Genomic DNA, 114779 nt, shown 5'->3' with positions numbered 1-114779 from the left:
CAGGGGGTCAGCCCAGATCAACTCCGGAAGCATCTGGAACTGGGAACAGTTGAAGATTGTCTGCACAGCTATCCTGTCCGTAAAGGAGACTGTGTTTACATCCCGGCGGGGACTCTGCATGCGATTGGTGAGGGAATATTACTGGCCGAAGTGCAGCAGACAAGTGATGTTACCTATCGGTTATTCGACTGGAACCGTCTGGATCAGTCTGGAAGTCCGCGTCCTGTACACGTCGAGCAGGCAATTGCCTGCATTGATTTTGATCTGGGACCGGTGGATATCTTAGAGCCCGAAAAGCAATTTCGGGCAAATCACCAGATTGAAGAGTTATTAACGTGCGAGCATTTTTCGATTCGGCGGCATTTTTCCCGGGAATCATTTCAACTGGCTTCATTGAATCAGGCCCAGGTCCTGATCGTACTGGAAGGTTCAGGTCAGTTGGATTGCAGTGCAGAAACGTTTGAACTGTTTCAGGGGAAAACGCTACTGGTTCCGGCGGCAGCCTCGGATTGCCAAATTCATGTCGAGACGCCAATTACATTTCTGGAAGTCGTGCCCGCCTGAGACGCAGGTTTGAGAAGGGTTTTGTCAGACGCGCTGATACCGTTTGTAGCCTTCCAGCTCAAAGTCATGCAGGGTGCGTTCCAGCTGTTCTTTCACTTCCTGCAATCGATCTCCGTCCTCTATTTTACGTTCTTGCTCATCAATGACATAAAACACATCCACGACCTGATCAAGGTGCGTGGAAATTTTTGCCATCACCACAGAGAGTCCCATGCGGCTGATGGCGCGAGAGACGATATACAGCAGGCCGGTTCGGTCATGGGCGATCACATCAATGATCGTACAACGCCTGGAAGACTGATTATCGATTTCCACTCGACCCAGATCGAATTCACCACTCAGGCTGGCTGATTCGTGAAAACGCTGATTGTTTAAAAACATGGTTTTGGCGTCACTCTCGCCGATGACAGCTTTGCGGATTTCCGTTTCGATCGTCTCCACACGTGAGCGAGGAACTTTGCTTGCATAATCATGGTCAATCACACGGAAACTGTCGACCACTCCGCCGGATGCACTGGTCGTAATCTGTGCTGAAATGATTTCCATTCGCCGCGAAGTAAATACACTGACCATACGATGAAAACAGGATTGTGAATACAGGGCCGAAGCGATCACATGATAGTTAACTGTAGCAGTTTCCGGTTCAAATTCTCCTTCGACAACTATCTGGTCTGAAGGGAGGTCTCGCAGAATCTCAATGTCGGCCGCAATGCGTTGGGGCGAAGTGACCAGTAGATAATGAGGAGAGAAGGAATTGAACAGTTCTGTGAACCAGCCTTCTTCCTGTTCTGCTTCATGGTCCAGCAGTTGAGGCAGATTCAAATAACTGCGCACCTGTTGTTTGACGCGCGAGAGGCGCTGGTCGCGATTGTAACGTGAATGTTTCCCACCCAGCAGCAGCATGGTCCGTTCATAAAGATCTGCCAGCAGCTCGGATTTCCAGTCGGTAAATACTCCCGGGCCCACAGCGGTGATGTCCGCTGCCGTCAGTACATACAGCATCCGTAATTTTTCGGGACTGCCGACTTTCTGGCTGAAGGCAAACAGGATGTCCGGATCAGAAATATCGCGCCGAAAAGCCAGGTGTGCCATATTTAAATGTTCAAAGACCAGGAAGACCAGCAGTTTTTGTTCTTCCTCTTTCAAACCCAGCCGCACCGCGGTGTCCGTAGCAATCATCGCTCCCATTTTACAGTGATCTTCACCGTAGCCTTTACCAATATCATGCAGCAGAATCGCCAGGTTGAGAATATCCTTTTTCTCGATATGACGATACGAACTGCCGAGACTTGAGTCATCGGTAGAATATGTTTCAGAGGCTTCGATGGCGCGGAAGGTGTGTTCGTCTACCGTGTAACTGTGGTACTGATTAAATTGTAACAGGCAATAAGCGTGTTTCATGTAAGGGATCAGTAAATTCAAAATCCCGGTTTCAGACATGGTCCTCAGGGTAGTGCCCAGATTCGTACTGCGATCCAGAATGGCACGAAACAGATCGATCGTCCGGTTGGAAACTGTCGGTGGCAGGGTGAGCGCTGCTTCCCGGATGGCATCAAGTAGATCAGGGGCAATTGAAATTCCATACAGTGAAGCTGTATCAAACAGTTTGAGGATGTCTTCCAGACTGTTACAGACTTGAGCGCGATATCTGGGGATCACATCAACGTGATCAGGAGCGATTTTGAGAATGGAGTCGGATCGGTGTGTCATCAGGAAGTCATAGATGCGCGAGAGCAGGGGCTGAGGCCGATGCGTTTTGATGAACCGTTCGGTGATCTCTGCGACTGCTTTACTGTGCTTGAAATATTCCTGCATCAGCAATTCAACGGGGCGTTGCCCGTTTGTACCTGCTATCTGACGTTGTTCAGCCATCCAGAGTTGAGTGTCTTTGGTAAACAGATCCTGCTGGCGACCAGCCTCGTAATGCAGCTGAATGCGTACTTTGAGCAGATAGTCGCGGGCATTCTTCAGTGTTCTGACATCTCGACTGTTGATCCGCCCGTCGAGTCGCAGCATATCAAGATTCGCGGTTCCATAGCGGGCGAAGCCTGTCCAGCGCAGGAGGTGAATATCGCGTAGTCCGCCCGGAGAGCGTTTGATATCCGGTTCCAGTTGCATGACCGCGCCGCCATGCTGTTTGCGTTCCTGCCAGCGTGCTTCGACACACTGATCGAAGAACACCCTTCTGCGAAATAAAATGACGTGACGATAGAATGCCCGGATCAGCTGTTCGGCGAGATGTTCATCTCCCCAGATGGCACGGGCTTCAATCATCGCGGTGGCAAATTCGGGTTCGGTGCGCGCCATTTTGACCGAGTCGGCAATGGTTCTCAGGCTGTGTCCCAGTTTCAAGCCGGCATCCCAGCAGTTGCGAACAATGTCCCCTACAAACTCCGCGAATTCTTCATCAACCTGATTCCGATACAGGAACAGCAGGTCCACATCAGAGTAGGGGGCCATCAGTCCGCGTCCGGAACCACCAATGACGAGAATGGAGCAGTTTTGAATTAGTAACTTCTGGCGGTGTTCAGGAAGTTGCAGAAACTGATCCTGGATGATCTGGAGCAGCAACTGTTCGATCGATTCGGCGATCGCTGTAGCGATCTGCAAACCGCTGGCACCATGGCGCAACAGTTCTTTACCTCGTAAACGGGCTTGCTCTACCTTCGTGCGATAGACAACAAATTGTTGTGCATTGCAGGAAGTCGACGTGTGTGACATCATCAATTCCAGGCTGAAACGAACGCGAACAAAAGAAGCCCGGATTCAAGACAGAGCATCTTGCAGGAAATCATCTTCAGAATCAGACCGCTTCCGGACCAGTTTCTCCCGTACGGATTCGAATGACTTCATCGAGAGCGGTAATGAAAATTTTCCCGTCACCAATCTGACCGGTACGTGCAACCTGTGTGATCGTTTCAACGGCCTGGGGGACCATTTCCTCCTGGACCACAATCTCGAGTTTCACTTTCGGAAGAAAGTCAACGATATATTCATTGCCTCGATAGGTTTCCTTGTGGCCACGTTGGCGACCAAAACCACGGACTTCACTGACAGTCATTCCACTAATGCCAATTTCAGAAATCGCATTTTTGACTTCTTCAAGTTTATAATGGCGAATGATTGCCTCAATTTTTTTCATTTAAAGCTCTTTCGAAAACCGTAATTTCAGTCAGCCAGACCGACGTAAAGCAAAAGGGGCAAAAGCACGCCCCTCGCTTTACCGTCGTTTGTTAAAGTGCAGTATCTCCAGCTTCTCCTGTGCGGATCCGGATAATATCTTCGATTGGTAAAACGAAGATCTTTCCATCGCCGATCTGGCCGGTGCGTGCTGATTCAAGGATTGTATCAACAACGGCTTTCACCTGATCATCGGGAACGATGACTTCCATTTTGGCTTTCGGTAGAAAATCCACGGTGTATTCTGCACCACGGTACTGTTCTTTGTGGCCTTTCTGGCGACCAAAACCACGTACTTCAGACACTGTCATGCCCTGTACACCAATTTCTGTCAGAGCATCTTTAACTTCTTCCAGTTTGAAATGTCTGATGACAGCTTCCACTTTTTTCATCGGAATCATACTCCCAGAAAAATGCCCGGTTTTCTTCCAGCGCTTTCAGAAACCCAGACGACTATCACACTTACGATATTATATCGCATTTGTCGGAAAATCTCGATACCGCAAATTGATTTCCCTGAAAAAACAATCAGAACTATTGGCCTGACAGGCCTTTCGGACCGAAATTCCTGAAAATGAGAACGAGAGTCGGCCTGAAGCCGACTCTCGATTCCCCGTTATTACAGGAAGATATATCCTTCTTCTCCATGTTGACTCAAATCGAGCCCTTGAATTTCACCATCTTTACTGACCCGCAGACCCATGGTCAGGTCGATCAGCTTCAGAATAATAATGGTTCCCACCACTGAAATGACGATCGCAGCACCCACGCTGACAAACTGATTGATCAACTGCTGCGAATTTCCTTCCAGGAGACCGGAACCTTCTGCATCTCCCGTAATGGCTTTGGTCGCAAAGACCCCGGTGAGGATGGCCCCCACGGTTCCCCCGACGCCATGCACGCCAAAGGCATCCAGGGAGTCATCGTATTTAAACTTGGATTTCAAAGTAGTACAGGCAAAATAGCAGGCAAAACCGGCGATCAGTCCGAGAATAATTCCCGACAGAGGTGTAACCGTACCACAGGCAGGTGTGATACAGACCAGTCCTGCTACTGCCCCGGAGCAAGCTCCCAGAATACTGGGTTTGCCGTTGAAGTACCATTCTGCCACCGCCCAGGCCAAAACTCCAGCCGCTGCAGCAAGATGAGTCGAAACGAAGGCATTTACGGCTGCCGGGTTAGAACCTACGGCGCTCCCGGCATTGAAGCCGAACCAGCCGACCCACAGCATAGTGGCACCGATGAAGGTATAGGTCAGGTTATGTGGCGGCATGGGTTCCTGTCCGTATCCCAGGCGTTTTCCTAATAGAATCGCACAGACCAGGGCTGAGAATCCGGAGCTGATGTGTACTACTGTCCCTCCGGCAAAATCAAACGCTGGGTACAATGCATTATCATTCCATTCACACAACCAGCCGGTATCTGACCAGACCCAGTGAGCAATAGGGCAGTAAACCAGGGTTCCCCAGAGGATGGAGAAAACCACCATCGAGCTGAATTTCATTCGCTCTGCAAAAGCCCCACAGATCAGGGCGGGGGTAATAATGAAGAACATCATCTGGAAGACCATGAATAGTGATTTGGGAATCGATCCATTCGCCGGGATCACCACTGCACCATCTTGCCAGGAGGGGATGACACCTTTAAGCAGGATATGATCGAAACCACCTACAAAACCACCCAGGATATCTGACCCAAAGGCAAGGCTATAACCCCAGAGTGCCCAGATGACAGACATAAGTCCCATCAGGAACACACACTGCATCATGACTCCCAGAATATTCTTCTTGCGAACCAGGCCACCATAAAAGAGTGCCAGGCCGGGGGCCGTCATCATCAGGACTAAAGCCGAGGCCACCATCATCCAGGCGATGTCAGCGCTGTTGAATTCAGTCGCTGCCTCTTCCTGGGCTGGTGCTTCCGCACCGGAGCCAAGAGCATGCGCAGGAGCAGTTTCGTCCGCGAAAAGCGGTCCCGTTCCTGATAAACTCATGAAAATTGTTAAAAAAGTACAGTACGTAATCTGTCTGTAGACTCTCCTCATTACGAAGGCCTTTCCGAGCGCGAAAAAATTGTCAAAGCAGTGAGCGAGCGCTTTGGTTCTCTGAATTGATCGGACGATCTGCAAAGTGGATGAATCGCTTCAGATGATTGTGCGAGCAAGCAGTTTCATCTAAATTGATTTTTTCATCGAACCGCAATTGCGATTCGATGGATCAGACTTCACCATATCCTTCATCCAGCATGATCTTACGGTCAAATCAGTTAACGCGCCAGTCTACCAAAGCCCTGCAGCAAAATCACCCATGAACGAGCGGGTTTTGTTCAGGATTGGTTAAGATCTGATGAGAGTGAGAATAGGACAATTGAATAGTATATATTTGCCTGGAATCTTGTTTTTAGCGGGGGCCGTTATTGGTCTGCTGGTGAATGCCTGGGTGCGGTTAATGACTCTCAAGCCGGTCATTCGACCCCTGACGCGCTGCGAGTCCTGTGGAGCGCGCGTTCGCTTCTGGAAGTTGATTCCCGTGCTCCGCTGGCTACCATTTCAAAATCAGTGTCGAGAGTGTGCTGCACGACTGCCACGTTCAGAAGTTCTGCTGGAAATTGCAACCGGGGGGCTGTTCGTGCTGTTTTATGTTATGGCTGTGCAGTTGCGCTGCCTGGAAGTCCCCTCAGTTCGACCGTCCGGGGAGATGCTGGAATGGCGGCTGCTCTATTTGTACGTTTTACTGACGCTATTGGTCGCTGCGACCTCGATCGACTTTCGCGAATATCTGATCCCAGATCAGATAACCTTTCCCGGAATGCTGATTGGTGTGCTCGGTGCCACGATTGCCGGTCACCTGCAGATTATTCATCTGTGGGTGGACTGGAATCAGGCGGTTCCGGGACTGACCGGACCTTATATACCGGAATGGATCAAAGCCCATTCACACTGGCATGGATTGAGCTGGAGCCTGGCGGGATTGATGGTGGGGGGCGGTCTCACCTGGGGACTGCGACTGGTGTCATCGGTATTACTGGGGCAGGAAGCGCTGGGCTTGGGTGATGTGACATTGATGGCGATGGTGGGCAGTTTTCTGGGCTGGCAGGTGATTCTGCCGATCCTGCTGCTGGCTCCGCTCTGTGGAATTTTGATCGGCTTTCTCACGCGGGTGATGTCCGGGAAAACCTATCTGCCATACGGGCCTTATTTGTGCGCTGCCACGTTGATAGTGCTGATGGGCTGGAAATGGTTCTGGCTGGCGGAATGGCCGGCGAGTGCCGCCGGGGCAGCTCCCGAATTTTCCATTCGTAAATTATACGGCGATGCTCTGGGGCTGGTGATGATCGGTGGGATTGCTCTGGGCGCACTGATCCTGTTGCTGGTTCTGCTACGAATCTACAGAGCAATTCCTGTGAAACGACGCTAAGTCAGTGTGAGGCAGGGCAGGGGGCCGGGGCAGGAACCAATCGCCTGGATGATCAGATCAGATCCAGTTTTTTATGGCGACGCTGAGGAGGCCGGGAACACTCATCACAAATGCCGTAGACCTCAAGGCGATGCTCGTTCATGCGGAAGTTAATTTGATCCGCGAGCTTTTCCAGGATTTCCGCTATATCGTCATTCTGGAACTCAAACAGCTCCCCACAGCTTTTACAGATAAAATGATCGTGCTGTGGATAGCCGTAGTCGTGCTCGAATACATCCCGGTCGTTGGTCCGGGCGACTTTTCGCAGCAGACCTGCATCTTCCAGCCAGCCTAACGTGCGATAGACGGTAGAACGGCTGACACGACGTCCGGTTTTCTGCAGCTTCATCCGCTCGACCAGTTGGTCAGCATCGAAATGTTCGTGGGAAGAGAAAACTTCAGCAACAATCAACTCACGTTCCTGAGTCAATCTCATTCCCTTTGTGGCCAGGTACTCTCTGAATTTCTCCGTGGGAGACACAGCGATTTCCAGGCTTTCAAAATTGAGCACTGTTGATCTCTTCCTCTTCTAAAGTCGTCAGGTACGCGGATTATTCTGATTCAGGTTGATAAAAATCGCGGTCATTGTTACGTCCTACTTTTCGCAGCATTCCGGCTTCTTCCAGCCAACCAATTGTGCGGTATACAGTTGAGCGGCTGACGCGGCGCCCGACGCCTGGATCTGCCATTCGCTCAACCAACTGGTCTGCGTCGAACTGTTCGTGGGATGAGAAAACTTCAGCAACGATGATTTCTCGTTCCTGAGTCAATCTTATACCCTGGGAGGCCAGGTACTCTCTGAATTTCTCAACAGGAGACATAGCGATTTCCAGGCTTTCAAAATGGAGCACGGTCTATCTCTTTCTCATCTAATTTCTCTACTACGACTAAGACGTGGTTTAATCAGAATCAGAGATCTGATCCAGCATACGGCTCAAAGCTGCATCCAGCTTTTCATCCGTATCATAAGTTCCGTCGTCAATAGCCGCCTTGATTTGTGCTAACCGCTCTGCACGCATATCGGAGTTGTTCGTCATTTCGTCCAGCATTCGACCGGCAGAAGAAATCTCTAATTCATCCTGAGGAGAAGAGATTGGCTTCGAAGCAGGTGTCTGATTGATGTTGGTGTTGCTCGGACCGGTCTGCTTACTGATAGGCAGAGATCCGGAAATAGAACTGGTGCCGTTAACATCCATGGCGGCATTCCCCCTGTCACGTGGTTCTGAACCTGTCGGGGTAGAATTCTCCCGACCATTAGTTACTGTATGTGGTTCATGATATCGTAAGACGGGGGATCGATTCAACTGGTAGTCTGCAGTCATGGCCAATTCTTTCATTGAATTCACTGAATTTCCAGTGTTTTTGCCACTTAATGAAGCAAAAGAACACCTGTTTTCAGGTTGTCATCAATATTGAATGTAGAATGGCTTCCTGCACATCCTCCAGCTCAATGGAGTAAAAACGAGATATAGGCTTAATGGTAAGACATGTTCCTATGTCTTTACGGCCTCAATCGTTGAGGGGAGTCTGAACCTTAATTGCATCGACTGACCCGTTGTCAAAAGTTTAATTTCTGATACGGAAATCGTTCGAACCTGACAGGACTCGATTGCTGGTATCGATTATGCCGATTATGCGAGGCAGGAAAATCAGCCTGTATCAGGTATGATTTCTGTCGCAGTTAAGTCTTTTCACAGAAACGGTTTTTTGTAACCAATCAGCCACGAGCATATGGGCCGGTCGCGATTCCCTGGTATTGAGCGAGACCTGCCTGCAGCGCGGCACGGACAGCGGCGGGAACCTGTTCAATCTGGGCGCGGCTGATGTCCAGATGCGTGCAGGCTCGCAGCGTGGAATTGCCCATGGCTCCAATTCCAACACCTTCTTTTTTGAGGGCGGCTGCCAGTTGCATCGCATTTCCCAGCTCCGTGTGTACATCAAAGAAGACGAGGTTGGTCTCGGTTTCTTCAGGATTGATGGAGATTCCTTCAATCTCAGCCAGTTGCTCAGCGAGAAAGCGGGCGTTGTCATGATCTTCCTGCAGACGTTCGATATTATTTTCCAAGGCATAAATGCACGCTGCTGCCACGATACCGGCCTGCCTTAAAGCGCCGCCGAATATTTTGCGTGAGCGGCGGGCGTGGGTAATTGCTTCCTGCGAACCGACCAGGATCGACCCCATCGGGCACCCCAGTCCTTTGGAAAAACAGATCGAGATCGTATCCAGCGGGGCGCAGATCTCTTTCATTGAATAGCCCCCGGCGATACAGGCATTAAAAATTCGTGCGCCGTCCATGTGAGTATTCAAGCCGTTCGCGTGCGCCCAGTCGCAGATTTCAGTGAGTTGATCGAGAGGGTAGTAGTGCCCGCCACCTGCATTGGTGGTGTTTTCTACGCATAAGAGCTTAGTGCGTGTCAGGTGCTGATCATTGGCGCGAATTTTTCCACGGAGACCTTCCACGGTCAACATGCCTTTTTCACCAGTCAAGGTACGACAACTGACACCACTGAGAATTGCGGGAGCGCCCCCTTCGAAGATGGCGATGTGTCCGAGTTCGTGAATCAGCAATTCATCGCCGGGCAGGCAGTGAGCGCGCAGGCCCATCTGATTGGATTGTGTTCCCGAGCAGGCAAAGACGGCTGCTTCCTTGCCGAGCAGTTCGCAGATCATGGCTTCAAGCCGATTGACAGTCGGGTCTTCCCCATTCATGTCATCGCCCAGCTCTGCAGAAATCATGGCCTGCAGCATTTCCGGGGTTGGTTTGGTTTTTGTGTCACTACGAAGATCGATGAAAGACGAACTGTCTGAATCCACGGCTGGTTTCCTTGTCATTCGTTGCGGTTATGCTGTATTGAGTGCTGTGATATCAGAAGCGAACAGAAAATGATCTCTCCTGAGTTCAGGTTTTGGGAGCGGCTATCTGCAGGTCGTTGATGGAAAGAAAACTGTTGAGGCTGCCTGAGCGAAAGCCCTGCAGATCGAGTGTGACATTCCGAAAGCCAAGCTGCAGGAAATAATCAGAAATCTGTGTCAGCGCGGCTGGAGTGGTCAGTTTGGGGATCTCGTGCAGAGGAACTTCAATGCGGGCCAGTTCGTTGGGCTCCAGTCGGACCCGGAGTTCCCGAATCTTGAATTGATTACGCAGGAACTGTTCACCCTGATCGATCCGCTGAACCCGTTCTTCTGTAACTTCCACTCCGTAAGCGATGCGACTGGACAGGCAGGGGTGTGCGGGTTTATCCCAGATCGGGAGTTCCCAGTGCCGGGCGAGTGCACGAACATCATCTTTTGTGAACTCTGCTTCGATCAGAGGGCTGCGTACATTATAGTTTGTCGCCGCCTGCATTCCAGGGCGATGATCGCCACGGTCATCCAGGTTGGCGCCGTTGACGATGGTGGCGGTTTCCCATTCTGTTCCCGCAATCGACTGACTGAGGATCTGGTACAATTCTGTTTTACAGAAAAAGCAGCGGTTGGGGGCATTGGCCCGGTACTCTGCTGTTGCAAATTCGGATGTAGAAACCAGGCGATGCGGAATACCAATCAGTTCGGCCAGGTGAATCGCTTCTTCTTTTTCACCGGAGGCCAGGCTGGGGCTGACCGCAGTGGTCGCGAGTGCATGATCGCCGCGCGCCAGAAAAGCAGCCTGTGCGACGACAGTACTGTCTACGCCAGCAGAAAAAGCGACAATAATCCGGTCCATGCTCGCCAGGATTTCCGTCAGGCGTGTGGATTTTCGGGATAATTCTGCGGTCAGAGACATAGTCAAAAGAGAAGAATATATATGAGGTTATCAGGAATTCGTGTCAATGATCCCTATTATAGTCAACCCGGGGCGGCATTGTCGTGGAACTTCAGGCTAAATTTGTGGATTCCCCGTCAAGAGAGCTAAAAAGGAACGAATCCGCTGGAGAGAAGGGAGGTTCTGTTGGTAGGGAAATTTACAGACTGTCTCTGGATCTGGGAATCATCGCATTCAGATCTTTTTTCTCATTCCCGGGACGATTATACTGAAAACAATGAAAACGGAGTACAGTATCAATCTGGATGCACCAGTGAGGTGCTGACTTTGATAATACAGATGTCTGATTGAACGAATGAATCATCATTCGGAAGAGAGTCTCCCGCGTCCTCGTCTCTACGGCGGAGCAGGGGAGTCGCGTTACCTTACGCAATCTATCCTAATTCAAAATTAAGAGGAAAGTTATGTCTTATCGGTCCGTTCAGATTACTCGATTCCTCCTGGCTCTGATTCTGTTCTCCGGAATCCTCACTGCCACAAGCCAGGCGGCGAAGCTGACTCCTGCGCAGCGCAAGGAACTGGCTTCGATCAAACGGAACCTGGGTAAAGCCGCAACGTTGATTCGTCAAAAAAAATATGACGAAGCAAAAACATTGACCGATGAAGAAGAAGCAAAGCTGGATAAGCTGGCTTTGGATGCAATGATCCCGGAAACCGATCCAGTTATGGTCAGTACCAAACGACTGATTGGTTTACGTCGTACTGTTCTGGAAAAAGCCATGGGAGGAGGCGGTGCTCCGGGGGCCAATAAAGGAATCAGTTTTGAATCACAGATCGCGCCCATTCTGAATGAGAAATGTGTGGACTGCCATGGAGCACAACGGGCGAGTGCGAATCTGAAATTGAATACATTCGCAGATATGCGGAAAGGCGGACGGAGTGGCTTGCTGCTGGTACCGGGAAATCCGAATACAAGTTTGATGGCTCTGAAATTGATTGCTCCCGATAATCAGCGGATGCCGAAAAATGCACCCGCTCTGGAACAGGATCAGATTAAATTGATTGCGAATTGGATTAAGGAAGGAGCCCGCTTTGATGGCGAGAAAGAGACAGACCCCATTGGCGCCTCGGCGAAAGCGAAAAAGAACCCTGTGAAAGTTGTGATGGCGACGGGAAATGAAAAAATTTCCTTCATGAACGACCTTGCTCCCTGGATGCTGGATTACTGTATGCGATGTCACAGCGGGAATAATCCGGCCAGTGGATTCTCAGTCGTGACCTTTGAAGATATTCTGCGTGGCGGCGATACCGGTGAAGTAATCGTGCCTGGAAAACCGGACGACAGTCGTTTATGGCATCTGGTGGGTTTACAGGATCCAATCAAAATGCCACAGGGACAGGCTTTGCTTAAACCCAAAAATGCCAGTGATCTGAAAACCTGGATCGAAGAAGGTGCCAAATTCGACGGTAAAAATCCCAAAGGCAACCTGCGGGAAATGGTGCCGACAGAAGATGAGAAACGGATGGCAGAACTGGCGACCCTTTCGCCGGAAAAATTTGCTGATCTGCGACGGGAAGCACTGGAGCCTGTCTGGAAACGTGCATTAAATAACGAGAAGCCGGAATTGCTCGAGACCGACGAATTTATTTTCTATGGAAATGTGAGTTCCGATCGACTGAAGCAGATTAGTGGCTGGGCAGAAACACAGGCAGATGGTTTACGAAAACTGTTTAATGAAAAACAGAAGCCACTCTGGCGAGGCAAGCTGGCGGTCTATGTGATCAAAGACCGGTTCGGTTATTCGGAATTCAACCAGACTATTGAAGACCGCCGGGTCGACCCTGCAACAACCTGGCACTCCAAAGTTACACCAACTTACCTGGAAGCCTATCTGGTTTTGCAGGATGTTGGCGATGAGGCGACCGTGAATTCACCGGGTCTGCAAACGAATGTAGTTGCGGGAGTGACCAATGCAGCGATTCAAAGGGGAGAAGGGGATGTGCCGATGTGGTTGTCCCGTGGACTGGGAATGCTGCTGGCAGCGAATGGCTCAGTCGGCCAAAAGTACTTCGAGTCATTACGACAGGAAGCACTCGATGCGGCCCCTAAAATGACACGACCGGAAGACCTGGTTGCAGAGGGGACTTTTTCACCGTCTGAAACGACGGCAATCGGTTTTACGCTGGTCGAATTTCTGATAAACAATGGGGGCGCGCAAAAGATGGCGCTGCTGTTGAAGGAATTCAAAGCAGGAACCGCAGCTCCTGCAGCACTGCAGAAAGTCTACAGGACAAACCTGCGGGCACTGGTGACAGCGTATGCCAGGACTCTGCGCCCCGGTAAGTTGAATTAAGTTTCCCGTGAATCGGAATCAGACAGAAAAGCAGGGGGCCGCGTTTCCTGTTTTTGGAAATGCGGGGCAGCCCTGTGATTCTGCAGTCAGTCCGCTATAATCAACCGCCTTGAATGTCACGTTTTGAAGAGTATGACCAGGGCTCGTTATACCCATGATGGATGTAAATATTATTGGCGGCGGAGTGATCGGGCTTTCGATCGCTTACGAACTGGTGAACCAGGGGCTGACTGTCGCTGTCTTTGATCGTCAGCAGTTCGGCCAGGAGGCCTCCTGGGCTGGCGCCGGCATGCTGCCTCCCGCAAATATTGAGTGCGTTACAACTCCCGCAGGACAACTCCGCGCCGCCAGCCAGCCGTTGTGGCCCGCGTGGTCGCGTCGTCTGCAAGAGGAATCGGGGATTGATAATGGCTATCTGATCTGTGGTGGTTTGCATCTGTCTCTGTCTGAAGATGTCGCAGACTGGCAGAGTTATGTAGAGGACTGGCACAAAACGGGTACCGTCGTTGAAGAACTCGACTCTGTTTCCTTGCGCGAACGGGCACCGTTTTTGAGTGAGCAGATCCAGGCCGGTTTCTATCTGCCTGAAATGGGTCAGGTTCGGAATCCGAGACATATGAAAGCGCTGTTGTCTGCATGTGCTCATCAAGGAGTTGTGATGCATGCAGGAGCTCCCGTCGTCGGATTTGAAACCCAAGGTGAAAAGATATCGGGAATTCAAACACCTTCCGGAGTCCACCGTGCAGGGCAAACGGTAATCGCGGGAGGGGCCTGGACGCCTGAAGTTCTCAGCAGACTGGGGCTTCAATGTGAGCTGGTCCCCGTGCAGGGACAGATTGTATTACTGTCGATGAAACATCTACCGTTTCGCCAGGTGATCGAATCGGGGCGCCGCTATCTTGTGCCCCGCAGTGATGGGAAAATTCTGATCGGCTCTACAGAGAAACATGCGGGCTTCAATAAAGAGAATACGGCAGAGGGAGTGGCGGGGTTGATTGCATTCGCGCAGTCTGTCGTGCCAGGCTTAAAGGACGCGACATTCGAACGCGCCTGGGCGGGCTTACGACCAAAGTCAATTGATGGTCTGCCTTACCTGGGGCGCGTCGATGGTTATCAGAATCTGATCATGGCCGCCGGACATTACCGGGATGGCTTACAGCTTTCACCGATCACCGCGAAGCTGATTCGACAATTAATCTGTGAAGAAGAATTGTCGATCTCCCTGGAGCCGTTTTCCTGCCAGCGCGGCATTGATATCGATTGAGTCACATCCACGAGGAGAGATTGCTTTGAGAGCTGTAGTGCAAAGAGTGTCCCGTGCGAGTGTGACGGTGAATGGCGAGATTACGGGAGAAATCGAGCAGGGGTTTCTGGTCTTGCTGGGCGTGGAGCCGGAGGATACGCAGGATGACGTGATTTATCTGGCTCAGAAGGTCGGCGGTCTGCGTGTGTTTGAAGATGCGGACGGAAAAATGAACCTGGCGTTATCCGATGTGAACGGTAAAATGCTGGTTGTGAGTCAATTCACTCTGCTGGGAGACTGTCGCAAGGGGCGTCGGCCCAGTTTCGTGAATGCAGCGCGACCCGAACAGGCCAATGAACTCTATCAGAGTTTTGTAGCGGAAGTTCGCGGTCAAGGCATCCCGGTCGAAACGGGGCGTTTTCAGGAACACATGGATGTGGAACTGGTCAACGATGGGCCCATCACGCTGCTGCTGGACAGTAAGAAACTGTTTTAAACACTCGACTCCCGATCAAAGGTAGTTCGTATGGCGCTGTGTCAAAAGATGCTCGCTGTTCTGATCAGTGTGGCCGCCGTAATGGTCCTGTGTGGTGCTCCCGATACTCTCACGCGATCTCTGGGTGAAGAGACGGTAATTGCGATCTCTGTTTTTGGTTTTTTTGTGATCCTGTTAAGCACTTCGACACTGCTGCTGGTTTATTCCGTCAGCCAGATGATTGCGATCGGCTTTAAATGCGGCCGCACCCAGATAAAATCGAAACCAGATAAGCAAAATTCTGACGGATGACCCCTGCTTTTCTATTTTGAAAATTCACCCTCGTTTATCTTTACCACTGAATTTTCAGACCCAAAATCTGGGCTTTCCGCAGTGCTCAATTTTGGCCTATAATCCCCTTCCCTTGAAATGATGAAAAATCGGGGGAGTGCAAGCAGGGGAGTGGGCCAGCTCCGAAATTTCTCATGGACGGACCGAAATAGACAGGATGTCGCGATGTGGTTTGATTTGCTGATAGTGGGGATTCTTCTTTATGCTGTCTGGAAAGGTGCCTCCAAAGGCGTCGTCTGGCAACTGGCCGCGATTGCAGCGCTGGTGCTCTGCTTTGCGTTTGCAGAATCCCTGTCTCTACAATTGGCTCCGCTCATTAATGTGAAGCCACCACTCAATCGCTGGATCGCGATGCTGGTCATCTACATTGCATTCTCGTTTATTTCGTTTACGCTGGCGCGGAGCTTGAAGACCGCCATCGATTCCTTGAAATTCAATGAGTTCGATCGCCATCTGGGTGCTGTATTGGGACTGCTGAAAGGCGTTCTGTTTTCTTTGTTCCTGACATTCTTTCTGATTACCATATCGGAATCTGCCCGGGCGACCGTATTGGAGTCGCGCAGTGGTTATGCAGCGGCAGTGATTCTGAATGAAATGGCACCTGTGATGCCGGAAGAGTTGCATCATATTCTGGATACATGCCTGGCTAAACTGGATCACCCGGGAATCGATCTGCATGATCATGATGATGATCTATTCGGTGATGGCCACGACCATGAACAGCAAAACGATTACAATCCATTTCCTGCCGGTTCAAATGATCTTCCCAATCCCTTTTTTGAAAAATCAGGGAATGGCGGTCCTGACGTCAGAACCACAAAACAGGATTCATTATTGAAAGAGATTCTGAAGAGTATTCCCAGCTATCTGAAAAGTGAGCTGGAGGATAAGGTGATCGAAGCTTATAACGCGACTGCTCCCGAGGATCGGGAAAAGTTCGCCAGGGAGCTGCAGTCGCGGATTCCCGGTGTGTTGAGAAGTGTGACAAACAGCTGGCAGGATGGTCAGCCTCAGAAGACATCGCAACCGGCTGACAGTTCGCTGTTTGATGCCAATGGGGGACAGGCTGCTTCAGGAATACAAGGCGTCACTCAGGAGCGAACAAAACTACTGCGGGACATTGCCGCCATCTATTCTGATTACCCGGAAGCACAGAACTCTCTGATTGAAGAATTCGAATCCACGCTGACGGGGTTGCCAGATCAGGTGGTCCTGGCTGCTTTGCGAGACTGGCGGGCAGACCTGTTATTGAACGGGGGAGACCCCGATCCGAAAACGGATGTCACGACGCCATTGGATACACGGGTTCTGCGTCAGTTGGAACTGCAGCAAGTGCCTCTGAATTCACTGGGATCTGCGTTACAGGATCGGATGCGTGATGCACAGCGCAGATGAAATACGGAAGCGAAGTTCGAGTCTGTTTTCAGTTGCAATGTGATGCAGAAGCAGAGTTACTATGAGAGTCAGGTAGAGCTCGGTTTCAAATAGAACGTTGAGTGAGAGAGCAGAATCAGGGAAATCGCAAACCCTGTAAAAACAGGCCTTAAATCACGCCGAACTTAACATAACGGACATTATCGGACGTTCGTGGTGGGGTGCTTTATGGGGGTTTCCCTGTGTTGTCTCTCCTCTCATGCTTTGAATCGCGTGGTTTAAAAACGGTAAGTGAAACGGGGCCGCTGCTCTCTTGCGGAGGTCCGCTTTGCAGCAGGTTTGATCTCCGTCAGCCGCCACACTTCAACGCGATCCAGACGAGCCGATCCTGGTATTGATTTATGCTGCTGTTGCTCGCTCTGAGTATGCTGAAACGTGCGTCGAAATCGCGTCTTGAAACAGGCCCGTTTCCATGCCCCGATGCGAGTTCTCTGGCCGGGTCTGAACTGCGATTTTCGTGTCTCCATTTCCCCGGGTATCTGACGCGACTGGTCGGCGATTGCGATCGTGAATTCGTTTCCGGTGACATCAACTTCACGGAGAGCAGGTTCCCCGAACTCCTTGCGCAGAAATGCGTCTCTGAGGGCCTCGATTCGGATTTGTGACACTTGCATCGCGTTTTCCTTTTCAGCTCACTGACGGGCCTCTGAGAGGTCGGCTTCTTTCAGCGCGCACAAAAACATATTTTCACCAGCATTGAATGAAAACGGTGACGCCATCCGCAATCGCGTTCGCGAAACGTCTGCTCAAAGCATAGCATCCAAACGGCCCGCTGACGGGTTGAGAGTGGAAGAACTTTGTCTGGCCGCGGCTGGATGTAGGCGAAGAGTGGTGCACACGTTATTGAGATTCTTAGGACGGCAAGGGTACGGATTGTTGAGAAAAGAATCACTCACGCTCTTCAGTCAAAATGCTTTTGCCATTTCACCGGTCACAAAAAAAGCGTACGTCCGTTGGTGGTTCCTTTCTGGAATTCCACGGGCGTACGCTTGATGTTTGAATTGTGTTGCAGAGACTGCAGTGGAACTACGCGGTTTCTGCTTCCAGTGTCTCGTGGAACTTGCCGATCTTACGGAACTTCTCGTAGCGCTGGTCGACGAGTTGATCTTTAGGGACGCCTGTCAGTTGCTTCAGGTTGGCAGATAAGGATGCCTTCAATGCGGCCGCCATCTGGCGATGATCTCGATGGGCACCCCCCAGTGGTTCGGGAATGACTTCGTCAATGATGCCGAGTTCGAGCAGGTTCTTACTGGTGAATTTGAGTGCGTTAGCAGCTTCGTTCGCGAATTTGTGATCCTTCCATAAGATGCCGGCACAGCCTTCGGGAGTGATCACTGAGTAGTAGGCATACTGCAGGACGGAGATGTGATCGCCTACGCCGATTCCGATTGCGCCCCCGGACCCTCCTTCGCCGATCACGACGCAGATGATGGGGGTTTTCAACAGTGACATTTCTCTGAGGTTAATCGCAATGTTGTAGGAGATACCCTGTTCTTCGGCCTTGATGCCCGGGTAAGCACCGGGGGTGTCAATCAGGCAGATAATGGGGATCCCGAATTTTTCCGCCATCTTCATTTTGGAAAGGGCTTTGCGATAGCCTTCCGGATGCGCACAACCGTAGAAGCATTCGGTGCGCTCTTTTAATGTGCGTCCTTTCTGCTGTCCGACAAACATGACTTTTTGTCCGTCCAGTTTCGCGAGGCCCGTCAGGATGGCACGGTCATCACCGATGGCTTTGTCGCCATGTAGTTCGACGAATTCATCAAATACGAGTTCCAGGTAATCGAGTGTCTGTGGTCGTTCCGCATGACGGGCAACCTTGACTGTATCCCAGGCATCCAGGTTTTCAAAGATCTCACGTTTCATCCGTGTGATTTCCAGCCGCATGTTGCGAATGGCATCTTTGGTGTTGGGGGTCGGATTGGGTTCCTGCTCGATTTTCTTGAGCTGCTCTTCCAGTTCGTAGATAGGTCGTTCGAACGGAAGCTGATTCATAACAGACATAGTATTTGAGACCGCGTATTAAAATGAATGGGTAGATAGTGAAAAAGATGCCGGCCAGTTTACCAGATGCAGGCAATTCCTGGAAGATTTTATGTTCTCAGAACACATCCGGCAATTCATCCATGAAGGGAAGATCGTCATCATTTTTGGATTTTTGCTCTTTCTCTTCGTTTTTTGGTGGTTCCGGCTGATTCTGAGGTGGTTTTGGCGCCTGTTGTGGCGCCGGTGACTGCGGAGGCGCATTGGCAGCAGGCGGTTGCGCGGCAGGCTGCTGTTGCGCCGGAGGTTGTTGCTGGGGTGGTGGCTGCTGTCCCGGCTGCTGTGGTTGTGGAGGGTATGGTTGTTGTGGGTACTGCTGCGGTGGATACGGTTGCTGTGGGTATCCCTGTGGTGGTGGATAGCCGCCGGGAGGCATGGGTTGCCCCTGGTACTGTGGCGGGTACATCGGTTGCTGATATTGCGGCGGATACATCGGTTGCTGGTACTGAGGCGGATAGCCTCCGGGCATGGGTTGAGGTGGTTGTTGTGGTTGCTGCTGCTGTGGTTTTTTCTGTGGAGCCGGTTCCGGTTTGGGCTTGGGTTTGGCCTGGGCTTTACGTTCAGCAATCAGCTGCTTCGCCAGTTCCGGATTTTCTTTGACCAGTTCAGAGAGCCGCGCGTCCGCACGACTGTCGAGACGTTTCTCCTTCATGGATTCTTTTTCAGCTTCATCCGCTTCCGCTTTTTCCTGCGCGATGACCTCTGAAATTTCTGCTTTGAACATCTTCAGATTTCGAATGGTAGAGACCACCTCTTCCATGGAAGCAAAACGGTTCTCCGGTTTTTTAGCCAGCATCTTCAGAATAAATTCATCCATCTCCGGTGTGACGTTCGGATTAAAGTTGGAGGGACACGGCGCCTTTTCGGAAATGTGTTTCAGCAGGACTTCCTTGGGGTTCTCTCCATGAAAGGGTGTTTTGCCGGTCAGGATTTCGAAGATGGTGATTCCCAGGCTATAGATGTCAGCCGCTGGTCCCAGAGGCAGTTTTTTAATTGTTTCGGGAGCGATATACGAGCGGGTCCCCTGTACTGTTTTGGGTTTGCCGAACAGTTTTCCCAATCCTTTGGCCACCGGGACTGCCAGTCCAAAGTCGATGATTTTTACTTCCGAGCTTTTACTGATCAGAATATTTTCGGGTTTGATATCTTTATGCACCCAGCCTTTTTCGTGCATGTGGCCCAGGGCCATTGCCGTCGATTCAATTAACTTGCGGAGGCGCGCCTGCACACCCTGGCGATCTGATGAAAGCTGTGACCGCAAATTCGGGGATCGGAAGTAATCCATCAGCAGGTAAACGTTTTTTTTGTTTTTGACGAACTTATGTAGCTGGATGAGATTGGGATGATCAAGTGCAGCACCCACTTTCGCTTCCAGTTTCATGGTCGCAACAATTTCCGGCTTTTTCATCGGTTCAGGAAGTAGCCGTTTCATTACAAAACTGTTGGCGCCCCCCTGTTCTTTGACTTCCCAGATTTGAGTCGTGGACCCATCCACGATGAGATTCACCAGCTCATATTCATCAACGATATTGTCTGCTTCTGTAGTTTCTGTTTCAGCCACTGCGCAACCTCTTGCTGTTAAGTGATTCGACGAAGATTCGTCGGACATCATTGTAGCCAATAGCAATGATCTGCCAAAACCCGATTTTTGTCAGGAGCTGAAACCGGGCCTGTGAATCGATGGAATCGGACAGGACTTTGCATCGCATAAGATAGTGTAACGAGCTGTGTTACCCAGCGAAACAATGGATTCTAAAAGCTGACCTTTTTTTCAGGTGGTTTTGCGGGCTTGCTGCCTGGGGTGGCAGCCGGTGAGGCCTGTGTTTTTCCCACTGTCAGCCTGGGTTGTACCTGTGTTCCGTCTGTCAGTGGCTGTGACGTGCTGACGATGATTTCATCATCCTTATTGAAAGGAGCTGATAAAAACAGTCGTTCCGGGCCGATCTGACCCAGGATCTGGGGGGTGAGGTCTCTGATCACATTTTCACGCACGATTTGAATTTTTCGCACCCCTTCCGGCGTATTGGAGACAGAGGCTGTGGGGACTTCTGCAATCGGGTAGCGTGGGATTAAGTCCACGCTGACGGACTGTCCCGGTTTGAATTGTGCGTTTTTGTTATCCAGAATTACGACTGCGGAAGTGATGGACCTGGCCAGGTCGCGAAGTTTTTCAAACTGCGGTGCTAAAGGGAGAACCTGGTCCACGGTCGCCTGGGTTGCCTGTTCTTCAACATTCAGATTGATGCTGGATCCTTTCTGAGCCTGCTCGCGCGACAGAGGGACTTCTACCTGCAGTTTTGTGGTATCCCCCAGCTCGACCAGGGGGTCCCCTGCTCTGACGAATTCGCCGGGCGCGGCAAGGATGCGAAAGATTTCTCCTTCGAATGGAGCGCGGATGATCGTCTGTTCCATGCGAATGGTGGCAAGCTTCAGATCTGCTTCTGCCAGCGCCACATTTGCTTTTGCGACAGCAGCGGCTTTCCCGGTGGCATTTTTCTGTTCTTCCCGGGCCACTTCCAAGGCGGCTTCTGCCCGATCCAGTTCTGCCTGGGGAATGGAAGGATCGAGTCGAACCACTACTGCTTTGGCGGTCGGCTTGTCACCGGGTTTGACTTCGACGGCGTGGATGATGCCATCAATGGGTGTGGAAATGGTCAGCGAACGCAGTGGTTTCAGATTGAGGGGAACGTAGTAATCCCGCGGATGTCTGAGTGTGATCGCCTCACGCTGAATGGAAACCGTTTGAGGTTCGCCAGTCTTTTGCTGTGAGTAGGCCGTCGTTGGTGTTCCGAATGTGAGTAACAGTAGTCCGAATACAGAACGATTGAGTATCGACTGCAGAGTTTTTGTTTGCCGGTCCTGACAGGTCTTGATCATTGTGTCGCTTTCAAATACGAAACGGGTCACACTTAAGAAGATTTCCTTCTCAGATTCTCGCTGACCAGTTGCGCAGTTTCAAGCAGTGTTTGCTGATCTTTCCCGGATTTCACAGAAGATGTATGTAAATGTAATCCAGGGCTGTTTTCTGCAGTTTACTGGCAGAGAACCCAGCCACGCAGTTTGACGCAGCAGGCGGAGGTGCAGTTTTTTGTATCCATCCAGAGTTGATGGCACCAGTTGCGCGGCTTTTCTGCCACGAGTGGAGGTGGTTCCAGTGCAAAGATGATCGAGGGCGAATAGCGATCTGCCTGAACGATTCCCGTGACCAGGGAGGCAGGAGAAACTTTCGCAGGTGCCTGGGCCTTCATCAGATGGCAGGCTGAGAGGGCATCGATGGCATATTCAGCGCAGTGGATTCCCCGGGCACGTGCACCAGTGAGATGATGCCGGATTGAATAGGGAGTTCCCAGCTTCTGGTCCAGGTAACGTTCGTAGCGCGCAGTCATCGTGGGATTAAAAGCGGCATTGGGTTGAAACACGTGAATGGTTGCCGGTCGTTGCGTATTCAGATAGTTTTTCAACGTGAGGCAGCGGGCACCGATCCCGTTCATACTGTCGTAGACCAGAGGTTCGCCGTTTCGCATCACGATCATGGCGACATGGGTGTATGCGCTTTGTGTATAAATTCGAACGGCGAGGCAATCGCCTTTACTGAACAGCAGGGTTCCCGTTTGCACACGAGAAGTGAGGGAATCGGCCAGCTGGTCGAACGTAGAAAAATTTGAAGTCATCAGTGGTATTGCAGCCTCGACTGGCTGTTCATTCCTTTGGGTATCCTGTGGTGTCGCTGCGAGGACCGCAATTGACAGGAATAATGACATAACAGCCTCCTTCTGAAAAGAGCAATCTGTTTTCCGGTCCAGACGACCTGATTTCAGGCCCATCCAGAGTTGTTTCAGTGCTATTCAATGATATTTTCACATCCGTTCTTCGTTGTCAACGAGGATTTCTTGAGAAAAGATCAGAAAAAAACGGAAACCAAATCATAAAATTCTGGAAGGATGTATCAGTCTACAGTTGGTTCTGCAGTCAGAAAGCATGCTATGGAATATGCCCTGTTACGCATCAGCGCGTGTATAAAACGAATAGAATAGCGGTCTGGATAGCCTGTGGAGAAGTGTCTTATTCCGGTTTTCTGGCGGTCAGCATGAAATGATGAACGGCGCCATCAATGGCGACATCGGTGAACAGATCGAGCAGTCGATGCGCATACCACTGATACTGCTTGGTAGAAAACTGCAGCAGTCCCCCCGGCTTTAATGCGCGCAGGCACATTTGCAGAAAGGCCTCGCCCTGCTCTTCGCTGTTGAAATAAGATTTGTTGGTCAACAGGTAATCATAGCTTTCAGGCATGATTCCTTCGTCAATGGCCGCTAATTTTACTGATACATTTGAGAGTTGATTCTTCTCGATCCCCTGCTCTGTGCACTTGACCGCCCGGGCGTTACTGTCGAGGGCATGAATTTGAGCGCCAGGACAGCGGGTGGCTGCCACAAATGAGACGATGCCGGAACCACATTCCAGGTTGAGGATGGAGGATTCGTCGGAGAGTTCCATCAGATTGATCAGTGCACGGGCACTCTGGTTAGGTCGGCGGTGACTGAAGACACCTGGCTGCGTGTAGGCGTATAGCAGCTTTTCGCCTTCACGCATGGCAGACTCATCCTGTAGACATTTTTTCTCCGGCAGTGTCTGCTGTCGCTTGCCCTGGTAGACGATGCCGGAATCAGAGACGATCCGTGTGACTTTGTTGAATAGTGTCTGCAGAAATTTATGATATTCATAATCTTTTGTGCGGGAAGACGCGATCGTCAGTGCACCTCCCGGCTGCAGCGAGTACGCTGCGGACAGGGTCAGTTCACGCACCAGCTCATCGGAAAACTGTTCTGAGAGTGGCAGCAGAACAGACTTGTAATCGCCTGCGGGAAATTCACTGTCGCAGATAGTATTCCCAGCGGGTGCCCCCTCCTGCTCTTGCTGCAGCAGGCTGCATTTATGCTGGATCCGCTGTGCTATCGTTTTATCAAAGCTGAAACAGTCGACGCGATCTGTTGCTGAGACACGCTTCATCAGCGCGGTTGTGAGTGGATACAGATTGGACTGAACGCAGAGCGTCTGTGTAGAGCGCCAGTCCGCAGGCAGGAAATCCAGCAGCAGCTGTTCCGGCGGAGGTGCCTGTTTCTTTTGACGTTGTTTTTTTTTCGACTTACGCGACATGATGTTTCATTTTTCAGAACGGTAGCAGTGTTGTGATGTCGTACTCAGATGTGATCGTGCCTACAGGACACGGCAGATAAAACATTTTAAGTATTGATTTTCAGGGCAACTGGGAGAGACGGGGTGGTCAGCCGGTTGACTGCGCTGCTCCAGGATCTGCATGTGCCGCCCGGTGTGTTGTGAAACCGATGCGAGCATCTGCTGAAACTCCACCTGGCTGATCAAACCGGAGCAGCTGCAGGTAATCAGGATGCCACCCGGTTTCAAGACATCAAATGCCAGACGATTGAGACTGAAATAACCTTTCAAAGCCTGTTTGACGCCGCTGCGGTGTCGAGCCATTTTAGGGGGGTCAAGAATGATCGAATCGAACTGCTCCCCTTCTGCTTTAAACTGTTCCAGGACCGCATAGGCTTTACCGGTCTGGAAGCGAATGCGATTTCCAATGCCGTTGAGCTCTGCATTTGCGGTTGCCTGGTCAATGGCAGACTGTGAGGAGTCGTAAGACAAAACAGACTGCGCCTGTCCGTGGATGACAGCATTCAGAGCGAACGCGCCAGTATAACAATGCAGTTCCAGCGTCCGATGATTTTTAAGATAGCGGGCGGCGGCGAGACGGTTTTCCCGCTGATCCAGGTAAAAGCCGGTTTTCTGACCGGTGACCATGCTCATGCCGTAGCGGATTCCGTTTTCTTCCAGAAAGAAATGAGCCGGCGGTTCTTCGCCATCCAGGAGCTGATCGGAAATTTCCAGTCCTTCGGCTTCCCGCATCCCTTTTTCGGTTCTCAGCCAGATCCCCTTTGCAGGAAAATGTTCTTTGAGGAACTGAATAATCAGATCCTGTTTCTGCGAGAGAGCCAGGCTGGAAAACTGGACCAGGAACCAGGCGCCGTAGCGGTCAATGGTCAGTCCCGAAAGTTGATCAGATTCACTGAAGACCACTCGGCAACCCGATGTCTCAAAGTTCTCCAGCAGACCGACCTGTTCCCGTAGCGCCACTGCCTGTTGCAGTCGGCTGGTCCAGAATTCGTCGTCAAGGGCTGCAGACTCATCCCACGAATACAGGCGGACGCGAATATTGCTATTGGGGTTGTACAGTCCGTGGGCGATAAATTCACCTTTGTCGGAGAGCAGCATCACTTCTTCGCCGATTTCCGGTTTTCCTTCGATACGGGAGATCGCGCCGGCAAAAACCCAGGGATGTCGTCCGAAAAAAGGAAGCGCGCGTCGCGGTTTCAGGATAACGCGTGGAGTGGGTCTGGTATCGGTGGCGACTTGGTCTTCGGAGACCGAGGGTTCTGAATCACTCATGAGAGTTTTCTAATCAAAGGGTCGCAGGATCGTCAGTGTCCGGCAGACAAGTACAGCGAGACTCAGAGGCAGACATCGCCGGGACTGAGCAGAATTTAGAAGTTGGAGCAGACCATTAATCTTTCCTTACGGAAAGTAGTTTGCTTCTGTATTTATGATTCGCTGGAAGTCGAGCGGGTCGTGCCTTCGACTTCAGCGAGATAAGCCAGCAGACGATCGCGCTCATGCGTCAGGTGTCGGACGCGTAATAGAGAGCGGACGCGGGTCGTTAATTCGATTCGATTGACGGGCTTTGTCAGAAAGTCATCGCAGCCGGCCTGAACCGACTTCTCGATATCGCCCATTTCGTTCAGCGCGGTGATCACGAGGATCGGGATATCTTTTGTTTCATCACTCTGTTTGAGCTGGGCACATACTTCGTATCCACTCAGTTTTGGCATCATGATGTCCAGCAGGATCAGGTCGGGGTCAATTTCTGCAACCTTTTCCAGAGTCTCTTTCCCATCATAGGCCATAAAAGTTTCATAGCCTTCATCCAGCAGATACGCGTCCAGCAGTTCGCAGTTCTGATGGTTGTCATCTGCGATGAGTATTTTTGAATTCTTCAAAGAGATTTCAGACGACATGGTCTTTTGCCTAAAGCTTTCGTGAAATTAAAATTCTGACCCGAGAAGTCGAATTGAAGTCGGGAGTCGGGCCTGCTGGATGTAATTTATCTCATTTATGGTTGAATCACAACAACCGATAAACCGTTTTTTGCAGGCAGTGCACCGTTTTTCCCATGGAAACTGCTCAAATGGCGGTCAGGCGCATTTGCACTGACCACCACATCCGGTCGATTGGCCGGTCGATTCACTGCCTGATTTCTGACGTTTACAACTGCAACTCTGTTTGTTGCAGCCACAGCCTGATGAGGCGGCAGGGGCAATCGTAACGGGAGAAGCCACGATCAAACGCCGTAGCAGAACTTCATTGATCCGGCCGCGAAAGCGGATTTTTCCATTTATGGCCACGACAGGCACGCAGGTTCCGAACTTTTCGATCAACCCGGGATCACTATAGATGTCTACGAATTCGATTTCAGGCAGATAGGCAGCGTAGTCTTCCAGAATTTCTGCTGCTTCCTCGCAAAGCGGGCAGTTTTCTTTCGTATAAACAATGAGTGTCTCGAAGCGCTGGCCCGGTTCTTCGGGCATCCAGTCCTCTTTTCGCGGCAACTGGCGTTTTCGTTCGCTGTCTTTCATTTCTGTACTGGAAACCTGTTTCAGGATGGCAATGCCGCCGCCTGTCATGCAGAGGGCCAGTAATTTCCAGATGGAAGGGCTCTGGTACCAGGAGCGAGGCATATGAAATGGCAGCCATTCCGTACCCGTTAAAGAGAGAGCCAGGATGCCTAAGCCTAGAAATAACATTGAGTTACCTAGAAAAGGTAATCCGTGTGGAAGTTCTTCTTTATGTGTCATTGTGCTCATATCAAGATCCTGCTCACATCTATCACTTGTTTTACAAGTAAATCCCCGGTCCCTGGTTGATACATTATTAATCGAATATTGACCGCGAATATTATAGTCAATTGCCGGGCTTTTTGAATCTCTTACCAGTTTTATCAAAATATCCAGGCAGAAGAGAGCCTGATACTTCCCCAACCAGGTAGTGTTCAAAAAATACAGAACCGAAACGGGACCAGAGGATGAACAGAGGAGTGACCGACCTTTCCGGGGATTCAGTAGAATACTTAAACCAATACTGGTCAGTCATTAAAACGGATGCTAGAGTGTTACTATTACCTTACGTAATAGAGAGATTTATCGCAGGACATGTAGAGCGAATTGGTAAAGAATGGCAGGCAAACTAACGGCCGAGGCTTTTTTAAACCTGGTAAAACAAAGCGGTTTGGTTTCGGTCGATCAGCTCAAGAAGCTTCTTTCTGAATATCAGGAAAAAGGGGTGAAGCTGGGAGAGCCTGCTGAGGTCGCCGAGGAGCTGATTGGGCGGTCTCTACTGACACGCTGGCAGGCCAATAAACTGTTGCAAGGCAAACACAAAGGTTTTTTCCTGGGAAAGTACCGTTTGCTGGATCTGGTCGGCAAAGGTGGCATGAGTTCGGTCTATCTGGCAGAACATGTGCTGATGCGGCGTCGCTGTGCCATCAAGGTGCTCCCCTCAAAACGGGTGAATGACGCTTCTTATCTCGCCCGCTTTCATCGAGAAGCCCAGGCGGTTGCGGCTCTGGATCACATTAATATTGTCCGCGCTTATGATGTTGATCATGAAAAAGAAAATGAGGCAGAGATTCATTTCCTGGTCATGGAATATGTAGACGGACAGGATTTACAGGAAACCGTTACTAAAAACGGTCCGCTGGATATTCGTGATGCCGTCAACTATATCCGCCAGGCAGCGAAAGGGCTGGCACATGCTCATGAAGCGGATATGGTGCACCGTGACGTCAAGCCGGGCAATCTGCTGGTTGACTCCAAAGGCATTGTCAAAATTCTCGATCTGGGTCTGGCTCGATTCTTTCATGAAGGCGAAGACAAGTCTCTGACAATTGCTCATGACGAGAAGGTGCTGGGGACGGCTGATTATCTGGCGCCCGAACAGGCAATCGACAGCCACCAGGTCGATTCCCGCGCCGATATCTACAGCCTGGGTTGTACCATGTACTTCCTGTTAACCGGGCATCCCCCCTTCACCGAAGGTTCTCTCGCTCAGCGTTTGATGGCACATCAGAACAAGATTCCGTCTCCTGTTACCGATGATCGTCCCGATACTCCGCCGGATTTGGTAAAGATTCTGGAAAAGATGATGGCGAAGGACCGGGAAAATCGATATCAGACGATGGATGAGACAGCTGAGGCTTTATATGAATGGCTGCAGAACAACACTGATGAAGAGTGGCGCAGCAAGAATGTCAGCAGTGGACTGGGCTCAAGCGTCGAACAGGCACAAAGTGGCTCAGGTGTGCAACAGCAGAAAAAGAATCCCGAACTGGCGGCATTTCTCTCGAATCTGAAAGAAGAAGAATCCGGGATCCAGAAAAGCACCAGCACTCCGGAAGTGAATGAAAAGACAAGCAGCCCCCGTCTGGATCCCGCTGCAAAACCGTCATCCGATGTGCATGATTCTTCAGTCTTAAACCAAGACAAAATCAGTACTGCCTCCACGCGTATCGGCAGTGCTTCCGATACGCTCAAAAAAGCGGAGGTGGAGGCTTCTGCTCCCACAGCCAAACCTGTGGCCAGGCCCGTCGCCAAGCCTGTTGCGAAACCGGTGGCAAAACCAGTTCCCAAACGTCCTGTGAAAAAAACGGTCCCGGTAGCGGAAGCTTTACCCGGGGATTCAGCAGTGATGGAAGCGGAGCCGGATGAGCTGGAAGCAGAAGTTGTCGAAGAAGCTTCTCCCGCCGGTGGTTCGATTACCAGTCAGAAGTGGTTTATGCCAGCCATTGCCGGCGGTGGAATCGGTTTGTTGCTGATCGTACTTGTCGTGATGTTTGTATTACCAGGAGAAGAACCTGACCAGCCAGCGCCTGTCAAGCCGGCTCCGATTGTCGAGAAACGTGTTGAGCCAGAAACACTGCCTGATGAAATCAAAGTCGGGCCGAAAGAGACTTATAAAACGATTGCGGCTGCGCTCAAGGATATCCAGATTGTTTATGGTAAAACTTTTGGTGCAGACAGTAAGCATTACACCGTCAAGGTGATTGCCGACCAGGAGCTGAAAGAACGGATTGTCATTGATAACTCCAGTTTGAATTACCCCAAAGGAATCTCCATTATCGCAGAGAGTGGAAAGCCTGTGATCCTGGCTCCCGAAGGTCCTGAGCCGGTGATTCAACTGCGGGGGATTGAAGGGCTCACGATAGACGGGTTTCTGATCAAAGCCCCCGGGAAAAAAGTGGCGATCCAACTGGCAGACTACCTCGTCGGCACGCAGCTCAAGAATCTGAAAATCAATGATTTTCAAAAAACAGGCGTCTTTGCCACCAGTGTCTCTGGTTTGGCAAACGAACCCTTTCTGCTGGAAAATCTCAGCCTCAAAGCGGGGAATCCTCAAGCAGTGGGTCTGGATTTCACCGGTGATACAAACAGTGGGATCACTCTGATAAATGTTAGTTGTCTGAACGCCATGCAGGTCGGACTGCAGTTTTCATCAGCAGTCCGTGAAACACAGGTGAAAGAATCGATCTTCTCGGAAACGGCAACGGGAATTCGGTTTGATTGCCAGGGGTATGAGATCAGTCATCTGAAACTGACGAACAATACTTTTTTCATCGTCAACTCAGGGATCGTTTTCACCACAAAGCCTAATCCCAACAGTGAAGCGATTCAGATTTCGCGCAATCTGTTTGCGACCATTGAAGGTTCTCCGGCTAAAGTAGAGCAGGAGAATGATGCGAAACTCTGGGCGAAAGCATTGACAGCGCTGGAAAACGATTCTTCCCGTGCCGCTCCCAGTCCGCTGCCCGCGGATGAACTCGATTTGTTCAAAAACAAAGGTAAACAGGGAGATGCGAATCTGAATAACTTTGTTTCCAATACACCGGGAGATGAAAAATTTCTGGTTCCGGCTCCCGATAATCCTGCCAGTAAAGCAGCGGGAACACCCGGCGGGATGAAGCCTTACGTCGGCGCAGTGGCGCCGTAATCGGTGTTTGTCGGAGCGGAGAGCTGCTACACCAGACGCAGATCTTCGTAGATCGCTTCGTTGATTTCCCTGGCACGGCGCTGATGTCGGGGTTCGCCTGGTCTGCCATTCGCAACTACTGCCACCACGAGCTCGCGTTCCGGATCTGCAAAGGCGATGGAAGACTGCGAACCGCCGTGCCCGAATGATGTTTCAGAAGCGTACCTGCCAAATCCATAAGGGACAGTAGTGGCGCCATAACGATTCGAATTCACAATGAAGCCCAGGCCGTAATCGACCTTGTGCTGCAGTGTGAGATCGAACTCCCCTTCCCGATGACGATTAACCATAGTGTCTACGGTCTGTGGTTCAAACAGGGGTGTGCCCTGGTTGAGCAGGCATTCGTAAAATCGACCAAGTTCACGAATCGGGCCGCGTGCATTACCGCCGGGTGAAGGTGTGATGCAGTGAGAGACATCATGCCAGTCAGTCAGCTGCATTTCCCCTTTGTCACGCTGATAGATATACGCGATCTGCTCCTGGTTCTGCTCATAAACTTCGACTGGCATACCCAGCCAGCTGTTCGACATGCTCAGCGGTTCCAGTATCAGTTCGCGCATCAGTTGAGGATAGCTTTGTCCGGTGCTCCGCTGCAGTATTTCGCCGAGGATGAACCAGCTGGAGCTGACATGGTATCCTGCTGTTGTTCCGATCTGCCAGTTCTCTTCCAGTGGTGCATCGCAGATGCGGCGAATCGATTCTTCCCAGCTGACCTCAGGCCAGCCTGTATCGACGGGACGAAATCCGGCGGTATGGTTGAGCAGATGCAGGATCGTGATCGGTTCTTTTCCGTGTGATCCAAACTCGGGAAGAAAGTGGGAAACACGATCATCCATCTGCAGATCGCCCTGCTCCCACAGGCGGGCAATCGCCATGGCTGTCAGTGGTTTACCGGCGGAGAGCCAGAGGTTAATCGTGTCGGCCGTCATGGGAACTCCGGGGCGGGCTTCTCCGATGCCGCCATCAGCAATGATTTCACCACGTTGAGAAATGTAAAGCTGCACTCCGGTATGCAATTCGTTTTCAATGCCTTCCAGAATCAGCTGGCAGGTGGCAGGCAGACGTTCGGTGAGAGAGGACACAATCGACTCGCATGTATAAGGAATAAAAAAACTCAGGCTTTGCTTTTAGCGGAATCAGGGTTTGAATTCAACTATAGATTCCATTGATGCTGCTGGCATTTACTCTGTTTTGGTGTCGTGCAGATTCCTGAATGAAACCGATTCTGTTATCATAACGCGAGCATTCGGTGACAGGCGTTCGTTAGCGAAATCGTGATGATTTATTGTGAAGCAAGAGGCACACCATGAAAATTACAGCGATCAAAACTTACCCGGTACGGATCCCTCTCAAACCGGAACGGCGGATGATTTCGGCGTTGGGAAAACACGATGTCTCCAACTATCTGGTGTTACGAATTGAGACGGATGCTGGCATTGAGGGAGCTGGTGAAGCAACGGTCCTCTGTCGCTGGAGTGGAGAAACTGTCTGGGGAGCGCAGGCGATTGTTGATCGCGTCTTTACGCCCTTACTGATCGGGCAGGATCCCTGTGACATCGAAAATATCAACCAGATTCTCGATCGCACATCGCAGGGGAACTGGTTTGCCAAGTCAGCCATCGAGATGGCCTGCTGGGATATAAAAGGCAAAGAAGCAGCACAGCCGGTGTATGAACTGCTGGGAGGAGCGGCCCGCAGCCGATCGATTAAATGCCGCTTTTCCATGGGCGCGTATTCATTAGAGCGTGCCGAACGCCGCACGCAGGAACTGGTGGCAGCAGGCTTCACAACGATTAAAGTCAAGGTGGGTACCAATCCGGATGAGGATGTGGCCCGCGTGAAAATGGTTCGCGAGACAATGGGCCCGGATCTGGAACTGACGATTGACGCCAACTCAGGGTGGGGTGCCGCAACAGCGATCGCCGCCATGAAACGCATGAGTGATTGCAATGTCGCGTTGTTTGAACAGCCTACGCCTCGCGGTGATTTTGCTGCCCTGGCGGAAGTCAGACGGGCGATTGAACCGGAGGTTATGGCCGATGATATCTGTTTTGATCTGGCCGACGCCAAAGAGTGTATTCGTAATGAGGCCTGCGATGTGATCAACGTTTATCCAGGGAAAAATGGGGGGATCAGCAAGACGGTTGCCATTGTCTCCTATGCTGCCGAGCATGGCATTCCCTGCAGTATCGGCTCGAATCTGGAACTGGATATCGCTTCTGCCGCGATGTGTCATGCTGTTGTGGGGTGTCCGAATATGAATATTGAACAATACCCGGGTGATATTCTGGGACCTGAATATCATGAGATTTCCATCGTTAAAAATCCGCTGAAGATCGAAGGTCCCGTGATTACGATTCCTGATTCACCCGGACTGGGAATCGAAGTCGACTGGGGTCTCGTTGAGACGCATGCAGCTGACTGATTTTTGTTAAATCTCAAACCCGTCCCATTTCCCAACCACTCGAAATCTTAAATGGAATACTTCAGATGAACGAAAACAACATCGCTTTGGTCACAGGATCTGCAACGGGAGTCGGCCGCGCCTGTGCGTTGCGTCTGGCGGAGGAAGGTTTTGATATCGTCGTGAATTACTCACGCAGTCAGGCCGAAGCGGAGGAAACCAAAGCCCTCCTCGAGGAAGAAGGTGCCAGCGTACTGCTGATTCAATGTGATGTCAGCGACGACGCTGCTGTGAAAAGCATGCTTGCTGAAATCGAATCCAAGTGGGGGCGGTTGGATGTGCTGGTGAATAATGCGGGGACCACCGAATTCATTGAACACAAAGATCTGGATGCTTTGAGTGAAGAGACCTGGGATCGCATCATCAGCGTCAATTTAAAGGGACCATTCTTCTGCATTCGAGCCGCCGCGCATCTGCTGCGGGAGAGTGAGTTTGGCACTGTAGTGAATGTCAGTTCGACAGCGGGCATTACCGGGCAGGGTTCCAGCGTCGCTTACTGTGCGAGCAAAGGGGGGCTGAATACCATGACCAAATCACTGGCGCGGGCACTGGCACCGGAAATTCGTGTGAATTCGGTCTGCCCAGGACCGATTGACAGTCGCTGGCTCAAACAGGTGATGACCGATGATGAGCTGTCAGAGCGAACGGCCGACTTCCCCATCCCCCGCCCTGCCCAGCCCGATGATATTGCGGATACCGTGTTGTACCTGGCTCTGGGTACCACGCTGACAACTGGCCAGTTACTGGTCGTCGATGGTGGCAGGACCATGTAGTGAGTAACCGAATTACTCGGGTTGATTCCAGTAGACCTTGAGGTTGTGTGAATTGCGGCCGGCGGCGACGATGTCGATCCGCCCGTCGCCGTTCAGATCGCCCAGTCGCAGGTCTTCACAGGCCATACCGTTCTCATCGATCCAGGCCGACTTCCAGACTTTGCCCGCATCATCTGTCGTCCAGTAAACTTTAACACCTACCTGGTTATCTTTGTTCGGTGTACGCCAGCCCGCGACAATTTCCTGCCGCGCGTCGCCGAACAGGTTTGCGGTCGCGATGGCGTGACCCGCTTTGATGTTGTCGTCCAGAATCTGACGTTTGCTGATTCCCTTGTTTGTGTCATCTGACTGGTACAGTACCAACTTGTCGCCGTGCAGTGGTTCGATGGTGGTGATGAACCGGCTGGTCGGGCTGAGTTGCCCCATGCGGATTTCACCACTCCCTTCAATCAACGGGAGCTTTTTTTTCTGCCAGTGGCCGTCAGCATAAGAGAGCAGCATGGCTCCTTCGCGGCCCGCATAGAGAATTTCTTCTGCGGGAGTTTGCGGATTCCACTGTGCCGGGTCGAGATTATGGGTGACGTGCAGCGTGTCTTCGATGACGGTTTGCTTCCACTGGTCTTGCGGGTTCGCTGGTTTTTCGTAGGCGACCAGTTTGACCCATCGCATGCGATGAATCACGGGCTGGTTGGGGAGCTGGATCGCTTTCCAGAGCTGTGTACGATCAGCGGGTGGATCGAGATAGAAGACGGCACCCGAATGCAAAGTGTCCCCTGGATTCCATTGCGCGCCGACGGCGACTTCGACTTTTCCGTCGCCGTTAATATCACGGGCAGCGATGCAGACATTGTCACGTTCGGTCAGGTTTTCGGCGATCACATGCCGCTGCCACGTCGGGTTCTGGTACCAGACAATTTCTTTCTTGTCCGCTAGCAGAATATCCGGTTTTCCGTCGCCGTTGACATCGCCAATCGCGGTTCCATAACCGATTTCCACTGTGCTGTCGATGGTTTGCGGTTTGAAATTCGGTGTTGCATCATCGGCAAAACAGACAGAGGTTGAACAGAGACAGACGGCAATCATGAGGCGCATCATGGGAGAACCTTCTCGGCAGAAACGAGTACAGATTGGATTGGGAGTACAATACTGATTGAAGCCGATCCGGAGCCGGAATGCAAGGATTTAACCGGATTGTCGTCTGATTCTGAATCGAGCTGTTACTCTGTCAGTGGAAAAAAAAGAATGAAGTGAGAGTGTTGTTCTAATCAAAAGGTCCGCCCAAGGTGTCGGTGGGGCAGATCGCTATCAAGTGGGTCAACCAAACAACTGCCTGAGCGGTTCTCCCCCATCGATGATGGGGATCGGTCGGTCGAGTGCATCGGGGAGCATCAGGCCCGGATCGATACCCAGGGCCCAGTAGATGGTGGCGGCCAGATCTTCGGGGCTGACGGGGTGTTCAGCCGGTCTGGAAGCCAGCCGATCAGAACTGCCGTAGGTCGTGCCTCCCTGAATGCCGGCACCCGCGACTAAGGCCGGGAAGAGCTGGCTCCAGTGTCCGCGGCCCCAGTTGTTGTTGGGTTTGGGAGTGCGGCCCATTTCTCCCATCGCGATGACCAGTGTGTCATCAAGCATGCCTCGCTGATCCAGGTCGGCCAGCAGTGCCGCACAGCCCTGATCGAAGGTCGGTAGCAGTTTATTTTTGACGTCATCGCTGTTGCGGTGTGAATCCCAGCTATAGCCATCGACGCAATCATAATGCACAGTCACAAAGCGAACTCCGGCTTCAACGAGACGTCGTGCCATCAGACAGGACTGGCCAAACAGATGCCGACCGTACTGGTCACGTAGCGGTTCCGGTTCGTTTTTGATATCCAGGGCATTGCGGGTATTGTTAGAGGTTAACAGCGCCAGTGCCCGTTGTCGGAAACGATCAAAGACCTGTGAGTCGGCTTTGTCAAAATTGCGTTTCATGCCATCAAAGTGTTCCAGCAGCGCAACGCGACGACGGATCGTCTGCAAAGGGACTTCAGGAGCCAGACCTTCGATTTCAAAACTGAGTTCTTCATCGGTGCAGTCGCGCCAGTAGGGATTGTCCGTGGAATCGCGACTGTCAACAGTGGTCGAGAGTGGATTGTAAGCGCGTCCCAGCCAGCCCGCATATTCACCGGGTCGGATGTAACGGCCCCCTGCCTGCAGACGCCCCAGTCGATTGGGGACAACGGAGTAATTCGGTAAATCGCGTTCCAGGCCGCCGGGAGAATGTTGAGTCAGATATTCCACAACCGATCCCATGGAAGGCCAGTCTTTGGGGGTGGCATCGAATCCGGCTCCGACGGGAACATGCCAGCGTTTTCCGGTTTGTACATAGTGACCGCCGCCACTGTGGTCGTTGAATGTATGGGTCATGCTGCGGATGACAGAATACTTGTCTGAAATCTCAGCCAGGTGTGGCAGGTGTTCGCTGATCTGCAGACCGGGAGTGCGGCAGGCGATCGGTTGAAAGGGGCCACGGATTTCACTGGGGGCTTCGGGTTTGAGATCAAAGGTTTCCAGTTGGCTGGGGCCGCCAAACAGAAACAGGAAGATGACCGACTTGGCTTTACCACCCTGAAACGGATTCACAATCTGCTGCTGTTCGGCACGGAGCATCTGGGGAAGCGAAAGTCCCAGCAGCCCTGCCCCGCCGGTTGTCAGCAGTTCGCGGCGTGACATGTTTCCGGTAAATCGCTGGGGATGATTCAGAATCGAGAACATGGAACTTTCCTTTCACTCGCTTCAGGCAGGCGGGACCATATCATTCTGGAATTACTACTGAGCACATCGGGTGGAGATGTCGGGGTGTTCAAGTGTGCGATTCTAACAATTGATCGGCAGCCTGTCTCTATGATATGCAGGTTTTTTTATATGTTTTTAAAGGTTGTTAAAAATCCGTCAGATAAGGTGGTATTGCCAAAAAGATTAAGTAGAGTGGATGCTACCCTTTTGCGCAAACAGGGTTTTACTTCAGCGCGGATACGATTGGCTTCTATGAATTTCAGGAGATTTGACTGATGCTTTGGACGCGAAAACTGGTAGTTTTAGTTGCTGTTGTGACTGGTCTGTTCAGTCTCCTGAATGGGACCGAACTTGTGCAGGCGGAAGACTGGCCTCAGTTTCGCGGTCCCAACTGCTCGGGGGTTTCGACTGGCAAATCTTCGTTGCCCGCAGAGTTCGATGATCAGAAAAATGTGATCTGGTCTCAAAACCTGGGTGATGGCATTGGCTGTCCGGTGGTGGCTGCGGGGCGCGTTTTCACTTCGGGCATGGTGGGCAAAGATAAAATCGGGTTGTATGCCTTTGACGCAGAGACTGGAAAGAAACTCTGGGAACGTGTCTGGAAAACCGGCGACCTGCTGGAGATTCATAAGACCAACAGTTTCGCTGCGACGACGCCTGCTGCAGATGCAGAACGGGTTTACTTCTACTTCAGCACGCTGGGCATGCTGGCCGTCGATGCGGAAACCGGCGCGGATGTCTGGAAACAGGAACTGCCGGTCCCTTACTTTGTATTCAAGTGGGGCGCGGGGATGTCTCCCACTCTGTATAAAGATCTGGTGCTGTTCTGTCAGGATGATGACCTGGCGCCGGCCTTTTATGCTTTCAATAAAGAGACGGGAAAGATCGTCTGGAAGGATGATCGCAGCGACCAGGCGGTGAACTATTCCCATCCGGTGATCTGTGAAACCGACCAGGGAGATGAGATTGTCGTCGCGGGAACCGGGAAGCTGATCGGCTATGATCCCCAGACCGGAAAACGATTGTGGACAGCTCAAACACTGCTGCGAAATATCAAGACGACCCCGGTGAGCCATAACGGAGTGATTTATATCTCGCTGCAGAGTGGCGGGATTGCCAATCAGTGGCTGGCTTCGATTGACCGCTGGGAAACCGGCAACAGTGACGGAAAAGTCACCAAAGAGGAGATCCAGGCGTTTGTCGGCAAGACCAAGGTGCCTGAAGCCTTCTACAAAAAGACATTTGATCGCGGTGATTTGAATAAAGATGGTGCGCTGGAAGGGAAAGAACTGGATATTGCCTTCCTGCCTCCCGGTAATGAAGCGGGAGCCAAGTTTGGTGAAGAACCCGCCCAGGAGTTTATTATTGCCGTTAAAGGAGGCGGTCGTGGCGATGTGACCAAGTCGCATCTGCTGTGGAAGCATCCCACTAAACATACTGATCATATTGTTTCTCCCCTGGTGACCGCAGATCGAATGTTCCTCGTCAAAGGGGGCGGAATCTCGACCTGCTTTGATGTGGAAAAAGGGAAAAAGGTCTGGGGGCCAAAACGGATTCAGAACGAATGCGAATACTTCGCTTCCCCGATTTATGGTGATGGAAAAATCTATGTCGCCGGCGAGAACGGTAAAATCGTCGTACTGGAAGACGGCCCCGAGCAGAAGATTATCGCCAAGAATGATATGGGCGATTCCATTCTGGGCACTCCCGCGATTGCCGATGGCCGAATCTTTGTTCGTACGCGTGGCAAGCTGATTTGTGTGGGTGAGAAATAACGTTGATTCACTTGAGCTTGACTGCTTTTGAATTCGCAGAGCGGGACTGAATTTGATTTGGTCCCGCTCTTTTTTTATAGATCGACAGCGGTGCGTTCGGCTCTCTTTTCGTCTTCTGGCTTGATCTTCACTCGGGATCTGATAATATGCACAATCGATTGTGCAAGGGGGTTCTAGATTACATCGCATTTGATTATGGCGTCTTTCAATGTATTCTACCCGGTCCAAATAACACTGCAGACGATACGGTAAAACTGGACACAGTCTATGAGTAAGTCGACGAATAAATCGATCACCTTAAAAGAAGTGGCAGAAGCCGCCGGGGTGAGCGTCTCGACCGCATCCCGCGCGCTGTCGGGCAAAGCGGAAGCCTATCGGATCAGCAGTGCAACCGAGCAGTCCGTGCGCGACGCAGCGAAAAAACTGCAGTTCTCCCCTTCCCTGCTGGCCCGGTCATTAAGGTCACAGCAGACAAAGCTGCTGGGCGTCGTGCTGCCCAATGTGGCGAACCCGTTTTTTGCGGCGATTGCCCGGGAAATTACACTGGCCGCCGAAGCGGACGGGTATTCGGTCCTGTTGACGGACAGTCAGGAAAACAGCGTCGCAGAATCGCGTCTGGTGGAACAGTTGCAGGCCCGACAGATTGAAGGTCTGGTGGTTTGCCCGGTGGGCATGGAAGAAGCCCATCTCTGCCAACTTGCCAGACAGAAGCTGCCGCTGGTACTGGTCGACCGGGGATTTGAGAACAGGGATCTGGTGACAGTGACGTCAGATCATCAATCCGGTGCGTGTGTTGCAATGAATGAACTCCTGAAAGCCGGTCATCGGACGATTGGCATTTTACAGGGGATACCTGAGACACTGCCCAACCGGGAGCGACTGTCCGGGGTCAACGACTCCTTGTCAGCAGCTGGTCTGGACTTTGATCCTTCACTGATTGCCGGGCATCATTTTGACGAAGCATCGGGATATCAAGCGGCTTTGCATCTGCTGTCGACACGACCGGAAATCACGGCGCTGTTTGCTTTCAGTAACCAGAATGCATTGGGCGCATTAAGGGCGGCGTCGGAACTCGGACGCTCTATTCCCGACGATCTGTCATTAATCGCCTTTGATGATTTTCCTTTCGCCGCTTACCTGGCATCTCCGTTGACGTCGGTCAGTCAGGATGTCAAGCAATTGGGGCAGAAGGCCGCCCAGTTACTATTCGACCAGATTCGCAGCAGTTTACCTCCACAACAGAAACAGTATCGTATTCCTGTCCAGCTTATCCGCCGATCTTCGATCAGGAAAATCAGGTGAAGCAGGACCATTTTCAGTCAGGGAAAAGGATTTAATCAAATGAAACGAACAACTCAGACGCTCACATTTTCCGTCTTAATTCTCTGTGCGTCGATCGCATGGAGAGGAGGATCACCTCTACAGGCGGAAGAACCCCGGAGACCGGTACCTATCATCTTTGATACGGATATCGGGAACGATGTCGACGATGTACTCGCTTTGGGAATGATTCATGCGCTGGAGGCCCGCGGTGATTGCAAACTGCTGGCGGTGACGATTACCAAAGACAATCCGCTGGCCGCTTCGTTCACGGATGCCGTGAATACGTTTTATGGTAAAGGTGATATTCCGATTGGGATCTGCAAGAGCGGCGTCACACCCCAGCCGGGCAAGTTTAATGTACTGGCCGAGAAGAAAGATAACGGCAAGTTGCGATATCCTCATGATATGCAGGATCCGAAACAGATTCCTGATGCCGTGACGGTGCTGCGAACCGCATTGGCGGGTGCGGAAGATCATTCGGTGGTCATCGCGCAGGTGGGTTTTTCGACCAACCTGGCGAACCTGCTGAAATCCCCGGGGGACAAAATCAGTCCCCTGGCTGGTGAGAAACTGGTCAGGCAGAAAGTCAAACTACTGTCTATCATGGCCGGTGCGTTTGAAAAAATTCCCCGCAAGGGAAAACTGGTCGATCATCGTGAATACAACATTGTGAAGGATATCCCGGCGGCGCAGAAGCTGGCGAGTGAATGGCCGACGCCGATTGTCTGGAGCGGTTTTGAAATCGGGCTGAATGTTGCTTATCCACATGAGAGCATTGAAGAAGATTTTAATTACACGCCGCACCATCCTTTGGCAGAAGCCTACATTTTGTACAATCCCCCGCCGCACGACCGTCCGACCTGGGATCTGACCAGCGTCCTGTATGCGGTCTTCCCGCATCGGGGATATTTTGATTTATCTGAATCTGGAACAGTAACCGTTCAACCGGATGGACTGACTACGTTCAAACGGGGAGACGGTCAGCAGCGTTATCTGAAACTGACGGATGCGCAGCGTATCCGCGTGGTCGAAGCGCTGGTGCAGCTTTCCAGTCAGCCTCCTCAGAAGTAGAACGGGGAAGTCTGATGGATAAGAAACGACGTGCGAAGATCGCCGTCCTGGGATCGATCAACATGGATCTGATGATCCGTTCGGCGAAGCTGCCTCTGCCGGGCGAAACGGTGATCGCGGAGACCAAAGTTGAAAACCCGGGAGGCAAAGGCGCCAATCAGGCGGTGGCCGCGGCCCGGATGGGCGCGGAAGTGACGATGATCGGCTGCGTCGGGGATGACAGTTTTGCCGAGGAGCTGGTACAGAATCTCGAAACAGAAGGCATCAATACCAGGTACGTCACGCGCAAAACAAGCACCACCAGCGGCGTCGCGGTCGTGATGGTGGAAACGAGTGGCGAGAACGCGATTCTGGTCGTCCCCGGAGCGAACGGTCTCGTCGGTCTGGCAGAACTGGAACAGGCCCGCCAGGTGATCTGTGACAGTGATGTATTATTGATGCAACTGGAAGTCCCCGTCGAAACCGTCATTGCAGCGGCTAAGATCGCTCAGGAAGCGGGAGTGCCAGTACTTCTGGACCCGGCCCCTGCACCGGCGGGTTTTCCTGCTGAACTGCTGAACGTGGATCTGATCTGCCCCAATCAGAGCGAAGCAGCTGCACTTTGGGGAAAGCCACTGACTTCGATTGAGGATGTCGTGGCGGCGATTCCCTCTCTGGCTGAACAGGGGCCGCGACAGATTATTGTGACAATGGCCGAACAGGGGGCGGTCCTGTTTGACGGAGAGGCGGTCGAGATCATTCCCCCATTTCAAATCCAGGCCATCGATTCCACGGCCGCCGGTGATGCCTTTGCTGCGGGGCTGGCTGTGAAACTGGCCGAACAGGCAACACTGCGGGAAGCCGCCCTCTTTGCTTCTGCAGCAGGCGCGATTGCTGCAGCGGGAGCAGGAGCCCAGACGGCGATGCCAGACCGCAAACAGATTGAAACATTGATCACAAAACAATAACAGGAGCGCTTCCATGAACGAACTACGAAAATATTTGCTACCCGGTCTGTTGCTGTGCGGGCTGTTCGCGGGTTGTACGTCGCAGACAGGCCCGTCAGAGCAGTCGGGCGAACAGAATTCAGATGATAAAAAGCCGAAGATTGCGTTGATCATGAAATCACTGGCGAATGATTTCTTCTCCTCGATGGCGAAGGGGGCCGAATCGCATCAGCAGGCTCACAGCGACGATTATGATCTGGTTGTGAACGGAATCAAGGATGAACGCGATTTGAGTCGCCAGGTGGCGCTGGTCGAAGAGATGGTCTCGAGTGGCGTGGATGCGATTGTGATTGCCCCCGCAGATTCGAAAGCACTGGTGCCGGCACTCCGGCGGGCGCGGGAAGCGGGTGTGGTGGTTATCAATATTGATAATAAACTGGATGCAGAGATATTGCAGACGGAAAAGATTTCGATTCCTTTTGTCGGTCCCGATAATCAAGCGGGAGCAAAAAAAGTCGGTGATTATCTGGCGACGAAGCTGAAAGCAGGAGATGAAGTGATAGTGCTCGAAGGGATTCGAACCTCATTCAACGGTACTCAGCGGCGTCTCGGTTTTGAAGCAGCGATGAAGACAGCCGACATCAAAATTGCCGATAGCCAGTCGGCGCAGTGGGAGATGAGTATGGCGAACACGCTGGCGTCTTCGATGCTCAGCGAACATCCGAATGTCAAAGCGATCCTGGCGGCGAATGACAGTATGGCGCTGGGCGCACTGGCGGCAGTCAGAAACAGCGGCAAAGCGGGTGAGGTGGCGATTGTTGGCTTCGATAACATCCCGGCGGTACAGCAGGCGATTAAGGCAGGCCAGATACTGGCGACCGCAGATCAGCATGGTGGCGAACTGGCGGTGTTCGGGATTGAGCATGCGTTACGTCTGATTGCCGATCCAGAGGCCAAAGTGGAAGATCGCGAAACCCCCGTGGATCTGGTCACGGCCGAGGTTCTGAAATGACGGGCGGCACAGGGTCGCTGTTGTTTGAAGCGCGCGGCGTCTGCAAGGACTATGTCGTGCGGGTGCTCGATGAAGCGCGGCTGGAACTGCGCCCCGGCGAGATCCATGCGCTGCTGGGCGCCAACGGAGCCGGGAAAAGTACGCTGTGTAAAATTATCGCGGGTCTGACGTCGGCGACAGAGGGCAGTATGTTGTTAAATGGTGTCCCCTACTCACCCGTCGATAAACGCTTTGCGGAATCGCGGGGCGTGCAGATTGTGCAGCAGGAACTGAACCTCATACCGACCCTTTCTGTTGCAGAGAATCTGCTGCTGGGACGTTACCCGCAGCGCTGGGGCGTGATCAATCGCAGGCGGCTGCATAAGCAGGCACGCGCGGCGCTGGATCGTTTTGGCCTGCAGGAGATCGATACAGATCAGAGTGCCGGCAGCCTGGGAGTGGGGCAGCAGCAGATGCTGGAGATTGCAGCAGCGTTGGATCGGAAGTGTGAGCTGCTGATTCTGGACGAACCGACGGCGGCGCTGAGTGCGGGAGAAACGGAGCGGCTGTTCGCGCGACTGGATGTATTGCGTGCGCGGGGCGTGGGCATTATTTATATCAGCCATCGCCTGGATGAAATCGCGCGGATTGCCGATCGACTGACTGTATTGCGAGATGGGAAATATGTGAGCACGCACGCGGTCAGTGAGTTTGAGCCGATCGAGCGGGTGGTGGATCTGATGACCGGTGAAACGCAGGCGGTGCAACATGCGCTGCAGGAACATACGAATCATTCCACGGAAAAAACGATGTTACGAGTGGAAGGTATGACAGGCGGGCCTGTTCGGGATATCCGCTTTTCCGTTCAGTCCGGCGAGCGTTATGGAATCGCGGGTCTGGTGGGAGCGGGACGGACCGAATTATTGCGGCTGATTTTCGGAGCCGACCGCGGGGAACAGGGCGAACTCTTTTTACGCGAAGAAACGAAGTCGCGGCTGTTTACTCATCCGCAGGAAGCGGTGCAGGCGGGACTGGCGATGGTGACCGAAGACCGCAAGCAGAACGGGCTACTGCTGTCGCAGTCGATTCGCGTGAACACGACGCTGGCCAGCCTGGATCTGCTGACGGGGACTGCGGGGGTAATTGATCGCCGGCGCGAAGTCGCGCTGGTGGAAGCCGAACGCCGGCGACTGCAGATTCACGCGCGGGACATTGAACAGAGTGTGGGGACGTTGAGCGGTGGTAATCAGCAGAAGGTGGCGGTCGCGAAGTGGCTGCTGCAGGATGCCGATGTGTTTCTATTCGATGAGCCGACACGCGGCATTGATGTGGCGGCACGCAGGAATATTCATCAGCTGTTTACTCAACTGGCAGCAAATGGTAAGGCGCTGGTGATTGTCAGCAGTGATCTGGAAGAACTGTTCGAGACCTGCGACCGGATCGGCGTGATGTCTGCAGGCCGACTGGTGGCAGAATATACGCGGGAAAACTGGTCGTATGAAGCGATTATGCAGGACTGCTTTTCCGGATACTCACAACAAGCGAAAGAGACTGTTTCAGGATTAAATCAATGAGCGACTCCCCTGCCCCTGTATCCGATAATGATTCTCTCCCTTCACGTTCGCTGGTGAGGGGCGTGACGTACACCGTGTTTCAATATGCGGGCCTGCTGGGTGTGCTTGGTCTGCTGGTGCTGATCTTCAGCCTGATGAGCGATCATTTTCTGTCGCAGCAGACGCTGGTTACGGTGGCGAATAACATCCCCGATCTACTGGTGATTTCTGTAGGGATGACGCTGGTTTTGATTATCGGCGGGATTGATCTCTCGGTCGGTTCATTGCTTGCGCTGTCCTCGGCCATGTTGGGTGTCTGCATGGTCGACTGGGGCAGTCCGCTCTGGTCGGCGGTACCTGTCTGCCTGGGCGTGGGAGCCGTGTGTGGCATGTTGAATGGGGTGATCAGTGTGAAGGCAGGCATACCGTCGTTCATCGTGACACTGGGAATGCTCGAGATGGCGCGGGGAAGCGCGTATCTGATTACGGATTCACAGACAAAATACATAGGTTCGTCGATTGAATGGATCGGCGTGCCTTTGAAAGGCTTTGTCTTCTCACCCGCGTTTCTGCTGGCGCTGGTAATTGTGGCGGCGGGACAATATCTGCTGACGCGGACGGTCTTTGGACGCTATTGTGTGGCGATCGGAACAAATGCGGAAGCAGTGCGGATGTCGGGCATTCGGACAGCCCCCTACTCTGTGGCGGTGTTTACGATCAGCGGTCTGCTTTGTGGCCTGGCGGGGGTGATGCAGACTTCGCGACTCTCCAGTGCCGACCCGAATGCGGCGGTAGGACTGGAACTGTCAGCGATCGCGGCCTGCGTGATTGGCGGGACGAGCCTGATGGGAGGCCGCGGTTCGGTGATCAACACCTTCTTTGGCGTGTTGATCATCGCGGTGCTGCAGACAGGCCTGGCACAGATCGGGGCGACCGATCCGAGCAAACGTGTGATTACCGGCGCGGTGATTATTGTGGCAGTGCTGCTGGACGCGGCACGACAGCGGTGGAAACGGCGTGGGTGAGCTGGTTCTGATGTCTTTTTTTGCTACCACGAAAAACACGAAATGACACGAACGGTGGTTTCTAGATTGAAGATTGCTATTGAACGGCATTTACAAAGTTTGTCATTTTCTCCCAGGGGCCGTATTGATTATTCGAAAAAAGATCATCCTTTTTAAGTTTACCCGTCTTAAGACCGTTTTGAATTTGCGAAACAGAGAATGGTCCATTAACGTTATCATTCCTTAAAATGTAATATTCAAACCCCGGCTCTTCCAGAGTTTCAACAGTATTTGATGTATGGCTGACCATAATCTGCTGTTTTTTGGTGAGAAACTCTTCCTCAGAAATCGCTCCCATTGCTTTCAGGTTAGCCAGTTTTTCCAGTAGCTTGATCTCTGCTTCCAGAGTGTTTGAAACCGAGGATGTGCCTGAATTCAGATTTTTTGTTTCAGTGATATTTGGGGGATGATAACCCGTTTCCAGATCATCCTTTACCCGATTAAAAACATTTTCTATTGCTGATTTTACCGTATTTTTCTGTATCAGATAGAAAATGATGGGGATGAGCCAGAAAATATAGCTGAAGATGGTCAGGATAAGAATGATCCAGAATGCGAATGACGGTCGATAGTGAACGTCTGCCAAAAGAACCAAGCCTTCGGGTTTCTGTTTCAGCGTGATGCGGGTCGTATCACTTCGGTTAATGGAGCCAAAAGAAGCTTCCAGCATTTTGGCGACGATTTCATCATGATTTCGTTCGACTGTCGATGCAACAGAATTCAGTTGTTCTTCAATCGCGTCAAAGACATGCTCCTGAGGGACAAGTGTGTGGATTCTCTGACTTACCTGAAATTGCATTTACCAGTTTCCTAAATCAAATTGCATAACCTGACGATATATTTGTAGTGGTCTTATGTTTCCTGTTATCGTAACTGGACAGTATCGTAGTTTCAATATCTTGTAATTAATTTAATAAAAAGAGTTCCGCTTCAACTCAGTTTTACAATCTCAAATTGTTTCAGGATAAATTATGGACTTAAAACTCAACCTGCTGGTGATACGCTGTAGAGACATAGAAGTGAGTCGGTTATTTTACGAGCAGCTGGGGATCGAGTTTCAAAAAGAAAAGCATGGTTCCGGTCCGGAGCATTATGCAGTTATGTTTGATGACATGGTATTTGAGCTCTATCCGTTGAAAGAGGGTGAGCCCGTTGATCGCAGTCGACTGGGGTTTGCTGTCAACCTGGAGACGGATCTGAAAGAGAGTCTGGATGCCGCTGAGATTGAAATTGTTTCCAGCTATGAATTTGATGGTCGGCTGATCTTTGTGGTCCAGGATCCGGATGGCCGGAAAGTTGAATTGAGTCAGAGCGAACCTAAAGACTCTGAAGGGAACTGGACACGGTTTCGTTCTATTCTGCTGATTCTGGCGGCGATTGCAGGCAGCCTGTCATTTCTGAATTATCAGTCAGAGCCGATGAATGGTGGCCCCGTGCTTGACGTTTACTTTTTCTATTTCGCGTTGCTGGTTTCGTTTCTGTTCTGGCCGGTCATGGTCGTGGCTGTCGTCGGGTTCCAGACAATCAATCCCTATTCCGATCCTGTCTGGACCAGACCCACGCATTCCTGTAATCCATTTCGACTGAAGAATCCCTTCTGCATTACTCACTTCCTGATGTATTTTGTGATGGCCCAGGGAGCGGGCGCGCTGGTGACAGCGATTCTGGGGGGCTGGCTGCAGTTGCTGATGGGGATCGGAATGATCATCGGCGGGCTGGAAGGCCTGTGGGCTTTGGAACTGGTAATGAAACGATATCCTGAAAAAATGGCACTGCAGGATGATGTTGATATGGCTGGCAATGCTCCTCCGGAATAACGACAGGGAGATTTTCAAATGTACGAATTCGATTTAGAACGTTTGACACCAGAGCAGCGGGCGATGGTGGAATTGTGGGAAGCGCACCTGGAGGCAGAGTTCGAAACAAAAGATGCGGATGCGTCTTGTGGCACGATGACAGAGGTGCCTTATGTGAATCATGTACCTACCCTGACAGGAGGTATGGGGCGTTCACATCTGAATCACTTTTATGAAGAGTATTTCATACCAAATATGCCGTCCGATCTGGAGACGGAGATGATCTCACGAACCGTGGGACTGGATCGCATCGTCGATGAATTTGTGATTCGCTGCACGCATTCTGTCGAAATGTTCTGGTTACTTCCGGGGGTACCGGCGACAGGACGCCGGTTAGAATTTGTTGTGGTCGTGATTGTTTCATTCGAGGCAGGCAAGATGAGTGAGGAGCACATTCACTGGGATCAGGCTTCCGTGCTGGTGCAGGCAGGGTTGATTGACCCGAAAAATCTGCCGGTAGCGGGTGCGGAAGCAGCAAGGAAAATGTTGGATCGGAATTCTGTGCCTTCGAATGCGTTGATTAAACGCACTGTTTCTGATGAGCTGCTTTAAGTGATCATGGGCACCACGAATGTAATTACTACCACGAAAGGCCCGAAAAACACGTAAAGGGTACTCTGTCGGAAAGCGTTTAGTCTGGGCCTTGCTTAGTTGCTCTTTTATGGGAGATTTGACTGTCAATTTCCAATTGCCTGTGGCAGCCCCGAATTGCATTCAGGGCTACCCTGCTCTCATCTCAATAGTCGGATCATTCAAACTTAAACGAATACAGGTCTGCGTCTTTGAGTTTGATTTTTAGTTTGACTGGTTTGCCGGCGAGGCTGCTGACATCGGTGCCGTTTTTCCAGCTCACTGCGCGGGAGATGGTGTCGCCGTAGAGTTCGCTGCAGTCGGCTTCTGTGAAGCCTTCGATCGGTTTGCCGTCGGGGGTCTGCAGTTCGACGGTGATGCCGCCGGCGGCGGATGTGGAGAAGTTGAGCTTGAGTTCTTTGCCTGTGAAGGTGATGGGTTTGGTCGTGATCTCGGCTCCCTTGAGGGGGGCGTTGATGGAGACGAAGCCGTCGATTCGCATCGTGTAACGTCTGAGCTGGTTGCTGTTGCCGGTCCAATAACCTTCGGTGGCGTAGAGCGAGAGTTCGTTGGGGGCACCTTCGACATCTGATTTGGTTTCGACCATCTGCCAGCCGATGTATTGATGTCCGTAGGCCCAGGTTCCCTGGCGTTCGATGCCGGGACGCAGGAAGGCTTCGGGCCAGCGTTTGAAATTCACGCCATCGCGGCTGGTCATGAAGAGGCCTTCAGTGATCGCCATACCGTAACGGTCGGAGATGGAGGAACGCATTTTGCGATGTTTGTACTCGGGCAATTGTTCCATCGATTTGGACCAGCCCCGTTCGATGTAACGTGTGGGAAAGCCGACCAGGATGTGCGGGGCACGGTAATAGGGTTTGATCTGGTTGGTATAAAGCTGTTCGGGCGGTGCGTCGCCGTACTTCAGGTCCTGGGGTTTGCTCCAGTGCAGCAGGTCGGGTGAGGTCGCGGTGCGGATATCGCGCAGGCCGGAGGGCTTCCAGTCTTTTTCATTGGTCGTGCCTTTGGTGAAGTAACGCCAGTAGGCGCGGTACTTTTGAATCGTCGGATCCCAGAAGGCGAGATTTTCCGAATCGAAGGCACCATCGGTGATGACCGGTTTTTCCGAGAGGAGCGACCAGTGAATGCCATCGGGGGATTTAAGCACGAGTAAACCGTGCGGGCCACGAGAGCGGAGGATGGCTTTAAATTTCGCAGAGGCAGGACAGTCTGGGTTCTCATCTTTGAAGACCGCGGGATGCACGGGATCGGGTTTGGCAGACTTCATCCAGTCGCGATAGGCTTTGCCGATGACGATGTTATTCTTTTTATCCCCGGATTTTGGGGGAAAGGAAAACAGTCCCAGGTCGGGGCGTTTCCAGTGAATGCCGTCGTCGCTTTCTGCGTAGCAGGTGAAGTTGCTGTTGTTGGGGCCGAGTTTCTTTTCCTGCACGTCGAGATGCCAGGCTTTGTAGTACATGCGGTATTTGTCGCCGTCTTGGAAGATGCTCTGGTAGCCGCAGCCACTCCCCTCCCAGGGCTTGTCGTAGGTGAAAACGATTTCGCGGGGCGTGGGATGATGCAGTTCGAAGCGGGCCTCTTTACTGCGGGATTCGATCAGGGTGTCGTCGACCATGAGCTCCAGTCGGGAACCAATGTCGATGGGCTCTGCGGCGAATGTGTTGCCTGCATTGAGACACAGGAGTGTGAACAGAGCGAAGAGACACGGGGCTGTCAGTCGTGGCATGGTGTTGTTCCTGATGCTGGTGTGAATTGTGTGGGGTTTTATTCTAACCAGATTTTCGGTGAGAATGAAAGTCACGGAGCGGATTTCAACGGTTGCCTGTTTTTTACTACCACGAAAAACATGAAATGGCACGAAAGTGTAAAAACGAGCGAACCATGATTTATGATGTCTTGTCGTACAATATACACTAAGGTAGACTGTAGTAAAAGAAATAGTGAGAACACAAGCATGAGAAAGGATGATTGAAATGGCAGGTCGAACAGGACGTGCGTATCTGGCGAAAACGACGTTGGAAGTTATGGAAGTGGGACAGTATGTGAATCCGCTGGGAGATGCGGTGGCAATTGCAGCGGAGAGTGCGGCCTGCAATGCGGGATCAGCCTGTTTTGAACCAGAGGCGTTGGAACAAGTGCGGGATGAGATACTACAGACGCCGGCTCCGTTTGGTGAAACCGAATTCATATTGCAAAATGAGACGACGTTAGAAGGCGCACGAGCGCTGACAGCCGATTCGACCACGGGACAGATTGGCGTGTTGAATTTTGCTTCTGCCAAAAATCCGGGAGGTGGATTTCTGGGAGGCAGCCAGGCCCAGGAAGAGAGTCTGGCCCGAAGTTCGGCGCTGTATGCTTCGCTGAATCTGTTTCACAGCCAGTATTATGAGACACATCGCCGGCTGCGGAGTGCCTTTTATTCGGATCGCATGATATACTCCCCGGGTTGTCCCGTCTTTCGGGATGATGCTGGTTCGTTTCTGGAATCAAGTTACCAGGTCGATTTCCTGACGAGTGCGGCTCCCAATGCGGGAGCGATTCAGAAGAACGAGCCCGTACATGTGAGCGAGATTCCACAAGTTTTCATGGCGCGCATGGATAAAATGCTCGCGTTGTTCGCTGCTCAAGGTTGTCAGACACTGGTGCTGGGGGCCTGGGGCTGTGGTGTGTTTCGAAATTCCCCCGATCTGGTGGCACGATTGTTCTCGGAATTCCTGCAATCCGGTGGTCCTTATTTCGGTCGATTCAAACAGATTCGCTTTTCTGTACTTGACCGCAGTGAGGAAAAACCGATATTGAGAGCATTCACAAACTATTTTGAGCGCTCAAGCGAATGATCAGAGATACGAGGTATGAATGGGCTTCTTTGACAGGTTTAAATCCAAACCAGCCGCCACCAGAATCAAAAGTGCCGACAATGTGGCACGGATTATGGTGGTGCTGGAATGTGATGGCGATCAGGTGTTATTTATATTGCTGGTTGATGATGGTACGATCAATCGGCTGGGGACGGGGGCCGAGGATAACCGGGAACAGGATCTGTATATCGGTGTGAGTGATACAGTTGCATTTCAAGCAGTGCGCGATGTCTGCAGTCCGGTGATTGATGATTGGATCGGTGGATTTGGCGATTCCGCTGCGGCGGGTAAGCCATGTAAACTACTGGTGGGTTTTCAAACAGCAGCTGGCGCAGAGATGTTAAGCCAGTGGGAGTACGGCACGAAATCCAAGGGGCCCCCTGCTGAAGTGATTGCGGTGGTGAAGCAAGCTGTTCAGTCTACAGAGGACTGGTATGCAGAGCAGAAGACGCTGTCAGCCGGTGGTTGAGGATTACTACCACGAACGTTACAAAAAGACACGAACAAACGGCGGGGATTCTTAATTTACAAGAGGGGACTTTGCGGTATGTCAGGAGAGGGAGAGCGTCAGGAAGAGCCGAAACAGAAAGAGTGGGAGTTCCGTGTGGGGGTGCGGGTTGATCCCGCTGAGGGGCTGCTGTCGACCGGTATGGACGAAGTCAATGGTCTGATCAATCGGGGAGGAAAAGTAGTCTCGATCGAAGGTGGCGGCGCTGTCCTGCGGAAACTCAATCAAGACGACACGAGCGAAGATCCGGCGATGACACTTTCGGGGTGTGACATGAAGGTGGTCATCGATATGACCGAATTCGGGACCAACGCTGCCTCGCAGGAACACGATCGACTGTATCGTGAGGGACTGGAACTGATCAACCCTTATATATTTATTACAGGTCGCGATCATCAACCGGCGGATACAGAGGCTGCCCGTGATGATCTGGCGGAGGGGAAGGAATTGTTCCGCCAGGCGCTGGCAATCGATCCTGGGAATGGCGCTGCATGGTGGATCATCGGCAAAGCGGAACAGGTTCTGGAAAATACGGAAGCCGCCTGTGATGCATTTCGCCATGCGTATCAGTTGATTCATGATAATCCTGATGCCGCCCGCGAGTATATGTTTGAGTGTCTCAAGCTGGGCAGAACGGAACAGGCAATCTCCGCGGCCCGCCATGCAAGGAAACTCAAGCCGGAAGATATGGGACTGGCAGCGAACCTGGCGCTGGCGTTGCTGATTGGTGGTGAACTGGAAGAGGCGGCCGCGGTAATTGAGGTGGCAGTCGCGGGGGCCCCCGATGATCCGATCAATATGAATCTGCAGCAGCGGATTGCTGAGGTCCGCGCTGGAAAACAACCTCAGCCACACAACCTGGCTGACATGGATGCGTAATGTTGATCGTGACTGATTTTTTCGACCACGAAAAATATGAAATGACACGAAAAATGTGTTTTGATTTTGTATTGGTGAAGTGAAACGGGAATAAATTTTGAAGGAGCTGTGATGAGTCGTGCTTTGCTGGTGATTGATGTACAGAACGAATATTTTACAGGGGCGCTGCCGATTACTTATCCGGCGGGGCATCTGGAGCAGATCCTGGTCGCGATGGATGCGGCAGCCGCGAAACAGGTGCCTGTGATTGTGGTGCAGCATCATATGACCGATCCGGAAAAGCCGTTCTTTCAGAAAGGGACGCCGGGCTGGGAACTGCATCCGGAGGTAGCGAAGCGTCCCTGTGAAGTACTGATTGAGAAAACGCTGCCAGGCAGTTTTACTGGTACGGAACTGGAAGACTGGCTGCGTGCGCGTAATATCGATACGGTGACAATCGCCGGCTATATGACACATATGTGTTGTGATACGACGGCCCGACAGGCGGTGCATCGGGGATTTACGGTTGAGTTTCTAAGTGATGCGACGGGGACGCTGGCTTTGTCCAATTCAGCCGGTGAAGTGACGGCGGAAGAACTGCAGCGGTCGATTCTGTGTGCCCAGCAGATGATGCTGAGCGAAGTGCTGGATGTGGTGACCTGGATTGAGCGGTTGTAAGGATCTCAGTTTGCCCCTGCTCTAATGCGAGACTGATGATGGAGAAAGTAAGCACTGATCTGGTAAACACAAAATTAAACGAACTGGGGCTCGTTTTATCACCGGAGATCCAATACCGGTTGGAGACGGTGTTTTCCGGGAATGATGAGGACGTTAAGGCTCAAGAAGTCAGGAAAAAATTTGAGCTGGTAACACAGATCGAACCCGTACTGGTGAGCATGTTGCTGAAAGACGAACAGGTGCTGTTTGTCTCGAAAGGAGAGATTCGGTTTCGCAAGACGATTATCGTACTCACAAATTTGCGACTGCTTTTGATGAATGCGGATCGCTATGAACATTGCATTCAACCCTACTGGTCCATTTATTACAGTCAGGTTAAAACGCTGACGGACTCCTGGATCGGAACCCCTCAATTCCGTCTGATCGATGGAACAAAAATGACGTTTAACGATTTTCCCAAACAGGATCGACTGTCTCTGCGAACGGTTTTTCAGGAAGTGGCTGAACTGCTGAAAAAAGCTGATTTTGATCCAGCAGTTTCGCAGTCGCGGGAAAATCTGTGTGGAAACTGTTTCGAGGTCGTTCCCCAACCGTCCTATGAATGTGAAGCCTGCGGCGCGACATTCTGGACACCTGCCGAGATGGGGTTCCGCTGTCTCATCTTTCCGCCGTGGGAGGATTTTGTGTTGAAGGAAAATCGCCATGCGTGGAATAGTCTGGTGACCTATCTGGCATGTCAGGCGATGGCCTTTCAGATATTGTCTCAGCGTGGTTTCGCATATGCCTGGCTGATTCTGGCGATAAGTAATGCGTGCGCTGCACTTGTGGCCCTTAATCAGATGATCAAGGGGCGGTATATTAAGGATGTCTCAACACTCATTTCCTCCGAATTCGAAAAATAACAGTCTGTAATTCGTCCAGCTTCTTCTTTTCGGCAGTGAAGAATTCATCGTAAATAAATGAAAATCATTTTGAACTGTTCGTGTGTTCTGGCTAAGATATTTTTCTACCCGCGAATCATTTCATCCTTGAGGAACGATCTCTCATGAGCATAGTCGACAGCCAGGCGGTTGATACCAAACTGACACAGTTAAATCTGCAGCTTTCCCCCAATATTAATTATCGGTTGGAGACGATGTTCCCCAAGCTGGAGGGGATGTTTGCCAAGAGTGGGATCAAGAAAAAATTTCAACTGGTGAAACGTCTGGAACCATTGCTGGAAGAGATGCTGCTGGAAAAAGAAGAAGTGCTGTTCATCTCTAAAGGGAATCAGTCATCCTTCTCTGAGCAGTTTTTCATGGGAGCCCTCTGGGCCCAGACCATTAATCATACGGCGGTCGTGCTGACGAACTTTCGGCTGCTGTGTATCCGCACGAATGGCAAGGGAAAGCCCAAGCGTACGTTCTGGTCGATCTATTACAGTCAGATCAAGGACCTGAAGAGTACGATTTTTGGGAATGCCAAGATCTGCCTCAAGGATGGAAAGAATCTGAATTATTCCGGCTTCCCGAAAATTGATCGTAAGACGATGCGCGAAGTCTTTCTGGATGCATATAAAACATTTGACGAGAAAGGTTTTGATCCTGAGGTTTCGCAGTCGCGTGAGAATCTGTGCGGCAACTGTTTCGCCGTTGTTCCCAGGCATGATTATCACTGTGAAGCCTGTGATGCAACGTTCTGGAAGCCATCAGAAGTAGGAGTTCGCAGTTTCTTCTTCCCGTCGTGGGGTGACTTTGTGATGAAACATTATCCGGTTGCCTTTGCCGAGTTCTGTGGTTTTATGATTTTACTGGTCGTACTGGCTGCCGCGATTTCGAATGGTAATTACGGGTTTGCCGCGATTCTGTTTGTGCTGGCGAATGGTGGCGACGCCGCGATTACGGCGCAGATCGCAGCGAAAGGGCTGCATCTGAAATCGGTTCCTGAATCCCAGTCAGCCTGATCGTGAGACCTGTGCGGTTTAACAGTTGTGGTTTCTTGGATCTGAGGATTATTTGTGCGATGACTCCACAGCTGCCAGCAGTGATGAACGATAAATAAAGCGGATGGTTGCACGGGAGACCATCCTGAATTCTGTTTACCGATCATGGGGAGTAGCTTATGCGTATTATGTCACCAGGGGCCTGTGTACTAATTCTGGGGATGAGTCTGATGTTGCCGTCTGGCATGGTGCAGGGACAGACGATTAATCACAAACTGGAACCCTATTTGAAATCAGGTGAGCTGCCTGCTGTGGCAGCCGCAGTTGTTGAACGGGGAACGATTACGGAATTTGGTGCGGTTGGTACGAGGAAACTGGGGGCTGATATCCCGGTAACGATTTACGACAAGTTTCATCTGGGGTCTGATACCAAGGCCATGACAGCGACCATCGCCGGGATGATGATCGAAGAAGGCAAGCTGAAATGGGATTCGACGCTGGGAGACGTCTTTCCGGAATTAAAAGATTCCATGGGTAAGGATGTCGAGAAAGTGACGCTGGAACAACTGCTGTCTCATACGAGTGGCATGCGGGCCGATGATGCGAATTTCATGGAACTGCTTAAGAACTCGTTTGATGTCGATGGAGATCTGAACGAGCTGCGATACTGGATCGTCAAAGAATCGGTCAAGCTGCCCCTGGTCGCTAAATCAGGCGATGCGTGGGCATATAATAACCGAGGTTATACAATCGCCGGTGCGATGATTGAAAAAGTCAGTGGAAAACCGTGGGATGAGCTGATTGTGGAACGGATTTTTGAACCGTTCCAACTGACGACCGCCGGGCTGGGTTGCCAGTCTTCGCTGGGAAAAATCGATGCACCGTTGGGGCATGTCAAACAGAAGGATGGCAGTATTAAATCTTATATGGCGGGTCCGAATGCCGATAATCATCCGGTCCTGGGTCCCGCGGGGATCGCACACCTGTCAATTCTGGATTTAGCGACCTGGGCTGGTTGGAACGCCGGGAACGGGATGCGGGCACCCTGTAATATTGTGTCGCCTCAGATGGTTGAGAAAATTCATTCTCCCGTATTTACGATCAAAAGCGACAAGCCTCACCGTCCGGGAACTCCCCCCGATGGTCAATACGCGCATGGCTGGGGCTGGGTGAGTGTCGACTGGGCACCGTATCCCCTGCTCTATCATGGCGGTTCGAACGGTAAGAATCTGGCACAGGTCTGGATTGATAAAAAGAAAGATATCGCGATTGTCATCATGACGAATATCAGTAATCCCAAGGCAGATGCCACGCTGCGGGAAATCGCGAAGGAACTGTATGAGGATGCCACTGCGGGGTATTAATGCAGAACCAGGGAATCAGATTGGGATCTGAAAACGACTCCGTTCTCTCATTTGTTGTTGAGGGAGCGGAGTCGTGTTATAACGTGAGATGACGGTCGCGGGACGATTCTCTATTTCACTTCAGCCCGGAACAGGCGCTCCATGTTGAATCCCATGTATTCTCAATATGCTGCCGAATATGCGGCGGCCATTCAAGACAACAGCTATAACGCCCACTACGAACGCCCTTCTCTCTGCGCGCTACTGCCGGAACTGCAGGGGAAACGGGTGATTGATCTGGGCTGCGGCCCCGGTGAATACGTTGCTTACCTGATGTCTCAAGGCGCGACGGTGACTGCCGTTGATGGTTCGGCAGACATGATCGCGCTGGTACACCAGAAGCTGGGAAACCCATTCAACGCGTATGTGCAGGATCTTGCGCAGGGTGTGCCTGATGAGGCGGACCAGTCGTTCGATCTGGCAGTCTGTCCGCTGATGGTGCATTACCTGGAAGATCCGACGCCTTTATTCCGTGATGTCAAACGCATTTTGAAGCCAGAGGGGTTGTTTGTGTTTTCGACGCATCATCCGTTTGTGGACTATCAGTTCTCGCCGAGCGGCAATTATTTTCTGACTGAAAAAATCGTCGATGAATGGGATACCCTGGGAAAGCCGACGCGGGTGGAATATTTTCGCAGGCCTTTGTCGGCGTTAATGCGGTCTTTGACGGACGCGGGCTTGTGTGTCTTAGAGATGAGTGAAGGCAGACCCGATGAGCAGATGCAGGAGACGGATCCACAAAGCTATCGGAAATTGTCGACCGCGCCCGGATTTCTGTTTTTGAAGTGCCAGGTGATGTGACATTCGTATTTGATATTTGACCGGAACGATAGAGCCGCGTTATGGAATTGTGTTTTGAACAGACTGTTCCCGCTGAGCGCGAGACACTGTTTCGGTTTCATGAAGATCCAGCTCATCTCGGGCTGCTGCTGGCAGAGTGGCCTGGCTTTCGACTGTTGCGGCATGCGGGGCATATTCAACCCGGTGCCGAAACCTGGGTCGAGCAGCGCGTGGCCGGTTGCCTGCCTGTCGTGATGGGCTTTCGACATGATCTCTATGAGCCTGGGCATCGCTTTGGCGAGACGATGATACATGGTCCGTTTTCCCGCTTCTCACACATTCATGAATTTGACGAAACCTCAGCCGGAACGATCGTGCGGGATATGTTGAATGTGGAACTGGCGTGGCAGTTTGGTGGGGCTTTGATTACGCGTACTGTCGTGGAGAAAAATTTACACGCGGCGTTTGCGTTTCGTCATTGTTCCCTGCTGCGTCTGGTGGAAAGTGACGTGGTGAGCCGGTTTGTGATGGAAACTGAATGAAGGTGAAAGATTATGGAAGTGGCGACTTACATTCTGTTCGGACTGGGCTGTCTGGGCGCGACAGATATCGCGCTGTACCACAGTTTCTCGCATGGAATCCGCAGTCACCCCGATTCGCGAGCCGAGCTGGTGGTGCATAGTCTGCGCGGACCGACCTACGCCGCATTGTTTCTGGTGATTCCGAATCTGGTACTGCAGGGTTTTTATTTCTGGTGTCTGCTGGCACTGTTTGTGTTTGATATATTGATTTCGATTGTGGATTTTACGCTGGAGCGGGAGAGTCGTCGTTTGCTGGGAGGTCTGCCCAGTGGTGAGTATGTGCTGCATATCATCATCGCGATGCTGTTTGGAAGTCTTGTCACAGCGGTCTGTCTGGAAGCGGGAGTCTGGCGGAGTCTACCGACAAAGATTTCGTACCAGCCTGCTGATGTCCCGGATGTGTTGCGACTGGTGATGGCTGTGATGGCGCTGCTGGTGCTGTTTTCCGGAATTCAGGATGCGATGGCGGCTCGAAAATTGTATGCTGTACCATTGCGGAACAGCGAAGATGAATAGCCGACCGTTGTGAATTAATTTATGAAACAGGAGCGGTGAGTAGATAATGTTTGATCTTTGAGGGCAATGATGCGTTTAAATATAATGATCGGCAGCGATCTGGTATCATGGCGGTGATCAAAATATTTCGAGAGGAAATGGATTTTGCGAGACAAAATGGTGGATTTGAACTGATCCAAAGACTTAAACAGGCAGGATATGAACCCTGTTCCGATCTGGATCGTTAATTTGTTAAATCAACACAGGATATCTGAGGAAATCAAAATGGCCCCTGAGATGATTGGCTTAATCGGCGGCGTGGGTGGCACGGTGATTGGGGTGCTGGGGGGCGTGTATGGGACCTGGAACGAACTGAGAAACGCGCAGGGGCCACAGGAACGGTCATATCTGGTGAAAATGGCTGTGCTCTACTGGATTGTGGTTCCCTTGTTTGTGGTATTAGTATTTGTGTTACCCGATCCCTGGAACTATTACATCTGGCTGCCTTACGGGCTGTGGTTGACCTCTACGATTCGTCGCAGCGCTGTCAAGCAGCAGACGATTCGCGAAGCGGAAGCCACCCCTGCTGCAGGAACCGATTGAATGACTGATACTGGCGGTGATCGCAGTCTTTCTGTTGCGCGGAGCATTGAAATCACTCGTGGAGCCGATTTTCACTAATGAATGAAGGGGGATCTGATGGAACCCATGGAATTTTGTGTGCTGGCTGGATTGGTTCTGGTTGTCATTCTGACGCCGTGCATGATGGTGATGTTTGTGAGGGACATGTTTCGTCACAGCAGCCGAACCGGGTCAGGATCCGGCGGCGGTGGAATCATTGGTGCGATGCTGGAAATGGATCGGATCGTGAATCCCGCGAGTCAGCATGTGCAGGAAGCCAAAGAAGTCGAACAGGAAGAAGAAGGCATCGGCGGCGAATAAGTCGCGGGAAAAATGCTGCTTTCTTAACCAGAGTTCATTACAATGAAAGGATGTGAACGGCACTGCGATCTATCTTGTCAGGAGATATCCGTGATCCCAAAACACTTGACGGTCATGAAGTCGAAAGACCTGGTCATTTACCTTCTGTTTGCGATTTCTGGGATTGTCGTTTTACCTTTTGGCACATGGTTATTATTGGCTCCTTACGGAACCGGGTTCGTCTTCTGTGTGGTGATGCCCTATTACTTTGCGTTTCTGGCAGCGCTGGTGATGTTGCCGATCCTGCTGGTGCGGCTCTGCTGGAAACAGTGCCGTGCGCGTGCCCTGCTCTGGTTGCTGGTGATCGTCGTGTATGTTCCCTGTTTTCTGTTGGGGATCGCTTGGGAACGGCGTGTCTGGACCGCCCGCTGGGAAGCGTTTTCGCATCGCACTCAACCACTTATCGCAGCAATCAATGATTATGAACGTCAGCATGGCGTTCCACCTGAGTCGCTGGCTGCTTTGGTTCCCGATTATCTGCCTGCCGTGCCCGACACCGGGATGCGGGCCTGTTCTGAATTTCAATATTTCACAGGTAAGGCTGCCCGTCAACAGTATGCAGGCAATCCCTGGGCGCTGCAGGTGCTGCCGCCTGTCTTCGGAGTGGGATTTGATGTGGTGTTGTATTTTCCCAAACAGAATTATCCGAAGGTCGGCTATGGTGGCGGCCTGGAGCGTGTGGGCGACTGGGCCTACGTGCATGAATAACTGACGGAGCCAATTGTTAAAAAACGTGTATTGTCTGTCGGTATGAAAAAGAATCGTAGAGTTCAGCCGAACGGAATATCAGCGTGTCAGGAAGTGCTCACATGAATGATGGTACCTGTCCTTATTGCGGGGAGATCGTTTCCGACGAAGCGGTGAGGCTCTGGGATGACAGGCGGTATTGTCGGCATTGTGTGGAAGAGGTTTCGCCTGAACTCTATCAATATGCTGCAGGTGGCGGGCAGCTGGTAGATGTGGTGGAGAAATCGAATGTCAGTTTGAAGAACTATGTACGCGGTGCAGGTTATAAAACATTGATTGTAGTGTTTCTCATTTTCATGACGCCAGTTGTAGTGACGGCGGCGATGGATCCTGTGAATGCCCGATTCGATCTGCTGTTCGGGTTCTGTTTTTTCTGGTGTGGTTTTTTAGCGGGATATTTAATTCTCAAAGGGTTTTTTTTGCTGGAACTAAGTTATCTACCCCGGCGTGTGGCTGTGGAACATAACCAGCTGGTAATCACTGCATCAGGTAAAGAAAGGTGCTATCCTCTGGATGAGTGTTGCTGGGGAATGAAAGAGAGTTTCCGGGACGGTCTGACGGCTTACACCGGTCTGAGGAAAGGAATTCTGTTTAGCATACCGGAACGTTATATCTGTGTGGGACATGATCCCGCGCTGTTACCCCATCTGGGAGCGTTTTTACTGTTGGCGGGAGTTCGTCGCAAATCATACTGGTCCGGTTTAAGAATATTCATTTTAACAGTGCTGGGGATGCTGATCGGCTTCCTGCTGGGTTACTGTCTGGGACAGATTGTGGCGTTGCTGACGAATGACCGGTTCTGGTTGTTTGCACTGGGATTTCTGGGAACGTTCGATGGGGGTGCCATCGCCTTTAACTATGCGTATTACAGCAGCTTTGGTCGGACTGCCACGCATCAGAGAATGAGCCCGCTGATCTGGGGCGGCATGTTTTTCGTATTGGGAGTCAAAGTATTCCTGGTACGTGGCGGTTGGATGGTACTGCTGGGGAGCGGGGTCAACGCTGCTTTGGGTATTCTTGCTGCCTGGTCAATTCGCTGCTATATCAATCGTGCGGATGATCGAGAGAGCATCAGCGAACACAGGCGACGCGATCTTCAGGAGGCCTTAGGCCATGAAACGTAAGGAGCGGATCTATCTGACTTTGTTTGCAGTGACTGGTGTCGGATATGTGCCGTTTGCACATTGGATTTCGACGACTCCGGTCGGAACTACGCTGTTTCTCTGGCTGGTTGTCTTTTATGGCATTGCATTACTGCTGGCAGTGCTGGCGATTCCGGCGTCACTGATCGGCCTGTTTTTCAAGCAATATCGCAGAGATGCATTGCTGATCCTGATTCTGTCTTTGATCTATATTCCCGGCTGTATTTACAGTATTCAACTGGGACAGCAGGTTCGCATGGTCCGGATGGCAGACTTCGCTGATCGCAGTCGGTTTCTGGTTGAGGCGATAGAAGACTACACGCGAGACCATACGCGTCATCCCGAAACACTGGAACAACTAGTGCCTGATTATCTGACTGCAGTTCCTGGTACAGGAATGATGGCCTATCCGGAGTACGAATATTATGTCTCTGCTGATTACCAGTGGTGGCCCGAACAGAATCCCTGGATACTTGTTGTGCGAACCCCGAGTGGGGGACCCAACTGGGACATGATGTTGTACTTTCCCAAACAGGACTATCCGGAAAACGGCTACGGCGGCTGGCTGGAGCGGGTGGGCGACTGGGCCTACGTGCATGAATAACTGACGGAGCCGGGAATTTCTTTCTGATCTGATTACAAGTGAAGAACACGACTTCCGATTTGTGTATTCATTTCCTGGCAAATGCTGTTTTGTTTTCTTAATGAAGTCGTGTTAAACTGATTGAGTGATCGTTACCATTTCATTACCTGAAACTCATCGTTTCTCAGGAGTAGCCCAATGTCACTCAGCTCAGATCAACTGCTGGCGATTCTGGGAATCGCGATTGCGCTCTCGGCTTATTTGTCGGGGATTCGATTGTATCTCATTCAGAAGATTCGTGAGATCCCCCAAGAAGACCCGGAGCAGGCAGAGAAAAAATATGAGATTCAAAAGCAACTGGGGTGGCTGACACTGGCGGATGCCCCGATTGTTTTATCTGCCTTTCTGTTGGGGTTGAATCTGCTGTGGTTTCCCCTCACAGGACTGAGATTTCCTGACTGGTTGCTGTCACTGGGGCTGTGGCTGTTTCTGCTGGCCGGTACCATGATGGTGATTCAGCATTTCCTGGCCTGGCACAAAACGCTGACCGAATTGTTACCAATTGGGCTACTCGTCGTCATCGGCATTCTGATTCTGTTTGCGTTGATGATCTGGAAGACAATTCGGGTGTGAACGCAGGCTTTTAGATTTGAATGGGAGATATGATGGAGATCAGGCGTCTGTTAGAGAATCAGCAGAAGTGGACTGTCGAGGAATTACAGTCACTCTATGATCGTATCAGTGGAGAAGCGGGGTTCTGCAGCGAACTGTTAAGTCTGTTAGCTGATCCCGAGAGACAGCAGGCCGCCAGTTGGCTCTTGAAACAGGCGCTGGAATCAGGACAGGATGTCACCCGGATGGATTGGTCGCCTTATTACCGAAGTTTATCGGAATTGCAAAACTGGGAAACGCAATTGCATCTACTGCAGTGCCTGCCTTACCTGACGATTAACAAACGGGAAGTGAAGCAACTCGAACCATTTTTACGCCGCTGTCTGCAGAGTGAAAATAAATTTGTCAGAGCGTGGAGTTATAACGGGCTCAATGAACTGGCACTGCAGCATGCTGACTTCAAACCGGAAGTGGATTCTTTACTGGCAGCGGCTCTGGAAGAGGAAGCCCCTTCCGTAAAAGCACGCATCCGGAATATTTTAAAACAACGTCTTTCGCATGGCCCTTGAAGGGAAAATCGGATGGATATTCAGACTCTGACAACGTTTTTCATGTGGTGCACGATCGTGAACGGGACGATCCTGATAGTGTGGACCTTCATGTTTCTGCTGGCACCGGAACTGGTGTATCGTTCGCAGAATGCCTGGATTCCACTGCCTCGAGAATCGTTTAATGTGGTGATGTATTGCTTTATCGGTCTGTTCAAGCTGCTGTTTTTGGTGTTTAATGCAGTGCCTTATCTGGCGTTGTTACTGATTGGTTGAAGTCTGGCTTTCAGAGAAGTTTGCATATCGATATGACAGAGAAACCACCTTGGGAAAAATCAGGCGCCCTGCCTGGAGAACGGGACTTCGATCCTGATGAGGGAGACCTTGACGCGCGGGTGGCCTGGGATCACTTTGGTGGATTGACATTGGCAGAAGCCTATCGCGCGTTTCAGGATCATTCCGAAGAATACGCAGAGGATTTCAAGTATATGGGGGGCAAGGCCTTCGCGTATTATTTTCCTGTACTCGAACGTTACCTGCTGGTGACTCCTGTCTGGCGTGAGGAAGAGGGGGTGGAGTGGTGTCAGATCCTGGGATTGGGAGCGGCGATTCAATTTCAGTTTACCCAAGACTGTCTGACGGAAGTACGTGAACTGGCTCCCCATGTATTGCAGCTGATTTCGTATGTGAAAGAATCGATCAAAGTCCATGTCGCGAGCGGTCATCCCTATATTTCCAGTCCGGAAATTCATGGCCATGTCATCGCAGAATGGGATGCGCTGGAACAGCATCTGCACCAGTTTGAGGAACAGTGAGCAGTTATTGTGGTTGATGTGGGACTTGATTCGCTGTTTTTTTCTCATATTTTGTCGAGAAAACCAAGGCAGAAACAAATATGCAGAAACGTTCTGATCTATCTTGGCGCGGGGCTGGTGTGTGTGGCACTGTTGTTCTGGTCTCTGGAATCATTTAACGCTTCTCAGGGATACTGGGAAGCAGAAATTGGTCAGGTGGAAACTCAACTGGCGCTGACATTGAGACTGGCGGGACGCGAGGATCGTCCTTTCAATCGACAGATTGTGATTGCAGATCGCAAGGCGGGTACTCACCCGGCGGGAATCTTTTCACTACCCGACCAGTCGACGCACATGCCGGGCAACAGACAGACTTTCCAGGATACCACTATTCGACCGGGCCGCGTGACCTTTCAATGGGAGGGCCATGAATTTGACCTGATGCTGAATGGTTTGCGGGTAGACGGGAAACAGTATGACTGGAAAGATCAGACGCCGATCGTGCTCGTGCGTTGAGTTAACGCGATTTGTCAAAGCAGAGCAGGCATTTCAGGAATTCTCTGAATTTAAGTGCTTGACCTGAGTGTGAGTGAATTGGTATAAAACCATCTTAGCATTCAGAAAGGTGCCCTGCTCTTTTATGGCTCTGCCCATTGATCTCTGGTTGATTCATCCCGAATCAGAAATGTGTGATGCGTTTCGAACGCGTTTTGAAAAACTCCCCCGCGTGACGGTCATCGAAAGCCGATTTGAAGACCTGCCACCGCATGACTGTTTTGTAACAGCCGCGAATGCCTTTGGGATTATGAATGCGGGCATCGATGCCGCCGTGATTCACTTTCATGGCGTCGAACTGATGCAGCGGATTCAGCATCGCATCCTGGATGAATATCTGGGCGAGCAACCGATCGGCACGTCTTTCATTGAGCCTACCGGCAATCCCGATTATCCCTTCGTGGCGCACAGCCCGACGATGCGCGTGCCCGGTTCAATTTCTGGAACCGACAAAGTGTATGCGGCGACCTGGGCTTCGCTGCTGGCCGTCTACCAGCATAACGTGCGGCAGACGGATGAATCGCAGAAGATTAATACGGTTGTCTTTCCCGCGATGGGGGCCGGCTTCGGTAATGTGCCTTACAAAGAGGTGGCCCGCCAGATGGCGGTCGCTTACGCGCACTACCTCAGCCCGCCTCACCGGATGAACTGGGATACGGTGATTGGTCGGCAGAAGGCAATTGCCTACGATGAGGGGAAACAGGTGGTCCGTTGAATATGGTTTGATCGCATTTTTTCACCAAACCCTCGATTCCTCCCTCAAAATTTGCAGTGTCAGCACTATAAATCTTGATACGATATCAAGTTCTGATTCCTGTTGAGCGAAAGAGCGGTTATTGATGGTTGAGAATGAACAAGCGGCGAATTCCACAGACGACCTGGTTCTGCTGACTGGTGCCACCGGTTATGTCGGCGGACGGTTGCTGCAGGCACTGGAACAGCGGGGACAGCGACTGCGGTGCCTGGCGCGGCGGCCTGAAAATCTGCGTGCGCGGGTGGGGGAAAATATTGAAGTCGTAGCCGGCGATGTGCTGGAAGCGGAAACCCTGCCGCCAGCGCTGGAAGGCGTGAAGGTGGCGTATTACCTGATTCATTCAATGGGTGAGAAAGGTTCGTTTGAAGAGAACGACCGCCGCGCTGCTGAGAATTTTGCCAACGCGGCCCGGGACGCGGGGGTCGAGCGGATCATCTATCTGGGCGGACTGGGGAATGAAGCGGAAACACTCTCGCCGCATCTGCGGAGTCGCCAGGAAGTGGGACAGATCCTGCGGGAGTCAGGCGTGCGGGTGCTGGAATTTCGGGCGTCGATTGTGATTGGTTCAGGGAGCCTGTCGTTTGAGATGATCCGTTCTCTGGTGGAACGCCTGCCGATCATGATTACACCCAAATGGGTCATGCGGTCGGCACAGCCGATTGCGATTGAAGACCTCATCGCTTATCTGACTGCAGCGCTGGATGTGGTATTACCTGCAAGCCGAGTGTTTGAAATTGGAGGAGCCGATGAAGTTTCGTACGCGGAAATCATGCGTGTGTATGCCCGCTGCCGCGAGATTCGTTTACGAATGATTCCGGTGCCGGTACTGACGCCTTACCTGTCGAGTCTGTGGCTGGGTCTGGTGACGCCGCTCTATGCCCGAATTGGTCGCAAGCTGATTGAAAGTATCGTGCATTCAACGGTCGTGCAGGATCAAAGTGCGTTGCAGGCGTTCGCTATCAAACCGATGGGCATTGAAGCCGCGATCCAGCGGGCGTTGATCAATGAAGAACAGGAGTTTGCTGAGACGCGCTGGTCGGATTCGCTGTCTTCGTCGGGTTCCCTGCCCACCTGGACCGGGGTCCGTTTCGGAACGCGGTTTATTGATTCCCGTTCCGTTGAAGTCGCGCGACCTGCAGAGATAACGTTTGCGCCGATCCGCAGGATCGGCGGCGATACGGGCTGGTATGCCTGCAACTGGTTGTGGCATCTGAGGGGCTGGCTGGACCTGTTGGTCGGCGGGATTGGTGTCAGGCGTGGTCGGGCGAATGCTGAGACGCTGCGTGTCGGCGATACGGTCGATTTCTGGCGGGTTGAAGCTTATGAACCGAATCGGCGGTTACGACTGCTGGCAGAGATGAAGCTGCCGGGGCGCGCGTGGCTGGAATTTGAAGTGACCGGCACAGGTGAGACGTCGACGATCACGCAGACAGCGATCTTCGATCCTGTCGGTCTCTGGGGGCGATTGTACTGGTACGCGGTCTGCCCGCTGCATCACTTCGTGTTTTCCGGCATGATACACAACATCGCGGCTGCTGCAGAAGCGATGCCAGAACGTGATGCAGGTTCTGCAGAAACCGGGTAGCTCTCCAGCTCTGTTATGCGTTATTGAATCGAGTGGGCTGCTTGTTGTAGGATACAGTAAGCTGCGGACAGCGCAATCATTCACTCTGATGTGAGGCACTCCATGAAAAAAGTTTTACTGACCGGATTTGAAGCCTATGGTTATACGCCGATCAATCCAGCGGAATCGGTGGCGCGGGCGCTGGAGGGGGTGTCAATTGGAGATGCGGAGATTGTCTCGCGGATTGTGCCGAATACGTTTTTCAAATGTATTGATTTCGTTACAGCAGCGATGGAAGAAGTCCAGCCGGAACTGGTGTTGATGATGGGCGAATACGGGGGACGCTCGATGGTTACCGTGGAGCGGCTGGCGCAAAACCTGAATGATGGGACGCGATACGGTTTAACCGACAATGCCGGCCAGTCGTTGCAGGGGGATTTGACGGCTGCGGAGGGGCCCGTTGCATATTATGCGACGCTTCCCTTACGCGCCATGGTCAAAGCGATGCGGGCGGCTGGCGTTCCGGCCGACATCTCAGATGCAGGGGGAACGTTCTGCTGCAATCACCTGATGTATGGCGTCCTGCATCACATCGCGCAGGAACAGTTACCCATCCGGGCGGGTTGGATTCATCTCCCTTTTCTCCCGGCGGTGGCTGCCCTGGAAGAGAATCTGGGGGCTCCCAGTATGTCTGTTGAGACGTCTGTAACAGGAGTGAAAGCCGGGATTCAGGCCGCCCTGGACCATCCTGAGGATCTCAATGAAGTCAGTCCTTCGCGTCTGTTGATATGACGTAAAGATCTATATATTAGTTGTTTATATCAATCGTTAGATGTCCGAAATGGATTTCTGCATTTTTCTCTGCTTTCTCGTGAAGCGACTTGACGCTTTCCTTTGCGGCTCGCTATATTATTGATATTGAGACTCAGTGTCATTTAGGTGTCTGGTTTCAATATGACTGTTTATTTATTTTTCTGGATTAGCCCGCAAAAGGTATCAGATCCGATGCAGAGGCAGTGTGACGAGAAATTCCTTTCTCCCCTGCTCTCGTGAATCAGGTCTCCTCAGTAGCCAGCCAATCGCTCCGGCGAGTTTCACTTCCGTGTGGGAAGTGAATGTCCCGATTCCTGGTTTCCCTCTGAAGGAGATACTCACCATGTTGTCTCGTACAACACCTCGTCCCCGTTTCCGCGCTCCGCAGCGCGCTGGTTTTACTCTGATCGAACTGCTGGTCGTGATTGCGATCATTGCGATTCTGATCGCGTTGCTGTTACCCGCTGTTCAACAGGCACGTGAAGCGGCCCGCCGTACTCAATGTAAAAACAACCTGAAACAGATCGCGCTGGCGACTCATAATTTCCACGATACGTTTCTGCGGTTCCCCTATGCCGTTTCAGACTATGAAGTCACTGCTGATCTGTCGGATCCGAATAATTTACCTGGTGCGACCTGGATCACGGGACATATTGAAATTATGCCCTACCTGGAACAGGATGCCGTAGCACGGCGCTGGGATAAAGAGCAGCCACGAAACAGCACTGATGATTCGGATGGAGATGGCTTCACCAATGCGATGCTGGTGCAGATGATCGTTCCCACATTTTTATGCCCCTCAATGACAATGCCCAGTGCACCCCTTAGCGATAACCGGGCTCCTGCCAGTTACATTTTCTGTTCTGGGACAAAGGATCCGATGCATTTTCAATATCCCGGTGCTTTTGCTCCTGAGGAAGCATTCGATGGTGCAATTATTCCGAGGCGATTAAATCCCAATGACTCTGCCAGTCCCAGTTATCAGAAAAAAACAAAAATGCGTGATATTACAGATGGGACAACCAATACGTTCCTGTTAGGGGAAACTGATTTTGCACCCCAGGGTAAACCATCAACTACCTATGGCTGTGTCTGGGCTTATGGATATATCGGCTACTCATGGGGGAATACTTATCATCGCTTTAATAACCATAAAGTAGACTCTGCGGATCTATTTTATACATACGGTGCTTTTCGCAGCCAGCATCCTGGAGGAGCACATTTCGCAATGGCAGATGGTTCCGTCCATTTTCTTTCAGAAAATATTAACTATGAATTGTACCAGGCACTCTCGACTCGTGCCGATGGTGAGATCGTTGAATTTCCTTAATCATAGGTTGAATACCAGGCTGCGACTCGCATGAAAATATACCGGTCGCATGCCTGTATTCAGGAGAGAAATATGTTTCGCGTAGTGTGTGTAATGTTAATGCTGTGGCCAGTGGTGCTGACTGGTTGTGGTGGTTCTGATTCTGAAGTTCAGGTGGGCGTTCCTTCGAATGTTACCGCGCCTCCGCCGATTTCGCTGGATGAATGGAATCAGATGACGGACATTATTTTAAAATATGACATTGCGACCCTGGAGCGATTGAGGGCCAGTGATCCCAAGCTGGAAAGTGAGAATGACTGGAACAAGTTTATGCAAGAGGTGGTCATGCCAAAAATGAAAGAGGAACAGCCCCGTCCACCACAAAATTAGCCTGAACTTCAGGTGAAGCGACTCGTCTCCCGAATCCTTAACTGGCATGAGCAACCAGCTCGGGACGACGTTCTGTGAAATGGGATTGTCCTGCTGTTAGCTGGATGTTCGATTTCAAATCACCGCTGTTTCCGCAGTCGATGACTCGCTGAGGGAAGTCTGCATTTCAGTACTTTCCTCAGCGGGAATCGATGCTGCCCTGCCCTGCTCCTCACAGACATTCTGTCGCAGTTCCCATTCTGAACGCCACTGTTCGTTATTGAAACAGAACCTGCTCTGCGCGTTGACCGTTCAGTTTGTCTGACATGCGACCGTTGCCGCGAGCAACTATCCGCGGTTTCTCCTGTATTGCAGGTTCTGCTAAGAATCAAGCACGCTGGCATACGATTTGCGTTCTGTTTTTCCTAATTCCAAAACAACAGATGGTAGTGCGCGTGACCGTCTAAAAACTCGCTGCCACGACAGGCACAGAGGGATGTCTGCTGCTGTTGTTTTTATTCGTTAGAATCATTCACCGCTGTTTATGGAGGAAGAAAATGAGCCTTAAACAATCCTGTATCGATGCCTGTCTTAAGTGTGCCACAGATTGTGAATTCTGTCTGGACGCGATGATCGGTAAAGAGAGTGATAATGACTGTCCCCACTGCTGTCGCGAGTGTGTTGACATCTGCCTTTACACCGCTCAGGCGCTGGCCCGTAACAGCAAGTATTCATCACAGATCAGTCAGCTCTGTGCAGAGATCTGTACCTGGTGTGCAGAGCAGTGTGAGGCCCACGAACATTATCATTGTCAGGCGTGTGCTGACTCCTGCCGGAAGTGTGCAGAGGAATGTAAGGAAATCGTGGCTGTCTGACAGCCGTTGTGTTCCAGGCGAATGCCCTGGATCAATTGTCTTCTGCACCCATGGCGGCTGTGGAAGAAATTGAGCAGGCATTCCCCTGGTTGAGTGGGAATTAACCAATTATTTAAAAGAAGGAATAAAGGACACAAACACATGTCGAAATATAATTTACAGGGAAAAACAATCGCCTTTCTCGCCACTGATGGTTTTGAGCAGGTCGAACTGACCGAGCCTTGGGAAGCTGCCAAAGCAGCAGGTGCTGATGTGCAGTTGATCTCACTGGAAGCAGGTGAGATTCAGGGAGTGCATCACGACGAAAAAGGAGATCAGTTCTCGGTCGATCAAACCGTGGATGCAGTGAGCGCGGAAGATTTTCATGGACTGGTCTTACCCGGTGGCGTGTTTAGTCCGGATGCGCTGCGAGTGAACGAAACCGCGATGGATTTTGTACGTGACTTCTTCAAACAGGGAAAACCGGTGGCGGCGATCTGTCACGGGCCGTGGTCGCTGGTAGAAGCGGATGTGGTTGCTGACCGCCGAGTGACTTCGTGGCCGAGCCTCAAGACCGACCTCACCAATGCCGGCGCGACGTGGGTGGATGAAGAATGTGTCTGCGATAACGGTCTGGTGACCAGTCGCAATCCGGATGACCTGCCCGCTTTCTGCGATAAAATGCTGGAAGAATTTGCCGAAGGCAAACACGCAAAGCAGACTGCTTAAGCGACTTGATTCAGCCCGGTTCATGTAATCTTATGCTGGGCCGAGAAATACATGCCAGGACGTACCCTGCAGTGGATGTGTCTCGTTCCACATACATCCGTTGCAGGGCGTTCTGCATTAATAGGCGGAATCACAGGGGCTTGTCTGTTGCGAATGCGTCGGTGTTCGGTTGATTGTTAAGTGTTTATTTAAGTACTCTTCGACTTATTGACATCAGAACAGGCTTTGCCATAATGTCTGTTCTTCTGGCCAGTGGGAGATTCTGGTCACCTAAAGTTCAAGCCCCAGTTTGATGAGCGACGATGTCAGCAAAGCGACTCCGAATAAACCGAGATGAAGGTGACTCAACCACAAAAGTGGTAGTATCGCTGATGCTGGCAATTGCAGCATTTGGCTGGGCGTTTGCAGCAGCTGCGTACGCGCATCAGAAAGAGGGGTGGCGGCAGGAGTCGACCAACCTGACTGAGGCAGATCGGTACGGTATTCAATACGATAAGCGATTTAAGGATGTCGGCAGCTTCAGACGGCAGTCCCGTGCCTCCTGGAAGGATTTTATCTGGAATGCCATACGCCAGGTGCCGAATGTTGTATCTGTCATCGTATTTAATTTCCAGCATCGATTGTGGCTGATCATTCTGTTTGCTGTTCTGGAAGGGGGCGCCCTGTTTCTGGGTTATGTGATGTCAAAAATTGATTGAAGCGGGTAGGTATCATGTCAGAAGAAGAGTATCGAAGACCACGTCGTAAGCGTAAACGAAAAACGACCGTTGAAGAGTTGACGAAAAAGAAGAAGTCAACGAGTGTGAAAGCAGATACCAGGCCGAAACGCAATAAAAAGAAAGCGAAATCAAACGATGATGAACCGTCGACGCATAAACTCATCGCGCTGGTGATGCTAGGGATTGCGCTGTTTGGCTGGGCGTGTGCTGCCGCCGCCTATGCCCATGCGAAAGAGGGCTGGCGCAGCAATGAAGTCGAACGCTTTGCTGCTGAGAATGGAGGCGATCTGGAGTCTGACTCGCGGACGACCCGACGGAGAGCTGCCCTGAGTGCGATGATCAAGACCGCTTTCGTTGCGTTTATGGGATTCGTCGGGAATGCCTTTCGACAGATTCCGAATTTCTTCTCCGTGATCGCGTTTACTTTCTCAGAGCGATTGTGGCTGGTGATTCTGTTTGCCGTTCTCGAAGGGGGCGCTGTGGGGCTGGGATACATTATGGAAAAAGTGGGCGAAAGTTTTGTTGATTCACCTGAGTACCCGTAGACATTTCTCCTGCCTGATTCCGGGATAACCCCGAATTGCTTCGGGGCTACTCAGGTGATCAATCTTAATGACGTGGAGAAGGTTCTCAGGATTGCGCGTTGACACTGTCAACCTCCTGCTCGCTGCGCTCGGCCCGAATATGCATTCGGGCTTACCCTTTACGCTCTTTCGTGGAGTTTCGTGTTTTTCGTGGTAGAAAAAAATGTGAAGAGCGGAACTTTCTTTTGTGTGTAGCAGGACTGAAGACGCTCTATTTGTCTTCAGGTTTCGGCAGATCATCGAGTTTGAACCGGACGGCGACGACGGAGTTTTTGTCTTTGTTATCGCGGTACTTGACATAGGTGGTAGCAACGATCGTGCCATCGGGGAGTAGTTCCACACCGGGATAGCCGCAATCTCCGGTACGTCCGTGATGATGCAGCAGTTTGACGCGGTACTTACCATCCCGACCATTGACGATGTCGTCATATGTGCCGACCCAGGCGACGAAATGTCCGCGGCTGGAACTGCCTGGCGCCTGATCGCGGAAGCAGACGACCAGTTGACCGTCTTTTGTGAAAACCTGTTTGTGTCGATCGCCGGTTAAGCCCCAGGGAGTGTCGACGGGTTTGGTCCAGGTGGCACCTTCGTCGTTGCTGAACATCATCAGGCTGCGACCTTTGTGGGTATTTTCCCTTAGCAGACAGCAGAGCTGATTGCCATCCGGGCTGCGGAAGACACAGGGTTCACAGGGGTTTTTGCCTGCAACTTCGGCGACCACGTGCGGTTTCGACCAACTGAAGCCGCCATCGTCGGAGATGGTCTGCAGAACGACCAGCGGGGCGCGATCTTTGCCGTCTGGGCCTCTATGGTACAGACCGAGATAGCGACCATCTTTCAAGCGAACCATACTGCTGAACGTCATCACGCAGGGAAACCCGAGCGGCGGCATTTCTTTCCAGGTCGCGCCGTTATCTTCACTCATGATGCTGGGCATCCCGGGGCCGCCGCGTTTCCCGCGAGCTGCCGAGAAAACCCAGAGGCGTGCTTTGCCTGCCGGATCCAGCATACGGTAGATACTGGGGCAGTTCTGATGTGTCGAGTAACCAGCGGGCAATCGCTCATCGATGCGGGTCCAGGTTTTACCACCATCTTCACTTTGCGCCATGGGACCGGCAGAACCGCCGTGGTTGATACACCAGACGGCGAGGATCGTTTTTTGATCGGGCAGCAGTAACGTTGTGGGATGTCCCTGGTAGACCTGGGGAGTGCCAGCGGCGATGACAGAATGCTGCTCTGTCTGTCCGGAGACATCAATCAGAGGGAGTTTGTCGTCGGCAGAAACCGGGAGTGCATTCGTCAGCAGAAGTAAGATCGTGAGGAGGGAAAACAGGGGTTTCATGAATTGTCTTTCTCAGTATTCAAAGGTTGAGAATTTGGTGTGATGAAAACAATAGTTTGTTTTGTGTTGGCTGATTGAGAATCTGTCAGGACTTCAAGTCGAAGTTTTGGTTCACCGGTTCGGAGCTGGATTCAATCTCGACAGTCAGTTCTGTTTTTTCATTAAAACGCGCGGGTAAATATTGAGTGGTGGGAACTTCTTCCGGACCGCCATCTGAAACAATTTTGACATCCGCTTGAGGGCGATCTGCAGTGATTTTCACCTGGCAGGCACCGATGGGGACACCTCCCTTATTTTCGACACGGTATTGTCCTTCTTTGATAATCGCGCCTGCCTGAGGCGCTTGTCTGCCCGCTGCAGGGATGAACCAGATTTCTCCCTGTGAGACCGGCTTTCCATCGAAGGTTACATTCCCTGTAACGATGACGCGTTCGGGACCCTGTTCCGCAGAACCACAGCCGAAGGAAGTCAGACCGAGTAACACACTGGAGAGCAGTATTAAAGATTTCATATGACATCACTTTCGTGTGAAGATGAGTTTATTTCGAAACCTGGTGCGCCGTGTTGAACAATCAGCAGGTGATGAATACGGGTCACCTGCGATTAGAGAGTGCTCCCTCGATTACAGGAATCGAGGGAGCCACACAGCAGGCACGAGGGTAATTCGAACAGTGCATTTAAGGGAAGCTGATGACTTCCCGTCCAGCGCGTGTGGTTAATGATTTCAGGACGCCGGCATCGATATTTTCCGAAATGAAATGAACGCTGCCGTCACCCATCAGAAAATGGCAACCTCCTGTATGCCAGCTGGACGCTTCCTGCGAAGCGAGGGTCCAGGTTCCGTTTCCGGGAGAGGTATGCGGCCCGTTGATGCCACCGGCGGTATCAATGTGATTGACGACGCTCCAGTAATTACAATCGAACGACCCCGGCAATCCTCCGGCGACTTCCGCGACAAACAGGGTATTGCTGGAACCATCAATCACGTCGCGCATTCTGGTATTCGAATTGTTATACAGCATGCCGTCGCCGTCTGATCGTCCCCAGTTGGCTGCGCATTCCCAGGTTCTGGAATCTGCGACTCCTGCCATGTTGGAACGTCCCAGGTCGTCTTTATTTCCGGGGCCGCCATTGTTAATCCCACCGGTACGGTTACAGCGTGGTTCTGACTGCGGATCGGAAGGACATAAGAAGACATTGATGGTGGCGCCGACCGCCTGAATATCATTGGAAGGGGCTACATTATAATTGGTGCTGAAATCGATTTTCTTGTAGATCGCGTTGGCTTCCAGGAACGGTAGAATCATGGCGCCCCAGCTAAAGCGATAGATGTCATTCTGCGACCAGACCGCACCTGAGCAACCCCGGCCTGAATCACGGTGATCCGAAAGCGGGAAGATCGTGTGGGTTTCATGGTAATTATGGAGTGCCAGGCCGACCTGCTTGAAATTATTCTTACAGCTCGAACGGCGTGCCGCCTCGCGGGCCTGCTGGACGGCGGGGAGGAGGATTGCGATCAGAATGGCGATGATGGCAATCACGACCAGAAGTTCAATCAGTGTAAATCCGCGCTTGATTTTCATGATTCTCTCCAGATGAGTCAGGGAAATGAAGTAAATGGGATAGCCGTTTCTCTCTCCATGCTCTCAGAACTGATGCGAATGACAGTGGATTCTGAGTAATAGTGAGACGAGTTATAAAAGCATTTGACACAATGTGATAACGTGTTATAACATGATGTTACATATTCTCAGCGAAGAAGAATCGTTTGTCAACCGGAAAATGAAAAATGCATGAAGTCACGCATAATCTGGCCGATCGGGCCTATCGTTATATCAGGCAGGAAATGCAGGACGGCTCACTGGTTCCCGGTTCACAACTGGTAAATCGTAAGCTGGCTGCAGAGATCGGTGTGAGTGTGATTCCGGTGCGGGAAGCAATTCATCGCCTGGTCTCGGAAGGCCTGGTTGAGCATGTGCCCGGAGCGGGTGCATTTGTGCGGAACCCGAATCGCGAGGATCTGGAAGAATTGTATATGCTGCGGGATGCCTTGGAGAGTTGCGCAGCAGCAGAGGCCTCGCGGTATATAACCCCGCATCAGTTGGATGACCTGGACTCGATGCTGGCCGAGTTCTATGAAATCCGGGATCTGATTTGCGAGCGCACTGATGGCCACGCGACTCCGGCTCAGTTTCATCGCTGGCTGGATCTGGAGGAATCTTTTCACGAGACCGTGATCGATGCCTCGCGGAATCGTCTGATCGCCAAAGTGATCCGTGAGCATCGCGCGGTATCGACGGTGTTTGAATCACAACGTAACAGTTCGAGAATCCTGACGGTCGACCTGGCAGAGAAAACCTGTAACAGCAAGGCAGAGTTGCTGCAGGCGTTGCGAGACGGGAATGGTTCCCTGGCCCGCGAAGTGATGAGTGCCCAGATTCAGCGCGGTTGCCGCGATGTGCTGGCATTTCTCAGGCAGGAACGGCGTTCCTGAAAGAATCCAGCGCTCACGCTGCGGGCGGACACACAGGTCCACCCGGCAGTGATGTGAGTGCGGAACTGATGAACCATCTTTATTTTGTCTTCAAGTCGAAGTTGAAGGTGTTTTCACCCGGTTGGACTTCGGCTTCGAGTGTCGTCTTACTGTTATATTTCGCTGGAATCTCATTATTCTCATCAGTCGTGGTGGGCATGACTGCGTCGTCCCCTTCCAGTTCCATCTCATCTTCTTCAGTGGAATTACTGATGATCACTGTGTTGTGACCCAGTTTGCAACCGGGGGTATCGCGGATGTAGATTAATTCATAGTTGCCCGCTATGTCTGTTTTTCCAGTGGCGGGACGGCCGCTGTCTGGTGAAAATGTCACAGAAACACCGGCGAGGGCATCCCCATCCAACGTGACGGTCCCTTTGACCTGTCCTAATGTGGGCTGGTCACTCGCACCGCCTCCACAGCCTGCCAGGCTGAGGCTCAGCGACAGTAGTGTGATCATCAAAATTGCATTCGGTTTCAATTTCATGGTTCTACTCATTCTCTAATAAGAAGTGTCTTGTGCGGGACACTCAAAGCTCAGGGGAGATTCTGTTATGAACAGTGTTTCAGAATCTCGCTGCGTGACATCTCGATTTGTCTCTTTATTGCCTGAGGCTGTTTGAGCGTGGCTACTCTCGAATCATCACGGTCATGATTCGAATGGTAAAGAACTGCGTCGCTTTCTACCGCGACGCAGTTCGTATCGCGTTTTGACTTAGTAATCAGCGCCTAAGGTTTCCCGTTTGGCTCTGGTGCTGAGGGCCCGGTACAATCCCATGTCGACGTTTTCGGAGAGGAATTTTACTCTGCCGTCACCGAACACGAAGTGAGCCCCACCGGTGTGATAGCTGCCGGCAGCTTCTTCGCCGTAGGAGTTGATGGGGTCGTTGCTTTCCGCGGCAATCAGGTACTCTGTCATTTCGGTAGGAGGATTACTGTCTGCTCCGTTTGAGAAGCAGTGCTTGCGGTCGCTGCCGCCGCCGCCCAGCATGTCGGCATCTCCACCCGAGTCAATTACTTCGCTGACGAAGATGGTGTTCGACAGACCGTCGGTGACATCGCGAAAAGCAACGCTACTGCTGATGAAGAAGACCCCATCGCCGCCCATGCATCCACCTGTGGCTGCCATGCCGGCGGCATCGGTAATACCACCGCTGTAGCAGTTATCGCCTGAACTGCCGATGAGCGTGCCCATGTTGCCGTTGTAATTGGAAGGAGAGTATCCGTTCTTTTGGACTCCCTTGGTCACGTCAGGCTGGGAAGGACACCAGAAGACGGAAAGAACCGTCTGACCGGCCAGTTGCTGTTTGGCATCACTTACGCCGCCGGACTCGGACCCCATCCCACTGGAATCCGGTCCCTGAATGGCATCATACAGGTTAGCCTGGTCCAGATAAGGCAGCAGGCTGGCGTGCCAGGTCCAGCCATGTCCATTATAAGTCGTGCCCGAACTATTGAGCAGCACGATACTGCCGGGCGGCAGTGAGTTGTAGGCTTCGTGATAATTGTGAATCGCCAGACCGATCTGCTTAATGTTGTTTTTGCAAGTGTTGCGACGGGCTGCTTCACGGGCCTGCTGGACAGCCGGCAACAGCAGGGCAATCAGGATCGCAATAATCGCAATGACGACCAGTAGTTCGATGAGTGTGAACCCTCTTCGATTTTTCATAAAAACCTCTTCTTAAAAAATTGTTTAGCAGAAACGTGTACTAGAAAAATAAAGACATTTCGTGCAGATAGGATTCTTCTGTTAAAACAGAAATGATGATTAACCAGCTGGAGTACTGACCTTTGATGATGCTTCCAGGAATTGGAGAAAACGAGTTCTTCCTCGATTTGTTTGGCGGGATTCTAATCCTGTAATGTGAATACAATGTGAAGAATGTGTGATCTTAGAAAGAGTTAAACTGATGCTTATGGGATGTTTTTCCGTTAAGAAACAATGAATAATTTCTTGATATGACTTCATAGTCTGGTTGAGAGATTGTTTTCGCGAACTATTCGCTGAGCTGTTGTGTCTGTGTTATGAAAAGCACTGCAATTCAGGGATCTGCTGAAATCTGGGAGGATTCATGAATTCTTAACGTGAAATACAAGGAAAGATCATGCGAGTCTATCTGGACGATGAACGACGTGCCCCCACGGGCTGGCAACAGGTACGCAGACCTCAGGAAGCAATCGAATTATTAAAGACAGGCGCCGTCCGGGAACTCAGCCTGGGTAACGATGCACGAGGCACAGGCATTGAAGTGCTGCGTTGGATTCAGGAAGCCGTCTCGACCTGCGATTTTGATCCCCCCGTGATCGACGTGCATACGGTCAATCCCGCGGCCCGCAACCGGCTGACTAATGGCATCCGCACCATTCAACTGATGACAGAGTGTTGCTGCGGCGCGGATTGACGCGTTCGCTTATCCTGGAAAATCAGATCCCATGTCCCATCAGACTTTGACCTCACAGTTCGCAGCGGCGGAAGCGGACGCTGATCCCTTCCAGGTGCTCTACGCGCTGGCCAAGTCACTCCGTGATCGGGGTCTGCCGCGCCCGGACCTCTACCGGATTTTTGTGAGTTACTATCGGAGGTGTCCAGACGACGATCCCTTCGCAGAGATGATTGGCGATGTTCTGGATTACATCTGGGGCGGAGGCTGGGGGAAAGCGGCACTGGAACTGTATGAGACGCCTCTCTCCAAGGACGACCTGAAGTCGTACGTCGTCGACGAGTTGGAAGACTACGATGGCTGGCTTCAAGCTTTGGAGTGAGGTTCGGGGGGTGTATTGAGGCCTGCAGGGAACAGCGTCACTTTCTGAACGGTTCGGTTAAAGATTCGCATGCCGGTTGTTGGAAGGGACGATTCGTTTCAAACTGGATTTCAGCGGGCTTTTCACTGATTTGATGTGAGTGACAGGCGCAGGATGCCAAAAAAATTCCCCCCATTCTTGCGTTGAAAAAACAGCAAAAACGGGGGGCTGGAAGTCTGCCTTGGAGTCAGACAGCAAGATTATTTCTTCTTGCTGGTTTTCCCTTTGGCAGTTTTGGTTGTTGGCTCAACAGTTTTGCCAGTTTGCTTTTTGGCACCTTGCCCAATCTTAGAAGTAGATTTGGCCATCACTCGTTCTCCAAATAAAAGGAGGTTAAGAAACAGGTATGAACTAAGATATTCATATCGACGCGTAAGTTACCAATCTTTGCAGAATTTGAAATATCAGTGTTCACAATTTTTAAATTTTTGCGAAGAATATTTACGACGGGCATTTTTACGGCGCTCTCTCCAGGCGTCACAGCAGCGACGAACTGTCGCTGCCGGTGGCCGTGAGGGGATTGTTCCCCTGCTCTGCTCCTGCTTTCACTGAATGAAAAACAGTCACCTTGTCCTGACTTCGGAGAACAGAAAGTCTGTCAGGGTGTTTGGGTGATGAGAGGTGGCGGTCTCGAAATGCCAGACCACAAACGGGCGGACTTGTGTGTCCGCCCGCGTGTCTGTTTACCCGGAGGGGGGATTGAATCCGTTCGCATCCGAGTCTTGTTTTTCGTGGTTTTTCAGCTTAAAAATCAGGTCCCAGCGTTTCCCGCTTGGCCCTGGTGCTGATGGCCCGATAAAGGGTCATGTCCATGTTTTCGGAGAGAAAGCGAACACGGCCATCGCCGAACACGAACTGGGCACCGCCGGTGTGGTAGCTTCCGGCTGCCTCTTCTGCATAGCCGTTGATCGGGTCGTTACTTTCCGCAGCGATCAGGTACTCGCTCATTTCTGTCGGCGGGTTGCTGTCGGCACCGCCGGAGAAACAGTGCTTGCGGTCACTGCCACCACCACCCAGTCGGTCGGCATCTCCACCCGAGTCAATCACCTCGCTGACGAAGATCGTGTTGGACAGGCCATCGGTGACATCACGGAAGGCCACGCTACTGCTGATGAAGAAGATACCGTCAGCGCCCATACATCCGCCCTTGGCTGCCATCTGAGCGGGAGTGGTAATCGATCCGCCGTAACAGTTATCCCCCGAGTTACCGATGAGCGTCCCCATGTTGCCGTTGTAGTTGGAAGGAGAGTAGCCACCCTTCTGGACGCCGGTGGTGACATCCGGTTGCGAAGGACACCAGAAGACAGAGAGCACGGTCTGACCGGCCAGCCGCTGTTTGGCACTGGTGGAGCCGCCTGACTCGGCGCCCATACCACTGGAGTCGGGGCCTTGAATCTGGTCATACATGTTCGCCTGGTCGAGATAAGGCAGGATGGTGGCATGCCAGGTCCAGCCATGCCCATAGTATTTCGTTCCATTGTAGTAGACGATGCTGCCGGACGGCAGTGAATTGAAGCTGGAGTGGTAGTTGTGTAAAGCCAGTCCGATCTGTTTCAGGTTGTTTTTACAGCTGTTGCGGCGGGCGGCTTCCCGGGCCTGCTGGACGGCTGGTAACAGCAGGGCAATCAGGATCGCAATAATCGCGATGACTACCAGCAGCTCAATTAATGTGAACGCTCTTCGGTTCTTCATTCGTCTCCCCCTTAGAAAGAATTAAATGTGCAGAAGTTTGCAGTGAAAGAAAAAATTTGTTGAGAATGGAATCGTTCTGTCTAAATAAAGGCAGTTGTATCGATTGCAGGAAAGGTCATCTTTGATGAGGGTTTCCAGCGATTCATGTTTGATGAGAAGAGTTCTCTCTTTGACGGGCGTGCGGCGAGTCTACAGCAGGAATGTGAAGATTTTGTGAGGGCAATGTGATGTTATGAAGGAGTAAGCGGAACCTGATGTAATTCTTTCGGTTAAGAAAATGTGAATAATCAGGACCCGGTTTTTAAACCAGGGGACGCTTGGATAAATTCAGGTATTCAAATCCTTTGACAGACGGTGTTTTATGTCCTGAGAAACTGAAAAAACCGGGGTTTGCGGGGACTGACCCGGGTTCATGAAATCTTCATGGAAAACACAGGAAAGATTCATGGACGGCAGGTTTGAGAGATAGAAATCAACTGACGATTGGTGTCGCAGACCAAAAAAATTATGAAATTATTGTGGATCGAAAAGAAAAAACGAACCTTTTGTATTTTCAGGGGGTTCACCTGCCCTGCGCTCAGGTTCGCGCTTTGATCTGACTGATGATCGTGGGGTCAGTGATTTTTGTGTCATCTGCCAGTAAAAAGGCTTTACTGAGAATGATCGAGAGCATGTTGTCTCCTTCAAAGGGGAGAAACAGATTGTTCGTACTTTTGCCGACGATGGACTGGTTGGGCACGATGCAGAGATAGGCGTCGTGAGGCGACATCAGAATATTGCCACTGCCCAGGTGGATCTTGTAGGTATGCAGCGTTCCCTGGACCAGCAGAAATTTATCCTCAAACGCACACTGGCTGGCGATTTTGAGCCGCGGGACGAGTCGCTGCAGGATCTCTTTCCGGGTCTGGGCGGTCTCGCTCAGATCGCCGAACGAGAAGCTCTGCCAGTAATCGACGTAACGTCCTTCCGGTCCGCTGTCCGACCAGGTGGGATCGTTGGCGACGGAAGCGACGCCGACAAACAGGTCGACATCGCGCATCAGTTCGCTGAAAACCAGTGGCGGGATCTCTTCCAGGTTGATCGGGGTGTCGCTCCCCTGCTCTCCCCAGGTGCCATAACCGCCTCCACCGGCGTGAGACACACGCGCGGCCGCTTCCAGTGGATAAAAGCGGACCTGGTCCGTCGCGAGATAGAGGTATGTGCCGGCATCATTGGTGTCCACTCCGTAATTGTCGCCGATCCCTTCCACCCAGAATTCGGCCCGCAGATCCCATTTAGGCAGCAGCCTTCTGGCCGGGAGAAAGAAGTCATCCACCATCAGCCGCAACTGGTTTTTCCAGCCCCGGGCACCACACAAGGCATTGAACTGATGCTGTTTGATGATGTGGGCGGCGTAGCGGTTGGAATAGACGCCTGTGTTCCGTTCCGCGTCTGTCAGCAGGTAGACTTCCCGGTGTGCCTGTTTGAAGGGCTGCTGAATTTTGTGTGCTTCCAGCCAGTCGCGCCAGGCAATGATCTCCTCGGTTGCATGTTCAATCGGATGCCAGAGTGTGACGGTTGTGGTGGCAGTCAGGTTTTCTATGGGGGTGCTGTTGCGATCAACCAGTTGACCGTCGAGCCAGATGCCATCGACGACGTTATCGCCTGATTTGAAACACCAGATGATTCGCCGGGCCAGCGTGCCGACCAGGGGATGATCGAGATAACGCTCCTGCCAGATCACGAACGGCCAGACTTTCTGTTCCAGGAACAGGTTATCGATGCGCTCGCGCTGGGCGGGCAGCATTTTCTGAATGTCTTTGGCGCTGGCCTTGAGTTCCTTCAACTCCTCGGGGAACTCTTTCTTGACGGCTGCGGGAACGGATTTCTGCGGCTTACCGTCCGGTTTGAGCCATGTGAGTTGCGTCGTCGTAGTGCCGGTGATGGTGAGTTGGGCGGTGAAGTCGCCTAATGGCTCTTCGAGCTGGCCGACCTCCGTCAATCCGTAGGCGGGCACACCCATTTCTTCGATCTCTTCCCGGGGAACCTGCATCCGCTCGGCGGTTTCGTTGAGTGCTTTTTCGATCCCTTTCTGGGCGGTGCCGAACTTGATTTTGACTTTCAGAAATGCCAACTGACCGAGCGCCGTTTCATTGGAGATCTGACCCAACGCCCAGACGCAGGCATTGCCGACCTTAATGGCGCGGGGGCCCACGCCGGGCACTTTCTTGTAGGTGGAAATCGCCAGTGCAGCCAGCACGCGAGCCAGTCGAGGATCATCGGTCAGGCTGCAGCACCAGGCGAGGCCTTTGAGGGTATCGGTGTGAAGGTCGATGAGCATCATATTCGGGTCGGGACCCCAGCGACGGGGATTCAAAGACTGTGTGCGGGGCTTGTCGACCAGGGGGAACCACTCCAGCAGAGTGTTGGTGAATTGTTCTTCGCCGATCTCAGCAACCAGGGGTGTGGCTGTCTTCACCCATTTAGCGGAGGGCTTGCCGGCCGAAGCGGTCTGGCAGTGAGCAAGTAAGGCCCCCCACGCATTTTGCAGAGGTCCGGGCATCGCAGCACTGTCGGCTAAGGCTTTGTCCGACCAGGCTTCCCCCGCTTTGAGCGGAAAACGGGTATGATGATTATTACTGAGTGACTGGAGGGTTCTGATGAGCGGGAAGACTTCCTCGTCCTTTAATTTGAGCAGGGCTTCTGCCAGACCGGATAGTGATTGTCTGAGCTGGTAGTCTGGACTTTGTTCAGACTTATCCAGATAACCTTTGACGCGTTTGATGAATGCTTTTATGTGAGGATGACTCCACTCATCGTGGGCCCTGGTGCGGGCACAGCAATCCGCCAGCCAGGTATATTCGGGCATGGTGAAGGGGAGATTACGGCGGATCAGCCGGGCTGCAACGTGGACAGGCACTTTAGAATACTCAGGTCTCTGCTCTGGCAGTGAATCATAAATTTGTTGGAAGTTCTCGGGCCAGATGTTGTTGTAGCGGTCGTCGTAGCCCAGATACCTCAGACCGAAAGCCAGAAAGATAAAATCACGCTGGACGGCTTTCTTTTCTGCCATGATCTCTTCCACGCAGGGGAGACTGGCAATTTCTGAGAAGTCGCAGACCTCTTTGTTTTCTGTGGCGATCAGTAACTTTCGATAGAGTTCATCAGCGCGGGGGGAATATTGCATGGGCGTACTGTCAGTTCCGGGGTGAGGGGCGTCGGGTGAACGGTCGGTCGAGCGTGGGGCGCGATCAGCCACCCACGAGCAGCGTCAGCTTCAGGAATGAGACTTCCGATTGTGGCGTGATCGTAATCTGTTCGTCCAGCGATTCGGCCTGCCGCTCGTTGACGAGGATCAGGATCTGGTTCTGTTCAAAGGCCGCGAGTGCTTTTTCGTACTGTTTGTTCCAGTCGATCTCGCGACTTTTTTTCAGCTTGAAGCCGTTGAGCGTTTCTTCGGTATCGGTGGGCTGGATCAGGCCCCGGAAATGTTCGGTTTGCTTAGTGTTATAGTCTTTGACGTCCTGGTACACCCGGCTGCGAATCAACTCGCGGACGGTGATGTTTTCCGTGAGAAATTCAAGCGTGATTTCGCCGGTAATTTTTCCGGCCATGGTTTCATCACGAATGGTCAAAGTGGTCGCAGACATGAAGGTTCCCTTCTGTAAAGCTCAAGAAGAACAGAATAGTCTTACTGTGCGATTGTACTCTGGTCGGATTTGGGATGCCAGTATTGAATCTGTGGAAATCGTATGATTCATTTGATCTTCATTTGCTGCGACGAAAAGCATGAAAGTGGCTGGAGTGAAATAGACATGCTTATAATGTGTTGTCGTTCGTCTGCGTAACTGATTGGAATCGGCCATGCTCATCGACTAAACTGGAATACGCCTCGCAAGCGGTTTTACTTGAAGTTGCTTTCATTCAGGGAGTTTGTTGTGGAAGTCAGACATAAAGGGGAACTCTATGTCATTGGCAGTGTGATTCTGCTGGTGATTGTCTGGCTGCTGGTGTGGTCTTTCTGGACGCGGCACCTGACGATCACCTTTCTGGATTCCGGCAAGCCAATTGAAGGCTTAACGATGGAAGTGATTCTCGCCAACGCCCAGGAACTGAACGGAAAAGTTTTCCGCACGAATGCCGACGGGCAGATCATCCTCTCGCGGCCTTCGGTCAACTGCGACGCCGTCGTGATTTTGCGGTCTCCGAATGGCAGAAGAGTGAATACATCGCTGCCCATCAAACGGGTTTCCTGGACCAGTTTCGAGTTCGGTCCTACTTATGACAAAGACCACATGTTTACGACGAAGTCTCCCGGACAAACGGTGACACAACGCAGCTTCCCCGACCCGCCCAGTAGCGAATAAGACTCTTTCGACTAAACAGACGCTGTCTGACTATACGGGTGTTGCGTGTGGGGTCATGCTGCCGTTAAAATAATGAATCAGGGCTGACACAATAACAGAAGACCTTTCACAGACAGACACGAGGACCAAACCCATGACCGGCATGATTTCGAAGGCGAGACAAACAGTAATCCTATGGGGAATTCTGCTCGTCTGCGGAACGGCAACCGTGCAGGCGGCGGAACCGGTCTGTGTGTGGGAAGTGGTCACCACGTATCGCAAGCACCTGACTGACGGGCGGCTCACATTGATGTCGGACGGCAAGACGGATAAGGGACTCCCCTGGACTCTGATCCGCGATACCGTCGATTTCGGCCAGGAGGGAAAAGCCGATCCGCGTGCGGGCGGCGCGTTTTATAAAGGGAATTGGGTAGGCGGCTGGAACATTGATGCGCGTGTCATCATGAATAACGCCACGCTCAAGACGGAAATCGTCGCTCCGGAAACGATGCCCAAGGAAGCCGGGGAAAGTATGATTGGTACCAAACCCGCGCCCGGCCTGCAGGATTCGATTGTCGATGTCTGGGAGTTCGTGGCGATCCTGCCGGGAACGAACAGTTTCATCAGGCTGACCTGCGACTTCACACCCAACAAACTGGTGATGGACGGCGACCATAAAATCGGTACGTACGAATTTCAGAAGTCGGCGGTGGTAGTGAACTTCGTCGATCCGCAATTTGGCAGCGTTGTGTTTGCAGAGAAGCCGGACAACGTACTTTCGGGAAAAGGGAAAGCGGTGAACCGCAAACGCTGGGACCTGAAATTTACCCGCGTGCAGCGACTGGCCATCTATCGCTCCCAGGATAATAAGGATCTGGTGCTGTATACGAATAATCGTGCGCATGCCCCGCGTTACACGCCCCATTACCAGACGACCTTCAACTGGTATTTCACACAAGTCGGCAGGCAGAAGAAACTGATGATCCGCGGCCTGGAAGCAAAACAGTCCGCCGGCGGTCGCAAGATCACCTGGTACAAAGAAGACCTGGTCCTCATCGCTGGCGTCCCGCTCAGGTAACATCGCAATGGTTCCCCACGCGGGAGGGGAGATTGACAGGTTCTTTTTTACTACCACGAACAGCACGAAATGACACGAACGTTTCTGACGGGTGAGATCAGAAACCAGGGGTGGTCCTGGATGGAATCCGGGACGAGCGAAGCGAGCAGGAGGTCTCAGCTGCCGGTGACGAACGTTTTGGGATGAGAGGAATCTTCCTGCCGGAGTCGTCAGCTCAATCAAGACGTTGTTACTTCTGGAACGCTGGCAGGTATTTAAATTGCCCCCAATGTCTTATTGTAAAACTCAGGTGTCAGCGTATTCCGGGAATCGATTTACAGCTATTTGAATGAGACGCATCAAGTCGCGCCCTTGGCCTTTCGTTAAAGATTTCCAAACGGAAAAATCATGATTTACAGGAGCTGAACTGGGAGTAGCGTGAGGCCATGGATACTCTGTATTTGGTCCATTGTTGGCAAGCGCTGGAGCAATTCGTTCCAGGTCATAGGCGATTGGTAATACCGATCTCAACCAACTTTGGAATTGATTATAATTTGTAAAAGTAAAAAGAGTTGCAATTCGTTCTCGATCCGTCTGACGGATTTGTCCTAAGAATCTGAGAAAATGAACAAATCCAGCATGGCTTCTGGGAGGAGGGGAACCAGACCTCCAGAAATATGCCTTTGCGATTTTTTCAGTCACCATCTGAAGATAATGGAGGGTGTGGCATTGAGCAATACCAGCGCTTTTTAAGAGGATAAAGGCCTCATGATCAGATTTTGCCTGATGCCACCATTGTTCCTGATAACGATTCATTGGGGAAGGGTTTCAAACTGGTCATTGGGGAATGCGATCAAATCGTCAAGAGACCAGCCGTTTGGCAATGACAAATTTTCAGATTGAATCTGTTGCCATTGTGCAGGTGTCACATCAAGAACAAAGAGTCTGTGAGCATTTTCAGTTCCCATGTCGATACCAAAATCAATAGGTTCCAACGAGTCCTCAGTTCGATCTCCGATCAAAGTATTAATTTCAACAAAGCGAATTTCGCGTTCATCTGCATTCGTTGGCAGATAGAAGATCTTTTCAATTCCAGGGTCAGTTTTAAGATGTTCTTGAGCATACCAACGTGCCCAGGAGTCTCTGTCAAAATTATCTGGCATGATTCTTACTTCCGGTTATTACTGTGTCATAGTCGTTGTAAATATCCATTGCGGGATCGTTCCAGTCACTGGATTCACAGGAACGGGTGAGTAGCTTGCGGAGGTCTTCTTCGGTTACTTCATCCGAACGCCCCTTGCTGATGTCACCAGAAATTTTCGTGTAGATGTCTTTTCTTATCAGGATACATTCTGTCCCTTCGATATCCACGGGGATTTCTTCGCCGCGAGAAATCGCCTCTGCTTGCTCTTTTGTCAGTTTCATGGGAACCTCGAAGGGAATTGTTACAGACCAACAAAAGTGTGGCAATCTTTTTTTCAGAAAACGATCTGAAAGCATGTCTATTATAGCGTTCTCACAGGGGGTATATCGAGATGTATTGTCGAAATTTTACTGCTTCTGAAACTTGAGCAGTTCACCCCGCTGGGCTGCCTCTATTCTCCGGGCAGCAATTTCGCAGTACTGCTCGGATGCTTCGAAGCCGATAGCATAGCGTCCCTCTAGAACTGAGGCGACCAGTGTTGTTCCTGAACCACAAAATGGGTCGAATGCCAGACCAGTGACAGGGACACATTGGATCAGACTCTGCATCAATTGTGTTGGTTTGCCTGTCATGTGATGTTTGTCTGTTTGCTTTACGCCGATTGAATAACAACCAGCAAAAGGTCCCCGGTCCGTCAGTCGGGGTACGATTCCTTTTGTACCCCAGGGGATGTATTCGCACTGATGTCGAAAGTATCCTTTGTGTGGTGCTCGGGCTCCACCTCCCTTGTCCCAACTTATCAGCCCTTTATAGCAGAAGCCTCCTGCCTGGATTGCATCAGTGGTTGTGGCCAGCTGTCGCCAGTCTGTGAAAATCAGACAATATGCTGATTCTTTACTGGCATTGAATGCCTGGCTGATCCAAAGTGAGCACCAATATTTAAATGATCTTTGATCTCGGAAGTCACCACCAAAAGAAGGACGGCCGAGGGTTTTACTACTCTGGCAATATTTTTTAGAGGGATCAGCCATTACAGCACTGCCTGCTGCACCTGAGCAATACGGAGGATCTGTAATCAAGGCGTCAATTACATTAGCTGGTAGCTTTCTGCTTAGTTCAAGTGTATCACCTTGATAAATGGCAATCCCTTTCGATTCAAAAAAAGGTTTACCCAGCTTTTTCTTAGCCGCTTCATATTGTTTGTTTTTTCTGCGGTTCGATTGTTTTCGAGCCATTAGCTTTTGTTCTCCATGTGTTGAAATCTAACTTGTGGCTTCGATTCTAGATCGTTTGTGTATCATGTGTCCGGTCTAAATACTTGCCCAACAGTGCCACCCGATTTCTGGGTACTCATACACCACAACTTCCCAACATTCAGCTCCCCTCCCCCGTGCCGATTCTTATCATTTCCTTTCTGTTGCTCTGCTGGTCTTTTTTTTGGGCTGGTGGGGTTGGTTATCTGTAGAGGCCCAGGAGTTTGTCCAGGCGTTCGCGGGCTTGGAGTTGTTCGCGGGTGCTCGTTTTCGGGTTGGCGATGATGTTCTGGTAGAAGTTTACTGAATCGGCGAAGAGTTGTTCGGTCCGTTTTTCTTCCAGGATCATCAGCAGTTCGAGGCTGGCGGCGACTTGTTGTTGGCTGTCGCGGCTTTCGATTTCCCGGCGGGCTTTCTGGATGTAACGTTCGATGGAGCGTGGCTTGAGGCCGGTTTCGGCGGCGCACTCGGTTTTGATGTCGCAAACGCGCGCGTTCAACTCCAGCTGGAGCATGATCATATTGATCAGTTGGGTCCGTTGTTCGAGGCTCAGACGCTGGCGGGTTTTAAGAAGGGAGTCGGTCATGAATTTTATTCCTCTCTGTGAATTCTGGTCTGGTGATCGCGTGCCGTGCCTGCCCGGGTGTGTCAAGGATCTTCGTGAAGGGCGCGCGGGGGTCAAGGGGCATCTGAAGAAAACGAGTGGTCGATATGAGTCGATACCGGGGCGATCCGGGGCGGGAGCCGGGCGGTTCCGGGGCGACGACTTACGAAGTGCGGCGATCCGCAGGCATACAGCGCGAACTACTGCCGTTTGTGCCGGTGAAATTCAGGAGTCTTCACTATGGATTCCAGTGAAGAGCGGGAACCGGTGTCGCGTGTTTCAGTGCACTGTAAACTGGGCACGCGCGCGACTCAAAACAACGTTTATCGCTGATGGCGCGCCGCGGTCAAGTGCATTCTATGCAGCGGGAGTGCGGAAATGTGTCGCTACTGGTGCGGGACGTTCAGTCCTTGAGGCGGATGGTCACACTGGCGGCGTGGGCGGTGAGGCCTTCCTTTTCGGCGAGCAGCGTGATGCCGGGCGCGTCGTTTTTGAGTCCCTGCTGGTTGTAATAGATGACCGAGGAGCGTTTGAGGAAGTCAATCGCACACAGGCCGTTGGCGAAGCGGGCAGTGCCTCCGGTGGGGAGGACGTGCGACGGGCCGGCGTAGTAGTCGCCTGTCGCGACCGGGGTATAGTGGCCCATGAAGATCGCGCCGGCGTTCTGGATTTTGGCGAGTTGCTGATCGGGGTGGGCGGTCGAGATGTGCAGATGCTCGGGAGCCAGGAGATCGGTGTAGCGGGTCGCTTCGTCTTCGTCGTGGGCGAGGATCAACGCGCCGTAGTCGAGCAGACTCTGACGGGCCAGATCGCCGCGCGGGAGTTCGCCCAGCTGGCTGATGAGTGCATCGCGGACGGCTTCGATCAGTGGCGCGTGCCAGGTGATGAGAACGCCGGAACCGGGACTGTGCTCGGCCTGCGAGATCAGATCGCTGGCGATGAACGCGGGGTTCGCGGTTTCGTCGGCGAGCACGATGACTTCACTGGGGCCGGCGATGCTGTCGATGTCGACTTCACCAAAGACGTGACGTTTGGCGAGCGCGACGAACAGGTTACCGGGGCCGACGATTTTGTCGACGCGTTCAATGCCTTCGACGCCATACGCGAGGGCCGCGACAGCCTGGGCACCGCCGACACGGTAGATTTCGGTGATGCCGAGTTCCTGGCAGGCGGCGAGGATGTCGGTGTTGTAGCCGCCGAAATCGGTGGGGGGGACGACGACGACGATCTCTTTGACGCCGGCGGTCTGTGCGGGGATCGCGGTCATCAGCAGCGTGGATGGATACGCGGCCGCACCGCCGGGAATGCAGACGCCGACCCGTTTCAAAGGGAGATAACGCTGGCGGAGTTCAACGCGGGACTCCCCTGCTTCACGGAGGACTTTGACGTCGTCGGGCAGCAGAGCGGACTGGAACTCGATGATGTTCTCGCGGATGCGGCGCAGCGTGGCGAGGTACGCGGGGTCGGCTTTGGCGTGGGCCGCTTTGAGTTCCTCAGCCGAGACGCGCATGGTCTCGGGGGTAAGCTGCTTGCGGTCGAGCTTTTCCGAGTAATCAAGCAGCGCAGCGCGACCTTGGTCGCGGACATCGTTGCAGATCCGTTCGACGACTTCCTGTGGAGACAGGGGTGCGCCGAACAGTTCAATCGTGCGTTGTCTGCCGGCTTCCGAGACGACATTGCCGCGCGGGCTGAGCTTTTCGCGGAGTTCGCTGAAGAGCGCGGTGGCATCGTCGCGGGTGCAGTCGATGGTGGTGATGTCGAGTTCGCTGTGCTGTGTCATGAGTCGGGTATCAGTCTGTTACGCGATGCCGGGCACGGGATAGCTCTGGGCGAATTCCGCGATTTCCCCTTTGACGGTTTCGATGTTGGCTTCGTCTTCAGGAGCACCGAGGACTTTGAGGATCCAGGCACCGACCTTTTTCATTTCGTCTTCTTTCATGCCCCGGGTGGTGAGGGCGGCGGTTCCGATGCGGATGCCGCTGGGATCGAGCGGTTTGCGCTGATCGTAGGGGATCATGTTTTTGTTGACGGTGATGCCGGCCTTGTCGAGTGCCTCTTCGGCGATTTTACCGGAGAGGTCAATCGCGGTGACATCACAGAGCATGAGGTGGTTGTCGGTTCCGCCGGACGCGAGTTTGATGCCGCCGGCCATCAGGGTATCGGCAAGGGCTCTCGCATTGGCGACGATCTGTTGTGCGTAGACCTTGAAGTCGTCGGTATTGGCTTCCTGGAAGCAGATGGCTTTACCGGCGATGACGTGTTCGAGCGGTCCACCCTGAATGCCGGGGAAGACTTCACGGTTGAGGTCTTTGGCGTATTTCTTCTTCATGAGGACGAAGCCGGACCGGGGACCACGCAGAGTTTTGTGAGTGGTGGAAGTGACAAAGTCGGCGACTTCAACGGGGTTATTGTGTACGCCGCCTGCGACGAGGCCGGAATAGTGGGCCATATCGACCATGAGGACCGCACCGACTTCCGCGGCGATTTCCGCGAATTTGGGGTGATCGATTTCACGCGGGTAAGCGGAGGCACCGGCGATGATCATTTTTGGTTTGTGTTCGCGGGCGAGTTTGGCGACCTGATCGTAGTCGATCTGGTGATTGTCTTCACGGACGCCGTAGGGTACGGGATTGTAGAGGGTTCCCGAGAAGTTCAATTTCATGCCGTGAGTCAGGTGACCGCCGTGCGCGAGGTCCATGGCGAGGAAGGTGTCGCCTGGTTTCAGGACGGTGAAGTAGACGGCCATGTTGGCCTGGGAGCCGGAGTGAGGCTGGACGTTGGCGTATTCGGCTCCGAAGAGGCTGCAGGCGCGATCGCGGGCGAGGTTTTCGACGACGTCGACGTATTCGCAACCGCCGTAGTAACGACGACCGGGCAGACCTTCGGCATATTTGTTCGTGAGGATCGAGCCGGCCGCTTCCATAATGGCGGCGCTGGTGTAATTTTCAGAGGCGATCAGCTCCAGGCCATTCTTCTGGCGCTGGGCTTCAGACTGAATACACTTCCAGATTTCGGGATCACACGACTCGAGCACGGACATTCCAATCAACTCCCATGGATATATGGTCAAATTTGGGGGTACAAACGGTACCTTCAGCAGGAAAAAACATATTTTGCTCCCTTATAATGAAGGATTGCCCTGAAAGCTACCCAACGGATTCCCGTATCATTATCCTCGGAGAAAGTTTACTGCTGGTTTACCGCTTTGGGGGAATGATATTTTTACGACTGGCATTTGATAACCCCCTTTTTACTCGATATTTCTTAATTAATGCATTATTACTTGATCTATGTCCGAGACTGACGACGAACAACCTGATCAACTGCTTCAAGGCTCCCCTGCACTGCAGGGAGAACGCGTAGTGTTTACGGGTACTCTTGCTTCGATGACACATCAGAAGGCGGGCGAGTTCGTCGCGCAGCATGGGGGGCAGGCCGCTCAGCATGTAAGTCGACAGACGACACTGCTGGTGGTGGGCGAAGAGGGGTGGCCGCTGGAAGCGGACGGATCACCTTCGGTGAACCTGACGCATGCCCAGGAGCTGATCGCTGAAGGAGCGACGATTCAGATCATCAAGGAATCGGACTGGCTGGCGTTGATTGAGCTGCGCGAGCCGGGTGTGAATGTGGATCAGCTCTACACGCCGGCGATGCTGACTCAGATGCTGGATGTGCCCGTGGGGACGATCCGCCGGTGGGAACGCCAGGGCCTGATCAAGCCGGCGCGAAAGATTTTTCGCCTGCCTTACTTTTCTTTTCAGGAAGTGGCGAGCGTACGGAGATTATCACAACTGCTGGAGTCGGGAGTGAATCCGCGGGAGCTGGAAAGCAGCTTGCAGCACCTGGGGAAATTCTTCAACGAGATCGACGCACCACTGTCTCAGTTGACTTTACTGGCACAGGATGCACAACTGCTGCTGAAAGACGAGCGGGGCCTGATTGATCCACGACAGGGGCAGCGGGTGTTCGACTTTGGAACTGCAGAGACCGAAGTGCCTGAGCTGGCGGACGAGGAATCGTTCGAGGGAACAATTGAGTTCACGGAACATCTGAAGCCGGCGGAACCGGTGGACCGGAGCGCGGACGAGTGGTTCGATGAAGGCTGCCAACTGCTGGATGCCGGCGAAGCGAAGCCGGCGATCGAAGCATTTCGCCTGGCGCTGTTGGGGCAACCCGATATGCCCGAGGCGCATCTGCATCTGGCGGAGGCGCTGTACCTGGACGGGAAGACCGAAGGGGCGCTGGAACGTTATTACGCGGCGGTGGAATGGGATCACGATTACATTGAGGCGTGGACGCAGCTGGGGTGCCTGCATAATGAGCTGGGCGATCCGGAAGCGGCGCTGCAGGCATTTGAGATCGCATTGCGGGTTCACCCCGATTACCCGGATGCGCATCTGCATAAAGCGGAAGTGCTGCATCAGCTGAACCGGGTTGAAGAAGCGGTTCCCCACTGGAAGATCTACCTGGACTTCGATGAGATGGGCCCGTGGGCGGATCTTGCGCGACAGCGATTGCAGGAATACGACGACGGGGACGATCTGCAGTTCCCGTAACGGTTGAACTGTTGGATTTGGGGCAGTGAACCTCTTTCACTATTTCGTTCACGGAGAAAGTCTGTACGTCTGATATTCATCTTTTGCCCGCTGCGCCCCTCCTTATAATTGTTACTCAGTTCTTTGGCATAATTGCTTGCTTCCAAAATGCTTTCGGGTTATGTTGTTATTTTGACGCCAAAATAAAACCCTGGAAGACTGGAACCAATTCCCGATGAAAATAGAACGCATCGAAACTCTGGTGTGTTATGCCCGGATGCGAAACTGGGTGTTTGTCAAAGTAATCACCGATCAGCCCGGCCTGTATGGTTGGGGAGAAGCGACGCTGGAGTGGCATACGCGTGGCGTCGCGGGGACGATTGAAGATCTGTCCCAGTTGTTGATTGGCGAAGATCCGCGGCGGGTGGAATATCTGTGGCAGATGATGTGGCGTCAGCATTTCTGGCATGGGAGTGGCGTGACGCGATCGACGGCGATTGCGGGAATTGACCTGGCGCTGTGGGACATTCTGGGGAAAGTTCATGGAGTGCCCTGCCATCAGTTGTGGGGCGGACCGGTACGGGATTATATCCGGCTGTACTGTCACCTGGGTGGCGGGAACATGGAGTCGTTCTACCAGACTTCGACTGACAACGCGGCGCAGTTTGCAGATCTGGCGCAGGCAGCGGTCGCCGATGGGTTTTCAGCGTTCAAATCGATGGCGGTTCCGCCGACGATGCCGATCGAGGGATTGAAACCGATCAAGGCAGCAGAAGACTGCGTCGCAGCGATGCGGGATGCGGTCGGTGATGACGTGGATATCATGGTGGACTGTCATGCCCGCCCTTCACCGGCGATGGGGCTGCAGTTTGCGAAGGCGCTTGATCCTTACGGTCTGTATTTCTTCGAAGAGCCCTGCTGGCCGGAATCGATGGACAGCCTGGCGACGATCAACGCGGCGGTGACAACGCCGATTGCGACGGGCGAACGGTTGACTCACCTGGCGGCGTTTCGCGATCTGTTTGAGAAACGGGGTTGTGAAATCTGTCAGCTGGACCTGACACACTGCGGCGGTTTCACGGAAGCACGGCGGATCGCCGCGCTGGCGGACGCGTACCGGATTTCGCTGGCGCCGCATAATCCACAGGGACCCGTGAGTACGGCGGCTTCGCTGGAATTCGGATTCTCGCAACCAAGCTATATCATTTGTGAATCGGTGCACGACGATGTACCGTGGAGACAGGATGTGGTGGAGGAAGGTTTTGTGATTGATCCCAAAACGCGGACGGTCAAGCCGAACCAGAAGCCCGGGCTGGGGATTTCGATTAACGAAGCGGAAGTGAAGAAACATCCCTTTCAGCAGGAAACCGTGCAGCGTGTCTTCTATCAGGATGGTGCGGTCGGGGACTGGTAAGGCGCGGCTCACGCCTGGCTCTCTCAATTCTTCAATTATCATTCGATGAACGGAACGACTCATGAGTGAATCAACTCTACAGGCGAAAACACAGTCTGCCTTTCGGGGACGGATTGGAGTGGCGACCGTTGATATCACGCCACCGACTGGAATTTACGCCCGCAACTGGGGGGCAGCGAAACATGATGTGGCGGACTGGATTCACCGCCGCCTGACGCTGAATGCGCTGGTTCTGAGTGAGTCGAATTCCAACCAGCCTCTGGTATTTCTGGATGCTGACCTGGGCTGGTGGCGTTCGCTGCCGACCTTTCGCCGGTTTCAATCAAGACTGCTGGAGGAGCTGGGACTGGATGAAGCGTCGCTGATTTTCGGAGTGAGTCACACGCATGCTTCGCCGCCACTGACCGATCCCGACCCGGATCTGCCCGCGAGTGCATCGCTGGCGGAGTACCTGGAGACGGTGTACCTGGCTGCTGTGAAAGTCACACGGGCCGCGATGAAGAATGCGACGGAGGCAGTACTGGAGTGGAAGACCGGACGCTGCGGTCTGGCATCGATGCGGGACTTGCCGGATCCCGATCCGGAGGCAGAGCGGATTATCTGTGGATGGAATCCGGGAGAAACAGCCGATGATACGCTCGTTGTGGGACGGATTACGAATCTGGAGGGAGCGCTGCAGGCGGTGATCGTGAATTACGCCTGTCATCCAACGACGCTGGCCTGGGAGAATACGGCGATCTCGCCGGACTATCCGGGAGCGATGCGGGATACAATCAAGGAGACCCTGAATGTGCCTGCTCTGTTTATGCAGGGGGCTTCGGGAGAGCTTTCGCCGCGCTATCAATATGTGGGTGATGTCGCGGTGGCGGATCGACATGGTCGACAACTGGCATATGCTGTGATGGCGACGCTGGAAGATATGGAGTCGCCGGGAACCTGTCTGAAATATTCAGGCGTGATGGAATCCGGGGCGCCACTGGCGGTGTGGAAACCGACAGAGGAAAAACCAGGTTTGAAGCTGAAGACACTACAGGCACAGGTGGAAATACCACTGAAAGACTGGCCGACCGCGGATGAACTGGAAGCGCAGCGGCAGGCGTGTACGGACCGGGCATTGGAAGAACGGTTGCGGCGACGCAGGAATATTCGCCGGGGAATCGGAGACGGTAAGACGCTGGAATTACCGATCTGGGTGTGGCAGATGGGAGAGACGATTCTGATCGGCAGCCCGACGGAAGCGTATTCGATTCTGCAGCGGGAACTGCGGCGACGGTATCCCGAGCGGACGATTGCCTGTCTGAATCTGATCAACGGAACGACCGGATACCTGGCACCGGCGGAGTTGTATGACCTGGATCTGTACCAGGTATGGCAGACGCCGTTTGAGCGGGGTGGACTGGAGCAGGTGATCGAAGCGATGGCGGATGCGATCGGGCAGATCATCGAAACGGAAACAGTTTGAGTTCGCGAAGAATTCCAAATAGCGAGACAGGAAGAATAAGTTTATGGCGGCATTGATTCAGGGGGTCTTACCGGTTCTGCATACCCCTCTCCGAGAAGACGAGACGATTGACCGGGATGTTTTTGCGCGGGAAATCGACTGGTGTTTTGAACTGGGCGCCGATGGTGTGTGTGGTGCGATGGTTTCAGAAGTGCTGCGTCTGACCTACGAGGAACGGCTGAATCTCACGACGCTGATGGTGGAACTGACGGCGGGTCGGGGGACGGTGATTGCCAGTGTGGGAGCAGAGAGTACGCGGCAGGCGGTTACCTTCGCGCGTCAGGCTGAAGATGCTGGTTGTGCAGCAGTGATGGCGATTCCCCCGGTGACGACTGCCCTGCCCGACGCGGCGCTGTGGGATTATTTTTCAACGCTGGCAAAGCAATGCAGTCTGCCCCTGGTCGTTCAGGATGCTTCGTCTTACGTCGGTCGCGCGATTTCAATTGAGTTTTACAAACGACTGCTGGATGAGTTCGGTCCCGAAAAAATTCTGTTCAAACCGGAAGCCTCGCCAATCGGACCGAATCTGTCTGCGTTGCGGGATGCGACGGGGGGACAGGCCCGGATCTTTGATGGTTCAGGAGGAATTCTACTGGTGGATGCGTATCGGCGAGGGATCAGTGGTACGATGCCGGGCGTGGATCTGCTGGATGGGATCATGGCTTTGTGGCAGGCGCTGCAGGCGGGCGACGATGCTGCCGTCTATCGAATTTATTTTCCCATCTGTGCGATTGTGGCGCTGCAGTTACAGGCGGGGCTGGACGGTTTTCTGGCGATTGAAAAGTATCTGCTGGTTAAACGCGGGATTTTTAGTTCGGATCGTCGCTGTGAGCCCAACGCGTGGAGCCTGGATGAAGAGACCCGTGCGGAAGTAGATCGCTTGTATGAACTGCTGATGGAATCATTGTAACGGCTGTTGTAGGGAGTAATCAGAGTGAATGAATCAGAAAACGCGTCCGCACGAGAAGACGCGGCTCCCACGCATGCCCGTTTCATGGTGCTGACACTATTGTGTCTGGTGGCAGCGGTCGCTTATGTCAGTCGTAATGCGATTTCCGTGCCTGCGAAACTGATCCAGGAAGAACTCGATATGAGCCTGACCCAGATGGGTTGGGTGATGAGTGCTTTTTTCTGGAGTTATGCTTTGTCGCAGATTCCGAGTGGCTGGGTCGGACATGTCTGGGGAACGCGGCGTGCTCTGACCGCGTTTGCTGTTCTGTGGTCGATTGCGACCGCCTTGACGGGCATGGCGACGGGGTTCTGGATGTTAATCGGCGTGCGTCTGATTTTTGGTATTTCGCAAGCCGGGATATTCCCCTGTTGTGCGAGTACGATTTCCAAATGGCTACCCAAAGCCCGACGGGGTTTTGCCAGTGGTCTGTTGGGAAGTTTCATGTCGATTGGAAGTGCCTTTGGGGCATTCAGCATCGGCTTGCTGCTGCAGGGAATCGATTTGGGTGGCATCCAGATTCCGGGACTGAGCTGGCGGACGATCATGTATCTTTGCGCTGTGCCAGGTTTCGTGTGGGCGTTCTGTTTTTATTACTGGTTTCGCGATCGCCCTGAAATGCATCGTGGCGTGAATTCGGCAGAACTGGATATCATTCGTGGCGGTGAGGTCAAAGTCAAAGCGGAAGACTCGACGGTCCAGAGACAGGATGAACATGGCGAGCCGACCCCCTGGGGGAAAATTCTGACCAGCTTTTCGATGTGGATGATATGTGGTCAGCAGTTCTTTCGGGCAGCTGGTACCATTTTTTATATGACTTGGTTTCCTGTTTATCTGCAGAAAGCGCGGGGTATCACGATTGCTTCTTCGGGCATCTGGACCAGTTTCCCTCTGATGTCATTTGTTGTGGGGAATTTTCTGGGGGGGATCGCCGTTGACTGGGTTCTGCAGCGAACCGGGAGTCGCCGCTGGAGTCGACAGGGAGTGGCGATTGTCGCGATGCTGGGCTGTGGATTTTGTACTCTATTAGCTTATTTCGTAAGCGAGATGAATCTGGCGATGACGCTGATCACAGTCAGCATGTTTTTTGCTGGTCTGGGTGGGGCCTGTGGATACACGGTGACCATCGACAAGGGAGGTCAGCATGTCGCACCGATCTTCGGGATGATGAATATGGCAGGCAATCTGGGAGCGGCGTTGCTGCCCGTGATTGTGGGAGCCATGTTCCAGGCCCAATTGTATAAACCGGTGCTGATTCTGATGACGGGGATCTATCTGGGGGCAGCAGTCTGCTGGATGCTGTTAAATCCAAACGGGACGGTGTTTGAAGAAAAGCGGTCACTGTAGCGGGCGAAAAAAACTCTGACGAGTCAAAGCTGGTCAGAGTTGATATTACTTCCGATTGGACTGGCAGAGTGGAATTAGACTGTGTCCAATTTTACTGTAGCGTCTCCCGGTCCAGTTGGACCGGGTATTTTAGATTGCTTATAATGCGTTCTAGTGGTTCAGACTCCAGAAGATGACGTATGTTCCGACAATCACTGTGTAGCTGAATGTGCAGACCATTAATACGGTGAGAAACTTTCCTGCACTGGCATCTTCAGTTGCCATCGATTCAATTTCTGTTTCGGAGTATGGCAGTTCCTGGTTCGGCTGTGACTCATTCATGTTTGTGGTCTCAATATTTCAAACTGTCTGGAGTGATACGTTTACTTTTCAAGCAGTTGCAGTAACAGGTTACTGGAAGGATACGGGTGACCGCAATGTTGCACGAAGGCTTCTCCGTAGGCGGCGCCAATTTTTTTGCCGCGGGCTGCTGACCAGCGTTCGGTTCCGTCTAGGTATTCATCCAGGCCGTGCTGTTTGCGGAGCCAGGCTCGCTGGCTTTCATGGCAGGCCAGCATTTTAATTTTCAGATCGAATGTTTCTGAGATGTCGATGATGAACTGCGGTTCAATGGGGTTCCCGAAGTAATCGCAGCCTTCAATAGGATCGACATAGTAGAGATGCGGAATTTTTTCCGTGGGAGGAGCCGGCTGAAACTGATGGGTGGTGTAGTTAGGAGCAGAAGCGCCAAAGCAGGCATCGCGGACGAGGCGGCTGGTCATTTCGTGATCACTCATATAGTCGACGGGAGGCGCGGTGATGACGATGTCGGGACGGGCTTTACGAACGGCTTCAGTAACCCGCTGACGGGAATCCTGATCGATCACGATGGAGAGATCGCGGAATTCAAGGCACATGTAGTCGACTCCCAGCATATCAGCGGCTTTCTGGGCTTCCGCGCGGCGGACATTGGCAATTTCCACCGGTCCCATTTCTGCGCTGCCACAGTCCCCGGCGGTCATTGTGGCGATGGTAATGTGGCATCCCAGATTTTTCAGGCGGGCTAAAGTGCCCGCGCACTGGATTTCAATATCGTCAGGATGGGCGTGAATCGCGAGAATTCGTGGAGATTCTGCCTGATTTGCCATGGGAATTTCTCTCTCTGTACATTTAGGTCAATTTTTTGATAGTAGGCTGAGCGTGAGGCTAGACTATGTCCCGTTTTACTGTCGCGTCTTCAGGGGCATTTGGACCGAGTATAATAGTACGAAAGACGCTATGGTAAAATGTGATGCACTCTAGTTATAATAAACATTCATAAAAAAAACACGCACACCGGGTTCTACTGTTCGCGTGGTTACTTTAAATTCACAGTTCAGTCCGGTGAAATCGTTATAATAGAGATGTGATTCTGCTGAAGAATGGTTTCCACTTCTTTCTTGCTTTACAGGTAAAACTCGTCTGATGGCTATCGATATTTCACGTTCCGTTCACGTTACCCCCAAGTCCAAGTTTGTGCGACATACGAAAGTCCCTACGGTCATTTTCGAAACGTCATCTGAGCTGGCTAAATATGTAGCCGGGGTGGTGGCAGATCTGATTCGTAAGAAAAACAACGCCGGCAGCCCGGCTATTCTGGGACTGCCTACCGGTTCAACTCCGCTGGGCGTGTACCGTGAATTGATTCGCCTGCACAATGAAGAGCAACTGGACTTTTCCAATGTGGTTACATTCAATCTGGATGAATACTGGCCGATGGATCCCGATTCGATTCACAGCTATCACAAATTCATGCAGGAGAATTTTTTCGATCATGTGAATGTGAAACCAGAGAATATCCATATTCCTCGCGGCAATATTCCCGCTGAAGAGGTGGATCTGTTCTGTGAAGAGTACGAACGCACTATTGAGCAGTTCGGCGGCCTGGATCTGCAATTGCTGGGAATTGGACGTTCGGGGCATATCGGATTTAATGAACCTGGAAGTGCCCGGAACAGCCTGACCCGTCTAGTTAACCTGGACCCGGTAACCCGGCGTGATGCAGCGAGTGGTTTTTTTGGCGAAGATAATGTGCCTCATCACGCGATCACGATGGGCGTGGGCAGTATTCTGTCCGCCAAGAAAATTATCATCATGGCCTTGGGCGAGCATAAAGCGCAGGTTGTCAAAAAGGCGGCTGAACTCGAAGTCACCGATGATGTATCCGCCAGCTTTCTACAGACCCATACCAATTCGGTATTCGTCGTAGACAGTGCAGCCGCTGCGGAGCTGACGGCTGTGAAAACACCGTGGATTGTCGGAAATATCGAATGGACGCCGATACTGGAGAAAAAAGCGGTCATCTGGCTGTCCCGCGAGGTGGGAAAGCCACTGTTGAAGCTGGAAGAGGAAGACTTTTTGCATAATCATCTGCATCAGATGCTACATAAATATGGCTCCGTAGCTCAGATTCGTGAAAGCGTCTTCGATTCCCTGCTGGAAGGAATCTGCACCAAGCCAGCGGGCGTTGAACCTCAACGCGTCATTGTGTTCAGCCCACATCCTGACGACGATGTGATTTCAATGGGGGGCACGCTGATTACCCTGGCAGACCAGGGGCATGAAGTCTATATTGCTTATATGACCAGCGGCAATATTGCCGTGTTCGATCATGACGCGTTGCGGCATATTGATTTTGTCTGTGAATTTCATCAGCTGTTTCATGCAGATGATCGAGCGGTACTGGAGAATTTGCAGAATCTGAAAACAAGTATTGAAAACAAAAAAGCCGGCGATTTGGATACAGAAGCCATGCTGGGAATTAAGGGGCTGATCCGAAAGACAGAAGCAACTGCCGGTGCGGATGTCGCGGGAGTACCCGAGGAACGCCTGCGGTTTCTGGATTTGCCTTTCTACCGCACGGGTCAGGTTTCCAAGAAGCCAATCGGGGAAGAAGATATTGCCATCGTGGCAGACCTGCTGCGGGAAGTGAATCCGCATCAGATTTATGTCGCCGGCGATTTGTCTGATCCGCATGGAACTCACCGGGTCTGTGCAGAAGCAGTGATCAATGCTATGAATGTGGTTGTGGAAGAAGGAGTGGCTCCCGAGTTCTGGATGTATCGCGGGGCCTGGGAAGAGTATGAACCGCATGAAATTGAGCGGGCGGTTCCGCTGAGCCCGGAGGTCGTGCTGAGAAAACGGGAAGCGATATTCAAGCACGAGTCACAGAAGGACAGTGCCTTCTATCCGGGGAGTGATAAACGGGAATTCTGGGTGCGAGCGGAAGATCGAACCCGAAATACAGCCAAAGTTTACAATGAACTGGGGCTGCCCGAATATTTCGCAATCGAAGCTTTCAAGCATTATCACGGCGAACTTTGAACAGGTATTGCGATCCATTTTCAGCAAATCCCCCCTGCTCTGTGTAGTGAAGCCGGAAAACTATCTGAAATCGGTCTCCGAATTGTAATTTTTTCCAGCTTCGTCTTGCCTTAAAAGTGGTATTTCGCGTAAAACTCGCGGCATAAAGTGTTATACACAGGAATTTTGCTGAGGGAGTGGCAGAATTCGCTGCAAAGCGACTTCCGCAGAACTGTGACGGTCAGCTTCAGATTGACGTGGGCCAAACGTTACAGGACCCCAACTTGGGATCAGACATTTCGCGACCTCGGTTCTTCAAATAGTGACAGACTCTCAAAGGAAGGAGAGCAATAAACGATGAGGCATCGACATCAAATCTTTTCGATCGCAGCAGGTTTGCTGTTAATCATTCAGTTCGGTTGTGGCGACGGAGATTCTGCAGCACCACAGGCAGCGGGAAATCATACAGACGGGAAACTGGACGGGGCTCCCGCAGATACGCAACTGGAAGCCGTACCCAAAGCTTCGATTACTCAAGTTTCGCAGACGGGGGCTGGTCCTGCGTTAACACCAAATATGGTGCAGACCGCCAGTCTGGAACGGGAGCAGCGTGATCTCGACGATCTGGATGGAGATGACGCTTCCCCGGCGGATGAAGAAATTAAAATTGAAGATCTGAAAGCGGGGTCTGCCGAATGGAATGTGCGGGAGATTACCCGGCTGAAAGTTCAGGCCATTCCGAAAACGGAGAATGTGGAAGAGCTGAGAGCTGCCCGGGCAGAGCGGAATAAGAAAATTATTCAATTGGCAATGGAAGCGGTTAAACAGACACATGCAGATAAGGAAAAGTCACGTCTGTTTACCGTCTGCATCAATCATCTGCTGGAAGCCCATCTTCAACAGGCATTACAGGGTGACCAGGAAAGTATCGACGCGTTGTACGACCATTCCGAGTCCCTGTATAAACGCGATCCCAAATCACAGTCTGCCGCGGACGCAGGTTTTACTGTGGCCAAGTTTGCCAATACGAGTGCACAGCGATTTGCTAAACAGGATCCTCGCTGGATAGAAGAGTTCGTCAAGCAGTCACGTCTGTTTGCATCACGGTTTCCCCAGGAAACGGTGCGTGCTCCCCAGCTTCTACAGGCGGCGGCAGAAACCAGCCAGCTTTATGGCTTGAATAAACAGGCGCTGGATTGCTGCCTCGACCTGGAAGCACGCTTTCCCAAGAGTAATGAGACTGCTCAGATTCTCGGGCTGTCCCGTCGTCTGAAGCTGAAAGGCAATCCGCTGCAACTGGCTGGAGAAACCATCGAGGGCGGATTCGTTTCGATTGATGACTACAAAGGGAGTGTGGTGCTGGTTGTCTTCTGGGCATCGACTGCGCGGCCATTTATTGAACAACTTCCCGAGATTCAGGCATTGTCACAAAAGTACCGCAAATACGGGTTTGAAATTGTGGGTGTGAATCTGGACCTGGAAGAACCAGCCATTGATGCTTTTCAGGAAAAGACACCGCTGGACTGGCGGCAGATCTTCTATTCCTCCCGTGACAAGCGTGGCTGGAATAATCCGGCAGCAGTCTTTTACGGCGTACGGACAGTTCCCATGCTGATGCTGGTGGATCATACCGGGGTTACAGAACTGGTGACATCAGAGGCGAAAGATCTGGAAGAGCCACTGAGATCACTCTTACGAAAGAAGACTGCAGCGAACGCGCAGTAATCAAAAAGAAACAGACTGAATGATGAAAGCTCCGAAGGTTCCTGTAATCTTCGGAGCTTTTTTAGTGTGAAACAGATGATTCACGGAAGTGGTGTGGCAGGTTTGAATTCCTGCAGTCGTTCGCCTACCACTTTGTTATCAGGCATCAAGGTTCCCATCACAGATGCCAGCGCGGTATTCAGTCCGGGTTCTGTGGCGGCCTGATAGGCAGCTCGGATCGACGCGACTTCTTTGGAATCAACGAGCAATCCGAACTTCTGGATATGAAATGCCAGTTGCAGGGCGGCGATTTCTTTGACGTCATCCTCCAGGGTTTTGTTGGTAATGATCGTAACCAGATCTGCCTGGGCAGTACGAGTGGGAATCCCGCCCAGAGTGATCAGGGCATTGGATGCCAGGGCACGGTCGGGGACCAGTTGCAGTAAAGAATTTTCCGCAGGTGTCAGATCGTAGATTCTGCCTCTCTGGCTGGAGGCGATATGTGACAGCCAATACAGAGCGGCAGTCCGATATTCTGAGCGGAGCTCACCACTTAATTCAGGAGTTTTGAGGCTGTTAAGAAATGGGCTGACCTGTGTGCCGATATCTTCTGTATTTTCTGATTCCACTACGTATTGCACTAAAGGATAATGCCGCGTTACATATTCAATTTTGTTTTTGAGACGTAGTGGGCCATAGATAATAATTGGAATATTTGCGGTACGGGAATCTGCTCTGAGGTTGGCAATTGTTTGTGAAAGCCCCCAACGCATGATATTGTATTCGAGGGCAATGAATTCGACATCCATCCGTTTGGTGGCTGCTTTAAAGCCAGACATTCCGGTTTGAGTCGACTCTGTTTCATAACCGAGTTCGTGGAACACGCCCGCCATAGTCTGGCCTCGCGGAATGCTGCTGTCAACAACGATCGCGGACTGTTTTCCTTCTCCGGCTAAGGCACGGGTCAGGATGGCGATGACGCGTGTCGCTCCCGGAAATGTGTTGGCAGGATCGAGTTGCATAATGGCGGTCGCGGCGGCGAACTGTACGCGGCGATCGGGATAATTCAAAGCAGCAATCAGCGAAGAGTGTTGATCCAGTTTCTCATACAGCAGGTTTCGGGAACCAGTCTGTCCCAGAGCTTTTAAGGCAGCCAGTGCACTGGGGGTATGTCCCTGTTTCATCGCCAGTGCCAGAACCTGGCTGACCGCTTTCGGGCCTGACAGTAATGCCAGATTAAAGGCAGTGCCTGGACCTTCAGGCAGCGGGTTGTTCCAGCCCACCTGATAGGCTTCCAAAGCGAGTGTCATTGCCAGATAAAGTGTCTGTACCTCTTGCTTGTCTGGAGACATTTCCAGAGCTTCTTTAGCCAGACGCAAGCCTTCAATCAGGCCAACTTCCTGAGCCGGCAGTTCTTTCTGTACGACGGTCTGTTGTGTATTATCCCAGACCCAGATTTTCTGCTTTTTCGTTGCTTCGACATGATTCTTATAGAACTGTAATGCCGCATTTTTTAGAACCTGCTGTGCCTCGTGGCGGTTAAGCTCAAACACATTTCGGGGGTCTTTCCCCAGGATTTTTGAGAGAGCCTGACGCGCTGCGATTTGGACGCTCTGTTCCTGGCTTTGTGAAAAAGCAGGATTCCAGAGGTAGAGTGCCGCAGAAGGATCAGCGATGTCTCCCAGAACTTCAGCAGCGATCTTGCGGACCCGATTCTCTGGAGCCCGTAAGGCAGCGATCAGCGGTTCTACGACCGGTTTACCCAACTGGGACAAAGCGAATGCCAGTTCGTCATTTCTGCCAGGTTCTTCGCTTTTATTCAACTGTTTCAATATGGGAGGGGCCACGATTGATCCGGCAGATTTGAGCTGGATGATCGCAATGTTACGATCTGTGGGAGTACCTGACAGATCATTGATTAACCCGTTGATACGGGCGGGATCTGTGGCGTATGCACGGAAAGCAGCTTCCATCTGATTTAGAAGAGTAACCGATTCCGGTTGTAACTTTTTATTGTTCGCCAGGGAAAGAAATGCGGCAGGACCATGCTCATCACGGAGTTTCAACAGGGTTTCCTGGTCGAGGTTGGCTTTCAGGAGTTGTTCCAGATAGGGTTTGGCAGAAGCGGCATGCCCGAGCCCGGTCAGCTGAATGACGGCCTGCAGCATTTGTGCGGGCGTTTCAGGTTTCGACAGCAGAAGATCATCGGGGTCAAGGTTGGAAATCGTCGCTGACTTTTGAAATTGCGGCGGTATTTCATCCTGTGACCAGACGTGCGGGGACGTACTCAGGGTACAGAGAATGACCAGAGCAAATGCTGCCAGGATCCGATTATTAAAAGACATTCAGTCGACTCCGTGTCGTCATGGTTGTCGGCTATTCATGGGGCTGCCTGCGAACAGACCCGGTTCCAGGTCTGTCTGCCTGACAGATTGAATATCTCTGATGAGAATACACAGTTACAGAAATTATATACTATTCTTATCACCTTACCCAAAACAACATAATTCAATTATTTCGTTTCAAGTCTTCACAGAAATCAGGTGGTATGTATTCAAATAGACATATTCAGGGTAGAAGCTTCTGTATCTATTATCATCGTTTCTGACGGGGATAAGGGTGCAATCGAAGAAAGAGGATGCACGTATCTTTGCTGTACCCAATGTATTACAGAGCGCAAGAACCCATTAACTGTTATAACCGTACCAAGGCAGACTGGTCTTCTGAACATATTGAAGTGACAGATTAGTCCGTCAGTGTTGATCTCAGGTTTGTTCGAGGGCAATCAGCTCTTCATAGGTTTCCCGCCGACGTATAACCTGATACTCGCTGCCATCGACCAGAATTTCTGCACTACGGGGACGCGCGTTGTAATTACTGCTCATTACAGAGCCGTAGGCACCTGCGCTGAACATGCAGAGATAGTCGCCTCGCTCCATGGGAGGCAGGTAGCGGTCTTTCGCAAAATAGTCACAGGATTCGCAAACCGGGCCGACAACATCAGCGGGTTCACAGCCTTCGATTTCGCCTTCACAGTCGAAGGGCATGGGAACGGCTGGTTTCACAGGCCAGACTCGATGATAGGAATCGTACATGGCAGGACGGACGAGATCGGTCATACCCCCATCCTGAATGTAGAACAGCTTGCCCCCTTCCCGCTTGGTAAAGACGATCTGGCTGATTAACACGCCGGAATTACCGGCGATGAAGCGGCCCGGTTCCAGTGCGAGGCGACAGCCGATTTCTTTAATCGTGGGAACAATGACATCTGCATAGGTTTGAGCAGAAGGACCTTCGTCGGTCTTGTAGCTGATTCCAAAGCCGCCTCCCAGGTTAAGCCAGTTGGTATTATGGCCTTTCTCACGTAGTTGGGAGATGACTTCAGCCCCTTTTTTGACAGCTTTCGCATAGGGATCGGTCGACAGAATGGGAGAACCCAGGTGCATATGAATGCCGGTCAGTTCCAGGTGTTCGTCTTTGAGCACTTTGTCGGCCAGTTCGGTGGCACGTTCGATATCCATGCCGAACTTGTTGCCTTTTTTACCTGTTGTTGTTTTGTGATGTGTTTTGGCGTCGATATCCGGGTTCAGACGCAAAGCGACGCGGCCCACACAGTTCATTTCACCAGCGATCCTGGCAATGGCATCGAGTTCGGCTTCACTTTCCACGTCGAACATCAAGATATCGGCTTTGAGTGCCTGGCGAATTTCTTCATCGGTTTTACCGACACCCGCGAAAACAACGCGTGAGGTATCAGCGCCTGCCTGCTGCACGCGGAACAGTTCTCCCCCGGAAACAACATCAAAACTGCTGCCGGCGTCGTTCATGGTTTTGAGAATGCTCAGGTTTCCGTTGGCTTTGACGGAATAGCAGATGACCGGATCGACTTCGGCAAACGCGTACTGGATTTCTTTCAAACGCCCGAGAAAGTCTGATTTGGAATACACCCACAGCGGAGTGCCAAACTCTTCTGCGAGTTGAGCGACGGGGACATTTTCACAAAACAATTCATCATTCTGGTAATGAAATGCAGTCATTGCGTAGCCTTTGCGATGTAATCTTTGAAAAATGACACTGGCGGGACGAACTCTTCAGGCAGAAATCCGCCCGCAGTGACTATAGTAGAGACGCATAAACAGCTTAGGTGCAGGCTTTATGTTTAGCGAGCAACTCTGCGATTTGAACAGCGTTGGTGGCAGCTCCCTTACGGAGGTTATCACTGACACACCAGAAACTGAGTCCGTTCGGAGAAGAAATATCACGACGGATTCGACCGATATAGACTTCATCACTGCCATCACAGGTGGAAGGCAGCGGGTAGGACAGGTTCTGCAGGTCATCGACAACGGTGATTCCCGGGAAGTCAGAAAATAACTGACGGGCCTCTTCCGGTGAGATGGGGCGTTCGGTCTCGACTGTAATAGTTTCGCTGTGACAGTTTGCGACAGGAATCCGCACACAGGTGGGGTTGATCTGAATTGATTCATCGCCCAGGATTTTACGGGTTTCATACACCATTTTCATTTCTTCGCTGGTGTAGCCTTCTTCCTTTTCACTGCCAATCTGTGGGATGGCATTGAATGCGATCGGATGGGCAAAGACCTGATAATCGTGCTCTTTGCCTTCCAGATAGGCGCGGGAACCTTCCAGGAGGTCGCTGGTTCCAGCCACGCCGGCACCACTGGTTGCCTGGTAAGTACTGACGATCACACGGCGAACAGGAGAAGCATCGTGCAGCGGTTTGAGTGCCATTACCATCTGAGTGGTCGAGCAGTTCGGGCTGGCAATAATGCCTTTGGCTTCGAGGGCAGCTTCCGGGTTGATTTCCGGGATTACCAGCGCGACTTCCGGTTTCATCCGCCAGTAACCGGATTCATCGATGACAATGGCACCAGCTTCCACGGCTGCGGGAAGAAATTCAGCAGCGACATCATCAGGAGTAGAAGCGATGACCAGTTCCACTCCCGCGAAGGAGTCTTTGGTCAATTCTTCGAGTGTGTAGGTTTTGCCTTGGAATTCCAGTGTTTTGCCTGCGGAGCGCGCTGAGGCCAGAAAGCGAAATTGTTTGGCCTGGAAGTTCCGATCTTCCAGCAGTTTCCGCATGATGTGCCCGACGGCACCGGTGGCACCAATAATGGCGACAGTATCAAACACTTTGAATTCTCCAGTAAACAAAAAGGTTAAAAGTCTTTTAACAGAATGACTTTATGTCAATTGCTATCACTCAGGATTCCGATAACAGTAATTTCGGCTCTTACTATATATTGAGGTTCCCCTGAATGGTGACAGGTCACTTGAAAAGAGGTTCAGAGCACGATTGAGGATAGCAGGTCAATCAACAAGCTGATTGAGGGGGATATTATATGGTCTGAAGCGGCATTCGTCCAATGCTGGGCGCACGTTGTCTGAAGACAACTGGTTTCTGAAGAAACTTTATTCCCGGCTGGCCCCGATTTCATCTGATATCGAAGTAAAACACGAGCTTTTTAACAGCAAAGTCCAAATTTCGGGAAGCGATGCTACTAGGGGCAAAACAGTGCTGATATACTCCACAGGAGTGGAATCAAGTCAGTGAGAGAGATTGTCTCGCCTGAAATTTTTAAGAAGAAGATAACGAGCAGGTACCTTACACGATGAAAGTTTTAGTGATTGGTCAGGGAGGCCGCGAACATGCGCTGGTCTGGAAACTGGCCCAGTCGGAGAGTGTCAGTCAGGTCTTTTGTGCACCTGGAAACGCAGGAACCCAGCTGGATGGAACGAATGTCGCCATCAGTGTCAGTGATATTCCGAAGATGGTGGCTTTCGCTAAGGAAGAAGCGATCCAACTGGCGATTGTCGGCCCTGAAGTGCCTCTGGTCGCTGGGATGTCGGATGCGCTTCGCGCAGCAGGGATCTCTGTATTTGGACCATCCAAGGCTGCAGCGGAGCTGGAAGGCAGCAAGTCGTTTGCTAAGCAGATGATGTGGAAAGCGAATGTTCCGACAGCCAAATCAGAAACATTCAAAAACTTTGAAGCAGCCGAAGCTTATCTGGAAGAACGCGAAGAACAGCCTCTGGTGATCAAGGCCGATGGTCTGGCAGCCGGTAAAGGCGTTCTGATCTGCGATACCAAACAGGAAGCCCTTGACGCCATTAAGTCATTGATGAAAATTCGTGAGTTTGGTGATGCGGGTAGAGTTGTGATTATCGAAGAAAAACTGATCGGTCAGGAAGTCAGTATTCTGGCAATTGTCAGCGGATCGACGATTGTTCCTCTGGAAACTTCGCAGGATCACAAAGCAGCCTACGATGGAGACAAAGGTCCCAATACCGGCGGAATGGGAGCCTACAGCCCTGCTCCCCTGGTCACACCAGAGCTGATGGACGAGATCATCGAGAAAATTCTGGTGCCGATGGTCAACGTCATGAAAATTGAGGACCGCCCCTTCAATGGCGTGCTCTATGCTGGTCTGATGATTACCAATCAGGGGCCCAAAGTGCTGGAATTCAATGTCCGTTTCGGGGATCCCGAAGCTCAGCCGGTACTGATGCGGCTTAAGACGGATCTGGCACAACTGCTGCTGGCGGCTGCGGAAGAACGGCTGGAGGAAATAGACGACCTGGAGTGGGATGAGCGGCCAGCTGTCTGTGTAGTGATGGCTTCCGAAGGTTATCCTGACGAGTATGAGAGAGGGAGAGTCATTCGAGGCTTGAGTGAAGCCGCCGAATTAGCTGATACCAAAGTCTTTCATGCGGGAACCACTTTAAAAGACGATCAGGTCGTGACCGACGGCGGTCGTGTTCTGGGAGTGACCGCACTTGGTGAAAGCATCAGTCAGGCAAAACTGAAAGCATATCAGGCAGTTAAATGCATCCGCTGGGATGGTGCCTGGTGCCGCAAGGATATTTCAGATAAGGCTCGCTGAGCCTCGGATTTCCTCTGGAACGTATCACTTTTTAGCATAGCGTCCTTCGTACTACGATACTCGATCCAGATTCCCCTGGAACGCCATAGTAAAACTGGACACAGTCTAGCATTGAAAGAATGTCCGCGATCAGTCATGCCTGATGAAATTCGAACCTGCTTACTGCCTGTGTTATCACAACCGGAAGACTTTTCGGGGAGCACTGCTGTGATCCTCGATATTCTTCGGGCATCCTCTACGATTACGACGGCCTTGTCTTCCGGCGCCGCTGCTGTGATTCCCTGTCAGGAAATAGAGGAAGCCCAGCAGCTTGCCGGAAAACTGAGTGAAACAGCTGACTCAGAGGTTTTACTCGGAGGAGAACGCATGGGGGTCATGATCGAGGGATTTGATCTGGATAACTCCCCTGCCCGTTACCCTGCAGAGGTGGTCTCTGGTAAACAGATCGTATTTACAACCAGTAATGGAACACGGGCTTTGAAACGCGCGATTCAGGCGAGTCGGATTCTGATTGGTTCGTTTTTGAATCTGGCTGCAGTGGTGAATGAATTGAGTCAAAGTTCGGGTGTTGTTTACCTGGTCTGTGCTGGTACAGATGGAGCGATTACGGGAGAAGACTGTCTCTGTGCAGGGGCCATCGCTGCAGGATTGCAGTCTGTTTCCAGTCCGGAGCTGACACTGGATGATGCAACGAGGATGGTCGTCGACTATTATCAATCGCAGACCAGCAGTCCAGGCGGGTTGCTGACTGCGATGCGCGCCAGCCAGGGGGGGCGAAATCTGATTCAGCGTGGTTTTGAAGAGGATATTCGACTATGTTCAGAGCGAGATTGTTATGCAGTACTGCCTGAGTACAATCACGAATCAGGAAGAATCATGTTAGCTTCAGCAGGCTGAAACTCTGCTGTTTTTATGGGTAGAAATAAAATCGTTTTCTGAGAGTGTCTTACTGAAGACAAAATGGAAAGACCAAAGCAATGAAAAAAGAGATGGAGAAAATCGTAGCGTTGTGTAAACGGCGCGGGTTCATTTTTCAGTCGTCTGAAATTTACGGCGGTCTGCAGGGATTCTGGGATTATGGTCCGCTGGGAGTGGAACTCAAGCGTAACGTGAGAGAGGCCTGGTGGTCCGACATGATTACCACTCATAATGAGCTGGTCGCTCCGGAAGGCGCTCCCAAACCGTTCTCCATGACCGGGGTCGAGACCACGATTATCATGCATCCCAGCGTCTGGAAGAGTTCCGGGCACTTCGATCTGTTCCATGATTTTATGGTCGACTCCAAAGAGTCCAAAGCCCGATTTCGTGTCGACCATGTTTCGGTAGCGGTTGCCTATGCTGCAGATAAAACTCCTGTAGCCTGTGAAACCTATATGGCTGACATCGGCGAAGAAGGACTCTCCAAAACCAAACGCAAGCGTCTGGAAAAAGCGATTGCGGAATATGAAAAAGAGAACAGCCTGGACGCCAGTGAAACTCCCCAGATTACGGTCTGTAATCTGATGGAATACCGGAAGAAAATGGCAGAAGCGAACATTCCCACCACGGGAAAACTGGAAGCACGCTGTCCCGAAACAGGAGGCGAACTGACCGAGCCACGAGAATTTAACCTGATGTTCAAGACGATCATTGGGGCACTCGCGGGTGAAGAAGGTACCGCGTTTCTGCGTCCGGAAACCGCACAGGGGATGTTTGTGAACTTTAAGAATGTGGTCGACAGTGGACGTGTCAAAGTTCCTTTCGGGATCGCCCAGATCGGTAAAAGTTTCCGGAATGAAATTACACCGCGAAACTACATCTTCCGTTCCCGTGAATTCGAGCAGATGGAGATGGAGTTTTTCTGTCATCCTGATGAATCGTTTGAGTGGTACCAGTACTGGCGCGACCGTCGTTATGCCTGGTATATTAAACATGGGATAGCGGAAGGCAATCTGATTCTGCGCGATCATACCCAGGAAGAACTGGCTCATTATTCAGTAGGAACCGCTGATGTGGAATATGCCTTTCCCTTCATGGAAGAGGATGAGTATGGCGAACTGGAAGGGATTGCCCACCGTGGTGATTTCGATCTGCGTTCGCATATGGAAGGCAAGCTGGTTCGTGAAGGAGATCAGCTGGTCGTGGAGAAAAATGAACATGGTCAGCCTAAATATAAAGGGAGCGGCAAAGATCTGACCTATTTTGATGATCAGACCCGCGAGCGATTCATACCACATGTGATTGAGCCAGCCGCCGGTGCCGACCGCGCGACTCTGGCGTTTCTGTGTGAAGCCTATTACGAAGATGAGCAACCCGATGAAAAGGGGAATATGCAGACCCGGACCGTGATGCGATTCCATCCGAAACTGGCCCCTGTGAAAGCCGCTGTTTTTCCGCTGATCAAGAAAGCGGGTATGCCGGAAATCGCTTCGTCCATCTATCAGCGTCTGAAATCCGCAGGAATTCAAGCGGTTTACGACCAGCAGGGAGCCATCGGTCGCCGATATCGTCGTCAGGACGAGATTGGAACCCCTTTCTGCTTGACAGTGGATGGGGAGACCGAACAGGATAACTGTGTGACCCTGCGTGATCGTGATACACTGGAACAGGTGAGAATTCCGATTGACGATGTCGTTACAGAAATTCATAAACGAATTTACGGCTGAATAAATCAGTCCGGATCGAAAGTTTTTCCTGCAATTTGAATTTGAATCGAGAGGAGTCTGTTATGGCCAACGAAAATATGGACCGTCGTGTGTTCGGTAAATACGTCGCTGGCAGTACAGCTGCTTTTTTAGCCGGTGCCAACGCGGCTTCTGCCAAAGAACCGGTGGTGGATGGGGTGACGCGTCCGTCGAATACTCTGCTACTTGACGGAGGGGGGCAATCAGTCTGGAATTCATCAGCGCGACATGTTCGCACTAGCGGTTGGGTTTCTCCGGACGGGAAGGTCTTTCATGAAGCGGCCCGGAATATTCCGATTGTCGAGGAAGATGAAGTCATCGTCTGCGGGGGCGGTCCTGCTGGTGTCGCTGCGGCCCTGGCCTCTGCCCGCAGTGGAGCCAAAACCCGTTTGCTCGAAGTCAATGGCTGTGTCGGTGGTGTCTGGACGGCAGGCGCGTTAACGCTGATCATTGATGCCCAGAATAAGCCGGGCATCATGCGGGAGCTGCTGCAAAAGCTGGAAGAACGCGGTGCAAGTAATACGCTTACGAATGGATCGGTCGCCTACGATACCGAAAAGACCAAGCTGTTACTGGAAGATCTGCTGCTGGAAGCGGGAGTCAAGATTCAACTTCATACACGCGTTGTAGGTGCAGTGACAGACATTAATAATCGTCTGTCGGTGGTCGTGACCGAATCAAAATCGGGTCGGCAGGCCTGGAGAGCCAAGGCATTCATCGACTGTTCCGGCGATGGTGATCTGGCAGCTCAAGCAGGCTGCAGTTACGAGTTTGGTCAGCCTGGTACCGGGTTGACTCAGCCGATGAGCCTGATGGTTCTGCTGACAGGGGTCACACTAGATGGCATCGCTCCCTTCGTGCGTGGTGATGCAGAGCCTCGCAAACTGGGGAATCCCAAGAAGAACCTGCTGGCAGAATTTCAGCGGGCGGGCATCGACCCTTCTTATGGCGGTCCGACGATTTTTCGGGTTCGCGATGGCCTGTTTGCGATGATGGCCAATCATGAATATGGGACCCTGGCCATTGATGCCGCCCATGTCACCGACGCGACTCTGCAGGCACGGCGTGAAGTACATAAACTGGTCAACAGCCTGAAAAAACTCGGAGATCCGTGGACGAACCTGGAAATCATTGCGACCGCAGAACAGATCGGTACCCGTGAAGGACGTCGGATTATGGGACGCTATCATGTCAGCAGCGAAGATCTGAAAAACGGAGCACGATTTGAAGATGGTATCTGCCACGTACGATTTGGAATTGATGTGCATTCGACCAATCCCGGTAAAACGAAAGCCATCGAAAAGAAACCATTCAAGTCCAAGCCATATGATATTCCACTGCGGGCGTTGATTGCCCGGGATGTGACAGGCCTGATGATGGCGGGGCGTTGTATCAGCGGAGACTTTATCGCGCACAGCAGTTATCGGGTGACCGGGAATGCCGTGGCGATGGGAGAGGCGGCCGGGGTTGCATCTGCTCTGGCAGCGACCACGCAAAAACTGCCTCACGAAGTCCCTTTCCCCGAGGTCTCGAAACAACTGGCGTTGATTCGCTCCGCTGAAAACCAGCAGGTAAAAAGTTAAAGGGAATTCAGATCAGGTTAGATTCAGAGTAACTTGACCTGAACCACTGAGGAGTTTACGCTGTCTTTCGAAAGCTCAGCGGCTGTCGTATAATGGTATTACCCCAGCTTCCCAAGCTGGTGACGAGGGTTCGATTCCCTTCAGCCGCTCTTTTCAAAATTCTAACTCTTCTGAAATCGCTGTTGAGTTCCAGTCTGAATCCTCTTTCTGCGATCAGAGCGGCTTGTCGAAGATTTCATCCAGGGACTTCGCTTTATCACTGAAGTCGATTTCGATGGCGCTGTGCATTCCCTGTAGAATGATTTTATGAAAGCGGGGATCGATCTGCAGCTGCAGGATTGTGTCTTTCAGAATATTGTCTTTAAAGCCAATCGTGTCTCCGGTTCTGGCGTCCAGGATTTCCAGCAGGAATGAATAGCTGCGTGTCCGGGATTCTGTGCGGATTTTGCTCATGAAGATCAGGAAAGGGAGCTGGTATTGTGAGGTATCAAGCCATGAGCGTTTGGGCAAATTGCGGCTCCAGAGAATCTTCCCCGTTTTTCTGTCGATACTGATTAAGTCATTGTCGACGTGCACTACATTCAGAAATGAATCGCTGACATAAAAATCGTTTTGCGGAGACCGCCTGCGCGGAGTCGTGTATGAGAAATTGAAGTAGTAGCGGTCCTGATCTTTAAAGCCGATAAATTTATTGAGGCTTTTCAGGTACTCGTCAGGGATGATCGATTCGATGAGGGTCTCACCGGTTTCCACATCAAGTACCCGCAGTCGATTTGGAGGCAGCAGGATGGCAAGTTCGGTTTCAGAGATCTGAGACGAAAATCCCGTGCTCGTAACGGGCTCGTCGAGCAGGAGCTGATCTGTCAGCGGATCCCAGAGTCGAACCCGTTTTTCGGTAGTCGATGTTGTTTCATAAAACATTTTGCGGCCGAACACGTGGCGGGAGCGACTGTTTAAATCCAGTTCTCCTTTTCGAATCAGTTCGCCGGTAATCGTGCTGTAGACATTGTAGTTCGTGCGATTGATGTTAAAGGCAACCAGTGCCTGCTGGTCACCAATCAGACCTTTACTGGAATCACTCAGGAAACCTGATTTGGAGGGGATATTCTTACGTTCCCACAAAACTTTACCCGTGGCCGGATTTAATCCGAACAGGCGGTTATCCCACTGGAAAACACAGACACGTGGCCCTGAGGGACCCACGT

General features: G+C 51.9%; 108 protein-coding genes and 1 tRNA gene (2 of these 109 only partly in view). 65 read left to right on the top strand and 44 right to left on the bottom strand.

What is annotated here, in order from left to right; translation table 11 throughout:
* Positions 1-564, top strand: the 3' portion of a protein-coding gene (locus tag ACN0YH_RS06840) for a type I phosphomannose isomerase catalytic subunit (RefSeq protein WP_417378815.1). 438 nt of this gene lie to the left of the window's left edge; the window shows 564 of its 1002 coding nt (coding positions 439-1002); its start codon lies beyond the left edge, outside the window; its stop codon occupies positions 562-564.
* Positions 565-588: 24 nt separating this feature from the next.
* Here ACN0YH_RS06840 and glnD read toward each other — a convergent pair whose 3' ends face one another.
* From glnD to ACN0YH_RS06820, 4 genes are all read right to left on the bottom strand, one after another.
* Positions 589-3288, bottom strand: a complete 2700-nt coding sequence (gene glnD / locus ACN0YH_RS06835; RefSeq protein ID WP_417378814.1) for a [protein-PII] uridylyltransferase — start codon at positions 3286-3288, stop codon at positions 589-591.
* 79 nt (positions 3289-3367) lie between these two features.
* Complete coding sequence (locus ACN0YH_RS06830) at positions 3368-3706, bottom strand: P-II family nitrogen regulator (RefSeq protein WP_417378813.1); 339 nt, start codon at positions 3704-3706, stop codon at positions 3368-3370.
* A gap of 91 nt (positions 3707-3797) precedes the next feature.
* Positions 3798-4136 (bottom strand): P-II family nitrogen regulator, encoded by a 339-nt coding sequence (locus ACN0YH_RS06825; protein ID WP_002648670.1) that lies wholly within the window; start codon positions 4134-4136, stop codon positions 3798-3800.
* A 227-nt stretch (positions 4137-4363) separates the two neighbouring features.
* Positions 4364-5737, bottom strand: coding sequence for an ammonium transporter (locus ACN0YH_RS06820; RefSeq protein WP_417378812.1), 1374 nt, complete (start codon positions 5735-5737; stop codon positions 4364-4366).
* 373 nt (positions 5738-6110) lie between these two features.
* Between ACN0YH_RS06820 and ACN0YH_RS06815 the strand changes: the two genes are divergently transcribed.
* Complete coding sequence (locus ACN0YH_RS06815; RefSeq protein WP_417378811.1) at positions 6111-7160, top strand: prepilin peptidase; 1050 nt, start codon at positions 6111-6113, stop codon at positions 7158-7160.
* A gap of 52 nt (positions 7161-7212) precedes the next feature.
* Here ACN0YH_RS06815 and ACN0YH_RS06810 read toward each other — a convergent pair whose 3' ends face one another.
* From ACN0YH_RS06810 to larE, 5 genes are all read right to left on the bottom strand, one after another.
* Positions 7213-7710, bottom strand: coding sequence for a Fur family transcriptional regulator (locus tag ACN0YH_RS06810; protein ID WP_417378810.1), 498 nt, complete (start codon positions 7708-7710; stop codon positions 7213-7215).
* Positions 7711-7750: 40 nt separating this feature from the next.
* Entirely contained in the window at positions 7751-8050 is a 300-nt protein-coding gene (locus ACN0YH_RS06805; RefSeq protein ID WP_417378809.1) for a Fur family transcriptional regulator, read from the bottom strand.
* A 48-nt stretch (positions 8051-8098) separates the two neighbouring features.
* A complete protein-coding gene (locus ACN0YH_RS06800) occupies positions 8099-8536 on the bottom strand; it encodes a flagellar biosynthesis anti-sigma factor FlgM (RefSeq protein WP_417378930.1) in 438 nt (145 codons plus the stop codon).
* Between the two features lie 380 nt (positions 8537-8916).
* The gene (locus tag ACN0YH_RS06795; protein WP_417378808.1) at positions 8917-10014 is read right to left on the bottom strand and encodes a threonine aldolase family protein; all 1098 of its coding nucleotides are present in this window, start codon (positions 10012-10014) and stop codon (positions 8917-8919) included.
* A gap of 85 nt (positions 10015-10099) precedes the next feature.
* Complete coding sequence (larE, locus tag ACN0YH_RS06790; RefSeq protein WP_417378807.1) at positions 10100-10903, bottom strand: ATP-dependent sacrificial sulfur transferase LarE; 804 nt, start codon at positions 10901-10903, stop codon at positions 10100-10102.
* 503 nt (positions 10904-11406) lie between these two features.
* Here larE and ACN0YH_RS06785 point away from each other — a divergent pair.
* The 5 genes from ACN0YH_RS06785 (at position 11407) to ACN0YH_RS06765 (ending at position 16760) form a co-directional block, all read left to right on the top strand.
* A complete protein-coding gene (locus tag ACN0YH_RS06785; protein ID WP_417378806.1) occupies positions 11407-13296 on the top strand; it encodes a c-type cytochrome domain-containing protein in 1890 nt (629 codons plus the stop codon).
* A 154-nt stretch (positions 13297-13450) separates the two neighbouring features.
* Positions 13451-14560: a glycine oxidase ThiO gene (thiO, locus tag ACN0YH_RS06780; RefSeq protein WP_417378805.1), complete on the top strand. Its 1110-nt coding sequence runs from the start codon at positions 13451-13453 to the stop codon at positions 14558-14560.
* A 25-nt stretch (positions 14561-14585) separates the two neighbouring features.
* Complete coding sequence (gene dtd, locus ACN0YH_RS06775) at positions 14586-15035, top strand: D-aminoacyl-tRNA deacylase (protein ID WP_417378804.1); 450 nt, start codon at positions 14586-14588, stop codon at positions 15033-15035.
* Positions 15036-15065: 30 nt separating this feature from the next.
* Entirely contained in the window at positions 15066-15326 is a 261-nt protein-coding gene (locus tag ACN0YH_RS06770; protein WP_417378803.1) for a hypothetical protein, read from the top strand.
* A gap of 204 nt (positions 15327-15530) precedes the next feature.
* Positions 15531-16760 (top strand): CvpA family protein, encoded by a 1230-nt coding sequence (locus tag ACN0YH_RS06765; RefSeq protein ID WP_417378802.1) that lies wholly within the window; start codon positions 15531-15533, stop codon positions 16758-16760.
* Between the two features lie 257 nt (positions 16761-17017).
* Here ACN0YH_RS06765 and ACN0YH_RS06760 read toward each other — a convergent pair whose 3' ends face one another.
* The 9 genes from ACN0YH_RS06760 to ACN0YH_RS06720 all read right to left on the bottom strand — a co-directional run bounded on the left by ACN0YH_RS06760 (position 17018) and on the right by ACN0YH_RS06720 (position 26782).
* On the bottom strand, positions 17018-17413 hold the full coding sequence (locus ACN0YH_RS06760; protein WP_417378801.1) for a hypothetical protein: 396 nt from the start codon (positions 17411-17413) through the stop codon (positions 17018-17020).
* A 412-nt stretch (positions 17414-17825) separates the two neighbouring features.
* Complete coding sequence (locus ACN0YH_RS06755) at positions 17826-18794, bottom strand: acetyl-CoA carboxylase carboxyltransferase subunit alpha (protein WP_417378800.1); 969 nt, start codon at positions 18792-18794, stop codon at positions 17826-17828.
* A 106-nt stretch (positions 18795-18900) separates the two neighbouring features.
* Positions 18901-20403, bottom strand: coding sequence for a protein kinase domain-containing protein (locus ACN0YH_RS06750; RefSeq protein ID WP_417378799.1), 1503 nt, complete (start codon positions 20401-20403; stop codon positions 18901-18903).
* A 191-nt stretch (positions 20404-20594) separates the two neighbouring features.
* Positions 20595-21749 carry an efflux RND transporter periplasmic adaptor subunit gene (locus ACN0YH_RS06745; protein WP_417378798.1) on the bottom strand — a complete coding sequence of 385 codons (1155 nt, stop codon included), beginning with the start codon at positions 21747-21749 and terminating at the stop codon, positions 20595-20597.
* Positions 21750-21874: 125 nt separating this feature from the next.
* On the bottom strand, positions 21875-22603 hold the full coding sequence (locus ACN0YH_RS06740; protein WP_417378797.1) for a YiiX/YebB-like N1pC/P60 family cysteine hydrolase: 729 nt from the start codon (positions 22601-22603) through the stop codon (positions 21875-21877).
* A 301-nt stretch (positions 22604-22904) separates the two neighbouring features.
* Positions 22905-23999 carry a methyltransferase gene (locus ACN0YH_RS06735; RefSeq protein WP_417378796.1) on the bottom strand — a complete coding sequence of 365 codons (1095 nt, stop codon included), beginning with the start codon at positions 23997-23999 and terminating at the stop codon, positions 22905-22907.
* 60 nt (positions 24000-24059) lie between these two features.
* Positions 24060-25310 (bottom strand): class I SAM-dependent rRNA methyltransferase, encoded by a 1251-nt coding sequence (locus ACN0YH_RS06730; RefSeq protein WP_417378795.1) that lies wholly within the window; start codon positions 25308-25310, stop codon positions 24060-24062.
* Between the two features lie 152 nt (positions 25311-25462).
* Complete coding sequence (locus ACN0YH_RS06725; RefSeq protein WP_002648646.1) at positions 25463-25936, bottom strand: response regulator; 474 nt, start codon at positions 25934-25936, stop codon at positions 25463-25465.
* A 177-nt stretch (positions 25937-26113) separates the two neighbouring features.
* Entirely contained in the window at positions 26114-26782 is a 669-nt protein-coding gene (locus ACN0YH_RS06720) for a glutaredoxin family protein (RefSeq protein ID WP_417378794.1), read from the bottom strand.
* A 367-nt stretch (positions 26783-27149) separates the two neighbouring features.
* On the opposite strand from ACN0YH_RS06720, the gene ACN0YH_RS06715 reads away from it, so the two are divergent.
* On the top strand, positions 27150-29960 hold the full coding sequence (locus ACN0YH_RS06715) for a serine/threonine protein kinase (RefSeq protein ID WP_417378793.1): 2811 nt from the start codon (positions 27150-27152) through the stop codon (positions 29958-29960).
* A gap of 26 nt (positions 29961-29986) precedes the next feature.
* On the opposite strand, the gene ACN0YH_RS06710 is transcribed toward ACN0YH_RS06715, so the two are convergent.
* On the bottom strand, positions 29987-31081 hold the full coding sequence (locus tag ACN0YH_RS06710) for a serine hydrolase domain-containing protein (RefSeq protein WP_417378792.1): 1095 nt from the start codon (positions 31079-31081) through the stop codon (positions 29987-29989).
* A 224-nt stretch (positions 31082-31305) separates the two neighbouring features.
* Here ACN0YH_RS06710 and ACN0YH_RS06705 point away from each other — a divergent pair, with 224 nt between their 5' ends.
* Together ACN0YH_RS06705 and ACN0YH_RS06700 are read left to right on the top strand one after the other, a co-directional pair.
* Positions 31306-32424: a mandelate racemase/muconate lactonizing enzyme family protein gene (locus ACN0YH_RS06705; RefSeq protein ID WP_417378791.1), complete on the top strand. Its 1119-nt coding sequence runs from the start codon at positions 31306-31308 to the stop codon at positions 32422-32424.
* Positions 32425-32489: 65 nt separating this feature from the next.
* On the top strand, positions 32490-33236 hold the full coding sequence (locus ACN0YH_RS06700) for an SDR family NAD(P)-dependent oxidoreductase (protein ID WP_417378790.1): 747 nt from the start codon (positions 32490-32492) through the stop codon (positions 33234-33236).
* 12 nt (positions 33237-33248) lie between these two features.
* On the opposite strand, the gene ACN0YH_RS06695 is transcribed toward ACN0YH_RS06700, so the two are convergent.
* Positions 33249-34331 (bottom strand): FG-GAP-like repeat-containing protein, encoded by a 1083-nt coding sequence (locus ACN0YH_RS06695; RefSeq protein WP_417378789.1) that lies wholly within the window; start codon positions 34329-34331, stop codon positions 33249-33251.
* A 219-nt stretch (positions 34332-34550) separates the two neighbouring features.
* The gene (locus ACN0YH_RS06690) at positions 34551-35990 is read right to left on the bottom strand and encodes a DUF1501 domain-containing protein (protein WP_417378788.1); all 1440 of its coding nucleotides are present in this window, start codon (positions 35988-35990) and stop codon (positions 34551-34553) included.
* Between the two features lie 296 nt (positions 35991-36286).
* Here ACN0YH_RS06690 and ACN0YH_RS06685 point away from each other — a divergent pair, with 296 nt between their 5' ends.
* The 7 genes from ACN0YH_RS06685 (at position 36287) to ACN0YH_RS06655 (ending at position 44675) form a co-directional block, all read left to right on the top strand.
* Positions 36287-37786, top strand: coding sequence for a PQQ-binding-like beta-propeller repeat protein (locus ACN0YH_RS06685; RefSeq protein WP_417378787.1), 1500 nt, complete (start codon positions 36287-36289; stop codon positions 37784-37786).
* 267 nt (positions 37787-38053) lie between these two features.
* Positions 38054-39088: a LacI family DNA-binding transcriptional regulator gene (locus tag ACN0YH_RS06680; protein ID WP_417378786.1), complete on the top strand. Its 1035-nt coding sequence runs from the start codon at positions 38054-38056 to the stop codon at positions 39086-39088.
* Positions 39089-39127: 39 nt separating this feature from the next.
* Positions 39128-40180, top strand: coding sequence for a nucleoside hydrolase (locus tag ACN0YH_RS06675; protein WP_417378785.1), 1053 nt, complete (start codon positions 39128-39130; stop codon positions 40178-40180).
* Positions 40181-40194: 14 nt separating this feature from the next.
* On the top strand, positions 40195-41127 hold the full coding sequence (gene rbsK / locus ACN0YH_RS06670) for a ribokinase (protein WP_417378784.1): 933 nt from the start codon (positions 40195-40197) through the stop codon (positions 41125-41127).
* Between the two features lie 13 nt (positions 41128-41140).
* The gene (locus ACN0YH_RS06665; RefSeq protein ID WP_417378783.1) at positions 41141-42118 is read left to right on the top strand and encodes a sugar ABC transporter substrate-binding protein; all 978 of its coding nucleotides are present in this window, start codon (positions 41141-41143) and stop codon (positions 42116-42118) included.
* A complete protein-coding gene (locus ACN0YH_RS06660) occupies positions 42115-43671 on the top strand; it encodes a sugar ABC transporter ATP-binding protein (protein ID WP_417378782.1) in 1557 nt (518 codons plus the stop codon). The genes ACN0YH_RS06665 and ACN0YH_RS06660 overlap by 4 nt, the downstream gene beginning before the upstream one ends.
* On the top strand, positions 43668-44675 hold the full coding sequence (locus ACN0YH_RS06655; RefSeq protein WP_417378781.1) for an ABC transporter permease: 1008 nt from the start codon (positions 43668-43670) through the stop codon (positions 44673-44675). Before ACN0YH_RS06660 ends, ACN0YH_RS06655 begins: the two co-directional genes overlap by 4 nt.
* Before the next feature lie 76 nt (positions 44676-44751).
* Here the strand turns inward: ACN0YH_RS06655 and ACN0YH_RS06650 are convergent, their stop codons facing one another.
* Positions 44752-45513 (bottom strand): SHOCT domain-containing protein, encoded by a 762-nt coding sequence (locus tag ACN0YH_RS06650; protein WP_417378780.1) that lies wholly within the window; start codon positions 45511-45513, stop codon positions 44752-44754.
* 172 nt (positions 45514-45685) lie between these two features.
* Between ACN0YH_RS06650 and ACN0YH_RS06645 the strand changes: the two genes are divergently transcribed.
* Positions 45686-46531, top strand: coding sequence for a VOC family protein (locus tag ACN0YH_RS06645; protein WP_417378779.1), 846 nt, complete (start codon positions 45686-45688; stop codon positions 46529-46531).
* 18 nt (positions 46532-46549) lie between these two features.
* The gene (locus tag ACN0YH_RS06640; RefSeq protein ID WP_417378778.1) at positions 46550-47122 is read left to right on the top strand and encodes an ester cyclase; all 573 of its coding nucleotides are present in this window, start codon (positions 46550-46552) and stop codon (positions 47120-47122) included.
* 196 nt (positions 47123-47318) lie between these two features.
* On the opposite strand, the gene ACN0YH_RS06635 is transcribed toward ACN0YH_RS06640, so the two are convergent.
* Complete coding sequence (locus ACN0YH_RS06635; protein WP_417378777.1) at positions 47319-48887, bottom strand: hypothetical protein; 1569 nt, start codon at positions 48885-48887, stop codon at positions 47319-47321.
* A gap of 247 nt (positions 48888-49134) precedes the next feature.
* Between ACN0YH_RS06635 and ACN0YH_RS06630 the strand changes: the two genes are divergently transcribed.
* The 29 genes from ACN0YH_RS06630 (at position 49135) to ACN0YH_RS06490 (ending at position 70861) form a co-directional block, all read left to right on the top strand.
* Positions 49135-49998: a TIGR02452 family protein gene (locus ACN0YH_RS06630; protein WP_417378776.1), complete on the top strand. Its 864-nt coding sequence runs from the start codon at positions 49135-49137 to the stop codon at positions 49996-49998.
* A 19-nt stretch (positions 49999-50017) separates the two neighbouring features.
* Positions 50018-50488, top strand: coding sequence for a hypothetical protein (locus tag ACN0YH_RS06625; protein ID WP_417378775.1), 471 nt, complete (start codon positions 50018-50020; stop codon positions 50486-50488).
* A gap of 78 nt (positions 50489-50566) precedes the next feature.
* Positions 50567-51406, top strand: a complete 840-nt coding sequence (locus tag ACN0YH_RS06620; RefSeq protein WP_417378774.1) for a tetratricopeptide repeat protein — start codon at positions 50567-50569, stop codon at positions 51404-51406.
* A gap of 111 nt (positions 51407-51517) precedes the next feature.
* A complete protein-coding gene (locus ACN0YH_RS06615; protein ID WP_417378773.1) occupies positions 51518-52063 on the top strand; it encodes a cysteine hydrolase family protein in 546 nt (181 codons plus the stop codon).
* A gap of 35 nt (positions 52064-52098) precedes the next feature.
* The gene (locus tag ACN0YH_RS06610; protein ID WP_417378772.1) at positions 52099-52965 is read left to right on the top strand and encodes a hypothetical protein; all 867 of its coding nucleotides are present in this window, start codon (positions 52099-52101) and stop codon (positions 52963-52965) included.
* Positions 52966-53108: 143 nt separating this feature from the next.
* Positions 53109-54005 (top strand): PH domain-containing protein, encoded by an 897-nt coding sequence (locus tag ACN0YH_RS06605; protein ID WP_417378771.1) that lies wholly within the window; start codon positions 53109-53111, stop codon positions 54003-54005.
* Positions 54006-54163: 158 nt separating this feature from the next.
* Positions 54164-55348, top strand: coding sequence for a serine hydrolase domain-containing protein (locus tag ACN0YH_RS06600; protein WP_417378770.1), 1185 nt, complete (start codon positions 54164-54166; stop codon positions 55346-55348).
* Positions 55349-55489: 141 nt separating this feature from the next.
* Positions 55490-56188: a class I SAM-dependent DNA methyltransferase gene (locus tag ACN0YH_RS06595; protein WP_417378769.1), complete on the top strand. Its 699-nt coding sequence runs from the start codon at positions 55490-55492 to the stop codon at positions 56186-56188.
* 41 nt (positions 56189-56229) lie between these two features.
* Positions 56230-56709: an SRPBCC family protein gene (locus ACN0YH_RS06590; RefSeq protein WP_417378768.1), complete on the top strand. Its 480-nt coding sequence runs from the start codon at positions 56230-56232 to the stop codon at positions 56707-56709.
* A gap of 12 nt (positions 56710-56721) precedes the next feature.
* Positions 56722-57264, top strand: coding sequence for a hypothetical protein (locus tag ACN0YH_RS06585; RefSeq protein ID WP_417378767.1), 543 nt, complete (start codon positions 56722-56724; stop codon positions 57262-57264).
* Positions 57265-57528: 264 nt separating this feature from the next.
* Positions 57529-57846, top strand: coding sequence for a hypothetical protein (locus ACN0YH_RS06580; protein WP_417378766.1), 318 nt, complete (start codon positions 57529-57531; stop codon positions 57844-57846).
* Between the two features lie 96 nt (positions 57847-57942).
* Positions 57943-58185 carry a hypothetical protein gene (locus ACN0YH_RS06575; protein WP_417378765.1) on the top strand — a complete coding sequence of 81 codons (243 nt, stop codon included), beginning with the start codon at positions 57943-57945 and terminating at the stop codon, positions 58183-58185.
* 90 nt (positions 58186-58275) lie between these two features.
* Positions 58276-58932, top strand: coding sequence for a hypothetical protein (locus ACN0YH_RS06570; RefSeq protein ID WP_417378764.1), 657 nt, complete (start codon positions 58276-58278; stop codon positions 58930-58932).
* 101 nt (positions 58933-59033) lie between these two features.
* Complete coding sequence (locus tag ACN0YH_RS06565; protein ID WP_417378763.1) at positions 59034-60095, top strand: hypothetical protein; 1062 nt, start codon at positions 59034-59036, stop codon at positions 60093-60095.
* On the top strand, positions 60085-60717 hold the full coding sequence (locus ACN0YH_RS06560) for a hypothetical protein (RefSeq protein ID WP_417378762.1): 633 nt from the start codon (positions 60085-60087) through the stop codon (positions 60715-60717). Before ACN0YH_RS06565 ends, ACN0YH_RS06560 begins: the two co-directional genes overlap by 11 nt.
* Before the next feature lie 177 nt (positions 60718-60894).
* The gene (locus ACN0YH_RS06555; protein WP_417378761.1) at positions 60895-61329 is read left to right on the top strand and encodes a hypothetical protein; all 435 of its coding nucleotides are present in this window, start codon (positions 60895-60897) and stop codon (positions 61327-61329) included.
* Between the two features lie 29 nt (positions 61330-61358).
* Positions 61359-61877, top strand: a complete 519-nt coding sequence (locus ACN0YH_RS06550) for a hypothetical protein (protein WP_417378760.1) — start codon at positions 61359-61361, stop codon at positions 61875-61877.
* A gap of 12 nt (positions 61878-61889) precedes the next feature.
* Positions 61890-62132, top strand: coding sequence for a DUF6868 family protein (locus tag ACN0YH_RS06545; protein ID WP_417378758.1), 243 nt, complete (start codon positions 61890-61892; stop codon positions 62130-62132).
* 32 nt (positions 62133-62164) lie between these two features.
* On the top strand, positions 62165-62671 hold the full coding sequence (locus tag ACN0YH_RS06540) for a hypothetical protein (RefSeq protein ID WP_417378756.1): 507 nt from the start codon (positions 62165-62167) through the stop codon (positions 62669-62671).
* A 123-nt stretch (positions 62672-62794) separates the two neighbouring features.
* A complete protein-coding gene (locus tag ACN0YH_RS06535; RefSeq protein WP_417378755.1) occupies positions 62795-63166 on the top strand; it encodes a hypothetical protein in 372 nt (123 codons plus the stop codon).
* 124 nt (positions 63167-63290) lie between these two features.
* Positions 63291-63920, top strand: a complete 630-nt coding sequence (locus tag ACN0YH_RS06530; protein WP_417378754.1) for a macro domain-containing protein — start codon at positions 63291-63293, stop codon at positions 63918-63920.
* A 124-nt stretch (positions 63921-64044) separates the two neighbouring features.
* Positions 64045-65544, top strand: a complete 1500-nt coding sequence (locus ACN0YH_RS06525) for an SDR family oxidoreductase (protein WP_417378753.1) — start codon at positions 64045-64047, stop codon at positions 65542-65544.
* Positions 65545-65646: 102 nt separating this feature from the next.
* Positions 65647-66315: a pyroglutamyl-peptidase I gene (gene pcp, locus ACN0YH_RS06520; protein ID WP_417378752.1), complete on the top strand. Its 669-nt coding sequence runs from the start codon at positions 65647-65649 to the stop codon at positions 66313-66315.
* 364 nt (positions 66316-66679) lie between these two features.
* Complete coding sequence (locus ACN0YH_RS06515; RefSeq protein WP_417378751.1) at positions 66680-67666, top strand: DUF1559 domain-containing protein; 987 nt, start codon at positions 66680-66682, stop codon at positions 67664-67666.
* Between the two features lie 72 nt (positions 67667-67738).
* On the top strand, positions 67739-68035 hold the full coding sequence (locus tag ACN0YH_RS06510; protein ID WP_417378750.1) for a hypothetical protein: 297 nt from the start codon (positions 67739-67741) through the stop codon (positions 68033-68035).
* Between the two features lie 536 nt (positions 68036-68571).
* Positions 68572-68889: a four-helix bundle copper-binding protein gene (locus ACN0YH_RS06505; RefSeq protein ID WP_417378749.1), complete on the top strand. Its 318-nt coding sequence runs from the start codon at positions 68572-68574 to the stop codon at positions 68887-68889.
* Positions 68890-69030: 141 nt separating this feature from the next.
* The gene (locus ACN0YH_RS06500) at positions 69031-69597 is read left to right on the top strand and encodes a type 1 glutamine amidotransferase domain-containing protein (RefSeq protein WP_417378748.1); all 567 of its coding nucleotides are present in this window, start codon (positions 69031-69033) and stop codon (positions 69595-69597) included.
* A 302-nt stretch (positions 69598-69899) separates the two neighbouring features.
* Positions 69900-70295, top strand: a complete 396-nt coding sequence (locus ACN0YH_RS06495; RefSeq protein ID WP_417378747.1) for a hypothetical protein — start codon at positions 69900-69902, stop codon at positions 70293-70295.
* A 14-nt stretch (positions 70296-70309) separates the two neighbouring features.
* Positions 70310-70861, top strand: a complete 552-nt coding sequence (locus tag ACN0YH_RS06490) for a hypothetical protein (RefSeq protein ID WP_417378746.1) — start codon at positions 70310-70312, stop codon at positions 70859-70861.
* A gap of 250 nt (positions 70862-71111) precedes the next feature.
* On the opposite strand, the gene ACN0YH_RS06485 is transcribed toward ACN0YH_RS06490, so the two are convergent.
* The 3 genes from ACN0YH_RS06485 to ACN0YH_RS06475 all read right to left on the bottom strand — a co-directional run bounded on the left by ACN0YH_RS06485 (position 71112) and on the right by ACN0YH_RS06475 (position 73825).
* Entirely contained in the window at positions 71112-72242 is a 1131-nt protein-coding gene (locus ACN0YH_RS06485) for a sialidase family protein (RefSeq protein ID WP_417378745.1), read from the bottom strand.
* An 85-nt stretch (positions 72243-72327) separates the two neighbouring features.
* Positions 72328-72753 (bottom strand): hypothetical protein, encoded by a 426-nt coding sequence (locus tag ACN0YH_RS06480; RefSeq protein WP_417378744.1) that lies wholly within the window; start codon positions 72751-72753, stop codon positions 72328-72330.
* Between the two features lie 166 nt (positions 72754-72919).
* Positions 72920-73825 (bottom strand): DUF1559 domain-containing protein, encoded by a 906-nt coding sequence (locus ACN0YH_RS06475; protein WP_417378743.1) that lies wholly within the window; start codon positions 73823-73825, stop codon positions 72920-72922.
* Positions 73826-74031: 206 nt separating this feature from the next.
* Between ACN0YH_RS06475 and ACN0YH_RS06470 the strand changes: the two genes are divergently transcribed.
* Entirely contained in the window at positions 74032-74736 is a 705-nt protein-coding gene (locus ACN0YH_RS06470; protein WP_417378742.1) for a GntR family transcriptional regulator, read from the top strand.
* A 79-nt stretch (positions 74737-74815) separates the two neighbouring features.
* On the opposite strand, the gene ACN0YH_RS06465 is transcribed toward ACN0YH_RS06470, so the two are convergent.
* Entirely contained in the window at positions 74816-75262 is a 447-nt protein-coding gene (locus ACN0YH_RS06465) for a hypothetical protein (RefSeq protein ID WP_417378741.1), read from the bottom strand.
* 228 nt (positions 75263-75490) lie between these two features.
* On the bottom strand, positions 75491-76444 hold the full coding sequence (locus ACN0YH_RS06460; RefSeq protein ID WP_417378740.1) for a DUF1559 domain-containing protein: 954 nt from the start codon (positions 76442-76444) through the stop codon (positions 75491-75493).
* 436 nt (positions 76445-76880) lie between these two features.
* Here ACN0YH_RS06460 and ACN0YH_RS06455 point away from each other — a divergent pair, with 436 nt between their 5' ends.
* A complete protein-coding gene (locus ACN0YH_RS06455; RefSeq protein WP_417378739.1) occupies positions 76881-77177 on the top strand; it encodes a cyclic-phosphate processing receiver domain-containing protein in 297 nt (98 codons plus the stop codon).
* A gap of 31 nt (positions 77178-77208) precedes the next feature.
* Positions 77209-77538, top strand: a complete 330-nt coding sequence (locus ACN0YH_RS06450) for a hypothetical protein (RefSeq protein ID WP_417378738.1) — start codon at positions 77209-77211, stop codon at positions 77536-77538.
* Between the two features lie 783 nt (positions 77539-78321).
* Here ACN0YH_RS06450 and ACN0YH_RS06445 read toward each other — a convergent pair.
* The 3 genes from ACN0YH_RS06445 to ACN0YH_RS06435 form a co-directional block, all read right to left on the bottom strand.
* On the bottom strand, positions 78322-79269 hold the full coding sequence (locus ACN0YH_RS06445) for a DUF1559 domain-containing protein (RefSeq protein WP_417378737.1): 948 nt from the start codon (positions 79267-79269) through the stop codon (positions 78322-78324).
* 577 nt (positions 79270-79846) lie between these two features.
* A complete protein-coding gene (locus ACN0YH_RS06440) occupies positions 79847-82507 on the bottom strand; it encodes a DUF4132 domain-containing protein (RefSeq protein ID WP_417378736.1) in 2661 nt (886 codons plus the stop codon).
* Entirely contained in the window at positions 82500-82898 is a 399-nt protein-coding gene (locus tag ACN0YH_RS06435) for a hypothetical protein (RefSeq protein ID WP_417378735.1), read from the bottom strand. Before ACN0YH_RS06435 ends, ACN0YH_RS06440 begins: the two co-directional genes overlap by 8 nt.
* Positions 82899-83186: 288 nt before the next feature.
* Here ACN0YH_RS06435 and ACN0YH_RS06430 point away from each other — a divergent pair, with 288 nt between their 5' ends.
* Both ACN0YH_RS06430 and ACN0YH_RS06425 read left to right on the top strand, forming a co-directional pair.
* Entirely contained in the window at positions 83187-83615 is a 429-nt protein-coding gene (locus ACN0YH_RS06430) for a hypothetical protein (protein ID WP_417378734.1), read from the top strand.
* A gap of 133 nt (positions 83616-83748) precedes the next feature.
* Positions 83749-84672: a hypothetical protein gene (locus ACN0YH_RS06425; protein WP_417378733.1), complete on the top strand. Its 924-nt coding sequence runs from the start codon at positions 83749-83751 to the stop codon at positions 84670-84672.
* A gap of 285 nt (positions 84673-84957) precedes the next feature.
* Here the strand turns inward: ACN0YH_RS06425 and ACN0YH_RS06420 are convergent, their stop codons facing one another.
* From ACN0YH_RS06420 to glyA, 7 genes are all read right to left on the bottom strand, one after another.
* On the bottom strand, positions 84958-85467 hold the full coding sequence (locus tag ACN0YH_RS06420) for a hypothetical protein (protein WP_417378732.1): 510 nt from the start codon (positions 85465-85467) through the stop codon (positions 84958-84960).
* Positions 85464-85814: a hypothetical protein gene (locus tag ACN0YH_RS06415; protein ID WP_417378731.1), complete on the bottom strand. Its 351-nt coding sequence runs from the start codon at positions 85812-85814 to the stop codon at positions 85464-85466. The genes ACN0YH_RS06420 and ACN0YH_RS06415 overlap by 4 nt, the downstream gene beginning before the upstream one ends.
* Complete coding sequence (locus ACN0YH_RS06410; protein WP_417378730.1) at positions 85804-86076, bottom strand: hypothetical protein; 273 nt, start codon at positions 86074-86076, stop codon at positions 85804-85806. Before ACN0YH_RS06410 ends, ACN0YH_RS06415 begins: the two co-directional genes overlap by 11 nt.
* Before the next feature lie 126 nt (positions 86077-86202).
* On the bottom strand, positions 86203-87030 hold the full coding sequence (locus ACN0YH_RS06405; protein WP_417378729.1) for a DNA-methyltransferase: 828 nt from the start codon (positions 87028-87030) through the stop codon (positions 86203-86205).
* A 220-nt stretch (positions 87031-87250) separates the two neighbouring features.
* On the bottom strand, positions 87251-87634 hold the full coding sequence (locus ACN0YH_RS06400; RefSeq protein WP_417378728.1) for a hypothetical protein: 384 nt from the start codon (positions 87632-87634) through the stop codon (positions 87251-87253).
* Positions 87635-88055: 421 nt separating this feature from the next.
* On the bottom strand, positions 88056-89432 hold the full coding sequence (hisD, locus tag ACN0YH_RS06395) for a histidinol dehydrogenase (protein WP_417378727.1): 1377 nt from the start codon (positions 89430-89432) through the stop codon (positions 88056-88058).
* Between the two features lie 18 nt (positions 89433-89450).
* Positions 89451-90692, bottom strand: a complete 1242-nt coding sequence (glyA, locus tag ACN0YH_RS06390; RefSeq protein ID WP_417378726.1) for a serine hydroxymethyltransferase — start codon at positions 90690-90692, stop codon at positions 89451-89453.
* A gap of 250 nt (positions 90693-90942) precedes the next feature.
* On the opposite strand from glyA, the gene ACN0YH_RS06385 reads away from it, so the two are divergent.
* The 5 genes from ACN0YH_RS06385 (at position 90943) to ACN0YH_RS06365 (ending at position 97398) form a co-directional block, all read left to right on the top strand.
* Positions 90943-92208 (top strand): tetratricopeptide repeat protein, encoded by a 1266-nt coding sequence (locus ACN0YH_RS06385; RefSeq protein WP_417378725.1) that lies wholly within the window; start codon positions 90943-90945, stop codon positions 92206-92208.
* A gap of 214 nt (positions 92209-92422) precedes the next feature.
* Positions 92423-93601 carry a galactonate dehydratase gene (dgoD, locus tag ACN0YH_RS06380; protein WP_145224947.1) on the top strand — a complete coding sequence of 393 codons (1179 nt, stop codon included), beginning with the start codon at positions 92423-92425 and terminating at the stop codon, positions 93599-93601.
* A 61-nt stretch (positions 93602-93662) separates the two neighbouring features.
* Complete coding sequence (locus tag ACN0YH_RS06375) at positions 93663-95063, top strand: alkaline ceramidase (protein WP_417378724.1); 1401 nt, start codon at positions 93663-93665, stop codon at positions 95061-95063.
* A gap of 43 nt (positions 95064-95106) precedes the next feature.
* Positions 95107-96012 (top strand): dihydrodipicolinate synthase family protein, encoded by a 906-nt coding sequence (locus ACN0YH_RS06370; protein WP_417378723.1) that lies wholly within the window; start codon positions 95107-95109, stop codon positions 96010-96012.
* A gap of 24 nt (positions 96013-96036) precedes the next feature.
* Complete coding sequence (locus tag ACN0YH_RS06365) at positions 96037-97398, top strand: MFS transporter (RefSeq protein WP_417378722.1); 1362 nt, start codon at positions 96037-96039, stop codon at positions 97396-97398.
* Between the two features lie 150 nt (positions 97399-97548).
* Here the strand turns inward: ACN0YH_RS06365 and ACN0YH_RS06360 are convergent, their stop codons facing one another.
* Both ACN0YH_RS06360 and ACN0YH_RS06355 read right to left on the bottom strand, forming a co-directional pair.
* Positions 97549-97719: a hypothetical protein gene (locus tag ACN0YH_RS06360; RefSeq protein WP_417378721.1), complete on the bottom strand. Its 171-nt coding sequence runs from the start codon at positions 97717-97719 to the stop codon at positions 97549-97551.
* A gap of 41 nt (positions 97720-97760) precedes the next feature.
* The gene (locus ACN0YH_RS06355) at positions 97761-98525 is read right to left on the bottom strand and encodes a PIG-L deacetylase family protein (RefSeq protein ID WP_417378720.1); all 765 of its coding nucleotides are present in this window, start codon (positions 98523-98525) and stop codon (positions 97761-97763) included.
* Between the two features lie 316 nt (positions 98526-98841).
* Here ACN0YH_RS06355 and nagB point away from each other — a divergent pair, with 316 nt between their 5' ends.
* Together nagB and ACN0YH_RS06345 are read left to right on the top strand one after the other, a co-directional pair.
* Complete coding sequence (gene nagB, locus ACN0YH_RS06350) at positions 98842-100740, top strand: glucosamine-6-phosphate deaminase (RefSeq protein WP_417378719.1); 1899 nt, start codon at positions 98842-98844, stop codon at positions 100738-100740.
* A 336-nt stretch (positions 100741-101076) separates the two neighbouring features.
* On the top strand, positions 101077-102444 hold the full coding sequence (locus ACN0YH_RS06345; protein WP_417378718.1) for a TlpA disulfide reductase family protein: 1368 nt from the start codon (positions 101077-101079) through the stop codon (positions 102442-102444).
* A gap of 80 nt (positions 102445-102524) precedes the next feature.
* Here ACN0YH_RS06345 and ACN0YH_RS06340 read toward each other — a convergent pair whose 3' ends face one another.
* The 3 genes from ACN0YH_RS06340 to ACN0YH_RS06330 form a co-directional block, all read right to left on the bottom strand.
* Positions 102525-104768: a HEAT repeat domain-containing protein gene (locus tag ACN0YH_RS06340; protein ID WP_417378717.1), complete on the bottom strand. Its 2244-nt coding sequence runs from the start codon at positions 104766-104768 to the stop codon at positions 102525-102527.
* Between the two features lie 420 nt (positions 104769-105188).
* Positions 105189-106460, bottom strand: coding sequence for a diaminopimelate decarboxylase (lysA, locus tag ACN0YH_RS06335; RefSeq protein WP_417378716.1), 1272 nt, complete (start codon positions 106458-106460; stop codon positions 105189-105191).
* 103 nt (positions 106461-106563) lie between these two features.
* Positions 106564-107577 carry an aspartate-semialdehyde dehydrogenase gene (locus ACN0YH_RS06330; protein WP_002648856.1) on the bottom strand — a complete coding sequence of 338 codons (1014 nt, stop codon included), beginning with the start codon at positions 107575-107577 and terminating at the stop codon, positions 106564-106566.
* Between the two features lie 479 nt (positions 107578-108056).
* Between ACN0YH_RS06330 and purD the strand changes: the two genes are divergently transcribed.
* From purD to ACN0YH_RS06305, 5 genes are all read left to right on the top strand, one after another.
* A complete protein-coding gene (purD, locus tag ACN0YH_RS06325) occupies positions 108057-109328 on the top strand; it encodes a phosphoribosylamine--glycine ligase (RefSeq protein ID WP_417378715.1) in 1272 nt (423 codons plus the stop codon).
* Positions 109329-109463: 135 nt separating this feature from the next.
* Entirely contained in the window at positions 109464-110225 is a 762-nt protein-coding gene (locus tag ACN0YH_RS06320; RefSeq protein WP_417378714.1) for a 2-phosphosulfolactate phosphatase, read from the top strand.
* Between the two features lie 80 nt (positions 110226-110305).
* Positions 110306-111973, top strand: a complete 1668-nt coding sequence (locus ACN0YH_RS06315; protein WP_417378713.1) for a glycine--tRNA ligase — start codon at positions 110306-110308, stop codon at positions 111971-111973.
* 62 nt (positions 111974-112035) lie between these two features.
* Positions 112036-113574 carry an FAD-dependent oxidoreductase gene (locus tag ACN0YH_RS06310; protein WP_417378712.1) on the top strand — a complete coding sequence of 513 codons (1539 nt, stop codon included), beginning with the start codon at positions 112036-112038 and terminating at the stop codon, positions 113572-113574.
* A 78-nt stretch (positions 113575-113652) separates the two neighbouring features.
* A tRNA-Gly gene (locus ACN0YH_RS06305) sits at positions 113653-113723 on the top strand.
* A 64-nt stretch (positions 113724-113787) separates the two neighbouring features.
* Here the strand turns inward: ACN0YH_RS06305 and ACN0YH_RS06300 are convergent.
* A protein-coding gene (locus ACN0YH_RS06300; protein WP_417378711.1) for a PQQ-binding-like beta-propeller repeat protein crosses the window boundary here: on the bottom strand, positions 113788-114779 show its end. The gene runs 3688 nt beyond the window's last position; the window shows 992 of its 4680 coding nt (coding positions 3689-4680); its start codon lies off the right edge, out of view; it ends in the stop codon at positions 113788-113790.

The organism is Gimesia sp., assembly GCF_048262075.1.
Lineage (GTDB): Bacteria > Planctomycetota > Planctomycetia > Planctomycetales > Planctomycetaceae > Gimesia.
This window is presented reverse-complemented; position numbering and strand designations above follow the sequence as displayed.

Bases quoted from the DNA above. Each gene is read 5' to 3' on its own strand.
- ACN0YH_RS06445 (WP_417378737.1), bottom strand. From the start codon at position 79,269: ATGAAGAACCGAAGAGCGTTCACATTAATTGAGCTGCTGGTAGTCATC.
- ACN0YH_RS06510 (WP_417378750.1), top strand. From the start codon at position 67,739: ATGTTTCGCGTAGTGTGTGTAATGTTAATGCTGTGGCCAGTGGTGCTG.
- ACN0YH_RS06550 (WP_417378760.1), top strand. From the start codon at position 61,359: ATGATGGAGATCAGGCGTCTGTTAGAGAATCAGCAGAAGTGGACTGTC.
- ACN0YH_RS06525 (WP_417378753.1), top strand. From the start codon at position 64,045: ATGGTTGAGAATGAACAAGCGGCGAATTCCACAGACGACCTGGTTCTG.
- ACN0YH_RS06420 (WP_417378732.1), bottom strand. From the start codon at position 85,467: ATGAATCGTTATCAGGAACAATGGTGGCATCAGGCAAAATCTGATCAT.
- ACN0YH_RS06505 (WP_417378749.1), top strand. From the start codon at position 68,572: ATGAGCCTTAAACAATCCTGTATCGATGCCTGTCTTAAGTGTGCCACA.
- thiO (WP_417378805.1), top strand. From the start codon at position 13,451: ATGATGGATGTAAATATTATTGGCGGCGGAGTGATCGGGCTTTCGATC.
- ACN0YH_RS06450 (WP_417378738.1), top strand. From the start codon at position 77,209: ATGTCCCATCAGACTTTGACCTCACAGTTCGCAGCGGCGGAAGCGGAC.
- larE (WP_417378807.1), bottom strand. From the start codon at position 10,903: ATGGACCGGATTATTGTCGCTTTTTCTGCTGGCGTAGACAGTACTGTC.
- ACN0YH_RS06540 (WP_417378756.1), top strand. From the start codon at position 62,165: ATGACAGAGAAACCACCTTGGGAAAAATCAGGCGCCCTGCCTGGAGAA.
- ACN0YH_RS06340 (WP_417378717.1), bottom strand. From the start codon at position 104,768: ATGTCTTTTAATAATCGGATCCTGGCAGCATTTGCTCTGGTCATTCTC.
- ACN0YH_RS06460 (WP_417378740.1), bottom strand. From the start codon at position 76,444: ATGAAAAATCGAAGAGGGTTCACACTCATCGAACTACTGGTCGTCATT.
- ACN0YH_RS06345 (WP_417378718.1), top strand. From the start codon at position 101,077: ATGAGGCATCGACATCAAATCTTTTCGATCGCAGCAGGTTTGCTGTTA.
- ACN0YH_RS06700 (WP_417378790.1), top strand. From the start codon at position 32,490: ATGAACGAAAACAACATCGCTTTGGTCACAGGATCTGCAACGGGAGTC.
- ACN0YH_RS06645 (WP_417378779.1), top strand. From the start codon at position 45,686: ATGGACTTAAAACTCAACCTGCTGGTGATACGCTGTAGAGACATAGAA.
- ACN0YH_RS06615 (WP_417378773.1), top strand. From the start codon at position 51,518: ATGAGTCGTGCTTTGCTGGTGATTGATGTACAGAACGAATATTTTACA.
- ACN0YH_RS06495 (WP_417378747.1), top strand. From the start codon at position 69,900: ATGTCAGCAAAGCGACTCCGAATAAACCGAGATGAAGGTGACTCAACC.
- ACN0YH_RS06800 (WP_417378930.1), bottom strand. From the start codon at position 8,536: ATGAAAGAATTGGCCATGACTGCAGACTACCAGTTGAATCGATCCCCC.
- ACN0YH_RS06310 (WP_417378712.1), top strand. From the start codon at position 112,036: ATGGCCAACGAAAATATGGACCGTCGTGTGTTCGGTAAATACGTCGCT.
- ACN0YH_RS06595 (WP_417378769.1), top strand. From the start codon at position 55,490: ATGTTGAATCCCATGTATTCTCAATATGCTGCCGAATATGCGGCGGCC.
- ACN0YH_RS06690 (WP_417378788.1), bottom strand. From the start codon at position 35,990: ATGTTCTCGATTCTGAATCATCCCCAGCGATTTACCGGAAACATGTCA.
- nagB (WP_417378719.1), top strand. From the start codon at position 98,842: ATGGCTATCGATATTTCACGTTCCGTTCACGTTACCCCCAAGTCCAAG.
- ACN0YH_RS06765 (WP_417378802.1), top strand. From the start codon at position 15,531: ATGTGGTTTGATTTGCTGATAGTGGGGATTCTTCTTTATGCTGTCTGG.
- ACN0YH_RS06425 (WP_417378733.1), top strand. From the start codon at position 83,749: ATGACCGGCATGATTTCGAAGGCGAGACAAACAGTAATCCTATGGGGA.
- ACN0YH_RS06825 (WP_002648670.1), bottom strand. From the start codon at position 4,136: ATGAAAAAAGTGGAAGCTGTCATCAGACATTTCAAACTGGAAGAAGTT.
- ACN0YH_RS06685 (WP_417378787.1), top strand. From the start codon at position 36,287: ATGCTTTGGACGCGAAAACTGGTAGTTTTAGTTGCTGTTGTGACTGGT.
- ACN0YH_RS06375 (WP_417378724.1), top strand. From the start codon at position 93,663: ATGAGTGAATCAACTCTACAGGCGAAAACACAGTCTGCCTTTCGGGGA.
- ACN0YH_RS06605 (WP_417378771.1), top strand. From the start codon at position 53,109: ATGAGCATAGTCGACAGCCAGGCGGTTGATACCAAACTGACACAGTTA.
- ACN0YH_RS06625 (WP_417378775.1), top strand. From the start codon at position 50,018: ATGGGCTTCTTTGACAGGTTTAAATCCAAACCAGCCGCCACCAGAATC.
- ACN0YH_RS06695 (WP_417378789.1), bottom strand. From the start codon at position 34,331: ATGATGCGCCTCATGATTGCCGTCTGTCTCTGTTCAACCTCTGTCTGT.
- ACN0YH_RS06660 (WP_417378782.1), top strand. From the start codon at position 42,115: ATGACGGGCGGCACAGGGTCGCTGTTGTTTGAAGCGCGCGGCGTCTGC.
- ACN0YH_RS06455 (WP_417378739.1), top strand. From the start codon at position 76,881: ATGCGAGTCTATCTGGACGATGAACGACGTGCCCCCACGGGCTGGCAA.
- ACN0YH_RS06465 (WP_417378741.1), bottom strand. From the start codon at position 75,262: ATGAAATTGAAACCGAATGCAATTTTGATGATCACACTACTGTCGCTG.
- ACN0YH_RS06770 (WP_417378803.1), top strand. From the start codon at position 15,066: ATGGCGCTGTGTCAAAAGATGCTCGCTGTTCTGATCAGTGTGGCCGCC.
- ACN0YH_RS06590 (WP_417378768.1), top strand. From the start codon at position 56,230: ATGGAATTGTGTTTTGAACAGACTGTTCCCGCTGAGCGCGAGACACTG.
- ACN0YH_RS06370 (WP_417378723.1), top strand. From the start codon at position 95,107: ATGGCGGCATTGATTCAGGGGGTCTTACCGGTTCTGCATACCCCTCTC.
- ACN0YH_RS06360 (WP_417378721.1), bottom strand. From the start codon at position 97,719: ATGAATGAGTCACAGCCGAACCAGGAACTGCCATACTCCGAAACAGAA.
- ACN0YH_RS06545 (WP_417378758.1), top strand. From the start codon at position 61,890: ATGGATATTCAGACTCTGACAACGTTTTTCATGTGGTGCACGATCGTG.
- ACN0YH_RS06485 (WP_417378745.1), bottom strand. From the start codon at position 72,242: ATGAAACCCCTGTTTTCCCTCCTCACGATCTTACTTCTGCTGACGAAT.
- ACN0YH_RS06355 (WP_417378720.1), bottom strand. From the start codon at position 98,525: ATGGCAAATCAGGCAGAATCTCCACGAATTCTCGCGATTCACGCCCAT.
- ACN0YH_RS06755 (WP_417378800.1), bottom strand. From the start codon at position 18,794: ATGAATCAGCTTCCGTTCGAACGACCTATCTACGAACTGGAAGAGCAG.
- pcp (WP_417378752.1), top strand. From the start codon at position 65,647: ATGAAAAAAGTTTTACTGACCGGATTTGAAGCCTATGGTTATACGCCG.
- ACN0YH_RS06400 (WP_417378728.1), bottom strand. From the start codon at position 87,634: ATGACCGACTCCCTTCTTAAAACCCGCCAGCGTCTGAGCCTCGAACAA.
- ACN0YH_RS06470 (WP_417378742.1), top strand. From the start codon at position 74,032: ATGCATGAAGTCACGCATAATCTGGCCGATCGGGCCTATCGTTATATC.
- ACN0YH_RS06655 (WP_417378781.1), top strand. From the start codon at position 43,668: ATGAGCGACTCCCCTGCCCCTGTATCCGATAATGATTCTCTCCCTTCA.
- lysA (WP_417378716.1), bottom strand. From the start codon at position 106,460: ATGACTGCATTTCATTACCAGAATGATGAATTGTTTTGTGAAAATGTC.
- ACN0YH_RS06735 (WP_417378796.1), bottom strand. From the start codon at position 23,999: ATGTCGCGTAAGTCGAAAAAAAAACAACGTCAAAAGAAACAGGCACCT.
- ACN0YH_RS06480 (WP_417378744.1), bottom strand. From the start codon at position 72,753: ATGAAATCTTTAATACTGCTCTCCAGTGTGTTACTCGGTCTGACTTCC.
- ACN0YH_RS06675 (WP_417378785.1), top strand. From the start codon at position 39,128: ATGAAACGAACAACTCAGACGCTCACATTTTCCGTCTTAATTCTCTGT.
- ACN0YH_RS06730 (WP_417378795.1), bottom strand. From the start codon at position 25,310: ATGAGTGATTCAGAACCCTCGGTCTCCGAAGACCAAGTCGCCACCGAT.
- ACN0YH_RS06475 (WP_417378743.1), bottom strand. From the start codon at position 73,825: ATGAAAATCAAGCGCGGATTTACACTGATTGAACTTCTGGTCGTGATT.
- ACN0YH_RS06620 (WP_417378774.1), top strand. From the start codon at position 50,567: ATGTCAGGAGAGGGAGAGCGTCAGGAAGAGCCGAAACAGAAAGAGTGG.
- dgoD (WP_145224947.1), top strand. From the start codon at position 92,423: ATGAAAATAGAACGCATCGAAACTCTGGTGTGTTATGCCCGGATGCGA.
- ACN0YH_RS06640 (WP_417378778.1), top strand. From the start codon at position 46,550: ATGTACGAATTCGATTTAGAACGTTTGACACCAGAGCAGCGGGCGATG.
- hisD (WP_417378727.1), bottom strand. From the start codon at position 89,432: ATGACACAGCACAGCGAACTCGACATCACCACCATCGACTGCACCCGC.
- ACN0YH_RS06715 (WP_417378793.1), top strand. From the start codon at position 27,150: ATGGCAGGCAAACTAACGGCCGAGGCTTTTTTAAACCTGGTAAAACAA.
- ACN0YH_RS06630 (WP_417378776.1), top strand. From the start codon at position 49,135: ATGGCAGGTCGAACAGGACGTGCGTATCTGGCGAAAACGACGTTGGAA.
- ACN0YH_RS06665 (WP_417378783.1), top strand. From the start codon at position 41,141: ATGAACGAACTACGAAAATATTTGCTACCCGGTCTGTTGCTGTGCGGG.
- glnD (WP_417378814.1), bottom strand. From the start codon at position 3,288: ATGATGTCACACACGTCGACTTCCTGCAATGCACAACAATTTGTTGTC.
- ACN0YH_RS06650 (WP_417378780.1), bottom strand. From the start codon at position 45,513: ATGCAATTTCAGGTAAGTCAGAGAATCCACACACTTGTCCCTCAGGAG.
- ACN0YH_RS06785 (WP_417378806.1), top strand. From the start codon at position 11,407: ATGTCTTATCGGTCCGTTCAGATTACTCGATTCCTCCTGGCTCTGATT.
- ACN0YH_RS06725 (WP_002648646.1), bottom strand. From the start codon at position 25,936: ATGTCGTCTGAAATCTCTTTGAAGAATTCAAAAATACTCATCGCAGAT.
- ACN0YH_RS06320 (WP_417378714.1), top strand. From the start codon at position 109,464: ATGCCTGATGAAATTCGAACCTGCTTACTGCCTGTGTTATCACAACCG.
- glyA (WP_417378726.1), bottom strand. From the start codon at position 90,692: ATGTCCGTGCTCGAGTCGTGTGATCCCGAAATCTGGAAGTGTATTCAG.
- ACN0YH_RS06490 (WP_417378746.1), top strand. From the start codon at position 70,310: ATGTCAGAAGAAGAGTATCGAAGACCACGTCGTAAGCGTAAACGAAAA.
- ACN0YH_RS06385 (WP_417378725.1), top strand. From the start codon at position 90,943: ATGTCCGAGACTGACGACGAACAACCTGATCAACTGCTTCAAGGCTCC.
- ACN0YH_RS06635 (WP_417378777.1), bottom strand. From the start codon at position 48,887: ATGCCACGACTGACAGCCCCGTGTCTCTTCGCTCTGTTCACACTCCTG.
- ACN0YH_RS06515 (WP_417378751.1), top strand. From the start codon at position 66,680: ATGTTGTCTCGTACAACACCTCGTCCCCGTTTCCGCGCTCCGCAGCGC.
- rbsK (WP_417378784.1), top strand. From the start codon at position 40,195: ATGGATAAGAAACGACGTGCGAAGATCGCCGTCCTGGGATCGATCAAC.
- ACN0YH_RS06435 (WP_417378735.1), bottom strand. From the start codon at position 82,898: ATGTCTGCGACCACTTTGACCATTCGTGATGAAACCATGGCCGGAAAA.
- purD (WP_417378715.1), top strand. From the start codon at position 108,057: ATGAAAGTTTTAGTGATTGGTCAGGGAGGCCGCGAACATGCGCTGGTC.
- ACN0YH_RS06560 (WP_417378762.1), top strand. From the start codon at position 60,085: ATGAAACGTAAGGAGCGGATCTATCTGACTTTGTTTGCAGTGACTGGT.
- ACN0YH_RS06580 (WP_417378766.1), top strand. From the start codon at position 57,529: ATGGCCCCTGAGATGATTGGCTTAATCGGCGGCGTGGGTGGCACGGTG.
- ACN0YH_RS06600 (WP_417378770.1), top strand. From the start codon at position 54,164: ATGCGTATTATGTCACCAGGGGCCTGTGTACTAATTCTGGGGATGAGT.
- ACN0YH_RS06720 (WP_417378794.1), bottom strand. From the start codon at position 26,782: ATGAGCACAATGACACATAAAGAAGAACTTCCACACGGATTACCTTTT.
- ACN0YH_RS06500 (WP_417378748.1), top strand. From the start codon at position 69,031: ATGTCGAAATATAATTTACAGGGAAAAACAATCGCCTTTCTCGCCACT.
- ACN0YH_RS06610 (WP_417378772.1), top strand. From the start codon at position 52,099: ATGATGGAGAAAGTAAGCACTGATCTGGTAAACACAAAATTAAACGAA.
- ACN0YH_RS06820 (WP_417378812.1), bottom strand. From the start codon at position 5,737: ATGAGTTTATCAGGAACGGGACCGCTTTTCGCGGACGAAACTGCTCCT.
- ACN0YH_RS06530 (WP_417378754.1), top strand. From the start codon at position 63,291: ATGGCTCTGCCCATTGATCTCTGGTTGATTCATCCCGAATCAGAAATG.
- ACN0YH_RS06405 (WP_417378729.1), bottom strand. From the start codon at position 87,030: ATGGCTCGAAAACAATCGAACCGCAGAAAAAACAAACAATATGAAGCG.
- ACN0YH_RS06575 (WP_417378765.1), top strand. From the start codon at position 57,943: ATGGAACCCATGGAATTTTGTGTGCTGGCTGGATTGGTTCTGGTTGTC.
- ACN0YH_RS06760 (WP_417378801.1), bottom strand. From the start codon at position 17,413: ATGCAAGTGTCACAAATCCGAATCGAGGCCCTCAGAGACGCATTTCTG.
- ACN0YH_RS06315 (WP_417378713.1), top strand. From the start codon at position 110,306: ATGAAAAAAGAGATGGAGAAAATCGTAGCGTTGTGTAAACGGCGCGGG.
- ACN0YH_RS06680 (WP_417378786.1), top strand. From the start codon at position 38,054: ATGAGTAAGTCGACGAATAAATCGATCACCTTAAAAGAAGTGGCAGAA.
- ACN0YH_RS06740 (WP_417378797.1), bottom strand. From the start codon at position 22,603: ATGTCATTATTCCTGTCAATTGCGGTCCTCGCAGCGACACCACAGGAT.
- ACN0YH_RS06585 (WP_417378767.1), top strand. From the start codon at position 56,722: ATGGAAGTGGCGACTTACATTCTGTTCGGACTGGGCTGTCTGGGCGCG.
- ACN0YH_RS06565 (WP_417378763.1), top strand. From the start codon at position 59,034: ATGAATGATGGTACCTGTCCTTATTGCGGGGAGATCGTTTCCGACGAA.
- ACN0YH_RS06705 (WP_417378791.1), top strand. From the start codon at position 31,306: ATGAAAATTACAGCGATCAAAACTTACCCGGTACGGATCCCTCTCAAA.
- ACN0YH_RS06410 (WP_417378730.1), bottom strand. From the start codon at position 86,076: ATGAAACTGACAAAAGAGCAAGCAGAGGCGATTTCTCGCGGCGAAGAA.
- ACN0YH_RS06415 (WP_417378731.1), bottom strand. From the start codon at position 85,814: ATGCCAGATAATTTTGACAGAGACTCCTGGGCACGTTGGTATGCTCAA.
- ACN0YH_RS06830 (WP_417378813.1), bottom strand. From the start codon at position 3,706: ATGAAAAAAATTGAGGCAATCATTCGCCATTATAAACTTGAAGAAGTC.
- ACN0YH_RS06555 (WP_417378761.1), top strand. From the start codon at position 60,895: ATGTCACTCAGCTCAGATCAACTGCTGGCGATTCTGGGAATCGCGATT.